This is a genomic window from Pseudomonas cedrina subsp. cedrina, assembly GCF_001983175.1.
Taxonomy (GTDB): Bacteria; Pseudomonadota; Gammaproteobacteria; order Pseudomonadales; family Pseudomonadaceae; genus Aquipseudomonas; species Aquipseudomonas cedrina.
In genome coordinates this window covers 1-102,241 of sequence record NZ_MNPW01000016.1, presented here as the reverse complement: position 1 = coordinate 102,241, position 102,241 = coordinate 1, and the positions used below count along the sequence as shown (strand labels likewise).

General features: G+C 61.8%; 89 protein-coding genes and 1 pseudogene. 58 read left to right on the top strand and 32 right to left on the bottom strand.

All coding sequences use genetic code 11. The features are described from left to right. Positions 1–829 precede the first annotated feature (829 nt). Together nirD and nirB are read right to left on the bottom strand one after the other, a co-directional pair. Complete coding sequence (gene nirD / locus BLL36_RS26945; protein WP_076954646.1) at positions 830–1,192, bottom strand: nitrite reductase small subunit NirD; 363 nt, start codon at positions 1,190–1,192, stop codon at positions 830–832. Then, complete coding sequence (gene nirB, locus BLL36_RS26940; RefSeq protein ID WP_076954645.1) at positions 1,192–3,732, bottom strand: nitrite reductase large subunit NirB; 2,541 nt, start codon at positions 3,730–3,732, stop codon at positions 1,192–1,194. Before nirB ends, nirD begins: the two co-directional genes overlap by 1 nt. 572 nt (positions 3,733–4,304) lie before the next feature. On the opposite strand from nirB, the gene BLL36_RS26935 reads away from it, so the two are divergent. Continuing rightward, positions 4,305–8,288: a bifunctional nitrate reductase/sulfite reductase flavoprotein subunit alpha gene (locus tag BLL36_RS26935; protein ID WP_076954644.1), complete on the top strand. Its 3,984-nt coding sequence runs from the start codon at positions 4,305–4,307 to the stop codon at positions 8,286–8,288. 43 nt (positions 8,289–8,331) lie between these two features. Here BLL36_RS26935 and BLL36_RS31125 read toward each other — a convergent pair whose 3' ends face one another. After that, a complete protein-coding gene (locus BLL36_RS31125) occupies positions 8,332–8,520 on the bottom strand; it encodes a hypothetical protein (protein WP_162279226.1) in 189 nt (62 codons plus the stop codon). Between BLL36_RS31125 and BLL36_RS31810 the strand changes: the two are divergent. Together BLL36_RS31810 and BLL36_RS31805 are read left to right on the top strand one after the other, a co-directional pair. Next, positions 8,438–9,520: pseudogene (locus BLL36_RS31810) on the top strand (cache domain-containing protein); the annotation flags it as partial. The gene BLL36_RS31125 and the pseudogene BLL36_RS31810 overlap by 83 nt on opposite strands. An 87-nt stretch (positions 9,521–9,607) precedes the next feature. Further along, positions 9,608–10,375 (top strand): methyl-accepting chemotaxis protein, encoded by a 768-nt coding sequence (locus BLL36_RS31805; RefSeq protein ID WP_370879647.1) that lies wholly within the window; start codon positions 9,608–9,610, stop codon positions 10,373–10,375. A gap of 951 nt (positions 10,376–11,326) precedes the next feature. Here BLL36_RS31805 and BLL36_RS26925 read toward each other — a convergent pair. Further along, positions 11,327–11,806: an AAA family ATPase gene (locus tag BLL36_RS26925; protein ID WP_076954643.1), complete on the bottom strand. Its 480-nt coding sequence runs from the start codon at positions 11,804–11,806 to the stop codon at positions 11,327–11,329. A gap of 18 nt (positions 11,807–11,824) precedes the next feature. Continuing rightward, positions 11,825–12,853 carry an apurinic/apyrimidinic endonuclease family protein gene (locus tag BLL36_RS26920; RefSeq protein WP_076954642.1) on the bottom strand — a complete coding sequence of 343 codons (1,029 nt, stop codon included), beginning with the start codon at positions 12,851–12,853 and terminating at the stop codon, positions 11,825–11,827. 347 nt (positions 12,854–13,200) lie between these two features. On the opposite strand from BLL36_RS26920, the gene BLL36_RS26915 reads away from it, so the two are divergent. Then, positions 13,201–13,626: a DUF2231 domain-containing protein gene (locus tag BLL36_RS26915; RefSeq protein ID WP_076954641.1), complete on the top strand. Its 426-nt coding sequence runs from the start codon at positions 13,201–13,203 to the stop codon at positions 13,624–13,626. Next, entirely contained in the window at positions 13,623–14,915 is a 1,293-nt protein-coding gene (locus BLL36_RS26910; protein ID WP_076954640.1) for a PQQ-dependent sugar dehydrogenase, read from the top strand. Before BLL36_RS26915 ends, BLL36_RS26910 begins: the two co-directional genes overlap by 4 nt. Before the next feature lie 30 nt (positions 14,916–14,945). On the opposite strand, the gene BLL36_RS26905 is transcribed toward BLL36_RS26910, so the two are convergent. Then, the gene (locus BLL36_RS26905; protein ID WP_076954639.1) at positions 14,946–15,851 is read right to left on the bottom strand and encodes a LysR substrate-binding domain-containing protein; all 906 of its coding nucleotides are present in this window, start codon (positions 15,849–15,851) and stop codon (positions 14,946–14,948) included. Positions 15,852–15,945: 94 nt separating this feature from the next. On the opposite strand from BLL36_RS26905, the gene BLL36_RS26900 reads away from it, so the two are divergent. Continuing rightward, positions 15,946–16,923 carry a DMT family transporter gene (locus tag BLL36_RS26900; RefSeq protein WP_076954638.1) on the top strand — a complete coding sequence of 326 codons (978 nt, stop codon included), beginning with the start codon at positions 15,946–15,948 and terminating at the stop codon, positions 16,921–16,923. On the opposite strand, the gene BLL36_RS26895 is transcribed toward BLL36_RS26900, so the two are convergent. Both BLL36_RS26895 and BLL36_RS26890 read right to left on the bottom strand, forming a co-directional pair. Further along, a complete protein-coding gene (locus BLL36_RS26895) occupies positions 16,910–18,313 on the bottom strand; it encodes an MFS transporter (RefSeq protein ID WP_076954637.1) in 1,404 nt (467 codons plus the stop codon). The two genes, BLL36_RS26900 and BLL36_RS26895, sit on opposite strands and share 14 nt — an antisense overlap. 142 nt (positions 18,314–18,455) lie before the next feature. Beyond that, complete coding sequence (locus tag BLL36_RS26890; protein ID WP_076954636.1) at positions 18,456–18,986, bottom strand: GNAT family N-acetyltransferase; 531 nt, start codon at positions 18,984–18,986, stop codon at positions 18,456–18,458. A 264-nt stretch (positions 18,987–19,250) separates the two neighbouring features. On the opposite strand from BLL36_RS26890, the gene proP reads away from it, so the two are divergent. From proP to BLL36_RS26875, 3 genes are all read left to right on the top strand, one after another. Continuing rightward, positions 19,251–20,753, top strand: coding sequence for a glycine betaine/L-proline transporter ProP (gene proP / locus BLL36_RS26885; protein ID WP_076954635.1), 1,503 nt, complete (start codon positions 19,251–19,253; stop codon positions 20,751–20,753). 51 nt (positions 20,754–20,804) lie between these two features. Beyond that, a complete protein-coding gene (locus BLL36_RS26880) occupies positions 20,805–21,308 on the top strand; it encodes a GAF domain-containing protein (RefSeq protein ID WP_076954634.1) in 504 nt (167 codons plus the stop codon). Positions 21,309–21,414: 106 nt separating this feature from the next. Further along, on the top strand, positions 21,415–23,988 hold the full coding sequence (locus BLL36_RS26875) for a bifunctional diguanylate cyclase/phosphodiesterase (RefSeq protein ID WP_076954633.1): 2,574 nt from the start codon (positions 21,415–21,417) through the stop codon (positions 23,986–23,988). 12 nt (positions 23,989–24,000) lie between these two features. On the opposite strand, the gene BLL36_RS26870 is transcribed toward BLL36_RS26875, so the two are convergent. Continuing rightward, positions 24,001–24,822 (bottom strand): AraC family transcriptional regulator, encoded by an 822-nt coding sequence (locus BLL36_RS26870; RefSeq protein WP_076954632.1) that lies wholly within the window; start codon positions 24,820–24,822, stop codon positions 24,001–24,003. 98 nt (positions 24,823–24,920) lie between these two features. Between BLL36_RS26870 and BLL36_RS26865 the strand changes: the two genes are divergently transcribed. Then, complete coding sequence (locus tag BLL36_RS26865; protein WP_076954631.1) at positions 24,921–26,132, top strand: MFS transporter; 1,212 nt, start codon at positions 24,921–24,923, stop codon at positions 26,130–26,132. A 114-nt stretch (positions 26,133–26,246) separates the two neighbouring features. Next, complete coding sequence (locus BLL36_RS26860; RefSeq protein ID WP_076954630.1) at positions 26,247–27,371, top strand: sensor histidine kinase; 1,125 nt, start codon at positions 26,247–26,249, stop codon at positions 27,369–27,371. Positions 27,372–27,416: 45 nt separating this feature from the next. On the opposite strand, the gene BLL36_RS26855 is transcribed toward BLL36_RS26860, so the two are convergent. Beyond that, entirely contained in the window at positions 27,417–27,722 is a 306-nt protein-coding gene (locus BLL36_RS26855) for a DUF2834 domain-containing protein (RefSeq protein WP_076954629.1), read from the bottom strand. Positions 27,723–27,799: 77 nt separating this feature from the next. Here BLL36_RS26855 and BLL36_RS26850 point away from each other — a divergent pair, with 77 nt between their 5' ends. Both BLL36_RS26850 and BLL36_RS26845 read left to right on the top strand, forming a co-directional pair. Continuing rightward, positions 27,800–28,594 carry a helix-turn-helix domain-containing protein gene (locus BLL36_RS26850; RefSeq protein WP_076954628.1) on the top strand — a complete coding sequence of 265 codons (795 nt, stop codon included), beginning with the start codon at positions 27,800–27,802 and terminating at the stop codon, positions 28,592–28,594. A gap of 54 nt (positions 28,595–28,648) precedes the next feature. Then, complete coding sequence (locus BLL36_RS26845) at positions 28,649–30,358, top strand: amidase (RefSeq protein ID WP_076954627.1); 1,710 nt, start codon at positions 28,649–28,651, stop codon at positions 30,356–30,358. 421 nt (positions 30,359–30,779) lie between these two features. Here BLL36_RS26845 and BLL36_RS26840 read toward each other — a convergent pair whose 3' ends face one another. Together BLL36_RS26840 and BLL36_RS26835 are read right to left on the bottom strand one after the other, a co-directional pair. Further along, complete coding sequence (locus BLL36_RS26840) at positions 30,780–30,998, bottom strand: DUF6434 domain-containing protein (RefSeq protein ID WP_076954626.1); 219 nt, start codon at positions 30,996–30,998, stop codon at positions 30,780–30,782. A gap of 97 nt (positions 30,999–31,095) precedes the next feature. Continuing rightward, positions 31,096–32,193 (bottom strand): SMP-30/gluconolactonase/LRE family protein, encoded by a 1,098-nt coding sequence (locus tag BLL36_RS26835; RefSeq protein ID WP_076954625.1) that lies wholly within the window; start codon positions 32,191–32,193, stop codon positions 31,096–31,098. A gap of 215 nt (positions 32,194–32,408) precedes the next feature. On the opposite strand from BLL36_RS26835, the gene BLL36_RS26830 reads away from it, so the two are divergent. Then, positions 32,409–32,840 (top strand): nuclear transport factor 2 family protein, encoded by a 432-nt coding sequence (locus BLL36_RS26830; protein WP_076954624.1) that lies wholly within the window; start codon positions 32,409–32,411, stop codon positions 32,838–32,840. Positions 32,841–32,868: 28 nt separating this feature from the next. Here BLL36_RS26830 and BLL36_RS26825 read toward each other — a convergent pair whose 3' ends face one another. Beyond that, complete coding sequence (locus BLL36_RS26825) at positions 32,869–34,194, bottom strand: aminotransferase-like domain-containing protein (protein ID WP_076954623.1); 1,326 nt, start codon at positions 34,192–34,194, stop codon at positions 32,869–32,871. A 91-nt stretch (positions 34,195–34,285) separates the two neighbouring features. Here BLL36_RS26825 and BLL36_RS26820 point away from each other — a divergent pair, with 91 nt between their 5' ends. Next, positions 34,286–35,176, top strand: a complete 891-nt coding sequence (locus BLL36_RS26820; protein WP_076954622.1) for a DMT family transporter — start codon at positions 34,286–34,288, stop codon at positions 35,174–35,176. Here BLL36_RS26820 and BLL36_RS26815 read toward each other — a convergent pair. Continuing rightward, complete coding sequence (locus tag BLL36_RS26815; protein ID WP_076954621.1) at positions 35,173–35,724, bottom strand: YceI family protein; 552 nt, start codon at positions 35,722–35,724, stop codon at positions 35,173–35,175. The genes BLL36_RS26820 and BLL36_RS26815 overlap by 4 nt on opposite strands. 87 nt (positions 35,725–35,811) lie before the next feature. Here BLL36_RS26815 and BLL36_RS26810 point away from each other — a divergent pair, with 87 nt between their 5' ends. The 3 genes from BLL36_RS26810 (at position 35,812) to ampC (ending at position 38,448) form a co-directional block, all read left to right on the top strand. After that, on the top strand, positions 35,812–36,306 hold the full coding sequence (locus BLL36_RS26810) for a PaaI family thioesterase (protein WP_076954620.1): 495 nt from the start codon (positions 35,812–35,814) through the stop codon (positions 36,304–36,306). A 44-nt stretch (positions 36,307–36,350) separates the two neighbouring features. Next, positions 36,351–37,238 carry a YghX family hydrolase gene (gene yghX / locus BLL36_RS26805; protein WP_076954619.1) on the top strand — a complete coding sequence of 296 codons (888 nt, stop codon included), beginning with the start codon at positions 36,351–36,353 and terminating at the stop codon, positions 37,236–37,238. A 61-nt stretch (positions 37,239–37,299) separates the two neighbouring features. Continuing rightward, positions 37,300–38,448: a class C beta-lactamase gene (ampC, locus tag BLL36_RS26800; protein WP_076954618.1), complete on the top strand. Its 1,149-nt coding sequence runs from the start codon at positions 37,300–37,302 to the stop codon at positions 38,446–38,448. A 72-nt stretch (positions 38,449–38,520) separates the two neighbouring features. On the opposite strand, the gene BLL36_RS26795 is transcribed toward ampC, so the two are convergent. Further along, on the bottom strand, positions 38,521–38,844 hold the full coding sequence (locus BLL36_RS26795) for a hypothetical protein (protein ID WP_231998980.1): 324 nt from the start codon (positions 38,842–38,844) through the stop codon (positions 38,521–38,523). 148 nt (positions 38,845–38,992) lie between these two features. On the opposite strand from BLL36_RS26795, the gene BLL36_RS26790 reads away from it, so the two are divergent. The 3 genes from BLL36_RS26790 to BLL36_RS26780 all read left to right on the top strand — a co-directional run bounded on the left by BLL36_RS26790 (position 38,993) and on the right by BLL36_RS26780 (position 42,373). Continuing rightward, on the top strand, positions 38,993–39,889 hold the full coding sequence (locus BLL36_RS26790) for a dihydrodipicolinate synthase family protein (protein WP_076954617.1): 897 nt from the start codon (positions 38,993–38,995) through the stop codon (positions 39,887–39,889). A gap of 84 nt (positions 39,890–39,973) precedes the next feature. Continuing rightward, positions 39,974–41,548, top strand: coding sequence for an aldehyde dehydrogenase (NADP(+)) (locus tag BLL36_RS26785; protein ID WP_076954616.1), 1,575 nt, complete (start codon positions 39,974–39,976; stop codon positions 41,546–41,548). A 126-nt stretch (positions 41,549–41,674) separates the two neighbouring features. Further along, complete coding sequence (locus tag BLL36_RS26780; protein WP_076954615.1) at positions 41,675–42,373, top strand: GntR family transcriptional regulator; 699 nt, start codon at positions 41,675–41,677, stop codon at positions 42,371–42,373. A gap of 160 nt (positions 42,374–42,533) precedes the next feature. Here BLL36_RS26780 and BLL36_RS26775 read toward each other — a convergent pair whose 3' ends face one another. Together BLL36_RS26775 and BLL36_RS26770 are read right to left on the bottom strand one after the other, a co-directional pair. Then, positions 42,534–43,535 (bottom strand): 4-hydroxyproline epimerase, encoded by a 1,002-nt coding sequence (locus BLL36_RS26775; RefSeq protein WP_076954614.1) that lies wholly within the window; start codon positions 43,533–43,535, stop codon positions 42,534–42,536. A 12-nt stretch (positions 43,536–43,547) separates the two neighbouring features. Then, on the bottom strand, positions 43,548–44,798 hold the full coding sequence (locus BLL36_RS26770; protein ID WP_076954613.1) for an NAD(P)/FAD-dependent oxidoreductase: 1,251 nt from the start codon (positions 44,796–44,798) through the stop codon (positions 43,548–43,550). A 367-nt stretch (positions 44,799–45,165) separates the two neighbouring features. On the opposite strand from BLL36_RS26770, the gene BLL36_RS26765 reads away from it, so the two are divergent. From BLL36_RS26765 to BLL36_RS26740, 6 genes are all read left to right on the top strand, one after another. Next, on the top strand, positions 45,166–45,996 hold the full coding sequence (locus tag BLL36_RS26765) for a transporter substrate-binding domain-containing protein (RefSeq protein ID WP_076954612.1): 831 nt from the start codon (positions 45,166–45,168) through the stop codon (positions 45,994–45,996). A 50-nt stretch (positions 45,997–46,046) separates the two neighbouring features. Beyond that, positions 46,047–46,709: an amino acid ABC transporter permease gene (locus tag BLL36_RS26760; protein WP_076954611.1), complete on the top strand. Its 663-nt coding sequence runs from the start codon at positions 46,047–46,049 to the stop codon at positions 46,707–46,709. A gap of 6 nt (positions 46,710–46,715) precedes the next feature. After that, entirely contained in the window at positions 46,716–47,375 is a 660-nt protein-coding gene (locus BLL36_RS26755) for an amino acid ABC transporter permease (RefSeq protein ID WP_076954610.1), read from the top strand. Beyond that, on the top strand, positions 47,368–48,093 hold the full coding sequence (locus BLL36_RS26750) for an amino acid ABC transporter ATP-binding protein (protein WP_076954609.1): 726 nt from the start codon (positions 47,368–47,370) through the stop codon (positions 48,091–48,093). Before BLL36_RS26755 ends, BLL36_RS26750 begins: the two co-directional genes overlap by 8 nt. 120 nt (positions 48,094–48,213) lie before the next feature. Next, positions 48,214–50,028 carry a serine hydrolase domain-containing protein gene (locus BLL36_RS26745; protein ID WP_076954608.1) on the top strand — a complete coding sequence of 605 codons (1,815 nt, stop codon included), beginning with the start codon at positions 48,214–48,216 and terminating at the stop codon, positions 50,026–50,028. A 16-nt stretch (positions 50,029–50,044) separates the two neighbouring features. Continuing rightward, positions 50,045–50,836, top strand: coding sequence for a MipA/OmpV family protein (locus BLL36_RS26740; RefSeq protein WP_083735342.1), 792 nt, complete (start codon positions 50,045–50,047; stop codon positions 50,834–50,836). Here BLL36_RS26740 and BLL36_RS26735 read toward each other — a convergent pair. Together BLL36_RS26735 and BLL36_RS26730 are read right to left on the bottom strand one after the other, a co-directional pair. Further along, positions 50,833–52,110 carry an ATP-binding protein gene (locus BLL36_RS26735; protein WP_076954606.1) on the bottom strand — a complete coding sequence of 426 codons (1,278 nt, stop codon included), beginning with the start codon at positions 52,108–52,110 and terminating at the stop codon, positions 50,833–50,835. The genes BLL36_RS26740 and BLL36_RS26735 overlap by 4 nt on opposite strands. After that, a complete protein-coding gene (locus tag BLL36_RS26730; protein WP_076954605.1) occupies positions 52,111–52,818 on the bottom strand; it encodes a winged helix-turn-helix domain-containing protein in 708 nt (235 codons plus the stop codon). It lies immediately after the preceding gene. A 157-nt stretch (positions 52,819–52,975) separates the two neighbouring features. On the opposite strand from BLL36_RS26730, the gene BLL36_RS26725 reads away from it, so the two are divergent. Beyond that, entirely contained in the window at positions 52,976–54,175 is a 1,200-nt protein-coding gene (locus BLL36_RS26725) for an MFS transporter (RefSeq protein WP_076954604.1), read from the top strand. Here the strand turns inward: BLL36_RS26725 and miaE are convergent. Further along, complete coding sequence (gene miaE, locus BLL36_RS26720) at positions 54,131–54,733, bottom strand: tRNA-(ms[2]io[6]A)-hydroxylase (protein ID WP_076954603.1); 603 nt, start codon at positions 54,731–54,733, stop codon at positions 54,131–54,133. The genes BLL36_RS26725 and miaE overlap by 45 nt on opposite strands. A gap of 150 nt (positions 54,734–54,883) precedes the next feature. Here miaE and BLL36_RS26715 point away from each other — a divergent pair, with 150 nt between their 5' ends. Then, positions 54,884–55,747 carry a universal stress protein gene (locus BLL36_RS26715; protein ID WP_076954602.1) on the top strand — a complete coding sequence of 288 codons (864 nt, stop codon included), beginning with the start codon at positions 54,884–54,886 and terminating at the stop codon, positions 55,745–55,747. A 129-nt stretch (positions 55,748–55,876) separates the two neighbouring features. Here BLL36_RS26715 and BLL36_RS26710 read toward each other — a convergent pair whose 3' ends face one another. Then, positions 55,877–56,347, bottom strand: coding sequence for a DUF1289 domain-containing protein (locus tag BLL36_RS26710; RefSeq protein WP_076954601.1), 471 nt, complete (start codon positions 56,345–56,347; stop codon positions 55,877–55,879). Between the two features lie 396 nt (positions 56,348–56,743). On the opposite strand from BLL36_RS26710, the gene acnB reads away from it, so the two are divergent. The 5 genes from acnB (at position 56,744) to BLL36_RS26685 (ending at position 63,352) form a co-directional block, all read left to right on the top strand. Continuing rightward, on the top strand, positions 56,744–59,353 hold the full coding sequence (acnB, locus tag BLL36_RS26705) for a bifunctional aconitate hydratase 2/2-methylisocitrate dehydratase (protein WP_076954600.1): 2,610 nt from the start codon (positions 56,744–56,746) through the stop codon (positions 59,351–59,353). Between the two features lie 360 nt (positions 59,354–59,713). Next, complete coding sequence (locus BLL36_RS26700) at positions 59,714–60,607, top strand: alpha/beta fold hydrolase (RefSeq protein WP_076954599.1); 894 nt, start codon at positions 59,714–59,716, stop codon at positions 60,605–60,607. A gap of 24 nt (positions 60,608–60,631) precedes the next feature. Next, complete coding sequence (locus BLL36_RS26695; protein ID WP_076954598.1) at positions 60,632–61,903, top strand: glycosyltransferase; 1,272 nt, start codon at positions 60,632–60,634, stop codon at positions 61,901–61,903. Between the two features lie 116 nt (positions 61,904–62,019). Next, positions 62,020–62,745, top strand: a complete 726-nt coding sequence (locus tag BLL36_RS26690) for an autoinducer binding domain-containing protein (protein WP_076954597.1) — start codon at positions 62,020–62,022, stop codon at positions 62,743–62,745. 28 nt (positions 62,746–62,773) lie between these two features. Next, a complete protein-coding gene (locus BLL36_RS26685; RefSeq protein WP_076954596.1) occupies positions 62,774–63,352 on the top strand; it encodes an acyl-homoserine-lactone synthase in 579 nt (192 codons plus the stop codon). 52 nt (positions 63,353–63,404) lie between these two features. On the opposite strand, the gene BLL36_RS26680 is transcribed toward BLL36_RS26685, so the two are convergent. Next, positions 63,405–64,682 carry a serine/threonine transporter gene (locus BLL36_RS26680; RefSeq protein ID WP_076954595.1) on the bottom strand — a complete coding sequence of 426 codons (1,278 nt, stop codon included), beginning with the start codon at positions 64,680–64,682 and terminating at the stop codon, positions 63,405–63,407. Positions 64,683–65,079: 397 nt separating this feature from the next. Between BLL36_RS26680 and BLL36_RS26675 the strand changes: the two genes are divergently transcribed. From BLL36_RS26675 to BLL36_RS26660, 4 genes are all read left to right on the top strand, one after another. Beyond that, a complete protein-coding gene (locus tag BLL36_RS26675) occupies positions 65,080–65,604 on the top strand; it encodes a cysteine hydrolase family protein (RefSeq protein WP_076954594.1) in 525 nt (174 codons plus the stop codon). A 124-nt stretch (positions 65,605–65,728) separates the two neighbouring features. Continuing rightward, on the top strand, positions 65,729–66,682 hold the full coding sequence (locus BLL36_RS26670; protein WP_076954593.1) for a 2-hydroxyacid dehydrogenase: 954 nt from the start codon (positions 65,729–65,731) through the stop codon (positions 66,680–66,682). 129 nt (positions 66,683–66,811) lie between these two features. Further along, complete coding sequence (locus tag BLL36_RS26665) at positions 66,812–67,879, top strand: phosphotransferase family protein (RefSeq protein ID WP_076954592.1); 1,068 nt, start codon at positions 66,812–66,814, stop codon at positions 67,877–67,879. A gap of 18 nt (positions 67,880–67,897) precedes the next feature. Further along, positions 67,898–68,665, top strand: coding sequence for an SDR family oxidoreductase (locus BLL36_RS26660; RefSeq protein ID WP_076954591.1), 768 nt, complete (start codon positions 67,898–67,900; stop codon positions 68,663–68,665). A gap of 230 nt (positions 68,666–68,895) precedes the next feature. Here the strand turns inward: BLL36_RS26660 and BLL36_RS26655 are convergent, their stop codons facing one another. Beyond that, positions 68,896–69,339, bottom strand: a complete 444-nt coding sequence (locus tag BLL36_RS26655; protein WP_076954590.1) for a carboxymuconolactone decarboxylase family protein — start codon at positions 69,337–69,339, stop codon at positions 68,896–68,898. A 154-nt stretch (positions 69,340–69,493) separates the two neighbouring features. On the opposite strand from BLL36_RS26655, the gene pdxR reads away from it, so the two are divergent. From pdxR to BLL36_RS26640, 3 genes are all read left to right on the top strand, one after another. Then, entirely contained in the window at positions 69,494–70,927 is a 1,434-nt protein-coding gene (pdxR, locus tag BLL36_RS26650) for a MocR-like pyridoxine biosynthesis transcription factor PdxR (RefSeq protein ID WP_076954589.1), read from the top strand. Between the two features lie 84 nt (positions 70,928–71,011). Then, the gene (locus tag BLL36_RS26645; RefSeq protein ID WP_076954588.1) at positions 71,012–71,293 is read left to right on the top strand and encodes a putative quinol monooxygenase; all 282 of its coding nucleotides are present in this window, start codon (positions 71,012–71,014) and stop codon (positions 71,291–71,293) included. Positions 71,294–71,389: 96 nt separating this feature from the next. Further along, positions 71,390–71,791 (top strand): cupin domain-containing protein, encoded by a 402-nt coding sequence (locus BLL36_RS26640; protein ID WP_076954587.1) that lies wholly within the window; start codon positions 71,390–71,392, stop codon positions 71,789–71,791. A gap of 340 nt (positions 71,792–72,131) precedes the next feature. On the opposite strand, the gene BLL36_RS26635 is transcribed toward BLL36_RS26640, so the two are convergent. Further along, positions 72,132–72,761 (bottom strand): DNA-3-methyladenine glycosylase I, encoded by a 630-nt coding sequence (locus tag BLL36_RS26635; RefSeq protein WP_076954586.1) that lies wholly within the window; start codon positions 72,759–72,761, stop codon positions 72,132–72,134. 216 nt (positions 72,762–72,977) lie between these two features. Here BLL36_RS26635 and BLL36_RS26630 point away from each other — a divergent pair, with 216 nt between their 5' ends. From BLL36_RS26630 to BLL36_RS26615, 4 genes are all read left to right on the top strand, one after another. Then, positions 72,978–74,303: a C4-dicarboxylate transporter DctA gene (locus BLL36_RS26630; protein ID WP_197678482.1), complete on the top strand. Its 1,326-nt coding sequence runs from the start codon at positions 72,978–72,980 to the stop codon at positions 74,301–74,303. A gap of 169 nt (positions 74,304–74,472) precedes the next feature. Then, on the top strand, positions 74,473–75,174 hold the full coding sequence (locus tag BLL36_RS26625; RefSeq protein ID WP_076954584.1) for a FadR/GntR family transcriptional regulator: 702 nt from the start codon (positions 74,473–74,475) through the stop codon (positions 75,172–75,174). A gap of 16 nt (positions 75,175–75,190) precedes the next feature. Further along, complete coding sequence (locus BLL36_RS26620) at positions 75,191–75,883, top strand: GntR family transcriptional regulator (RefSeq protein ID WP_076954583.1); 693 nt, start codon at positions 75,191–75,193, stop codon at positions 75,881–75,883. 77 nt (positions 75,884–75,960) lie between these two features. After that, complete coding sequence (locus BLL36_RS26615; RefSeq protein ID WP_076954582.1) at positions 75,961–77,010, top strand: SEL1-like repeat protein; 1,050 nt, start codon at positions 75,961–75,963, stop codon at positions 77,008–77,010. Positions 77,011–77,099: 89 nt separating this feature from the next. On the opposite strand, the gene BLL36_RS26610 is transcribed toward BLL36_RS26615, so the two are convergent. After that, positions 77,100–81,959, bottom strand: a complete 4,860-nt coding sequence (locus tag BLL36_RS26610) for an NAD-glutamate dehydrogenase (protein ID WP_076954581.1) — start codon at positions 81,957–81,959, stop codon at positions 77,100–77,102. A 488-nt stretch (positions 81,960–82,447) separates the two neighbouring features. Here BLL36_RS26610 and BLL36_RS26605 point away from each other — a divergent pair, with 488 nt between their 5' ends. The 8 genes from BLL36_RS26605 to BLL36_RS26565 all read left to right on the top strand — a co-directional run bounded on the left by BLL36_RS26605 (position 82,448) and on the right by BLL36_RS26565 (position 90,539). Next, positions 82,448–82,801 carry a hypothetical protein gene (locus BLL36_RS26605; protein ID WP_076954580.1) on the top strand — a complete coding sequence of 118 codons (354 nt, stop codon included), beginning with the start codon at positions 82,448–82,450 and terminating at the stop codon, positions 82,799–82,801. A gap of 293 nt (positions 82,802–83,094) precedes the next feature. Then, complete coding sequence (locus BLL36_RS26595) at positions 83,095–84,054, top strand: AAA family ATPase (RefSeq protein ID WP_003174327.1); 960 nt, start codon at positions 83,095–83,097, stop codon at positions 84,052–84,054. A gap of 5 nt (positions 84,055–84,059) precedes the next feature. Continuing rightward, positions 84,060–84,992: a DUF58 domain-containing protein gene (locus BLL36_RS26590; protein ID WP_076954578.1), complete on the top strand. Its 933-nt coding sequence runs from the start codon at positions 84,060–84,062 to the stop codon at positions 84,990–84,992. Further along, the gene (locus tag BLL36_RS26585; RefSeq protein WP_076954577.1) at positions 84,989–85,483 is read left to right on the top strand and encodes a DUF4381 domain-containing protein; all 495 of its coding nucleotides are present in this window, start codon (positions 84,989–84,991) and stop codon (positions 85,481–85,483) included. Before BLL36_RS26590 ends, BLL36_RS26585 begins: the two co-directional genes overlap by 4 nt. Beyond that, a complete protein-coding gene (locus BLL36_RS26580; RefSeq protein WP_076954576.1) occupies positions 85,476–86,564 on the top strand; it encodes a vWA domain-containing protein in 1,089 nt (362 codons plus the stop codon). The genes BLL36_RS26585 and BLL36_RS26580 overlap by 8 nt, the downstream gene beginning before the upstream one ends. Next, entirely contained in the window at positions 86,561–88,300 is a 1,740-nt protein-coding gene (locus tag BLL36_RS26575) for a tetratricopeptide repeat protein (RefSeq protein WP_076954575.1), read from the top strand. The genes BLL36_RS26580 and BLL36_RS26575 overlap by 4 nt, the downstream gene beginning before the upstream one ends. Further along, the gene (locus BLL36_RS26570; RefSeq protein ID WP_076954574.1) at positions 88,297–89,937 is read left to right on the top strand and encodes a BatD family protein; all 1,641 of its coding nucleotides are present in this window, start codon (positions 88,297–88,299) and stop codon (positions 89,935–89,937) included. The genes BLL36_RS26575 and BLL36_RS26570 overlap by 4 nt, the downstream gene beginning before the upstream one ends. Positions 89,938–90,011: 74 nt before the next feature. After that, on the top strand, positions 90,012–90,539 hold the full coding sequence (locus BLL36_RS26565; protein WP_076954573.1) for a hypothetical protein: 528 nt from the start codon (positions 90,012–90,014) through the stop codon (positions 90,537–90,539). A 51-nt stretch (positions 90,540–90,590) separates the two neighbouring features. Here BLL36_RS26565 and BLL36_RS30825 read toward each other — a convergent pair whose 3' ends face one another. After that, positions 90,591–90,971 carry a hypothetical protein gene (locus BLL36_RS30825; protein WP_130925964.1) on the bottom strand — a complete coding sequence of 127 codons (381 nt, stop codon included), beginning with the start codon at positions 90,969–90,971 and terminating at the stop codon, positions 90,591–90,593. A 753-nt stretch (positions 90,972–91,724) separates the two neighbouring features. Between BLL36_RS30825 and BLL36_RS26560 the strand changes: the two genes are divergently transcribed. After that, entirely contained in the window at positions 91,725–92,012 is a 288-nt protein-coding gene (locus BLL36_RS26560; protein WP_197678468.1) for a DUF6124 family protein, read from the top strand. A 167-nt stretch (positions 92,013–92,179) separates the two neighbouring features. On the opposite strand, the gene BLL36_RS26555 is transcribed toward BLL36_RS26560, so the two are convergent. Further along, positions 92,180–92,455, bottom strand: a complete 276-nt coding sequence (locus BLL36_RS26555; protein WP_076954572.1) for a type II toxin-antitoxin system RelE/ParE family toxin — start codon at positions 92,453–92,455, stop codon at positions 92,180–92,182. Next, positions 92,455–92,727 carry a CopG family ribbon-helix-helix protein gene (locus BLL36_RS26550; protein WP_076954571.1) on the bottom strand — a complete coding sequence of 91 codons (273 nt, stop codon included), beginning with the start codon at positions 92,725–92,727 and terminating at the stop codon, positions 92,455–92,457. The genes BLL36_RS26555 and BLL36_RS26550 overlap by 1 nt, the downstream gene beginning before the upstream one ends. 602 nt (positions 92,728–93,329) lie before the next feature. On the opposite strand from BLL36_RS26550, the gene BLL36_RS26545 reads away from it, so the two are divergent. From BLL36_RS26545 to BLL36_RS26530, 4 genes are all read left to right on the top strand, one after another. Further along, complete coding sequence (locus BLL36_RS26545) at positions 93,330–93,632, top strand: DUF6124 family protein (protein WP_197678469.1); 303 nt, start codon at positions 93,330–93,332, stop codon at positions 93,630–93,632. Between the two features lie 233 nt (positions 93,633–93,865). Further along, positions 93,866–95,107: an exonuclease SbcCD subunit D C-terminal domain-containing protein gene (locus tag BLL36_RS26540; protein WP_076954570.1), complete on the top strand. Its 1,242-nt coding sequence runs from the start codon at positions 93,866–93,868 to the stop codon at positions 95,105–95,107. After that, the gene (locus BLL36_RS26535) at positions 95,104–98,742 is read left to right on the top strand and encodes an AAA family ATPase (protein WP_076954569.1); all 3,639 of its coding nucleotides are present in this window, start codon (positions 95,104–95,106) and stop codon (positions 98,740–98,742) included. Before BLL36_RS26540 ends, BLL36_RS26535 begins: the two co-directional genes overlap by 4 nt. Further along, complete coding sequence (locus tag BLL36_RS26530) at positions 98,739–99,344, top strand: glutathione S-transferase (RefSeq protein ID WP_076954568.1); 606 nt, start codon at positions 98,739–98,741, stop codon at positions 99,342–99,344. The genes BLL36_RS26535 and BLL36_RS26530 overlap by 4 nt, the downstream gene beginning before the upstream one ends. 150 nt (positions 99,345–99,494) lie before the next feature. Here BLL36_RS26530 and BLL36_RS31510 read toward each other — a convergent pair whose 3' ends face one another. From BLL36_RS31510 to BLL36_RS26515, 4 genes are all read right to left on the bottom strand, one after another. After that, positions 99,495–99,620, bottom strand: coding sequence for a hypothetical protein (locus tag BLL36_RS31510; RefSeq protein WP_267903512.1), 126 nt, complete (start codon positions 99,618–99,620; stop codon positions 99,495–99,497). 169 nt (positions 99,621–99,789) lie between these two features. Next, positions 99,790–99,969, bottom strand: coding sequence for a hypothetical protein (locus BLL36_RS26525; RefSeq protein WP_076954567.1), 180 nt, complete (start codon positions 99,967–99,969; stop codon positions 99,790–99,792). 156 nt (positions 99,970–100,125) lie between these two features. Then, the gene (locus tag BLL36_RS26520) at positions 100,126–101,298 is read right to left on the bottom strand and encodes a lactonase family protein (protein WP_076954566.1); all 1,173 of its coding nucleotides are present in this window, start codon (positions 101,296–101,298) and stop codon (positions 100,126–100,128) included. Then, the gene (locus tag BLL36_RS26515; protein ID WP_076954565.1) at positions 101,288–101,575 is read right to left on the bottom strand and encodes a DUF5629 family protein; all 288 of its coding nucleotides are present in this window, start codon (positions 101,573–101,575) and stop codon (positions 101,288–101,290) included. The genes BLL36_RS26520 and BLL36_RS26515 overlap by 11 nt, the downstream gene beginning before the upstream one ends. Positions 101,576–102,241 lie beyond the last annotated feature (666 nt).

Here is a 102,241-nt window from a genome sequence, read left to right as displayed (position 1 = left end):
TTATTCAGTGCCTGACACTCCGCTTTCGCAGCCTCGCTAAAGCTCGACAGCTCCCACAGGGGATCGGCTGCATGGGTTGGATTTGCGGTGTGGCGGCTGGCGCAATTCGAGCCGCGCTGGGGATCAAATGTGGGAGCTGTCGAGCCCCGGCGAGGCTGCGAAGGCGGTGGCACTGCCAACTTATTCAGCGCCTGACACTCCGCTTTCGCAGCCTCGCTAAAGCTCGACAGCTCCCACAGGGGATCGGCTGCATGGGTTGGATTTGCGGTGTGGCGGCTGGCGCAATTCGAGCCGCGCTGGGGATCAATGTGGGAGCTGTCGAGCCCCGGCGAGGCTGCGAAGGCGGCGGCACTGCCAACTTATTCAACGCCTGACGCTCCGCTTTCGCAGCCTCGCTAAAGCTCGACAGCTCCCACAGGGGATCGGCTGTGGCAGGTGGAATTTGCTGTGTGGCGGCTGGCGCAATTTGAGCCGCACCGCAGCTCAACTGTGGGAGCTGTCGAGCCCCGGCGAGGCTGCGAAGGCGGTGGCACTGCCAACTTATTCAGCGCCTGACACTCCGCTTTCGCAGCCTCGCTAAAGCTCGACAGCTCCGGCTGCATGGGTTGGATTTGCGGTGTGGCGGCTGGCGCAATTCGAGCCGCGCGGGGATCAATGTGGGAGCTGTCGAGCCCCGGCGAGGCTGCGAAGGCGGCGGTACTGCCAACTTATTCAGCGCCTGACACTCCGCTTTCGCAGCCTCGCTAAAGCTCGACAGCTCCCACAGGGGATCGGCGGTGTGGGTGGAATTTGCGTTCCGGCGGCTGACGCAACTCCAGTAGATGGCGTATCACTCCATTCCAATCTCCACCACTCCACCGTTCAACCGCACCGGCCACACCCGCAGGTACTGATCCGGCGCCTCCAGGCATTGGCCGTCCTCAAGACGGTAATGCTGTTTGTAGATCGGCGCCGCCACCACCAGGTCGCCCTTGATACTGCCGACCAAGCCACGACCGATCACATTCGCTCCGGACTCCGGGTCATGGTTGTCGATGGCATACAGCGTCTGGTCTTGTGCGCCCGGCAGGTAGAACAGCGCGACTTGCGCGCCATCCAACCACACCACCACGCCGGAATTGCTCACCAGGTCCTTCTCGCTGCACACGCTTTTCCAGGTGGCCAGGTTGCGTTGAGTGTTGAGCGTGCTCATCAGGCAGTCTCCTCGATCACGGGGATCAGGTTGAGTTCGGCGGCCATGATCGGCCGGCGCTGGCCACGCTCCTGGACGAAGTGGATGTCCGGGTCGGGGCGTTTGTCGTTGACGAAGGTGCGGAAGCGCTTGAGTTTTTCCGGGTCTGCGAGGGCGTTGGCCCATTCGCATTCGTAGCGGTCGACCACCAGCTGCATCTGCGCTTCGAGTTCAGCACCCAGGCCGAGGCTGTCGTGCAGGATCACGTCCTTGAGGAAATCCAGGCCACCTTCCAGGCTTTCACGCCATACCGAGGTGCGCTGCAACTTGTCGGCGGTGCGGATGTAGAACATCAGGAAGCGATCGATGTAGCGGATCAGCGAGGCGTCGTCCAGGTCGGTGGCGAACAGCTCGGCATGGCGCGGGCGCATGCCGCCGTTGCCGGCGATGTAGAGGTTCCAGCCCTTCTCGGTGGCGATTACGCCCACGTCCTTGCTTTGGGCTTCGGCACACTCCCGGGTGCAACCCGATACCGCAAACTTGAGCTTGTGCGGCGAACGCAGGCCTTTGTAGCGGTCCTCGATCAGCAGCGCCATTTTCACGCTGTCCTGCACGCCGTAGCGGCACCAGGTGCTGCCCACGCAGGACTTTACCGTGCGCGTGGATTTGCCATAGGCGTGCCCGGTCTCGAAACCCGCCGCGATCAGCTCGCCCCAAATGTCCGGCAGTTCGTGCAGTTGCGCACCAAACAGGTCGATGCGCTGACCACCGGTGATCTTGGTATAGAGGTCGTATTTCTTCGCCACTTCGCCGATCACGATGAGTTTTTCCGCAGTGATCTCGCCGCCTGGAATACGTGGCACCACCGAGTAGGTGCCGTTCTTCTGCATGTTGGCCATGAACGTATCGTTGGTGTCCTGCAGCGGCACCAGGGACGCGTCCATGATTGGCTGGTTCCAGCACGACGCCAGGATCGAGCCGACCGCCGGCTTGCACACATCGCAACCGGTGTGCCCACGGCCGTGCTTGGCCAGCAGTTCGTCGAAGGTGATGATGCCTTCCACGCGCACCAGGGCATACAGCTCCTGGCGAGTGAAGGCGAAGTGCTCGCACAGGCTTTTGTCGACGCTGACGCCACGGGCGATCAGCTCATGCTCGAACACCTGCTTGAGCAGGCCGGCGCAGCCACCACAGCCGGTGCAGGCCTTGGTCTGGGCCTTGAGGGCGCCGAGGTCGCTGCAGCCGCCGTCGATCGCTGAGCAAATCGAGCCTTTGGTCACGTTGTGGCAGGAGCACACGGTGGCCGACTCCGGCAAGGCGCCGGGGCCGAGGGTCGGTGCGCCGCTGGACGAAGGCAGGATCAGGCTGGCCGGCTCGGGCGGCAGCGCAATGCTGTTCTGCATGTACTGCAACAGGGTGTCGTAGTAGCTGTTGTCGCCCACCAGTACCGCGCCGATCACATGCTTGCCTGATGCATCGACCACCAGGCGCCGGTAGCTGGCGCTGGCTTCGTCGATAAACTGGTAGCTGCGCGCGCCCGGTGTGTGGCCGTGAGCGTCGCCGATGGAGCCTACGTCCACGCCGAGCAATTTGAGCTTGGTGGACATGTCGGCGCCAACAAACGGCTCGGCGGTTTGCTCGCAGAGCAGCGCAGCGACGCCGCGGGCCATCTGGTAGCCCGGCGCGACCAGGCCGAACAGGCTGCCGTTCCAGGACGCGCACTCGCCAATCGCGTAGATATTCGGGTCGATGCTCAGGCATTCGTCATTGATGACCACGCCGCCGCGCGGGCCGATGTCCAGGCCGGCCTGACGCGCCAACGCATCCTGGGCGCGGATACCGGCGGAGAACACGACCAGGTCGGTTTCGAGAAATTCCTCATTGGCAAAGTTCATGCGGTAGCGGTACTGCTCGCCCGCGCTGATCGACTGGGTCGCCCGCGACAAATGCACGCCCACGCCCAGCCGCTCGATCTGCGCCTTGAGCGCCAGGCCGCCGAAGTCGTCCAGTTGCACCGGCATCAAGCGCGGCGCGAATTCCACTACGTGCGCTTCAAGGCCCAGGCTCTTCAGCGCGTTGGCGGCTTCCAGACCCAGCAGGCCACCGCCCACCACCACACCGCGCCGGGCATTGGCGGCCGCTTTGCGAATCGCGTCCAGGTCCTCAAGCGTGCGATACACCAACCGCGAATCGCCCTCGGCGCCTTCAATGGGCGGCACAAAGGGATAGGAACCGGTGGCCAGCACCAGCTTGTCATAGGCCACGCAGCCCTCGGCGGTGATCACCTCGCAGCGGCCGCGGTCGATCTCCAGCACCGGCACGCCGAGGTGCAAGGTCACCCCTGGGGTCTGGTACAACGAGGCTTCGGACAGTGCCAGCGACTCGGCATCGCGGCCGGTGAAATACTCGGACAGATGCACCCGGTCATAGGCGCGCATCGGCTCCTCGCTGAACACGTGCAAGCGGTAGTGATCCAGCGCACCGCGTTCGATCAGCTGCGCCACACAGTGGTGGCCGACCATGCCATTGCCGACGACGATCAGGGTTTTGAGACTGTTCATATAAAGCACCCGACAAAGCTCATCACGGTTTAAAAAAGCAAAAAAAAACGCCTGAAACCTTTCGGTTCCAGGCGCCTTTGCCTGTTCTTATGCAGGTTGGGACCGGGCGACTGCGCCGGATCCACCGCTATTGCCCAAGGTGTCGATCGTCGTTGACCGAAGTGGGTTGAGGGGGAGCTTGCAGGGTCTGTGCCAAATACTGGCACTGCCCATTGCAACGGCCTCTGGCGCCAATCGAAGGAGCCAGACATTTCCTCCTGCGCCTCCCGTTGGTGCGCCACGCTTCATAAATGTGCATGTAGTGAGCGGGCTTGCCCCGCGCTGGGGGGCGAAGCCGCCCCAATCGGACCGCTGCGGTGTGTCATTTGAAATTGGGGTGACTGGTTTGGGGCCGCTGCGCAGCCCAGCGCGGGACAAGCCCGCTCACTACAGGGTCGAACCTGGCGCGTGATTTGCTAGGAAGATTCAAACCAAGCAGTCAACGCTGACTGCCTCTCACGACAAAGGCGCCGTGTAATCCCCGTGTTCAACGGAGGGTTGCAAGGCGCCTTTTTTGTTTACACAGGTGATTGATGGCAAACCAGAGCGTACGCAGCGTGTGTCCCTATTGTGGCGTGGGCTGCGGCATCGTCATGCAGGTCGAACACAATAAAGTGGTGAAGGTGACCGGCGACAAGGACCACCCCACCAACTTCGGCCGCCTGTGCACCAAGGGCACCACCTGCGGGCAAGCCATCGCCGAGTCCGGTCGCATGGAGCACGCCTATGTGCGCCAGGCCCGGGACCACGACCCGGTGCGCATCGCCATGGACAAGGCCATCAGCGAAACCGCCGGCCGCCTGCGCCACGTCCTCGACACGCACGGGCCGGATGCGTTGGCCTTCTACGTGTCGGGCCAGATGTCGCTGGAATCCCAATACCTGATCAACAAACTGGCCAAGGGCTTCGTGCGCACCGCCAATATCGAGTCCAACTCGCGCCTGTGCATGGCCAGCGCCGGCAGCGGCTACAAACTGTCCCTGGGCTCCGACGGCCCGCCGGGATCCTATGAGGATTTCGACCGCGCCGACCTGTTCTTCGTGATCGGCGCCAACATGGCCGACTGTCACCCGATCCTGTTCCTGCGCATGATGGACCGGGTCAAGGCCGGCGCGAAACTGATCGTGGTAGACCCCCGGCGCAGCGCCACGGCAGACAAGGCCAACCTGTTCCTGCCGATAAAACCGGGCACCGACCTGGCCTTGCTCAACGGCCTGTTGCACCTGCTGGTGAAAAGCGGCCATACCGACCCGGCCTTTATCGCCGCCTTTACCGAAGGCTGGGAGGCCATGCCGGCGTTTTTGGAAGACTACGCGCCCCAGCGGGTCGCCGCCATCACCGGCCTGGCCGAGGCCGATATCCGCCAGGCCGCCGACTGGATCGGCCAGGCCGCCGAGTGGATGAGCTGCTGGACCATGGGCCTCAACCAGAGCACCCACGGCACTTGGAACACCAACGCCCTGTGCAACCTGCACCTGGCCACCGGCGCCATTTGCCGGCCTGGCAGCGGGCCGTTTTCCCTCACGGGCCAACCCAACGCCATGGGCGGTCGCGAAATGGGTTATATGGGCCCGGGCCTGCCGGGGCAACGCTCGGTGTTGGTCGAGGCGGACCGTGCCTTTATCGAGGACCTGTGGCAGATCCCCCACGACAGCCTGCCGCGCAAGGCCGGCGACGGTACCGTGGCGATGTTCGAGCAGATGGCTGCCGGGCAGATCAAGGCCTGCTGGATCATCTGCACCAACCCAGTGGCCAGCGTGCCCAACCGGCAGACCGTTATTAAAGGCCTGCAAGCCGCCGAATTGGTGATCGCCCAGGATGCCTTCCTCGACACCGAGACCAACCGCTACGCCGACATTCTGCTGCCCGGCGCGCTATGGGCCGAGGCCGAAGGGGTGATGATCAACTCCGAGCGCAACCTGACCCTGATGCAAAAGGCCGTCGACGCCCCCGGCGAGACCTTGCCCGACTGGCAGATAATCGCCAGGGTCGCGTGTGAGATGGGCTTTGCCGAGGCCTTCACCTACACCTGCGCAGCCGAGGTGTTTGAAGAAATCAAACGCGCCTGGAACCCCACGACCGGCTACGACATCCGCGGCGCAAGCTACCGGCGCCTGCGCGAAAAGCCGCTGCAATGGCCCTGCGCATCTGTCGACACAGCGGACCGTAACCCGATCCGCTACGTAAAGAACGGCACCCTCAGCTTCGCCACCGAAAACGGCAAAGGCCGGTTCTTCGCCCGCCCCCATATGCCGCCGACGGAGATGCCCGATGACGCATTCCCCTTCGTGCTCAACACCGGGCGCGTGCAGCACCAATGGCACACGATGACCAAGACCGGCAAGGTCGCCACGCTGAATAAACTCAACCCCGGCCCGTTCGTGGAACTGCACCCCGAAGACGCCGCGCGCCTGGGCATCAAGGACAAGGACGCCGTGGAAGTGCGCTCCCAGCGTGGCCGCGCCGTGCTGCCTGCCGTGGTCACCAACCGGGTGCGGCCCGGCAACTGTTTTGCACCTTTCCATTGGAATGATGTGTTCGGCGAACACCTGGCGATAAACGCCGTGACCCATGACGCCGTCGACCCGATTTCGTTGCAGCCCGGGTTCAAGTTCTGCGCTGTTTCCCTGGCGCGGGTTGAACTGATCGAACACCAGTTGCTGGACCTTCCCGCCCCTCTACCAGAGGAACTCGCCATGTCGCGCCTTGACGCTTTCGCCGACATCGCCGGCCTGCGCAATGTGCCGCCGCCTCAGTTGAGCGACGGCGAGCGCACTTACCTCGCCGGTTTTCTCAGTGGCTTGCAGTCCAGTGCCGCGCGTCAGGACGACGGCGTGCCGACGCTGCCGGCGAATGCGCCGCTGGCCCGGGAGTCGCGCTTGTGGCTGGACGGCTTGCTCGGCGGCTTGTTCAGCCGTGCGCAAACCATGGCAACGCCCTCCCCGGCCGTTACCCTGCTGTGGGCGTCGCAGACCGGCAATGCCGAGGCCCTGGCCGAGCGGTTTGCCAAGCGTCTGCGCGAGGCCGGCATCAGCGTGGAGCTGAGTGCGATGTCGGATTTCCCCGCAAGCAAACTGGCGAGCACCCACACGCTGGCGCTGATCAGCAGCACCTTTGGCGACGGCGACCCGCCGGACAATGGCGAGGGCTTCTGGCACAGCCTCAGCACCGCCGAGACACGCCTGGAGTCGCTGCGCTTTGCGGTGCTGGCCTTGGGCGATCCGAATTACGACCAGTTCTGCAACCACGGCAAGCGGCTCGACCAGCGCCTGCTGGAACTGGGCGCCACCCGCCTGTTGGAGCGCGTCGACTGCGACACCGAATTCGAAGCCCCCGCCGACGCCTGGCTGGTGCGGTTCCAGCAGAGCCTCAACCCGGCAAAGTCCATGGCGCCCGCCATGCCCGCCACGCCTGCCGGTAAAACCAAGCTGTACGGCTCGCGCCTGCTGCTCAACCGTCACCTGAACCCGCAAAGCCCGCACAAGGAAACCCGTCAGTTCGCCCTGGACCTGGCCGACTCCGGGCTGAGCTATGAAGCCGGTGATGCCCTGGGTGTCAGGCCACGCAACTGCCCCGAGCTGGTCAGCGAATTGCTCGAACTGACGCGCCTGGATGCCAGTACCTGCGTGAACATCGATACCTTCGGCGACGTACCTCTGCAACAGGCGCTCACCCAACACTTCGAAATCGCCCGCCCCAGCAGCGATACCTTGACCTTCATCGCCGAGCGCAGCGCCGATCCAGGCCTCAAGCATTTGCTCAACCCCGAGCACAAGGCCGAACTGAATGAGTGGTTATGGGGCCGGCAATTGGCGGATGTATTGCAGCAATACCCCATCGAGTGCTCGGCGGACGAACTGCTGGGCACCCTCAGGCGCCTGCAACCGCGCTTGTATTCCATCGCATCGAGCGCCAAGGCCTTCCCGCGGGAAGTGCACCTCACCGTGGCCGCCGTGCGTTATGGCAAGCGTAAAGGCGTGTCCTCGACCTTCCTCGCCGACCGGGTCGGCGACGGCGAAGTGCCGCTGTTCGTGCAGCCGTCCAAGCACTTCCGCGCACCAAGCGACGGCGATGTGCCGATGATCATGATCGGCCCCGGCACGGGCATCGCCCCCTTCCGTGCGTTCTTGCAGGAACGTCGCGCCCTGGGGCATCAGGGCCGCAACTGGCTGTTTTTTGGCGAACAACACGCGGCCAGTGACTTCTACTACAAGGACGAGTTGCAAGGCATGCAACAGGATGGCCTGCTCACCCACTTGAGCCTGGCGTTCTCCCGCGACCAGGCGCAGAAGGTCTACGTGCAGGACCGCATCCGCGAACAGGGTGCGCAGCTCTGGGGTTGGTTACAGGATGGCGCCAAGCTGTATATCTGCGGCGATGCGAGCCATATGGCCAAAGACGTCGACCAGGCCCTGCGGCACGTCGCGCAAACCCACGGCGGGCTTGGCGTTGAAGGCGCCGTGGAGTACTGGCGCCAGTTGAGCGAGCAGAAACGTTATCTGCGTGATGTGTACTGATTGGATACAGAACAATCGCAATTTGTATTGTGTACAAAAAACCCTAAAGGTTTCTCGAAGCCGGGCCGAAACACAGTGATAGCAAATCGCCGTAGCGCCTACTAGTGAGCACGACGATTTGGCCGCCCTTCACGCTGATGGTCGTCTTGATGAAAATAAAAAATAAGCTGGTGCTGGCATTTGTCTCTGTTGCTTTTATACCGGTGAGCCTTGTGGCCGTGATCTCGGTCATGAACACACGCACCCAGGCGGTGGATCAGTTTATCGATGGCAGCACCCGGGAAATCCGCCAGATCGACGGCAACATCCGCCAGTTCTTCGATGGCACGCTGCAAAACGTCGATCAAATGGCCACCGATCCTGTATACACGTCGATTAACACACTCAAGAACTATCAGCCCGCCGATGCGGCCAGCCAGCCGATGCCTGCCGAAGCCCAAGCGGTGATCGAGCGTTTCGCGCGCTTTGGCGCCACCCATCCGGCGGCGGCCATCCTGTCGATCGGGCTGGAAGACGGCACCTACGCCAAGTGGCCGGATGACCCGCAACTGGCCAAGTACGACCCGCGCACCCGGCCCTGGTACAAGGCGGCAATGGCCAGCCCCGGCAAGACCGTGCGCACGCCCGCCTATTACTATGACAAAGACGACGTGGCGTTGGTCGGTACCGCCCGGGCGCTGTTGGAAAACGGCAAGGCCAAGGGCGTGTTCGTGGTCAGCGTCTCGCTGAAAAACCTCACCGAACTGGTCAAGAGCATCAAGCTGGGAGAAAGCGGTTACGTGATGCTGATCGAAGACGGCGTGGTGCTGGTTGACCCGCGTGACGCAGCCCACGGTTTCAAGCCGCTCAAGGACCTGGGCGCGCCGTATGCGCACCTGGCCGACACACCCCAGGGCTCCACCGAAGTGGTGATCGATGGCGTGCGCTATATGGCCAACGTATGGACCTCGCCCGGCCTGGGCTGGCGCTATATCGGGCTGATCGAACAGCGCGAAGTCATGGCCGAAGCCACACGCATGACCTACCTCACCGCCATTATCGTGGGCGTCCTGGTGCTGATTTTCGGGCTGATCGCGGCGGCGTTTTCCAAGGTCATCGTCAAGCCCATCGGCCAGGTCAGCACCGGCTTGCAATCCATCGCCGAGGGCGAAGGTGATCTGCGCCGCGAACTGCAAGTGCAAGGCAAGGATGAAACCGCCGAACTGGCCGGCTGGTTCAACAAGTTCCTGGCGGCGATTCGTCAGCTGATCCAGCATATCGGCGCGGCCTCGGCCAATTTGCACAACGCTTCCAAGGTCAACAGCGAAGTGGCGCACAACATGAACGAGGCCGCGGGCCGACAACGCGAAGCGGTGGAGCTGGTGTCCACGGCGTTCAACGAAATGGTCGCTACCGCCAACGAGGTGGCACGTTCCTGCAGCGGCGCGGCAGAGTCCGCCGAAAACGGGCACCGTCGCGTGGCCGAGGGCAAGCAGCAGATCGAAGTCACCACCGACAACGTCAACCGCCTGGGGCGCCGCCTGACCGAGTCGTCCGAGGCCATGGCTGAACTGGAGGCTGGCAGTCGCAGTATCAACCAGATCATCGGCACCATCCGCGCGATTGCCGAACAGACCAACCTCCTGGCGCTCAACGCCGCCATCGAGGCCGCCCGCGCCGGTGACCAGGGCCGCGGGTTTGCCGTCGTGGCCGACGAGGTTCGTGCGCTGGCCAAGCGCACCTCGGACTCTACCGGCGAAATCGAGCAGTTGCTTGGAACCCTTGGCAGCAAGACCGAGGAAGTCACGCAAAAAATGGGCAGTTGCCTGGACCTGTCGCGGGCCAGCGTCGCCTCCATCGAGAGCGCACGCGACAGCTTTGAAGGCATACAGACGTCGGTCAACGAGATCCGCGACCAGAACCTGCAGATATCCGCCGCCGCCGAGGAACAACACAGCGTGGCCGAAGAGATCAACCGCCATATCCAGCAGATCTACGACGAAGCGCGGCTGGTGGAAAGCCTGGCCCACTCGGCGCAGGACGACTCGGGGCGGTTGTCGGACCTGTCGGATGAATTGAATGGGTTGGTGGGGCGGTTCAAGTCGTAGCCGAGGTTTTTCGATGGCCTGACACACCGCTATCGTTGCCTCGCTAAGGCGGCGGCATTGCTGGCATTTTCGTCGCCTGACACTCCGCTTTCGCAGCCTCGCTAAAGCTCGACAGCTCCCACAGGGGATCGGCTTTTGTCGGTTGGATTTGCGGTGTGGCGACTGGCGCCCTTTTCAGCAGCACCGCAGCTCAACTGTGGGAGCTGTCGAGCCCCAGCGAGGCTGCGAAGGCGGCGACATTGCTGGCATCTTCATCGCCTGACCCACCGCTATCGCAGCCTCGCTAAAGCTCGACAGCTCCCAAAGGGGATCGGCGATGTTAGTTAGATGTGCGGTGCATCGGCGGGCGCAATGTCAGCATCACAGCAGCTCAACTGTGGGAGCTGTCGAGCCCCGGCGAGGCTGCGAAAGCGGCGGCATTGCTGGCATTTTCGTCGCCTGACACTCCGCTTTCGCAGCCTCGCTAAAGCTCGACAGCTCCTACAGGGGATCGGTTTTTGTCGGTTGGATTTGCGGTGTAGCGACTGTCGCCCTTTTCAGCAGCACCGCAGCTCAACTGTGGGAGCTGTCGAGCCCCGGCGAGGCTGCGAAGGCGGCGGCATTGCTGGCATATTCATCGCCTGACCCACCGCTTTCGCAGCCTCGCTAAAGCTCGACAGCTCCCACAGGGAATCGGCTGTGTGGGTTGGATTTGCGGTCTAGCGACTGGCCCAATTTGAGCCACACCGCAGCTCAACCGTGGGAGGCCCCTCCAGATCCTTGGTTTGGCGCTGTCGCGCAGCAAGCCAGGTCTCTGTGGCGAGCGGGCTTGCCCCGCGTTGGGCTGCGCAGCGGCCCCAAAACCCGGCGCAGAGGAGTCTCTGATAGACCGCGTTCGTCTTCACTGGGGCTGCTGCGCAGCCCAACGCGGGGCAAGCCCGCTCGCCACAGGAATCGGTTCTAGGTGGGCGCTCAAGGCCGATACACCTCAATCACCAACCCCTCCTCCTCACCGGGTGCACAAAAATGCCGCGTGATCAGGTCAAACTCGGCATCCGTCGCCGCAAAGTCGTGTTCACCTTGCGCATTGCGCGCGTGCAGGCGGGCGCGGCAGGTGGCGTCGTCCAGTTCCAGGTAGTGCAGGCGGTGCGGTACGCCCGCCGTCCGTGCCAGGCCCACCAGCCAGGTGCGATTGGCCAGGGTGTTGGCCGGGAAATCCAGCACCACATTGACGCCTGCGGCCAGCATATCTATCACCAGCGGCTCCAGCACCCCGCGAATGCGTTGAGCGCAGCGCAGGTAATCGGGCACTGACGCGATCTCACCGGGGTATAGCCGCGCGAGCCACTGGTCCTCACTGAGCACCACTGCGCTGTGTTGCACGCCGAGGTGCTTGGCGAGCGTGGATTTGCCCGAGGCGATCTTGCCGCACAGCAGGTGCAGGGTCGGCATGGGTGAAGGCTCCTTTCTCTAGATTGAACGGCGCTTGAAATGCTCATAAAACGCCAGCGCCGCCACGTTCTTGTCCTTGGCTTCGAGCATGATGTCGAAGCGATCGAAAAACTGCAGCGCGTAGTCATTGGTCCAACGGTTCCACATCTGCGCACTGTGAGCATACAGATCGCGCTTGGAGACCACCTGCAACAGCGCCTCCATTTCCAGCTTTTGCTCGGCATTGAACCCCAGTTCCTGCAAGACTTCCTGCGGCTGCGAGTAGTGCATGGTCGGGCGCACGCCGCGCCAGCTTTCAATCACACGGGCAACCCGTTCGGAATCGGGAGCGATGTAGTCGTTTTCATTGATCCAGCAATGGTGGATGTCCAGCACCACCGGCGCCAGGTCAGCCATTTGCAGGCAGTAATCGAGGCCGTAGGTCTTCTCGTCGTTCTCGAAGGTGATGCAATTGCGCGCCACCTCCGACAGGCGCGACCACACTGCGCGGGTACCTTCCACACCCAGGCGGCCGGCGATGTGCACGTTGCACTTGAGGTCCTGGAAGCGTCGGCCGTAGCCCATCATGCGGATCATGTCGGCATGGTATTCGAACTCGGCCAGGCTGTTTTCCACCACGCCAGGGTTTTCCGAACCGAGCACGCAGTACTGGCCAGGGTGGAATGACAGGCGAATATCCGACGCGCGTGCCAGCTCGCCGATGGCGGCGAAACCTTGCGCCAACTGACGTTCGATGGCGGGGTCTTTGTACACGGCGGCGACTTTCGGGTGGCTGTAGAACGGCAGCAGATCGCTGCTCAAGCGCAGCATGCGCAAGGTCGGCGGCAGTTCAGCCACATAGGCCAACAGGCGCAGTTGGGCGGCCAGGTTATGGGTGACCACCTCCACCAGCTTGTCGCGGGCGACTTGCGCGGTGACTCCGTCCATCCAGCGCAGGGTGGTGGTACGCGGGTTGAACGGGCCTTCGATCAGCTTCAGGGCGCCGGTCGACAGCAGGCGTTCGGGATGCTTGTACTGGCATGCAAAGCCGATGCGGGGATGGGTCATTGGGGGGGCCTGATGGTGGGCAATTGTGGGGATGATAAAGGCTTAGGCGCCCAACCCGGCCAGGGGTTCACTGCTCAACCACAGAGGCGATAGGTAGTGAGCGGGCTTGTCCCGCGCTGGGTGGCGAAGCCGCCCCAATAAAGACACCACGGAGCTCCAGACAGAACGAGTCGCCTGGTTTGGGGCCGCTTCGCAGCCCAGCGCGGGGCAAGCCCGCTCACTACAAGTTGTGCTGACACAACGGCCCAATAACATCCCGACACGAAAGCCAATGAACTTTCTGACAAAACGTACGCTCCTTTCCTATGCACTTCCCTGTGCATCGTCAATAAGGAGTCGCCCTTCACATGACTACCCTCCCCACCTACTATCCGACAAGGCCCGGTGCGCTGCATGCAATCTTGCTTGCCGGCAGCGTCCCGTTGTTTCTGGGCGCCCTGCTCAGTGACATTGCCTACGGCCAGACCTACCAGATTCAATGGGCCAACTTCGCGTCCTGGCTGATTGCGGGCGCGTTGGTATTCAGTGGATTCGCGCTGTTGTTCGCGCTGGTCAATCTGCTTCGCGCCGAGCGTAAATCCGGGCGACCGGCTGCGTATTTCCTGCTGTTGCTCGCCGCCTGGGTACTGGGCCTGGTCAATGCCTTCCAGCATGCCAAGGATGCCTTCGCGATGATGCCTGCGGGCCTGGTGCTCTCGGCTATCGTTACGCTGCTGGCATTGGTTGCCGCATGGATCGGCCTGACTAACCTGCGCTCGGGAGCCGCCCAATGAAAACGTCCAGCACACTGACCCTGTTAAGTGCCGCCCTGTTGCTGACCGCCTGCGGTGGCGAAGGTGACAAGACCCAGGCGCGTGGCCCCGACCCCAAGTTGCCGGAGCAACAAAGCAGCCTGTTGCCGAGCATGAAGATTGCCGAGCCCGCGCCCTGGGGCGAGCAGAAACCCAAGGTACCGGAAGGCTACAGCATCAGCGCAATCGCCACTGACCTCGCCATCCCGCGCCAGACCCTGGTACTGCCCAATGGCGACATCCTGGTGGCCGAAGGCCGTGGCGGCAGCGCGGCCAAGCTCAAGCCCAAGGATGTGATCGCCAGCCTGATCAAGGCCGAGGGCAACACCAAGGTCAAGGGCGGCAACCGCCTGACGTTGCTGCGCGACGCCGACGGTGATGGCACCTACGAACTCAAGACAGTCTTCGCCGACAACCTCAACGCGCCGTACGGCCTGGCGTTCGCCAACGGTAAACTTTACGTGGCCAACCAGGACGCCTTGGTGAGCTTTGACTATGCCGACGGCCAGACCAAGGCCGCCGGCCCGGCCACCAAGGTCACCGACCTGCCGGCGCAGATCAATCACCACTGGACCAAGTCTCTCGCGGTGAGCGAAGACGGCAGCCAGCTCTATGTGGGGATCGGCTCCAACAGCAATGTCACCGAGCGTGGCATGGAAGTCGAGATCGACCGCGCCATGGTCTGGCAGATCGATGCCGCGACCGGCGCGCACAAACCCTACGCCACCGGCCTGCGCAACCCTACGGCGCTGACCATTCAGCCGGGTTCCGGGCAACTGTGGACGGTGGTCAACGAGCGTGACGAACTGGGCCCCGACCTGGTGCCGGACTACCTGACGTCCGTGCGTGAAGGCGCATTCTATGGCTGGCCCTACAGCTATTGGGGCCAGAACGTCGACCCGCGTGCACAGCCGCAGAACCCGGCCAAAGTCGCCGCCGCGATCAAGCCGGATTACAGCTTGGGTTCCCACGTTGCGGCATTGGGCGTGGACTTCTCCATCCCGCAAATGGGCGAGAAGTTTGCCGACGGCGTCTTCGTTGGCGAGCACGGCAGTTGGAACCGCGACAACCCCGTGGGCTACAAGGTGATCTTCGTGCCCTTCAGCAACGGCAAGCCCTCCGGTGAGCCCGTCGATTTTGCCACCGGCTTTCGCGGTGACGACGGCAAGACCCGTGGGCGCCCGGTGGGCGTGACGGTGGACCCGAAAGGCGCGTTGATCATCGCCGATGACCTGGCCAACACCGTTTGGCGGGTAACGCGTAACCAGTAACCGTGCACGACAGGGGCGACAAAGCCCCTGTCACTCCTCCTGCAGTTGTGCCTTGAGCCAGGCGAGCAACGCCGCCACTTCCTCCCGCCGCCCCGCCGCCTGATGCCGGTAAACCGAGATAGCCTCGGGCAAGCGCACGCTCTCTGCGCACGGCCTCACCAGCGCTCCCATTTGCATCAAGCGGCTCGCGGTGCGACGCCAGCCCATGGCAATCCCATGTCCCTCCACGGCGGCCTGCAACATCAGTGGGTAGCTGTCGAACGTCGCGCTGCGCGCGTCCTCGGGCAATGTCTGGCCAAATACCTGCAACCACTCCTCCCACTCCATCAGGTGCGGCGGCGCAGCGCTGTGGTGCAGGAGCGTCTGGCGTTGCAACCCGCTCAAGGGCAGCGGTTCGCCCAAGCTGAGGTAGGCCGGGCTGCACACCGGAAAGACGTCGTCCGAAGCGGTGAATATCAGGGGGTGAGCCCCGCTGGCGCGCCGCGTGCTTTGCAGGGCTACGTCAAAGGGGTCGTTGAATTCAGTCAATGGCCGGGTGGTGGTCACCACCTGGATCTCGATATGCGGGCATTGCTGGTGAAAGGTCGATAGGCGCGGCATCAGCCAATAAAACGCTTCACACAACTGGCACAGCAACACCACCCGGTGGCTGTTGCGTGTCGCACGCAGGCTGGCGGCACTTTCACCGATGCGGTGCAACGCTGCGCTGACCACACCTGCCAGTTCGCGCCCTTGCGGCGTGAGAAACACGGCGCGATTACGCCGCACAAACAGCTTGACCCCCAGGTCGTCCTCGAGCCCGCGGATCTGCCGGCTGATTGCGGCCTGGGTGATATGCAGTTCATCGGCCGCCTTGGAAAAACTCTCCAGGCGCGCCGCCGATTCAAAGGGCAGCAAACTGGCCAGGGGCGGTAAGGTTTTGCCGAGCTCATTCATAATCAGCGGTTATGCATCCAGGGCCGAGAACTCGTTTGTAGCACAGCCGCGCGGCCACGCACCATGGCTGTCGATTACCGGATGGAGTACGCAAATGAACCCGGCAGCTGTCTCACTGTTTCTCGGCCTGCTGTATGCGCTGGTGGCAACCCTGGGCTGGGCGCTCAACTTCATCACGCCCTACGTCACCGGCCCCTATAGCCTCTACGACCTGATGATGGTGCGATTCCTGTTCGTAGGTGTGCTGGGCATCGGCGGGCTCATCCTTTGTCGCGCTCGGTTGCCGCTGATTACACCAGGCCGCCGGTTACTCGCCGCAGGCCTGGGAGCGCTGGGTTGCCTGGGTTACGGCGTATGCATCGCCGCTGGCGTGCACCTGGCAGGGCCGGTACTCACGCCGGCGATGGTCGGGATGGTGCCGCTGTTGCTCGCCTTGCTGGGCAATGCCCACCACAAGACCGTCGAATGGCGCCGGCTGATCGCGCCTTTGTCGTGCCTGCTGGTGGGGTTGCTGCTGGCGAACCTCGGCAGCCTCTATCAACCGGCGTTGAACCCGGGCGCCTGGCTGGCGGGGCTCTTGTGTTCGTTGGGGGCCGTTGCTCTATGGTTGCTGTTCAGCATGCTCAATCAACAGCACCTGGACCGGTTGCCGGTTCAGGCGACCGGAGCATGGACCGCGCTGATGCTGGTGGGCGCCGGTGTGGCCGCGCTTTGCCTGTTGCCGCCGTTGCTGGCCCTTGGGCTGCTGAGGCTGCCGGTCCTCGGTGTCGGGGTTGAACAGGCGGCGCCGCTGTTTGCCTGGAGCCTGGTGATAGCGCTGATGTCGACCGTGGTCGGCGCCTGGGCCTGGAACGCCGCGACGCGGCGTCTGCCCATGGTGCTCAGTGGTCAGTTGATCGCCCTTGAATCCGTGTTCGCCAGCCTGCTCGGCCTGGCGTTCGAAGGCCGCGGCCCGACGCCGATGGAAGCGGCGGGCCTGGCGACGGTACTGATCGGCGTGGCCCTGGCAGTGCGAATCATCCTGGCAGGCAGGCCTGGCGCCGACCTGCCCGTGCCAATTACAGGTCGGTGATTTCCTTGTGACGCGGCACCAGTGCCTTCATCACGCTCCAGGCCACCAAATAGGCCAGCGCACAAATCGCAAACATGATCATGTAGCCGGTGTGGATGTCGTTGATGGACTTGTAGTAGTCGAACACCCAGCCGCCGATCTTGGTCATCACCACGCCGCCCAGGCCGCCGGCCATGCCGCCGATGCCGACCACCGAAGCCACGGTCTTCTGCGGGAACATATCGGACACGGTGGTGAAGATGTTGCACGACCACGCCTGGTGCGCCGATGCGCCCACGCCGATCAGCAATACCGGCACCCAGAAGCTGATGTAGCCCAAAGGCTGCGCCAGCAATACCACCAGCGGGAACAGCGCGATCACCAGCATGGCTTTCATGCGGCCATCATAGGGGGCATCCCCGCGCGCCATGAAGTAGCTGGGGAACCAGCCGCCGCCGATGCTGCCCACCATGGTCATGCTGTACAGCACCGCCAGCGGCAGCACGATATCGGGGCCTTTCATGCCGTATTGCGCCGACAGGTAGGTGGGCAGCCAGAACAGGAAGAACCACCACACGCCGTCCGTCATGAACTTGCCGAAGGCAAACGCCCAGGTCTGGCGGTAGGTGAGCAATTTGAACCATGAGACTTTTTTCTCCACCGCGCCAACTGGCGTGGGAGTGAAGGGCTGCACGGTCTGGTCGCTGCGGATATAGGCCAGCTCTTCGGCGGACAGGCGCGGTTGCTCGTCCGGCTTCTTATAGAGCGCGATCCACACCGCGACCCACACGAAACCCAAACCACCGATCACGATGAACGCCGCTTCCCACCCCCACAGACCGGCAATCAACGGCACGCAGATAGGCGCCAGGATTGCGCCGACGTTGGCACCGGAGTTGAAGATCCCGGTGGCCAACGAGCGTTCCTTCTTGGGGAAATATTCAGCGGTGGCCTTGATCGCGATGGGGAAGTTGCCCGCCTCGCCAATCGCCAGCACCGCGCGGGACAGCATGAAACCGGCAATCGACACGGGTATCACCGCCAGGCCGATCGCACCGCTGATGGCGGCGATGCCCTCGCCCATCGGCACCGAGAACGCATGCATGATGGCGCCCGTGGACCAGATGCCAATCGCCACCACATAGGCGGCCTTGGTGCCGATCTTGTCGACAAAACGCCCGGCGAACAGCATGGAAATGGCGTAGACAAACTGGAACACCGCGGCAATGTTGGCGTAGTCGGTGTTGCTCCAGCCAAATTGCGTCGACAGTTGCGGCGCCAGCAAGCTGAGCACCTGGCGGTCAAGGTAGTTGACGGTAGTTGCGAAAAACAGCATCGCGCAGATGGTCCAGCGATAGTTGCCTACAGCTTGACCAACGCGATGAGCGTGGATGGGCTCGATCAGATTCATGGCATCACTTTTTATTTTTGTTAGATAGGACATATGTAACGACATATGTCGTCGTACAACTGCCGCTTTTATATCGGGACGCCTGAACGCTGTCAATCTGAAGATTGCGCTTTATCGAGCTATTGCGAGGTTATGTGACGTATCAGGTTGTAGCGGTTGTAGGATGACAAACCCTGAACACCCGACTCGGCGCCCTGCCCGGCACGTCATCAAGCAGGCCGAAAGGCTGCATGCCGATCTTTTCCAGCACACGAATCGACGCGGCGTGGTCCGGGCGCACGAGGCCGAATACTTCGGGCAAGCCGAGGGTTTCGAAGGCCAGCGTCAGGGCGTCCCGACCCACTTCGGTGGCGTAGCCCTGCCCCCAGGCTTGCACGGCGAACCGGTAACCCAGGTTGACGCGCCGCTCGGTCAGGTAGTTAAGAGGCGCGATGCCACCAAAGCCGATGATGGATTCCGGCGCCTCCCTGCGGGCAATCGCCCACCAGCCGTAACCCTCGGCCGCCCACTGTTGGAGCCATTGGTCCAGCAGGCGTTGCGCCGCCTGCACATTGGCCAGGGGTCCGGCAGGGTTGAACTGGTTGGTCTGCGGATCGCCGAATATCTCGAACAATCGCAGCAAGTCGCTGGGAAGGGGCTGACGGTAGATAAGACGCGATTCAGTGGTAGTCATAATGATCCTTGTAGTGAGCGGGCTTGCCCCGCGCTGGGTGGCGAAGCCGCCCCAATAAAGACACCGCCGAACTTCAGGTAAATCCGGTTCGCCTGGTTTGGGGCGCTCCGCACCCCAGCGCGGGGCAAGCCCGCTCACTACAAAACCCAAGCAAGAAAAAATCCACGACAGTGTGAATTATTTAGTGTCCGCTTGTATCTGAACTGACAGAGCGGTGCCATCGCTGCGATGGCACCTCCCCTGTTCTGCTTTAGAGTGTCCCGCATGAAATTACGTAAGAAAAGCGTCAAGCCCATCGGATTGAAAGACATCACCATCGTCGATGACACCAAGGTGCGCAAGGCGATCACCGCCGCCGCACTGGGTAACGCCATGGAATGGTTCGACTTTGGCGTCTACGGGTTTGTCGCCTATGTGCTCGGCAAGGTGTTCTTTCCCGACGCCTCGCCCAGCGTACAAATGATCGCCGCGCTCGGTACCTTTTCCGTGCCCTTCCTGATCCGTCCGCTGGGCGGCCTGTTCTTTGGTGCATTGGGCGACAAGTACGGGCGTCAGAAGGTACTCGCCGCCACCATCGTGATCATGTCCCTGAGCACCTTCGCGATCGGCCTGATCCCCTCGTACGCCTCCATTGGTATCTGGGCGCCGATCCTGCTGCTGTTGTGCAAAATGGCCCAGGGCTTCTCCGTGGGTGGCGAATACACCGGCGCCTCGATCTTCGTCGCCGAATACGCCCCGGACCGCAAGCGCGGCTTCCTCGGCAGTTGGCTGGACTTCGGCTCCATCGCCGGTTTCGTGCTCGGCGCGGGCGTCGTGGTGCTGATTTCCAGCGTCCTGGGCGAAGCGGACTTTGAAGCCTGGGGCTGGCGCCTGCCGTTCTTCCTCGCCCTGCCCCTGGGCATCATCGGCCTGTACCTGCGCCATGCCCTGGAAGAAACCCCCGCCTTCCAGCAGCACATGGACAAGCTCGAACAAGGCGATCGCGAAGGCCTGACCCACGGCCCCAAGGTCTCGTTCAAGGAAGTGGCGACCAAACACTGGCGCAGCCTGCTGACCTGCATCGGCATTGTCGCGGCGACCAACGTGACGTACTACATGCTGCTCACCTACATGCCGAGCTACCTGTCGCACAACCTGCATTACAAAGAAAACAGCGGCGTGCTGATCATCATCGCGATCATGGTGGGCATGTTGTTCGTGCAGCCGTTCATCGGTTTTGTCAGCGACAAGATCGGCCGCAGGCCTTTCATCATCGCCGGCAGTGTCGGCCTGCTGTTCCTGGCAATTCCAGCGTTCATGCTCATCACCAGCGGCAAGATCGGGTTGATCTTCGCGGGCCTGTTGATCCTTGCCATCGTTCTCAACTTCTTCATCGGCGTGATGGCCTCGACGCTGCCCGCGATGTTCCCCACCCACCTGCGCTACAGTGCATTGGCGAGCGCGTTCAACGTGTCGGTGCTGATCGCCGGCCTCACGCCGACCGCCGTGGCCTGGCTGGTGGAAAGCACCAACGACCTGTTCATGCCCGCCTATTATCTGATGGTGTTTGCGGTGGTCGGCCTGGTGACCGGGCTGACCATGAAGGAAACCGCCAACAAACCCCTGCGCGGTGCGGCACCGGCCGCGTCCGACATGGAAGAAGCCAAGGAATTGCTGCAGGAGCACCATGACAATATCGAGCAGAAGATCGAAGATATCGACGCTGAGATTGCCGCGCTGGAAGCCAAGCGCCAGAATCTGGTGCAACAGCACCCGCGTATCAACTAACGCCTGAACAGACGGGGTGGCCCGGGCCACCCCACGAATGGAGTGTCACACATGCTGCCAAGCGTCACCGCGCCACAGTCTCTGCTCAGCGCAGACGAACGCGCCGCTATTGCCGAAATAGAAGCCACCACCAGCATCCTGCAATTGGTCACCCGCCTCACCGGAATGCGCTTCGCCGGCATTGCCAAGTTCACCGACCAGGATTGGATAGTGTGCTCGGTACACGACACCATCGACATGGGCATTCATGTCGATGACGTACTCGACCTGGAAACCACGCTGTGCAGTGAGTTCTGCGTCGACCCCCACACCTTGTTTGTCCCGCAGATCAGCCAGAACGGCCGTTTTGCCTCACGCCCGGTGGTCAAGCAGTACGCCATCGAGAGCTACGCCGGCGCGCCGATCTTCCTGCCCGATGGCCGCCTGTTCGGCGCGCTGTGTGCACTGGATTCGCGAGCGATGCTGTTCGAGGACCCCAACCTGCCGGAAACCCTCAGCCTGTTTGCGCGGCTGATCGGCTGCATTTTCTTTGCGAATCTGACCACCGATAGGTGACCGATGGCCTCGGCGATCCGGTCGCCCCTGCCCAGTCTAAATTTTTCGCCGCAGCGGCCGATAGCAAGACATAATCCTGACTTGCAGCGACGCCCTGCGGGAAATAATGCCGAACTCTCTCGCTCCTATCGCCCTCTCGCTTTCCGATCGAACCAGCCTGTCTCTGGCACGCACCTCCCTGTTCCGCTTCATGGCCTTGCTGGCGATGGTCTTCGCCGCCGCCGCCTACTCGCTGGTTTTTCTCGCCCACGAATTGGACCGGTCCGAAGAGGTTGAAAGCGCCTTTTATACCCGTAAAGCCGTGCAATCCCTGGAGAAAGCCCTGCGGGTCACGGTCAAGGACTACGCCTTCTGGAGCGATGCCTACAAGCACCTGCACGTTAAGGTCGACGAGGACTGGGCCTATGTGCGGGGCAATATCGGCGCCACGCTGTATGACGATTTCGGTTTCCAGGGCCTGTTTGTGGTCGACGACGCCAATCGCACCGTGTATGCGGTCATCGATGGCCAGCTGAAAAACGTCGAACTCACGCAATGGCTCGGCCGGTCCATTAGCGATGTTCTCGAACAGGCACGTGCCGGCGCAGACAGCGAAACACCGGCCACGGCCTTTATCAACGTACACGGCAGCCCCGCGCTGGTGGCCGCCGCCGCCATCACGCCGGGCACCGATCCCACGGTGTCGACCGATGGCCGGCAACCGTCGGTGCTGATCTTCATCGACATCCTCGACAGCGCCAAACTGACCGTGATCGGCAATGATTTCGGCGTGGATAAACTGCACATCGCCAGCCACGATGAAGTTGGCAAGACCCTGCTCTTCCCCCTCGGCGACAACGGCGCTGCCGGCAGCCTGCACTGGGAACCGGCCCGCCCCGGTCTGCGCCTGATGGGTGTAGGCCTGCCGCTGCTGGGCCTGGCCGCGTTGCTGGTGTGCCTGATGACTTGGGTGATTTCACGCCGCACCACGGCCGCGGCGCTCGCCCTGGACGCCACCCATTCCTCGCTGCGCAACAGCCAGGATGCCCTGGCCACCAGCGAAGCACGCTTTCGCGATGTGGTGGAGGCCAGCTCCGATTGGGTCTGGGAAATCGATGCCGGTTGGCGTTTTACCTACCTGTCGGAGCGCTTCGAAGGCGTCACCGGGCTCGCGCGCAATGCCTGGATCGGGGCCACGATGAACGACTTGCTGCAGACCGAAACCGGCCTGCTGTCCCAGTGGCTCAACGCGCCCGGACGGCGCCCGGACATCAGCGTGCAATGTCGCTACGTCGATGCGCGGGGACAGGAGCGTAGCACGCGCTTGTCGGCGCGCCAGATGCCCTGCGGCGGGTTTCGCGGCACGGCTACGGACGTGACCGAAGAAGTCGAAGCCCGTCGACGCATCGAGTTCCTTTCCCAGCATGACGCACTCACCGGCTTGGCCAACCGCACGCGCCTGCAAAGCTTCCTCGACGGCAAGCTCAAGGCATTGCCCACCTCCAAGCAGTCGCTGGTCATGCTCAGCCTGGACCTTGACCGGTTCAAGCCGGTCAATGACCTGCTCGGACACGCCGCCGGCGACCGGGTGCTCAACGAAGTGTCCACGCGCCTGGCCGACTGCGTGCGCCACGGCGACCTGGTGGCCCGCGTCGGCGGGGATGAGTTTGTGCTGATCCTGGTGGATGCTGGCACGCCAGACGAAGTCGAAGCTCTGTGCTATCGCTTGATCGAGTCCATCGAACGGACGATCAAGATCGACGAGCAGGAAGTGTTCATCAGCGCCAGCATCGGCATTGCCATCGCTCCCAACGATGCCCGCGACGCCACGGAGCTGCTGCGCTACGCCGACATTGCCTTGTACGAAGCCAAGGCGGCGGGCCGTAATACCTGGCGCTTCTACTCCGGCGAGATGAACGCGCGCATCATCGAGCGTCGCCGCCTGGAAAGCGACCTGCGCTTTGCGATCAAACACGCCGAGCTGCGCCTGCACTTCCAACCACGCTATCGCATTGCCGACGGACAGATGGTAGGTGCCGAAGCGCTGGTGCGCTGGCAACACCCGGAGCGCGGCCTGATCGCGCCGGACACCTTTATTCCGATCGCCGAAGAGTCCGGGCTGATCCTGGCGCTGAGTGACTGGGTATTCGAAACCGCCTGTACCTGCGCAGCCCAGTGGCCGGAACATCTGTTTGTGTCGGTAAACCTGTCACCCACGGAGTTCAAGCGCGGCAACCTGGTGGCGCGCGTACGCCAGGCGCTTGACGCCTCCGGCATCGACCCTGCGCGCGTGGAACTGGAGATCACCGAAAGCGTGATGCTCGAAGATGCCACCGGGGCGCTTGAGGTCATGAATACGCTCAAGCAATTGGGCATTCGCATCGCCATGGACGACTTCGGCACCGGCTACTCCTCCCTGAGTTACCTGCGTGCGTTCCCGTTCGACGGCTTGAAAATAGACCGCAGCTTCCTGAGCCGGCTGGAAGACAGCGACGATGACAAGGCGATCATCCAGGCCATCGTCGGCCTGGGCCGCGCCCTGGCACTGACGGTCACCGCCGAAGGCGTCGAAACCGCTGAACACCTGGCGCTGCTCAAGGCCGTGGCGTGTGAGGAAGGCCAGGGCTATTTCCTCAGCCAACCGCTGGATAACGCAACCTTCCACGGTTTGCTGGAGCTCTACGCAAGCAGCGTAGAGTAATCCCACCCGGCGCTAGCGGAAAAACTGGCTCGGCGTCTTGCCGAACTGTTTCTTGAACATGCTGGTGAACGCGCTGGGGCTGTCATAGCCCAGCTCCAGGGCGATATCGATCACCTTCCCGCCCACTGCGATGCGTTCCAGCGCCAACAGCAGCCGGGCCTGCTGGCGCCATTGGCCGAACGTCATGCCGGTTTCCTTGCGAAACAGGCGCTGGATGGTTTTCTGGTCCAGGTGCAGGCGCTCGCTCCAGTCCGCCACGGTGGAGGCATCGCCCGGTTCATCCTGCAACGCCAGGCAGATGCGATGGATACGCGGCTCGGCCGGCAACGGCAGCGACAACGGCAAAGCGGGCAACAGCGCGAGTTCGTCGAGGATCAGGTGCATGATCCGCGCATCCCGTGAGTCTTCGGCGTACGGCGGCTTCAAGCTCACCGACGCCTTGATCAGCTCGCTCAACAGCGGCGAAATGCTCACCGCCTTGGTCTCGGTGGGCAGGTTGGGAAAGCTGTCGGGGCGAACGAACACGCTGCGCATCTTCAATGGCCCCACGCACCGCAGGGAATGCACGTGCCCACAGGGCATCCAGAAGCCACGGTTGGGCGGCACCGTCCACTGGTTCTGCGCCGAATGCACCACCATCACGCCCTCGGTCGCGTACAAGAGTTGGTGCTTTTCATGGCTGTGGTCGGGGATCACCCAGTTTTCCGGATAATCGGTGGCCGAACTGATGACCGCCCAGTCACCTTCGTCGATCTCCTGTAAAAATATATCCAGTGATTTGATCATTTCGCCCTTTTTGCGATGGTTGCCGCCCGAATTACGCGAGACAGGCATTTGCGCGGAATCTAGCATAAACGCCGAATCATTTTGTAATGGATGGCGACCCCAAGAAGTTGCCGCCTTTGATCAGCTGCCTTGTATGGAATGCCTGCATGTCGACCCTCACCGCGTCACCCGCCGCTGCAACCACCACCCCTCAGGCCAGTCCCTTGGTCATGCGCATCCTCGGCGCCTGCGCCCTGGCGCATTTGATCAATGACCTGATCCAGGCCGTGCTGCCGTCGATCTACCCGATGCTCAAGGCCAACTACGGCCTGTCGTTCGCCCAGGTGGGCCTGATCACCCTGACCTTCCAATTGACCGCCTCGCTGCTGCAGCCGTGGATCGGCTACCACACCGACCGCCATCCCAAGCCCTGGCTGCTGCCGGCGGGCATGGTGTGCACCCTGATCGGCATCCTGCTGCTGGCATACGTCGGCAGCTTCCCGGCGATTCTGCTGGCCGCCGGGCTGGTGGGCGTTGGCTCGTCGACCTTCCACCCGGAGACCTCGCGCGTTGCGCGCCTGGCTTCCGGCGGTCGCTACGGCCTGGCGCAATCGACGTTCCAGGTCGGCGGCAACACCGGCAGCGCCTTGGGCCCGTTGCTCGCGGCGGCGATCATCATTCCGTACGGCCAGGGCCATATCGCCTGGTTCGGGTTGTTCGCCGTGTTTGCGATCCTGGTGCTGTATGGCCTGAGCCGCTGGTACCGCAACCACCTCAACCTGTTCAAGCTCAAGCAGGGCGGCAAAGCCACCCATGGCTTGTCCAAGGGCCGCGTGACCTTCGCCCTGGTGGTGCTGGCCGTGCTGGTGTTTTCCAAATACTTCTACATGACCAGCCTGACCAGCTACTTCACCTTTTATCTGATCGAAAAATTCCATTTGTCGGTCGCCAGCTCCCAGATGTACCTGTTCCTGTTCCTCGGTGCGGTGGCCGTCGGCACCTTCGCCGGCGGCCCGATTGGCGACAAGATCGGCCGCAAGAAGGTCATCTGGTTCTCCATCCTCGGCGCCGCGCCGTTCACCCTCGCCCTGCCCTACGTCGACCTGTTCTGGACGGCAGTGTTGAGCGTGGTGATCGGCTTTGTCCTCGCCTCGGCATTCTCGGCCATCGTGGTGTTTGCCCAGGAACTGGTGCCAGGCAATGTCGGCATGATCGCCGGGATCTTCTTCGGCCTGATGTTCGGCTTCAGCGGGATTGGCGCGGCCTTGCTCGGCTTGCTCGCCGACACCCACGGCATCGAATACGTCTACACGTTGTGCTCGTTCCTGCCGCTGGTGGGCATCCTGACGGTCTTGCTGCCTTCCACCAAAGGCGTCTGACCAGCCCATGATTGACGCAGGCAAGGACGCCTGCGCAGCATGAACGGGTCATTCCGTGCTTAAATCCTTGTTTGGCAGCTTCCCGTGCGTTTCTGCCCCTCCTAGGATCTTCGCATGCGCCTGCCCGACTTCATTCTTGAGAACCTCGAGCCGATCCTTCAGGCCTGGGAAGACTTTGCCCGCACCATCCAGACCCCAGGGGCCGACCTTGACCCTGCGGGCCTGCGTGACCACGCCGAGCAGATGCTGCGCGCCATCGTGCTCGACCTGCGAACCACCCAGACCGTGCAGGAACAAATTGACAAGGCCCAAGGGCTGGCACCGCAGCAGGACGACGAGACACCCGCTGAAACCCACGCGGTCACGCGCCTGATGGCGGGGTTCTCCATCGACCAGATGGTGTCTGAGTACCGGGCGTTGCGCACCAGCGTGCTCAGCCAATGGCTCAATCAGATCAAACACGGCACGCCGCTGGCAGTCGACGACATGAACCGCTTTCACGAGGCTATCGATCAGGCGCTGGCGGAATCCATCGCCAGTTACTCGCGCGCCGTGGAAGCCTCGCGCAATGTGTTCCTGGGCATCCTCGGTCACGACCTGCGCACGCCGTTGGGCGCGATCCTGCTGGGCGCCGATATCCTCAGGCGCTCCCCCACCGCAGACGAGCGCGGTACGCGGGTAGCCAGGCAGATCTACGCCAGCGTGCAACGCGCCAGCCAGATCGTTGGCGACCTGCTGGATCTGACGCGCTGCCAGATGGGCCCGGGCATTCCGGTCAAGCGCACGACGACCGACCTGGCACCGATCTGCGAACGCATCGTCGAGGAGCTGCGCGCGTTTCACCCCGCGTCAAATATCCTGTTCGAAGCCGATACCCCGACCATCGGCGCCTTCGATGGCCCACGCATGGAGCAGGTGTTTTCCAACATCATCAGCAATGCGGTGCAGCACGGCGATGCGCAGTCACCGATCACGGTGCGACTGGCGGCGTCAGCTGAAACAGTGGTGTTTACCGTGCACAACCACGGCGACCCCATCCCGGTCGATGTGCTGCCGTTTATCTTCAACCCCATGGGGCGCTTTTCCCAGCGCTCGGTGGTTGAACACGGGCCGACGGCCGGCCTTGGGCTGGGGTTGTTCATTGCTTCGGAAATTGCGGCATCCCATCAAGGGGTGATCGAAGTGGAGTCGGATCGGGCGGCGGGGACGCTTTTTCGCGTGGTAGTGCCCCGGCAATAAATACCAGGCCAGTTCAGCGAAAGCAGTGCCTAGAGCTGCAAACGCTCATTCATCCCGGCCCCCATTCACCACCAGATAAAGCAACGGCCCCACCGACACAAACACCGCCGTCAGCAAAAAATACGGCATGACCGAAACCACCGAACGCCCCCGGCGCCGCGCGTCCCGGTACATCCACACACACGCCAGCACCGCCATCAGGTACAGGTCGATCACCACTTGCGCGGTGTCCGGACGCGAGATCAACTCCCGGCCAAACGACAACAGCGACTGCTCGGCCGTCAACATCGTCGCCAGGGTGTACAGGGAAAACCCGAGCAATGCAGCCAGGGCGATAGAGGGTCTTTTCATGGTGGCCTCCTTGAAGTGATCGAAGCTTAAGTTAGTGGTAAGGTTCGGCCCCTGGCAATGACCTCGGAGGTCATGGTTTGGTCACGGACTACTCTTCCACCGCTGGCGAACAACTGCGCCACTTGCGCAGGCTGGCCAAGCTGAGCCAACTCGACCTGGCCTTGATCACGGGGGTTTCCCAGCGTCACCTCAGTTGCATCGAGACAGGCCGTGCCAAGCCGGGCCCCGGCACCTTGCATACGCTGCTCGCGGCGCTGGAGGCACCGCTGGACCGGCGCAACCGCGTATTCCTCGCGGCCGGCTATGCCCCGCGCTACCCCGCCACGCCGCTCGCCTCCCCCGCCATGGCCGCGATCCGCGAAGCGGTCAGCCATGTGCTGCACGCCAACAATCCAGCCCCCGCCATCCTGTTGGACAGCCAGTGGCAAGTGCTGGCGGCGAATGCCAGTACCCATGCGCTGTTTGCGTTGGTCGGCATCCCGCCGGACGCGGCGCAGGGTGTGAACCTGCTGGTCACCTTGCTGCAAGCGGGCGGCCTGGGCGATCACCTGCTCAATGCCGACGAGATTCGTACCCTGGCCTGGCAGCGTGCGGCCCGCGAAGCGCTGGGCAATCCCGAACTGGCCGCGCTACTCGCCACCTTGCCCACGCCGACAGACACCGAGCTGCCCGCGCATCTGCCACCGTTGGTGCTGACGCGCGTGCGCTCCACCCAGGGCGAACTGAGCTTTCTGTCTACCTTCACCACCTTCGGCATGCCCCAGGACATCACCCTCGCCTCCCTGCGCATCGAACACTTGATTCCCGCTGATGCGGCCACCTGGCAGGTGATGCGCGGCGCCCAGGGGGATGATGCGGCGCTGGTTTTGTGAAATAGCTGTACGTAGACTGCCGCCATACCCCCACTTGAAGGCGGCGAAAAAAACGTGATGCAAGTTACCGAAGTCTCCATTGCCCAATTGCGCGCTGCGCTCGAATCCGGCCAGACCACCGCGGTTGAACTGGTCAAGGCTTACCTCGCGCGGATCGATGCCTATGACGGTCCGCAGACGGCCACCGCACTGAACGCCGTGGTGGTGCGCAACCCCGAGGCCCTGAAGGAAGCCGAGGCGTCCGATGCACGCCGGATAAGGGGCGAAATCCTGGGACCGTTGGACGGTATTCCCTACACCGCCAAGGACAGTTACCTGGTCAAGGGCCTGACTGCGGCCTCCGGCAGCCCGGCGTTTGCCAACCTGGTCGCCCAGCGCGACGCGTTCACCATCGAGCGCCTGCGCGCCGGGGGCGCCATCTGCCTGGGCAAGACCAACATGCCGCCGATGGCCAACGGCGGCATGCAGCGTGGCGTGTATGGCCGCGCGGAAAGCCCGTATAACGCCGGCTACTTGACCGCACCGTTTGCCTCCGGCTCGTCCAACGGCGCCGGCACCGCGACGGCCGCCAGCTTTGCAGCCTTCGGTTTGGCGGAAGAAACCTGGTCGAGCGGGCGCGGCCCCGCGTCGAACAACGGACTGTGCGCCTACACCCCGTCCCGAGGGGTGATTTCGGTGCGCGGCAACTGGCCTTTGACGCCGACCATGGACGTGGTCGTGCCTTTCGCCCGCACCATGGCCGACCTGCTGGAGATACTCGAGGTGGTGGTGGCCGAAGACCCGGACACCCGTGGCGACCTGTGGCGCCTGCAGCCGTGGGTGCCGATCCCGAGTGTCGCTTCGGTGCGCCCGGCGTCCTACGCTGAACTGGCGGCGACGCCCGAGTCCCTCGCGGGCAAGCGCTTTGGCGTGCCGCGCATGTACATCAATGCAGACCCGGATGCCGGTACCAGTGAAAAACCGGGTATCGGCGGCCCGACCGGGCAGAAAATCAATACCCGCGCCAGCGTGATCGCGCTGTGGCAAGACGCACGCCAGGCGCTGCAAGCCGCCGGTGCCGAAGTGGTGGAAGTGGACTTCCCGCTGGTGTCCAACTGCGAAGGCGACCGCCCCGGCGCGCCCACCGTGTTTACCCGCGGGCTGGTGTCCAAGGAATTCCTCCACGACGAACTGTGGGAACTGTCGGCCTGGGCCTTCGATGACTTCCTGCGCGCCAACAACGACCCCGCCCTCAACCGCTTGGCGGATGTGGACGGGCCGAAGATCTTCCCCCACGACCCAGGCACCCTGCCCAACCGTGAAGACGACCTGGCGGCCGGCATGGACGAATACGTGCGCATGGCCGAGCGCGGTATTACCCCGTGGGACCGGATCAGCAGCGTTCCCGACGGCCTGCGCGGCCTGGAGCAAACCCGGCGCATCGACCTGGAAGACTGGATGGACGCGCTCGGCCTCGACGCGGTGCTGTTTCCCACCGTGGCCGACGTGGGCCCGGCGGATGCCGACGTGAACGAAGCCTCCGCCGATATCGCCTGGAGCAACGGCGTCTGGGTAGCCAACGGCAACCTCGCCATCCGCCACCTCGGCGTGCCGACCGTCACCGTGCCCATGGGGGTGATGGCGGATATCGGCATGCCGGTGGGACTGACGTTTGCCGGGCGTGCCTATGACGATTCGGCGCTGCTGCGATTTGCTTCGGCATATGAAGCGACGGGCAGCAAACGCCAGATCCCGCCGCGTACACCGCCGTTGGCGGCAGACTAAACACAGTGCAGCTGTGGGAGCTGGCTTGCCTGCGATGGCGTTCTTTCACTGACAGATATGCCGACTGACCCTCCGCCATCGCGGCATAGGTATCTACACATTTTTGTAGTGAGCGGGCTTGTCCCGCGCTGGGTGGCGAAGCCGCCCCAATAAAGACGCCGCGCAGTTCAGACAAACCCAATTCGCCTGGTTTGGGGCCGCTTCGCAGCCCAGCGCGGGACAAGCCCGCTCACTACAGGGAGATGTGTCAGCCTCTGAAAATCGTGTAGATACCTATGGCCACCGCAGGCAGCAGGCTAAACACAGTACAACTGTGGGAGCTGGCTTGCCTGCGATTGCGGTCTTTCTGGTACAGATATGCCGACTGACCCACCGCCATCGCCAAGGCGTCGCTGGGCACGCTGGTATTTTTCATCGGGCGTCACGGGCGCGAATCCTCGTTTCGACGTAGCCACTCATCCACCACATCACCCAGGGTCTTGGGCTGGTCGTTGCGAATCCAGGCCATGAAGGGACGGTCGAACTTGAACCCCGGGCCACAGTGTTCCAGCATGAAGCGGCGCACGTTCTGGGTGTTTTTGTAGTGACGGGTCACGGGTGTGGCGCGGGTGATGGGGTCGCTGTGCCAATTGAAGTCCATTTGCTTGACGCTCCGATGCCTCAGGAGCTCGCAGCATAGCGCCAAAATGCCGCGGTGAACGCCGGTCAACCGACGTTCACCGTGGTTTTCTTTCGCGTCACGCGGCGAAATCGGCGCCGCGCGTATTGACGAATAGCGCGTAGATCGAATGGCTACCCGCCATGAACAGGCGGTTGCCCTCGCGGCCTCCAAAACACAGGTTGGGACAGCGCTCCGGCAGGGAGATATGCCCGATCGCCTTGCCCTGCGGATTGAACACACGCACGCCGTCGAGTTTTTCCAGGTCGGCCTTGGGGTCACCGTTGCCGCCCCAGCCGCACCACAGGTTGCCGCTCTCGTCGCACTTGATGCCGTCCAGCGCTGCGTAGTCAAACCCTTCGATATGCTTGCGACGTGCGCCGAGCGTGCCGTCGTCCTTCACGTCGATGGCCCAGACCAGCCGGTTGGGTTTGGCCCGGCCTTCCACCACATACAGGATTTTTTCGTCCGGGGAAAAGCACAAGCCATTGGGCCCGCTGAGGTCATCGATCACCCGCGTGACCTTGCCGCTGTCTGCGTCGATACGATAAACGCCGTGGGGCTGGGTGGGTGTGATCTTGTGACCTTCATAGTTATTGCCGGTCTGGAAAGGCGGGTCAGTGAACCACACCGAGCCATCACGTTTGCACACGATATCGTTGGGCGAATTGAAAGGCTTGCCGTCAAAACTGTCCGCCAGCACGGTGATGCGGCCGTTGTGTTCGGTCCGGCTGATTCGCCGGCCCTCACTCGTGGTGGTCGAACCTTCGCACACCAGCAGACGGCCCTGGCGATCACGGCACATGCCGTTGGAGAAGTTGGCGTTGTCACGGTACACCGACAGGCTATCGGTCACTTCGTCCCAGCGCAGGATGCGGTTGTTGGGGATATCGCTGACCAGCAGGTAGCGGCCATCGCCGATCCATACCGGCCCCTCGGCCCAGCGCAGGCCGGTCGCGAGCCGTTCGACGCTGGCGTTGAACAGGCGCAACTCGAGGAAGCTGTCATCGAGCACGTTGATCAGTGGGTCGGGATAACGCTGGCTCAAGGGTTCAGCGGCTTCTGCCAGGCCAGGCACGTTGCCGAGCACCGCGACCGATGCGGAAACCGCCAGGGAGCGCTTGAGGAAGACGCGGCGACTGTGGTCGGCCCGCGCAGGCAGAGGAGGAAATGCCATGGTGTGTCTCCGTTATTTTATTGTTAGACGGAGGACCATTCTTGCTTAGTGATGGGACGTCGTACAAGAACATTAAGATCTCAATGCGGCTTGCATACGGGCATACCTGCAAATAATCGAAAATTTACATTCCAAAATCGAGCTGAATATTGCAATGTTGTACGATGACACAATCTGTAACGTGTCTTACCTCCAACAACAATAAGGAACCTCCCATGCAAAAACTCAAACTGCTGATCGGTTTTCTGTGCCTGTTCACCGGTTATGTCGCAGCGGCGCCCGCTACTGCCGAGAAGGAAGTGGCCCAAGCGGTCGACCAACTGACCCAAGCCATGCTGCACCTGGACCTCAAGCAGCTTCACGCGCTGACCTCCGACAAGCTCACCTACGGCCACTCCAGCGGCAAGGTGCAGAACAAGGCGCAATTCATCGCGGACCTGGAAACCCGCACCAGCGCCTTCAAGACCCTGGAGATGCAGAACCAGACCATCACCCTGCAAGGCGACACCGCGCTGGTACGCAACCACTTCCACGCGTTGGCCGTGAACAGTGGCGTTGAAGTCCCCACCGACATCGACAACTTCCAGGTCTGGCAGAAGCAAAAAGGCAAGTGGCTGCTGATCGGGCGTCAGGCTTACAAGTACTGATGGCCGCGGGCGAGCCGCCGCATCCGGCTCACCATGCCACCAGCCTGCGCACGGTCAGCAGCGCGTCACGCAGTGCCGGCATCGTCACCGAGCCCAACGCCAGCCGCAACGCGTGCGGGACATGGGCGCAAACAGCAAACGGCTCGGCGGTGGACACCGAGATGTGCTCGCACTGCAAGGCCATGGCGACCTGATCGGCGCGGGCCTCTTCGGCCAGGGGCAACCACAAGAAATACGATGAAGGATGGCTGGTGTAGGCCAACCCTTTGAGCACTTGCGCCGCCAGGGCCTGCCGCGCCTGGGCATCCTCGCGCTTTTGCGCTTCCAGTTGCGCAACGGTGCCATCCTCGATCCACGCCACCGCAATCGCACTCATCACGCCTGGGACGTTCCAGGTGGTGGCCATGATCGTGCGTTCCAGTGTCTTCACCCATTCCAGGGGTGCCGCGACAAAGCCCACGCGCAGACCGGTCGCGACACTTTTCGAAAGCCCGCCCACATACACCGTGCGTTCCGGCGCCAGGCTCGCCACGGGCGGCGGCGGGTGTGCGGCGAGGAACGCGTAGGCCGCGTCTTCGATGATGATCAGGTCGTGCTGGCGGGCGATGGCGACCAACCGCTCGCGCTGGGCCCGGTCCATCACCCAGCCCAGAGGATTGTGCAGCGTCGGCATGCTGTACACGGCCCGCACCGGGCGCCGGCGACACAGGTTTTGCAGGGCGTCCAGGTCTGTGCCGGCGGATGTTACCGGGATTGCGACGATTTCCAGGTGCAGGGTCTCGGCGAGTACCTTGAACCCCGAATAGGTCAAAGCATCGACGGCGACCACATCGCCGGGCTTGAGCAGCGCCATCAGCGTCACCGCCAAGCCATGTTGGGCGCCGCTGACCAGCAGCACCTGCTCGGCCTGCACGGTCAACCCGCGACTGAGCAAATGCCCGGCGAAGGCGGCACGCTCGTGCAAGCGCCCCGCGTGAGGCTGGTAACGCAGCAGGGCCTCGAGGTCGCCGGACAGCGCCAACTGACGTAACGCCGTGCGCAGCAGATCGGCCTGGCCCGGCAACGACGGGTAGTTGAAATTGAGGTCGCGCATGCCGGCTGCAACGGTCATCTGCCCGCTGCCCTGCCCTGGCGGCAGCGAGATTTCACGCACGAAGGTGCCACGCCCGGTTTCACCGCTGACCAGCCCCATGGCCGCAAGCTCGCTGTACACGCGGCTCGCGGTGACCAGCGCCAGGCCGTGCTCGGCGGCCAGTTGGCGGTGAGTCGGCAGCCGCGTACCGGGCGGCATCTTCCCGCTGCGGATGTCCTCGGCAAACCCATCGACCAGTAACTTGTAGCGGGCAAGCGGCATCGGGGATGTATCCATGACAATTTTTTGATTGTCCCAATGCTCGCCCCTAGGATGACCCAAGCGCAACCCTTCTTTCTGGCGGGCACTCTTGATGGAACGTACCTCTCCCTTCATCACCCTGGACACCAGCACCCAAGGCTGGATCAACGGCTTTGTCGGTGTGCTGATTTTCAGCGGTTCATTGCCCGCCACGCGCCTGGCCGTGATGGAATTCGACCCGGTGTTCCTTACCCTGGCCCGTGCCGCCATCGCCGCCAGCCTGGGTTTGCTGCTGCTGTGGCTGTTCAAGGAACAACGCCCCGTGCGCCACCAATGGATGCCTCTGGCTATCGTCGCCCTTGGCGTGGTCATCGGTTTCCCGCTGCTCACCGCCCTCGCGCTGCAATACGTGACCTCGGCCCACTCCATCGTGTTTATCGGCCTGCTGCCGCTGGCCACCGCCGTGTTTGGCGTACTGCGTGGCGGCGAGCGGCCGCGCCCGGTGTTCTGGCTGTTTTCAACCCTGGGCAGCGTGCTGGTAACGGGTTATGCCGTCGCCCAAGGCTTGAGCGCCGCCCCCATCGGGGACTTGTTAATGCTGTTGGCGGTGCTGGTGTGCGGCCTGGGCTACGCCGAAGGCGCCACGCTGTCGCGCAGCCTGGGTGGCTGGCAGGTAATCTGCTGGGCGCTGGTGATCTCGCTGCCGGTGGTCTTGCCGCTGAGCCTGCTCCTGGCGCCGTCGAGCTTTGCCAGCATCAGCCTGCCGGCCTGGCTGAGCCTGGGTTATGTGGCGTTGTTCAGCATGTTGATCGGCTTCGTGTTCTGGTATCGCGGCCTGGCGCAGGGGGGCATCGCCGCCGTTGGCCAATTGCAATTGCTGCAACCGTTCTTCGGCCTGGCGCTGGCGGCGGGCCTGCTGCACGAGCAGGTGAGCCTGGGCATGGTGCTGGTGACGGTCGCGGTGATCGGCTGCGTGGCCGGTGCAAGAAAGTTCGCCCGTTAACGCTGCGGCGCGACCATCTTGAACTTGATGTTGATGTCATTGGACACCACGCTGTTGCCGGCCCACTCGCCCTCGCCGATCCTGAAGTCGCCGCGCTTGAGAATGAACTCACCGTCAAACACGCCAATGCCATCCAGCTCCTTGAGCAGCACCTGCACATCAACCGGCCGCGTGATGCCTTTGATGGTCAGGTGACCGCTGATCCTGAAGCGGTTACCGCCCAGCGCCTTGACCGAGGTGGACTCATACACGCCCACCGGATAGGTCGCGGTATCGAACCAGGACGCACGTTGCAGGGTGTCATTGGCATCGTCGCTCCCCGCGTTGATGCTGGCGAGCTGAATCTTGAGCAGCGCATGCCCCGCCTCCGGCCGCTGCGTATCGAAGGTCAGCGTGCCCTCGAACTGGCCGAACGTACCGTACACCCGCTGCCCCAACTGCTGGTAGGTGAAGCTGATCTGGCTGGCGGCAGGGTTGACGTCGGTGTACTCCACCGCCTGTGCATTGGCGATACAACCCAGGGCGAACAATAGAATTCCACGTTTCATGCCGCGCTCTCCAAACAAATGCATGTATTCCCATCAGGCGCCTGTTTTGCTAAACAGAGTAGCCGCTCACCACAATAAGGACTTTGCATGCATTCCCCGTCTCTGCAAGACATCACGGCCCCGGAAGGCGTCTGCTACGGCTGCGGCGCCAGCAACCCACACGGCCTGCACATCAAGAGCCGCTGGGACGAAGACCGCATCCACGTCATCGCCGAGTATCAACCCGAGCCCTATTACACCGGCTGGCCCGACCTGGTCTATGGCGGCCTGATCGCCATGCTGGTGGACTGCCATTCCAACTGGACCGCCATGGCCTACCACTACCAGGCCGAACACCGCGAACCGGGCAGCCTGCCGCGTATCGATTGCGTCACCGGCAACCTGGGCATCAAATTTATCAAGCCCACCCCCATGGGCATCCCGCTGACCCTGCGCGCGCGGGTGGAAGGCGACGTGGGCCGTAAAAGCCGCGTGGTCTGCGAGGTATACGCCGGCGACGTGCTCACCGCAATCGGTGACTCGCTGTTCGTGCGGGTCGACACCGCGCAACTGGCCGCCGCCGCCCATGGCCGCGAGGGCTGAACCTGGTCTACATTGATTGCCACCGCCAATCGAGGATTGCACCGATGACTCGTCTCACCGCCAAAGACTTTGCACCCGAACTGCTGGAGCTCTACGACGGCTACGCCCACGGCAAGATCTACCGCCGCGAGTTTCTCGACCGCGCCGCGCTGTTCACCTTTGGCGGCCTCACCGCCTCGGCCCTGCTGGCGGCGCTGAGCCCCAACTATGCCCTGGCCGAACAGGTGAAATTCACCGACCCGGATATCGTCGCCGACTACATCACCTACCCCTCACCCAAAGGCAACGGGAGCGTGCGCGGCTACCTGGTGCGTCCGGCCAAGGCTACAGGCAAATTGCCGGCCGTGGTGGTGGTCCACGAAAACCGTGGCCTGAACCCCTATATCGAAGACGTCGCCCGACGCCTGGCCAAGGCCGGTTTTATCGCTCTGGCTCCCGACGGCCTGAGCTCGGTCGGCGGTTATCCCGGCAACGATGAGAAAGGCGTGGCGCTGCAACAGACCGTCGACCCGACCAAGCTGATGAACGATTTCTTCGCCGCCATCGAATGGCTGATGCACCACGACAGCAGCACCGGCAAGGTCGGCATCACGGGCTTCTGTTATGGCGGCGGCGTGACCAACGCGGCCGCGGTGGCTTATCCGGAGTTGGGCGCGGCGGTGTCGTTTTACGGGCGCCAGCCAGAAGCCAAGGACGTACCACGGATCAAGGCGCCGATCATGCTGCACTTCGGCGAACTGGATACGCGGATCAACGAGGGCTGGCCTGCGTATGAGACGGCGCTGAAGGCGGCGGGCACGACCTATGAAGCCTATATCTACAAGGGCGCCAACCATGGTTTCCATAACGACTCGACACCGCGTTATGACGAGGCGGCGGCGAATCTGGCTTGGGAAAGGACATTAGGTTGGTTCCGCAAGTATCTGGTGTAATGCGGTTTTTACTACGTGGCAGGCGTTCATAAATGCGCTGCCCCCTGTTCGGAAACCCGCCATGCGCCAACCATTAATAGCACGCCATTCAACCGCCCTGGCGTTGTGCCTCGTGGCCGGCAACTGCCTGGCCGCGCCGGACCTGCGGGCGGTGGTGGACGCCAGCGTCAAGCCACTGATGCAGCAGCAGTCCATTCCCGGCCTTGTCGTCGGCGTCGTGAAGGACGGCAAGACGGCGTACTTCAGCTACGGTGTCGCCAGCAAAGACACCCGGCAGCCCGTCAGCGAAAACACCTTGTTCGAGATCGGCTCGGTGAGCAAAACCTTCACCGCCACCCTTGCCGGGTATGCCGTGGCGACCGGCAACCTGACCCTCACCGACCCGGCCAGCCGGTATCTGCCAGCCTTGCGCGGCAGCCCGTTCGAGCACATCAGCGTGCTCAACCTGGGCACCTACAGCGCCGGTGGCCTGCCCCTGCAATTCCCCCGTGAGGCGGATAATAGCCAGCGCATGATCAGCTACTTCCAGCACTGGAAACCCGACTTCGCCCCAGGCACCCACCGCCTGTATTCCAACCCGAGCCTGGGCCTGTTCGGCTACCTGGCGGCGCAAAGCCTGAAGCAGCCTTTCGATCAGTTGATGCAGAACACCCTGCTGCCGAAACTGGGCCTTAAGCACACCTTCATCAAGGTACCCAATGACCAGATGAAACTGTACGCCCAAGGCTACGGCAAGGACGGCAACCCCGTGCGCGTGGGCCCCGGCGCCCTCGACAGCGAAGCCTACGGCATCAAGACCAGCGCTTCGGACCTGTTGCACTACGTGCAGGTAAACATGCGCCCGGCGACGCTGGACCCTGCGCTGCAAAAGGCTATCGCTATCACCCACACCGGCTACTACACCGTCGAAGGCATGACCCAGGGCCTGGGTTGGGAGATGTATCCCTACCCGATCAAGCTTGAGGCATTGGTGGCCGGCAATTCGACACAAATGGCCATCGAGCCGCACAAGGTCAACTGGCTGACCCCGCCACAGGCGCCCAATGCCGATAGGCTGGTGAACAAAACCGGTTCCACCAATGGGTTTGGCGCGTATGTGGCGTATGTGCCGAGCAAGGGCCTGGGCGTGGTGATAGTGGCGAACAGGAACTACCCGAATGCCGAACGGGTGAAGGTAGCCCATGGGATCCTCGAGGCGATGGCGCAATAACGCCGGAAGCGAAACCAGTATGGGACAGCCAAACCATAATTCTTAGAGGCTCTCGAATTCCCCCTGTGCAGCTCAGTTCAGGCTAACATTTCGCTGGCTGGCACCGGCCACGGTGATGTGGCTCAGGCGTCCCTGGTCATCGAATAACAACCAGCCGTCAGCGCAGCGACGGATATTGACCTCGTAGCGTGGCCAGAGCAGTACGGCACACAGGTGATCGCTGGCGCGATGGATAAAATGCCAGCGTGTGTCGCGTTCACTGATGTCGTAGCCAAACACCAGCCATTGCGCATCAAGAATCACCCGCACCGCGTCCCCATCGAAGTAGCCCTCTTCACAGCCGGGCATGGCATAACCCAGACGGTTGCCGCCGACCTCAAGGATTAGTGTCGGCACTTCGTCGTCGCCCTCCACTGAATTCTTTTGCCATAAATAAAACACGCCTTAGATGGACAGGCCAAACTGCGCAATTGTAGATTGGATACAGTTGACAATTACACAACAGTTTCACCACACCCAAACCACAACAAAAAAGGTAGTTGAAATGGCAATCTGGAAAGGCGTTTTTCCCGCAGTCACCACCAAGCTGACCGAGGCTGGCGAAGTCGATTTGGTGGCCACCCGAGCCAGCATTGATCGCCTGATCAATAGCGGCGTTTCCGGCGTTATCGTCCTGCCGATGCTGGGCGAGAATGCGTCCATGAGCCTGCCGGAGCGTGAGTCGGTTATTCGCGCGGCGGTCGAAGTCGCCGCCGGCCGCGTGCCCGTGCTGTGCGGGCTTGCCGAAATCACCCTGCACACCGCGAAGAAACATGCAGCGCTCTACAAGAGCTTTGGTGCACAAGGCCTGATGGTTTTCCCCAGCCTGGGCTACAAGACCGACCACCGTGAAACGGTGGAGTGGTACAAGGGCATCGCCAGTGCCACCGACCTGCCCATCATGATCTACAACAATCCGATCGCCTATGGGGTCGACTGCACCCCGGCGATCCTGGCGGATCTGGTGGATACTCCCGAGATTGTCTGCGTCAAGGAAGAAACCGGAGACATTCGGCGTGTGACCGACATGTACGTGGCCTTTGGTGATCGCTTCAGTATCTTTTGCGGGGTCGACGACCTGATCGTCGAAAGCAGCGCGCTGGGCGTTACCGGTTGGGTATCGGGCATGACCAACGTGTGGCCGGCGCAGTGCGTGAAGCTCTTTGATCTGTGCGCCCAGCAACGCTTCAGTGAAGCCCGCGAGCTGTACCACATCCTCACGCCGTCCTTTCATCTGGATGTACACGTCAAGCTGGTGCAATACATAAAACTGGCCGAGCACCTGGTTTACGGCGCTCCGGAGTGGACACGCGCGCCACGCCTGGCGCTGGTCGGCCAGGAGCGCGAGTACGTGATCAGCACCGTGCAGAAAGCTATCGACATACTCGCTGTTCGCGGGTAACCCCCACGGGCCCCTGCGCCTTGGCCAGGGGCCCGCTCCCTAAACAGAGACCCACACTCTCATTTGCATCGAGCGAGGCTTGCTATGTCCATTTCCGGTGAAATGCTGATCGGCCAGACGACAGTTCGCGGTAAAAACGGGCAGATCCATGGGATCAACGCCGTTACAGGTGAAACGTTGGCGCCGGCTTTCGGTGGCGCCACGCCAGACGATCTCGAAAATGCTTGTGCCTTGGCGCAGGCGGCTTTCGATACTTACCGCGAAACGTTGCCAGAGCACCGAGCGGTTTTCCTGGAAACCGTCGCCCGTAATATCCTCGCGCTGGGTGATGCATTGGTCGAGCGCTGCATGGCCGAAACCGGGTTGACGCGTGAGCGACTCGAAGGCGAGCGGGCACGCACGGTCAACCAGCTTGCGCTGTTCGCATCAGTCGTGCGCGAGGGCAGTTTTCTCGACGTGCGTATCGATCCGGCACGCCCTGAACGCACGCCACTGCCTCGCGCGGATATCCGCCTGCGCAATATTGGCATTGGCCCGGTTGCCGTATTCGGCGCCTCCAACTTCCCGCTGGCATTTTCGGTTGCAGGGGGCGATACCGTGTCCGCACTGGCCGCCGGCTGCCCCGTGATCGTCAAGGCGCATTCGGCGCATCCAGGCACCTCTGAGCTGGTGGGCCAGGCGATTCAACGATCGGTACGCGAATGCAATCTTGCAGAGGGTGTGTTTTCCCTGATATTCGATTCGCAGCACAGCATCAGCCAGGCATTGGTTGCCGACCACCGAATCAAGGCTGTCGGTTTCACAGGCTCGCAACACGCAGGCGTCACCTTGATGAATATCGCGGCGGCACGCAGGGAGCCTATCCCGGTCTACGCGGAGATGAGCGCGATCAACCCCGTCGTACTGCTGCCCCATGCGCTGGCCGAGCGTAGCGCGCTTATCGCTGACACCTTTATCGCCTCGCTCACCGTGGGCGCAGGCCAGTTCTGTACAAACCCGGGATTGATCCTGGCGATCGAAGGTCCGCCACTCGCCGCCTTCGAGCAGGCGGCAATCACTGCCCTGAGTGCAGTACCTGCTGCAACCATGCTGACGCGCGGGATCTACGAAGGCTTTTGCGAGGGTGTCGAAAAACTGCGGGCGCAGTCTGGTGTTGAGCTACTTGGCCGAGGCCGACCGGGTGAGTGTCTTCAAGGGCAGGCCGCGCTGTTCGCTACCCGTGCGCATGCGTTCCTGGCACACACCGCACTGCGCCACGAAGTGTTTGGCGCCTCGTCCCTGATTGTTCGCTGCCCTGATGCAGACACATTGCTGCAGGTGATTGAAGCGTTGGAGGGGCAGCTGACGATTGCGGTTCACGCGAGTGCCGACGATTACCCCCTCCTCGGTACGCTGGTGCCGACCCTGGAGAAAAAGGCTGGCCGCATTCTGCTCAATGGTTTTGGTACCGGCGTGGAGGTGTGTCACGCCATGGTGCATGGCGGCCCTTTCCCGGCCACGTCAGACCCTCGCACCACCTCGGTGGGCAGCCTGGCAATCAATCGTTTTTTGCGACCGGTGTCTTACCAGGATTTCCCCGAGACGTTGTTGCCCCCAATACTCCAGGACGCCAACCCATTCGGCATCAGCCGCCGAGTGGACGCCCGGACTGAACCCTGACTGAGCATCGGGGTTGAAATGTTTCGCGCGCAGCTACTGGAAGGGTCCTACATCGGTGCGCCTGGGTTATGATCGACCGATAAGGATCACGAATCCTGGATCCATTCACCTGTCAGTAGTTGAAGAATGTCTAAAAAACAGCCTGCGCCCAACCTGCGCATCAAACGTCAAAGCTTGCCCGAAACCCTGGCGGAATCCTTGCGTGAGCGGATTCTCAACGGAGAGTTCAAGGAAGGTGAGTCGCTGATCCAGGAAACGATAGCAACCGAGTACGGCGTCAGCCGCATGCCGGTGCGCGAAGCGTTCAAGGAACTGGAAGCCTCCGGCCTGATCACGACGCAGATTCATAAAGGATCGGTGGTCAAGTCCATTCCCCTGGAGCAGATCGCGGAGCTGTTTGATCTGCGCGCATTGCTGGAACCGGAGCTGCTGGAACGCTCCCTGCCGAACATGACGGATGCACACTTCGCAGCTACCAAACAACTGCTGCCGCAACTCGAAGCCGCCTACCTGGACGATGACATTGCGCAATGGGGCAAGCTCAACTGGCTGTTTCATGAAAGCCTGTACGCTGCGGCTGACCGTGTGCAAACGCTGGCTATCGTTCAAGGCATCAACATTCAAACGGATCGTTACATCCGTTTGCAGCTGTTGCTGACGGCCGGAAAAAAAGAAGCCGAAGTCGACCACCGTGAGCTGCTCAAACTGTGTGAGAGCGGCGATGTGAAAAAAGCAGTCCAGTTCCTGCGCAAGCACATTCAGCGCGCCGGCGCCGACCTGGTCACCCTGCTCAAGAAAAAATGCGACAAAGAAATCCAGGCTTGAACGCAAGCGGGAACAGAAGCTTGTAGTGAGCGGGCTTGTCCCGCGCCGGGTGGCGAAGCCGCCCCAAAATCAGTCGCCTCAACTTCAAATGACGCACCGCAGCGTCCCGATTGGGGCCGCTTCGCGGCCCAGCGCGGGGCAAGCCCGCTCACTACAGGCTTCAACCCAGTTGAAACCCATGCGCCAACGGATCACGCTCATCCACAAAGATCGTGTTATGGCCGATGACCTGAGCCCAACCCGCGACGCTCGGCATGATGCCCGGGAAAGCACCAACTTCTGTCGCTGACTCGACCCGACAGTCAAACAGCGTGCCGATGATGCTCTCGTGGACAAACTCATCGCCCACCTTCAAGCGGTTGCGCGCGACCAACTGCGCCATGCGCGCCGACGAACCGGTGCCGCACGGCGAACGATCAATGGCCTTGTCGCCATAAAACACCGCGTTGCGCGCATGGGCGCGCGGGTTTCTGGGTTTGTCGCACCACATCACATGGCTGACACCCTGAATACGGCTGTCCAGCGGATGCACCGGCGACAGCAGCGCCTGCGCCGCCTGGCGCACCAGCGGGCTCAGCCTGACGATGTCGCTGACGGTCATTGAATCCAGGCCCGCCCAACCTACCTGCGGCTCGATGATGACGTAGAAATTCCCACCGTAGGCCAAGTCGACGTTCAATTGACCCAGGGTCGGCACCTCAAGCTCAACGTCGGCAGCGTGCAGGTAGCTGGCAACGTTATAGAGGCGAACCTGCTCTACCGTTTCACCATTCCTTACATAGTCGATTGCGACACGCCCCGCCGGCGCCTCGATTGCCAACGTGCCTTCGATTTTCGGCCTCACCAGGCCTGCTTCCAGCGCCGCCGTCACCGTACCGATGGTGCCGTGACCGCACATGGGCAGGCAACCACTGACCTCGATGAACAACACGCCGATGTCGCAATCTTCACGCGACGACGGATACAAAATGCTGCCTGACATCACATCGTGACCCCGGGGCTCGAACATCAAGGCCTGCCGCACCCAATCATGTTCACGCTGGAAAATCAGGCGTTTCTCAGCCATCGAGACATTGGGCAACAAAGGTCCTCCGGCAGTAATAACGCGCACGGGATTACCGCAGGTGTGGGCATCGATGCAAAAGAACGTATGACGAGACATAGGCACTTCCTTTTAGATGGAGTTGAAACGGCTGATTGCATAGGGTGCAAGGTCGACCAGAGACGGCTTGCCCAGGGCGATGTCGCTGACCAACCGCCCGGTTGTCGCAGCCTGCGTCAGGCCGAGGTGGCCATGGCCAAATGCATAGATTACGTTGGCGTTACGCGGCGACACGCCGATGACGGGCAAGCTGTCAGGGGTAGCCGGGCGATGTCCGGCCCAGCACGTGCCGCCCTCCGTCCGCAGCCCGGGGAGGTATAGACCGGCCAGCCTGGCCAAGGCCTGCGAACGCTCGAAATTCGCCGGGGCGTGCAGCCCGCCGAACTCAGCCGCGCCGCCAATTCTCAAGCCACAGCTCAATGGCGTGGCGACGAAATGGCGTTCGGCGAAAATGACTTCCCTGGACAGGGCGACACCCGGCGTCGGCAGCGTGGTGTTGTAGCCTCGCTCGCTTTCCAGCAAGACCTTGTCGCCAACACACCGAGCCAGCAGACCGGACCACGCACCGGCCGCTACCACGACTTTGTCGGCCAATAACCTGCGGCCATCGCTCAGGCTCACCGAGACGGTGTCGCTCTCCAGGCCCGAATGGATACCGCAGACCTCGCCGACCTGGATAGAAAGGCCTCGGGCTACCAATGACTGGCGCAACTTATCGACCAGGACTTTAGGGTCCTTGACGTGCGACCACTGCGGCGTAAACACACCACGGGTAATTGACGGACCGAGCGCCGGTTCGATGTCGCGTACTTCGTTACCATTCAGCGCGTGCACCTCAATACCGCAAGCTCGCTTGAGGTCCCACTGCGCTGCATCCTTGTCGAATGCGGCCGCTTTTTCGTAAACCGTCAGTGCGCCAAATTGCTGAAGCTCTTCGTGCAGGCCATGTTCGGCGAGCAGTGGTAGAAGGTCTTCATAGACCCGGGCGTGAAGCACCGCCAATGCCGCCGCGATGCGCTTGACCTCCGACGGCTTGCCCGCGCTGGCGAAACGCAGCAGCCACGGCATCAGCCTGGGCGCATGGCTTGGGCGTATCGCCAAGGGCCCCAGTGGGTCCAGCAACCAGCCGGGCACCTTCCAGAACAATCCCGGAACCGACGCCGGAATCACTTCAGTGACCGCGATGCCACCGGCATTGCCGAACGACGCCTTGTCACCTTCGGGGTCGCGGTCGACCACGGTGACTCTGACGCCTTCCTTCAGCAGGTGATGCGCCGTTGCGAGCCCCACGATACCGGCGCCTATGATGATGACGTGCCTCATGAATCACACCCTTCTCAGATGAAACAGATGCGCCAGTGAAATCCGATCAGGGTCGGATCGACCGGCAAAATGGCCTTGTGTAGATTGGATACACTAAACATAGCCTGTCAACCTACTACTTCTCGTCTGCCAAACGCTGAAACAATTCATAGCCTGCAACATCTTTTTTATAGCCATTAACCAACTGAAATATCTAACTATTTTTTGATAAATAGAGGTTTTTATACTGCGCGCTTTGAAAAAAAGACCCTATCGCTCTTTTTCCGCTAATAAACATTTGGTAGATTTTTTTGGACTTAGAAGATTGGATACAACCTACACTTCAACTTCACCCCTAAAAACAATGCCAACCAGATCGGGGATCCACATGAACATTGCACGCCACGTAAGCGCCTCTCTCCTGCTCGCCCTCGCCGGCACCACCTTCATGGCTTCAGCCGTTGCCAACTCGACCCTGGACCAGGTTATTTCGTCCAAAACCCTGCGGTGCGGCGTGCAGCTCGACTATCCACCGGCGGGCTTTCGCAACCGCGCCAACGAGCCGGATGGCTACGATGTTCAGTACTGCAAGGACATGGCCCATGCCCTCGGGGCGAAGGCTGTCATTGTCGAGACGCCCTCCTCCGAGCGCATCCCAGCACTGGTATCCAATCGTATCGACGTGCTGATTGCCTCCGCCTCGATCTCTCCCCAGCGCGCCATGAGCGTGAGCTTTTCCCAGCCCTACGTGAACTACACCAACGTAGTGCTCACCCGCAAAGGCGCCAATATCGAGAGCTTTCAGGATTTGAAAGGCCGCCACATTGGCGGTGTCACGGGCACGACAACCGAGCAGGAGCTCCAGGTGCTGCGCAAAGGCTGGAATGACCAGAACGGCAGCTACACGGGTTTCGGCAGCGAAGCGGAAGGCTACCTGGCACTGGCCCAAGGCAAGATCGACGGCGTGATCATCGGAAACGCATCGGCGGCAGCGCTGGTTCAGAGCGGTCAATTTCCTACGCTCGCGATCAAGGGCGTCGCGCCTACGCCTCCCGACCTGTGCGGCATCGCCGTGAAAAGGTCGGACACGCAGATGCTCAACTGGGTGAAGACCTTTGTCTGGGCCCAGGTCAAGAACGGGCGCTACAGAGAGTTGTATGCGCAGTACTTCGGTGAAGGCCAGGCGCCTTCGCTCACGGTAGCCGGCGTGGACTACTAACCCACCCTTCGAGCGGCCCGTTTCGGCCGCTCCTGCCCGGAGTCTGCGCTATGTTTGGATACACGTTTTACTGGTCCATGGTCTGGGAAAAGCTTCCCGAGCTAATCGAGGGCGCCAAAACGACACTGGTCCTGACCGTACTTTCGATGGTCATCGGCACATTGATCGCCCTTGCGCTGACCTTGTTGCGCAAACACGAAAAAGGCTTCGGCAACGCCCTTGCCACTTCCTGGGTTGAAGTCGCCCGCAATACCCCGGCGCTGTTTCAGGTGTACATGATTTATTTCGGCCTGGGTGCGCTGGGGCTGCACTTCTCCAGCTACACGGCGATGCTGTTGGCGTTGTCATTCAACAACGCGGGGTACCTGGCCGAGATCTTTCGCGGAGGGCTGCAGGCCATTCCAAAACAACAACACACGGCCGCGCGATCACTGGGTATTTCGTCGTTCGCCGCCTACACCCATGTGGTTTTTCCGCAGTTGTTCAGAATCGTCTATTTCCCGTACGTTAACCAGCTCAACTGGGCACTGCTTAACAGTTCGCTGGGCATGATCATCGGCTTGCGCGAGCTCACGGGTGCAACGCAGGCTGCGCAGTCCGAATCATTCAGGACGTTCGAGTTCTTCATCATCGCTGCGGTGATGTACTACCTCATGTCCAAGCTGATCGAGGGCGGCGCCCGACTCACTTTCTGGCGCGTTTTCAAGGGGTAGACAACCATGCAATTTCAATTGGCGTATTCAGGTTTGCACTGGGGCGATATTCCGTTTGTGCTGACCGGCATCTGGCACACCTTGTTACTCACGCTGCTGGCCACGTTTTTTGGCACCGTGCTTGGCCTGCTGGTCGGCTGGCTTCGCCACGAATCAGTCGTCGCCCGGCTCGCACTGGCGCCGTTCGTCAATGTCCTTCGCAGCATCCCGCTGATCATCCAGTTCATCCTGGTCAACAGCCTCTTCGCCATGGCCGGTTTCGGGATAAGCCCATTGTTCATCGGCGTCATCGTTCTGAGTCTCTACATGGGAATGCTGACCTCGGAGCTGGTCCGTTCGGGCTTGCAATCGGTCCGGCCCCAATTGAAAAAGGCCAGCCGGTCACTCGGGCTGAGCTACTGGCAGACGCTGCGCCACGTATCCGCGCCTCTTGCCTTGCGCACCTTGTTTCCTGGCTGGATCGGCACGGTGATAGGCCTGACCAAAGATACCGCGCTGGTGAGTGTGGTGGGCTATATCGAGCTGCTCAGAGCCTCGCAGATCCTTATCAATCGCTCCAATGAAGCACTCCTGGTGCTCGCGGGTACCGGGCTCTTCTATTTTGCAATCTGCTACCCCATTTCCCGCTACAGCCGCCATCTTGAAAAGGTAATGCGCCATGATTGATATCACGGACGTCCGCAAAAGCTTCGGCCCCATCGAAGTCATCAAGGGCGTCAACCTGACGATCCGCAAAAGTGAAGTCTTGTGCCTGATCGGCGCCAGTGGCTCCGGGAAGTCCACCTTGCTGCAATGCATCAATGGCCTGGAGCCGATCCAAGGCGGCAGAATCGTGGTCGACGGTACGGATGTGCACGCCAAGGGAACGGACCTGAATAAGCTGCGCCAGAAACTCGGCATCGTGTTTCAGCAATACAACGCGTTCCCCCACCTCACCGCCCTGGAAAACGTGGCGCTGGCACCGCGCCTGGTCAAGAAGATCCCCAAGGCCCAAGCCATGCAATTGGCCCATGAGCACTTGAGTTTCGTCGGCCTGGGCAATCGTGCGGACATGCGCCCCGCAAGCCTGTCCGGAGGCCAGCAGCAACGGCTGGCAATCGCACGCGCCCTGGCGATGCAGCCCGACTACATGTTGTTCGACGAAGTCACCTCCGCCCTCGACCCCGAGCTGGTGGGAGAAGTGTTGGATACCATCCGCAAACTCAAGGACTCCGGCATGACCCTGATCATGGTGACCCACGACATTGCCTTCGCGCGCGAATCCGCAGACCGGATTGCGTTCTTCGATAACGGGCTGATCTGTGAAGTCGGTGACGCTCGCCAGGTCGTCAATGAGCCACGGGAGGACAGGACTCGGCAGTTCCTCCAGCGCGTATTGCACTGACAGGAGCCACCGGGTTTGCCCGTTAACAGTCTTTGACAGTTTTTCGACAAAGCTGTCAAAGACCTCCGGGCGCCGTGCCCCTAGCATTCCGGCATCCAAACCACCTGCCGGGTGCTCTTCATGCTTCGCACATTGCGCAGTATTCCGTTGCTCGGTTGCCTGTTGGGCAGTATCGGCTGCCATGGGCAGCCGCCTGCTCCGCCGTCGATCCCCAAGGGCGACTACAGCGCGATTATCCGCTACCTGCAAAACCGCATCCCCCGTGACATGGCCCAGGCCAGTACCCCAGGCCTGTCGATTGCTCTGGTCAACGGCCAGGAGTTGATCTGGGCCCGTGGGTTCGGCATGGCCGACAAAGCCAAGGGCCTGCCGGTGACGCCGAACACCGCCTTCCGGGCCGGCGCGATCTCCAAGCTACTCACCGCCAGCGCCGCCCTGCAACTGGTTGAACAGCAGCGACTGGCGCTGGACGCGCCGATCCAGCAGACCCTGCGCGAATTCCATGTGCGCTCGCGCTTCCACACCGACCAGCAGGCCGCCGACCGCGATATCACCTTGCGTCGCCTGCTCAGCCACCAATCCGGCTTGCCCAGCGAGCACCTGCGCGACCTTCACAATCGCTACGCCATGGGGCAGATGCCGATGCGCCTTTCAGGCGTCTGGCTGAGCACACCGCCTGGCACGCAGGTGGCCTATTCCAACCTGGGGTACGCGCTGGTGGGCGCGGCCATCGAGCGCAGCAGCGCAAAAGAATTTGAAGTCCAGCTGCAACACAGCCTGCTCAAACCGCTGCAGATGGACCGCGCAAGCTTTGTCGGGACTGCTGCACAAACAGCCTATCGCGCCCAGGGCTATCAGGACGGTATCGCCAGCACCGACGCGCAAGTCCGTGACCTGGCAGCCGGCGGCTTGTGGGCCAGCCCCAGGGAACTTGGCCATTACGTGCAGATGCTCTTTGCCAAAGGGCTCTACAAAGGCAACCGGGTGATGGCCAGCCGCTCCATCGATGAAATGTTCACCCAACAGAACACCGGCAACGCCCTGGACTTCGATTGCCAGATCGGCCTGGCCTGGTTTCTTGCGCCCTGCGGTGGCGAGCCGGTGGGCCGTGGCGTTCGTGCCTTCCAGCACAGCGGCGGTGGTGATGATTTTGCCGCGCAACTGACGCTGCTGCCGGACCAACAGCTGGCCGTGATCATCATGGCCAATGACAGCAATGCCGAAGATATGGTCGCCACACTGGCCACCGATACCCTGCGCCTGATGCTCCAGGCGCAAACCGGCGAGCCGGTGTGCGGCGACGACTGCCAGGCGCCCCGCCACGGGCTCAAGTTGCGCCAGGTGCCGGCCGCCGTCGACCGCCAACGCCTGGCCGGGTTCTATGCCACCGCCTGGGGCGTGTTTCGGATCAAGGAGGACGCCCATCGGCTGCACGGCGAGCTGGCCGGCCATGACTTCGAGCTGCTGCGTGACGATCAAGGCTGGCTGCGCGCGCAAAAAAAGGTCCTGGGCTTTTGGCTCAAGGACCTGGGTGAACTGGGTCGCGTGCAGCTCGACGTCATCACCGTGCAAGGTCGACAGATGCTCACCGCGCGCAACCATGGCCAGCGCGTTGCCATTGGTGAGCGCATCAACCCGCCGCCGCTGCCGCTGGCCTGGGCCGACACCATCGGCACCTATCAAGTGCTCAATACCCACGAACCCGATGCGCCGTTGAGCGGCATCAGTGTGCGCCTGGAAGAAGGTTTCCTGGTGATTCGCGGCCAACTGCACGACGAGCCGCTGACCGACTACATCCTGCTGCCCGTGGACAACGCCCATGCGGTGCTCGCCGGCACCGGCTACGGCCTGGGCGACACCGTCAGCCGCCAGGTCAACGGCCTGAGCGCTTCGGGCTACTCCTTCAAACGTACCCACCCCTCCTTGAGTTTCTGAGCCCATGAAAACCCTGATGAATGCCAAACACCTTTGCCTGTCCTTCACGTCCCTGTGCTTGCTGACCGGCGTCGACAGCGTGATGGCCGAGGACTGGGCCTACAGCCTCAAGGCCGGCGTGGCCAACCTGCCGCGCTACAGCGGCAGCGACGAGCGCAGGACCACGCCCGTGGTCGGCGCAGCCATCGTCAGCCCCTGGGGGATTTTCCTCGACACCGACAAAGGCCTGGGCTGGGGCTACGAAGGCCATGCGTTGAGCTTCAGCGCCTACGTGGGCGCCAGCGAATCGCGCAAGGATAAAAGCGCGTCCATGCACGCGGGTTCCAAACGCCTCAAAGGCATGGGCGAGATCAAGTCGCGTGCGCAAGTGGGGGTCAGTGCTCGCTACAACCTGGGCCGCATGATAGTCGGCGCCACCCTGGAGCACGCCCTCAAGGAAGATGACCACAAGGACAGCGGCAAAGCGTTTACCCACCTGGAGCTGAGCCTCGGCACCCAGCTGTACGAAGGCCGCTACGGCTCCGTCGATGCCAGCCTCAGCAGCCATTTTGGCGACCGCAACTACCTGCAGACCTGGTACGGCGTGACCACCGGCCAGGCCGCGCGCAGCCGCTTCAACGCCTACAAGGCGGGTGCGGGCAATATCAGCAATGGCATGAACCTGGTATGGAGCCTGCCGATCAGCGAGCACACCCGGTTCTCGACCTTGCTGGACGTGCAGTACCTGGCGGATGAAGCGGGCAAAAGTCCGATTGTGGAGCGGCGACTGCAGACGTCGGTGATGGGCGTGATCGAATACACCTTCTAGCCGTTGTACGCCCATGTCATCCGGAACGACGCCCCGCCCCACTCCGAATCCAGCACTTGCACCTGGCCGCCGTGCCACTGCGACACCCGCTGCACCAGCGCCAGGCCCAGGCCGAAGCCGCCGGTGCGACGGTCGCGGCTGGCGTCCAGGCGCATGAAAGGCTGGAAGATCCTCGAGCGGCCCTCCTCCGGCACGCCGGGGCCGTCGTCGCACACCCGCACTTCGTAGCCGCTGCCGAACTTGACCAGCGAGACCTCCACGCGGCGCTCGGCGTAGCGGATCGCGTTGCGCAGCAGGTTGATCACCGCACGCGCCATGAAGCGCGGTTCGATCTCGATAAAATCCACCTCACAGGTGCGCAACGACAGTTGGATGCCGGCCGCCTCAGCCTCCAGCGCCACGCTGCCGATCACACTGTCGAGCCAACTGTGGGCCTCGATGCGCTCGCGGGTGACCTGGGTGGCGCCACGCTCCAGGCTGGCGTAGGTGAGCAGCTCAGAGACCATTTCTTCCAGCTCGCCGAGGTCGGCATACATGTCCGCGATCAATTCACTGCGCTGGCGCGGGTCGCTCTGCTGCTTGAGCTGGTCAAGCTCGAACGACAGGCGTGCAATCGGCGTGCGCAGTTCATGGGATACGGCGTTGGTCAAGTCGCGCTGGTTGGCGATCAGGCTTTCGATGCGCTCAGCCATTTGGTTGAAATGCCCGGCCAACGCGCGCACGGTGGAGCGGCGCGGCAACAGGATGCGTGAGCTGAGGTCGTTGTTGCCAAAGCGTTGCGCCGCCAAGCGAATGTGTTCCAGGTCGCGCCAGTGCGGACGCACCCAGAAATACAGCACGATCGCCAGGCTCAACCCCAGCAGGCCGTAGGCCCACAGGTACAGCCATTTGGGCTCTTCGGGCAGCTTGATATTGAGCAGTTGCGGGCCGCCGTCGATCGTGGCGATGAACTCCATGAAATCGCCACGTACCACCAACTGCCCATCCGCCAGCAATTGCCGCTCGCGTTGGCTCAACCCCAGTTCATCGCGCTGCACCAGGTCCAGACGCAGGCCGTAATAGGGCTGCAGCTCGCGCACCCGGGCCTCGCGGGCACTCGCCGGCAGCGGTCGCAACTGCTCGACCAAACCATAGGCCGGGCCACGCATGGCTTCGCGGTTAAAGGTTTCATTGGCTTCAGGCAGCAGCTCGTCGTAAGTGTAGTTGACCAGCCAGATCGCCCCCGCCAGGCCCAGCGCCAAGATGATGTACAGGCGGATATAGAGCCGCAGCATCTAGACCTCCCACGCGAACGGGTTGAACAGGTAGCCCTTGCCCCAGATGGTCTTGATGCACACCGGCTCGCGCGGGTTGTCGTTGAGTTTGCCGCGCAGTTTGCTGATATACACATCGACGCTGCGGTTGAGGCCATCGAAGGCAATGCCGCGCATACGGTTGAGGATGTCATCGCGGGACAGGATCGTGCCCGAATTGCTGGCCAGCAGCCACAGCAGCTCGAACTCCATGGTGGTGAGGTCGATCTTGTCGTCGCCCAGGCTGACCACCCGGCAACTGCGGTCGATGGACAAGCGCCCGAAGGCCAGGGCCCCGCGCACCGTCGGCTCCGGCGCCTGCCGCCGTTGCAGGGCGCGCAGACGGGCCAGCAACACGGGGGGCCTGATCGGTTTGATCACGTAGTCGTCGGCACCGGACTCCAGGCCAAGGATATGGTCCAGGTCGTCTTCCTTGGCCGTCAGGATCACGATCGGCGTGTCGGACACCGCGCGGATCCCGCGGCATACATGCAGGCCGCTCTGGCCGGGCAGCATCAGGTCGAGCACGACGATCTTCGGCTTGAAGTCCAGGAACGCCGCCAGGGCTTCGTCGCCGCGGTGCTCCACGCGCACCTCGAAACCATGCTGCGACAGGAAATGCGCGATCAGCCCTGCCAGTTTTTCGTCGTCTTCAACGAGCAAGACCTTGCCCAGCCCCAGGTTTTCCATAGATTCTCAGTGTGCCGACGCGGATTGAAGAGCAGGCATTATAGGTGGCAAGCTGGGCAACCCGAGCAGCTGGCCAGCATTGGTCGACGAAGCTTCATGCTTTTAAGAGTTTTTAACAAATAACCCGCACTCTTTAACACCACCCACAGGCAGCCGTATGCGCAAGGATTACCTGGCGTTCTTTGTATCACTGTTCCTGTCACGGCTGGCCGACCAGATTCTGCTGTTTATCGTGCCATTGATTGTGTTCCAGACCACCCAGAGCGTCGCCTGGGCCGGGCTGGCGTTTTTTGTCGAATCGCTGCCACGTTACCTGGCATTCCCCGTGTGCGGCGCATTGTGCGACAGGTTCGCACCGGCGCGCATCCTGCATATCAGCCAGGTTTACCGGGCGCTGGCCTGTGTGCTGGCGGTCGCCTTGTACGCGGTGTTCGGCGGTATTTACTGGATCGTGCTGCTCTCGGCGCTGTGCGGGGTACTGACCACCCAGGGCATCATGGCGCGGGAAGTGCTGATGCCGCGTGTCTTCGGGCAATACACTTACGCCAAGACCCTCTCCTATTCTCAGATTGCCGACCAGGGCGGCCTGGTGCTCGGCCCGCTCATCGCGGCCTTGATGCTGGAGGTGTGGGCCTGGCATTGGGTGGTGCTGGGGATCGCCGGGCTGTTTGTGCTGGCCGACCTGGCGATGTTGATCTGGCAGCGCAATACCACGGTGAACCTGGAGCGGTTCGATCAGCACACGGGGACCTGGCTGCAACCACTGCGTATCGCCTTCGGGCATATCCGCAACTTGCCGGAACTCAAGCGGATCATTGCCCTCGCGGTCGGTGTGAACCTGATCATCGGCGTGACGCTGGCCACCTCGGCAGCGATGGTCACGGGGCAATTCGCCGCCGGCAAAGAGGCCTACGCGCTGTTGCAGGCGGCCGGCGCGGGGGTGACGATTGCCATCCTGTTTTACCTGGCACGCGCCACCCTGGCGTTGAAAGTGCTGGGCGGGCTGTCGTACTCGATGATCGTCGTCGGGGCACTGGTCATGGCATTCAGTCCAGACCTGTGGGCCTATAGCCTGGGCTTCCTGCTGGTCACCGGCTTCGACAAGATGTTCAATGTGTACATGCGCAGCACGCGTCAGCGGGTTATCCCCGCGCAGGATTTCGGCAAAACGGTGGGCGTCATCACGCTGCTCAACAACCTGGCGCAACCCTTGGCCGGTCTCGCGATTGCGGTGCTGGCCGCGCCCTTGACGACCCAGACGGTGATCCTGCTGCTGACCGGGGTCAGCGCATTGATCGGCGTGGCCGTGGCTTCAGGCTGGCACGCCACTGTGAAAGCGGAACTCGACGTCGGGTGATTCGATCAGTGCCTGCTCGGCCGCCCTCACCCGCTCGATGACCTGGGCGATGTCCTTGGCGTCGCCGTACTGGTACGCCAGCTTCAGGTAACCCTGGAAGTGTCGCGCCTCGCTTTTCAACAGGCCGAAGTAGAACTTGCCGAGTTCTTCGTCCAAATGCGGCACCAGTGCTTCGAAACGCTCGCAACTGCGCGCTTCGATAAAGGCGCCCACTACCAAAGTGTCCACCAGCTTGACCGGCTCGTGACTGCGCACGACCTTGCGCAAACCGGAGGCATAACGCCCGGCATGCAACTGGCGCAGCTCCACCTTGCGCTTCTTGATCAGGCGCATGACTTGCTCATGGTGCACCAGCTCTTCGCGGGCCAGGCGCGACATCATGCTGATCAGGTCAACATGGCCGTGGTACTTGGCGATCAGGCTCAGGGCGGTGCTGGCGGCCTTGAATTCGCAGTTCTTGTGGTCGATCAGCAGGGTTTCCTGATCGGCCAGCGCGGCCTGGACCCAGGCATCAGGGGTGCGGCAACCGAGGAATTCGTGGATTTCTGGCAGGTTCATCGGGCTCACGGGCAAAAGCATCACAAAAGGGCGCCGATTATACCGACCGCGCCGCAGACCACCAGTCGCGGGCCTTGATGCGCATCAACATGACGTGTGCCGCGCAGCAACTATAGTTGTTGCCTATGCCCCTTCCTGGAGATCCCGACCATGCAAGCTATCCGCAGCATCCTGGTGGTCATCGAGCCCGAACATTCGGAAAGCCTGGCCCTCAAGCGTGCCAAGCTGATCGCCGGCGTCACCGGCGCGCACCTGCATTTGCTGGTCTGCGACAAACAGCATGAGCATTCAGCGCTGTTGAGCCTGCTCAAATCGGGCTTGCAGGAAGACGGCTACAGCGTCAGCACCGAGCAGGCGTGGAACACCAGCCTGCATGAAACCATCATCGACGTGCAGCAGGCCGAAGGGTGCGGGCTGGTGATCAAGCAGCATTTTCCCGACAGCCCGCTGAAAAAAGCCCTGCTGACGCCTGCGGACTGGAAACTGCTGCGTTATTGCCCGTGCGCGGTGCTGCTGGCCAAGACGGCGACGCCGTGGACGGATGGCGTCATCCTGGCGGCGATTGATGTGGGCAACACCGATGCTGAACATCAGCAGTTGCACAACACGATCATCGACCACGGCTTTGAAATCGCCAGCCTGGCCAAGGCGCAGTTGCATGTGATCAGCGCCCATCCGTCGCCCATGTTGTCGGCGGCGGATCCGACGTTCCAGCTCAGGGAAACCATCCAGGCGCGCTACCGCGAACAGTGCAAGGCGTTTCAGGCGGAATTTGATGTGGACGACTCGCACCTGCATATCGAGGAAGGGCCGGCGGATGTGTTGATCCCGTTTGCCGCGCACAAGTGGCAGGCCGCCGTGACGATCATCGGTACCGTGGCGCGCACCGGGATCTCGGGGGCGCTGATCGGCAATACGGCGGAGGTGATACTGGATGCCGTGGAGAGTGATGTGCTGGTGCTCAAGCCGCAAACGTTGATGGATCATCTGGAGGAGCTGGCGACCCGCCCCTGATCGTCCAGACACAAACAATCAAAGGTGGGAGCTGGCTTGCCTGCGATAGCGGTGTGTCAGCAGCGGATACCTGGCCTGACCCACCGCGATCGCAGGCAAGCCAGCTCCCACAGTTTTGATCCATGTCGGTCAGTGGCCCAGTGCATCCTTCAGGAAACCGGGGGCGATATAGCGCTGGTAATGCGCTTCGGAGAGGATGAAGAACTCGCGGTCGATGGCATCCCGCAGTTCCGGCAAGGCCCAGTCGCGAAACTCCGGCAGCAGCACCATGCCATATGCCTCCAGATTGGAAATCACCCGCGCGCCCCGGGCGATCAACTGGTAGGCCCAGCAGTACTCGGACTGGTGCGGCACAAAGCGGATCTTGCGTTGCTCCAGCTGGCCGCGCAGGATCTTGGGGTCGAACACTTCCAGCTTGGCGACCATCACCTGCACCAGCAGTTGCTCCAACCGCAGCCAGACCGCGCGTTTTTCTTCTTCGTTATAGCCGTTCCACTGGATCACTTCATGGTGGAAACGCTTGCAGCCACGGCACACGAGATCGCCGTAAACCGTGGAGCACAGGCCGACGCAGGGGGTCTTGATGGTTTGGTGGGACATGGGCAACGACACGCAGATCAGCGAAACACTGCGCCATGTTAGCCCTTTGTCTAACCTTCATCACCCTGCAAACTTGGCGTGGCAACTTACCTTTAGCATTTTTTTGCCGTAGAATCACCCGGCCTTGTAAGGCGCCAATAATCCGCTGGAAGCTGTTTTCAAAGCGTCACGAGCACAGTCGTTCCTTCAGAACGGTGTTGGCGATGGTCAATGACTCGGTAGGTCATGCCCTCGCCAACCCTCATCAGCTCCGTTCTGCAGGCGTAAAACTTTGAAAGCAGCTTCTGTGAGAGATGCCGGCAGCGCTGGCTTTGCGGCCCAAAAAGCCCCCGAGCGCACGCGTGCCGGTCATTTCTGGATGAGCGTCCCGTGGGACCACTGATGAGGGTAATAACTGTGCTTGAAGCCTACCGCAAACATATCGAAGAGCGTGCCGCCCTGGGTATCGTTCCCCAGCCGCTTAACGCCGAACAAACCGCAGGCCTGGTCGAGCTGCTGAAAAATCCCCCGGCTGGCGAAGAAGAATTCCTCGTTGACCTGATCACCAACCGCATTCCACCAGGCGTTGACGAAGCTGCCTACGTCAAGGCCGGTTTCCTGTCCGCCCTGGCCAAGGGCGAAGCCACTTCCCCCCTGATCGACAAGAAGCGCGCCGTTGAACTGCTGGGCACCATGCAAGGCGGCTACAACATCGTGACCCTGGTCGAGCTGCTGGACGACGCCGAACTGGCACCTGTCGCCGCCACCCAGCTCAAGCACACCCTGCTGATGTTCGATGCGTTCCACGACGTGGCTGAAAAAGCCAAGAACGGCAACGAGCACGCCAAAGCCGTGCTTCAATCCTGGGCCGATGGCGAGTGGTTCAGCAACCGCCCTACCCTGGCCGACAAGATCAGCCTGCGCGTATTCAAGGTTACCGGCGAAACCAACACCGATGACCTGTCCCCCGCGCCGGATGCCTGGTCCCGTCCCGACATCCCGCTGCACGCCCTGGCCATGCTGAAGATGGCCCGTGAAGGCATCGTGCCGGACGAGCAAGGCAAGACCGGCCCGATGAAGCAGATCGAAGAGATGCGCGGCCAAGGCTTCCCGATCGCCTACGTTGGTGACGTGGTCGGCACCGGTTCCTCGCGTAAATCCGCGACCAACTCCGTGCTGTGGTTCTTCGGCGACGACGTCCCTTACGTGCCGAACAAGCGCGCCGGCGGCTTCTGCTTCGGCAGCAAGATCGCTCCCATCTTCTACAACACCATGGAAGATGCCGGCGCACTGCCAATCGAATTCGACGTTTCCAACATGAACATGGGCGACGTGATCGACCTGTACCCGCATGCCGGCAAGGTTTGCAAACACGGTACCGACGAAGTCATCACCACCTTCGAAATGAAGACCCCGGTGCTGTTGGACGAAGTTCGCGCCGGCGGCCGTATCCCGCTGATCATCGGTCGCGGCCTGACCGACAAGGCCCGTGCCGAACTGGGCCTGGGCCCTACCGACCTGTTCAAGCTGCCTGAAGCACCTGTCGACACCGGCAAGGGCTTCACCCTGGCGCAGAAAATGGTCGGCAAGGCGTGCGGCCTGCCGGAAGGCAAAGGCGTTCGCCCTGGCACCTACTGCGAACCGAAGATGACCACCGTGGGCTCCCAGGACACCACCGGTCCCATGACCCGTGATGAACTGAAAGACCTGGCGTGCCTGGGCTTCTCGACCGATCTGGTAATGCAGTCGTTCTGCCATACCGCGGCGTATCCAAAGCCGATCGACGTGACCACCCACCACACCCTGCCTGACTTCATCATGACCCGCGGTGGTGTATCGCTGCGTCCAGGCGACGGTATCATCCACAGCTGGCTGAACCGCATGCTGCTGCCGGACACCGTGGGTACCGGTGGCGACTCCCACACCCGTTTCCCGATGGGCATCTCGTTCCCGGCCGGTTCAGGCCTGGTCGCGTTCGCCGCAGCCACTGGCGTGATGCCACTGGACATGCCGGAATCGATCCTGGTGCGCTTCAAAGGCAAAATGAAACCTGGCATCACCCTGCGTGACCTGGTTCATGCCATTCCTTATTACGCGATCCAGTCCGGCCTGCTGACAGTCGAGAAGAAGGGCAAGAAGAACGCCTTCTCCGGCCGCATCCTGGAAATCGAAGGCCTGAACGACCTGACGCTGGAGCAGGCGTTCGAGCTGTCCGACGCCTCGGCCGAACGTTCGGCGGCCGGTTGCACCATCAAGCTGTCCAAAGAGTCCGTCACCGAGTACCTGAACTCCAACATCACCCTGCTGCGCTGGATGATCGGCGAAGGCTATGGTGACCCACGCACTCTGGAACGTCGTGCCCAAGCGATGGAAGCCTGGGTTGCCAACCCTGAGCTGATGGAAGCCGATGCCGACGCCGAATACGCCGAAGTCATCGAAATCGACCTGTCGGAAATCAACGAGCCGATCCTCTGCGCGCCGAACGACCCGGACGATGCCCGCCTGTTGTCCAGCGTTGCCGGCGAGAAGATCGACGAAGTGTTCATCGGTTCGTGCATGACCAACATCGGTCACTTCCGCGCTGCCGGCAAGTTGCTGGAGCAGGTCAAGGGCCAGTTGCCAACTCGCCTGTGGCTGTCGCCGCCGACCAAGATGGACGCTCACCAGTTGACCGAAGAAGGCTACTACGGCATCTACGGCAAGGCCGGCGCGCGCATGGAAATGCCGGGTTGCTCGCTGTGCATGGGTAACCAGGCACGTGTCGAGCCGAACTCGACCGTGGTATCCACGTCGACCCGTAACTTCCCGAACCGCCTGGGTGACGGCGCTAACGTCTACCTGGCTTCGGCCGAGCTGGCGGCAGTGGCTTCGACCCTGGGTCGCCTGCCTACCGTCGAGGAGTACATGGGCTACGCGGCGAAACTGGACACCATGGCCAGTGACGTCTACCGCTACCTGAACTTCGACCAGATCGCCGAGTTCCGCAAGATCGCAGCAAGCGCCAACATCCCGGTGATTCAAGCCTAAGGGTGTGTTGATGTGAAAGGCGCCGCGTATCGCAAGATACGCGGCGCTTTTTTTTGCCTGCCCAGTATCAAAATACAAGCTTGCGCCCGCCCCACAAAGCGCTGTCCCAGGCTGAAAAAACGCCGGCTGCCAACAGCCTTTCTGCAACGACCTACCAGATCAGGTAGTTGTTCCTCACCGCCTTGAAGGCTAAAACTCTCTACACCCTGATGCCTGTGTCATGGGAACCATCTGCTCTGGATGTACTTCGCGCTGTAAGCCGTACCACTTCTAATAAAAGTCACCAAGCCCTGCCCTCGACACCCGAGTCCGGTGACAGGGACGCTCTCGCCCGTTTTTTGTGCTTACTGGAGGTGTGTTATGTCGCGTAGCCAATATGTGATCAAGAAGGTCTTCAAGCATTATTCGGTGTCGGTGGAACACATCGGCGATGCTCCTGATAAAAAGAACGTACTGCTGGTCAACGGTGCCATGGCCACGACGTCGGCCTTTGCCCGTACCAGCAAATGCCTGGCCGAACACTTCAATGTTGTGCTGTTTGACTTGCCGTTCGCTGGAAACTCACGTGCTCACAACCCTGACCGATGCCTGGTGACCAAGGACGACGAAGTGCAGATCCTGCTGGCATTGATCGAGCGCTTCAACATTCACCACCTGGTTTCCGTCTCCTGGGGGGGCCTGTCAACCCTGCTGGCACTCGCCAGGAATCCAGGCAACGTTGAAAGCTCAGTGGTGATGTCGTTCGCTCCAGGCCTCAACGCGCCGATGCTCGATTACGTCGGCGGAGCGCAGGCACTCATGGCCCGGGATGACAACGCAGGTATCGGCCATTTGCTCAACCAGACGCTGGGCAAACACCTTCCGGCTCGACTCAAGACCGCCAATCAACAGCATATGGCGCAGTTGATCAACGCCGAGCAGCATCAAGCGCGATTTCATATCGAGCAGGCGCTCAAGCTCAATGAAGGGGCTTACTTGCCGCAACTGTCGAACATCGACAGCCACGTGCATTTCCTGAATGGCGCCTGGGACGAATACACCAGCGCCGTCGATGTGCAGTCCTTCAAGCAGTACATCCGCGATTGCAGTTTCTCTACTGCCCAGAGCAGCGGACATTTCCTGGACCTGGAGTCCAAGGCAGCGGCCAACGGCGTGCACCGCGCGTTGCTCGGTCATCTGCTTGGCAAGCGCGACGCCCGGCCAGGGGCGTTTTGCGAGTCGCCGCCTCAACGAGCGCAGTTGAGCTTCGCCTGAACATATTCAACAAGGATGTAGATAATGCGAGTAATCATGATAGCCATCGGCTCGGCCGGTGACGTTTTCCCTTTTATCGGCCTGGGCGCCGCCCTGACTCTGCGCGGTCATCAGGTGACCTTGTGCAGCATGCCGACGTTTCAACGCACCATTGAGGCGCAGGGTCTGGACTTCGTGCCGTTATGCGATGAAGCGACCTACAGCGACGCTATGGGTGATCCCCGATTGTGGGACCCGAAGACCTCCTTCGCCACATTGTGGCAAGCCATCGCCGGCCTGCTGGAACCGGTCTACGACTATGTAACCGCTCAGAACACTGACGATACGGTGGTCGTCGGCTCACTCTGGGCCTTGGGTGCACGTATCGCCCACGAAAAACACGGCGTTCCTTATCTGTCGGTCCAAGTGTCTCCATCGACGTTGCTCTCTGCACACTTGCCGCCCGTGCACCCCACCTTCAATGTGTCGCAGCGCTTGCCACTGACCCTACGCAAGCTCCTCTGGCGCGGGATCGAATACCTGAGCCTGGACCGTACCTGTGCTCCCCAGATCAACGCACTACGCCGTAAGCACGGGCTGCCCGGCGCGGTGAAGAACATCTTCAGCCAATGGATGCATTCGCCTCAGGGGGTGATATGCCTGTTTCCGGAATGGTTCGCCCCGGTACAGAAAGACTGGCCGCGACCCTTGCACATGGCCGGCTTCCCTCTGTTCGACGGCGGCACCCTTGGGCTCGATGAGCCAACCCGGGCCTTTCTGGCTGCCGGATCGCCCCCCATTGTGTTCACTCAAGGTTCCACTGAGCATTTTGACCAGCAGTTTTATCGGTTCGCCCTGGCAGCGCTGCACAGGGCCGGCGCACGTGGCATTTTTCTGACCGGTAATCGACCCGTCTTCACCGACCTGCCACCCAGCGTGATCCAGCGCCCGTTTTTGCCGATGAGTTCGCTGTTGCCCCATGCGGCCGGCCTGGTCCATCCCGGCGGCATCGGCGCCATGAGTCAGGCATTGGCGGCCGGCATTGCACAGATTGTTTTGCCTATCGCTCATGACCAGTTCGATAACGCCGAACGCCTGGTGCGCATGGAATGCGGGATACGCCTCGCCTTGCCTTTAGACAAACAGGACCTGCACGATGCGATCACCGCGCTCTTGCACGACAGCCGGTTGCGAAATGCCTGCCGTCGAGCGAGCGGCCTGATGCCCTACGACGCTGAATCCTGTGAAACAGCGGTCAGCGCCATTGAACAGTGTCACGCGCGCAATGCAATACCTGGCCTGCGTCAGGCTTCATAAACACGAGTTTTCAAGTGAAAGGACCGTGCCAGAGCCATCGGGAAGCGAAGGGAAAGTTTGACAGAAATATCTTGTGGGCTAGATTGCCAAGATTCCAGTCATCGAGGCGACTGTCCATGGAGAAGGAAAACGACCTCATTCGCTGGTGGAATTGCTTGCGGATAGAGATGTTCAAGCAACAGGATGAAACCCAAGTGCTAGCGCTTCTGGAGCGGGAAGTGTTGCAGCTGGGGTTCGAGTATTACGCCTATGGCGTACGCCACCTGACCCCGTTTACCCGCCCGAAAACCGAGATCTACGGCTCCTACCCCGAAAGGTGGCTGGCACATTACGAAGAAAAAAACTACGCGGCGATCGATCCGTCGATCCTCAGTGGCTTACGTTCTACCGAGATGGTGGTGTGGAACGACGCACTGTTTGATAACAGCCGCACGCTATGGCAGGAAGCTCGGGACTGGGGCTTGCGCATCGGCGCCACGCTGCCGATTCGCAGCCACGACCATTCGCTGCGGGTACTGTCCGTGGCCCGGCGCCAAGACCCCATTTCGCACGCTGAAAGCGACGAGATTCAATTGCGCCTGCGCTGCATCCTGGAACAGGTGACGCTGCGCCTGATAGATCTTGGGCATAGGGAGCGCTCCCATAAATCAGTCTGCCTGAGCCTGCGTGAGCGGGAGATCCTGCAGTGGACCGCCGATGGCAAGAGTTCAGGAGAAATCGCGCTGATCCTCACGATCTCCATCAACACCGTGAACTTTCACCTCAAAGCCATCCAGAAGAAATTCGGGGCTGGCAACAAAACACTGGCGGCGGCCTACGCCGCCGCACTGGGCCTGATCTAGGGCCCGACAATTGCGATAAGGATATCCAATGATCAACATCATCACCCGCCGTCACCATGAACTGTCTGCGACGCTTGAGGACGACCTGGGCCGCTACCGGCACGAAGTGTTCATCCAACAATTGGGCTGGCAACTGGATTCCACGCACCCCCTGCCCCAACGTGAATTCGACCAATTCGACCAGGCTGACGCTCATCATATCCTCGCACTGGACGCCGACCGCCAGGTCTGCGGCTGCGCGCGGCTATTGCCGACGACGCAGCCTTATCTGCTGGCGGAAGTCTTCGGGTTTCTGTGCGACCAGCCAAGCCCGCGAAGCAGCGACACCTGGGAAGTGTCGCGTTTTGCGGCCCGCCCCCTGGAGGAAGGCACTTTACCGATGCGAGTCTGGTGGAACAGCCTGCACCATGCCTGGAGCCAGGGCGCCAATCGAGTCGTGGCGGTGACCACACCGGCGCTGGAGCGTTATTTCCTGAGGCATGGCGTGCAGTTGAGTCGTCTCGGCTCTGCGCAACGCGTGAATAAAGACCATGTGGTAGCGCTGAGTTTTCCGGCCTGGCAAAAAAACGGCCAAATCGCGTTACACGCAGAGTCGGCCGTTGCATAGCGATGGGTGATCTACAGATCTGATTGAGCCGGGGTTGCCGGCTGCGAGCGCGTCACGGAATCAGCGAATAAATCAACGAGGAAATGGCCACCAGACCGACCAGCGTCACGAACACATTCGACGCCTGCCCACGGTACTTGGCCATGGCCGGTACCTTGCGGATCGCGTACATCGGCATCAGGAACAGGATCGAGGCGATGATCGGCCCGCCCAGGGTCTCGATCATTCCCAGAATGCTCGGGTTGAGCGTGGCAACGATCCAGCACACCACCAGCATAAAGGCGGCCGTCATGCGGTCCAGGTTCTTGGCGCTCGGACGGCGGCCGGTTTTCAGCACCAGGCCCTTGAGGCCTTCGCTGGCGCCGATATAGTGGCCCAGAAACGACTTGGCGATCGCCACGAACGCGATCAGCGGCGCGGCAAACGCAATGGTCGGGTTGTTGAAGTGGTTGGCGAGGTAGGACAGGATCGACAGGTTCTGCGCTTTCGCTTCGGCCAACTGCGCCGGCGACAGGGTCAACACGCAGCTGAACACGAAAAACAGCACCATCGCCACCATCAACAGGTGCGCGCGGGACAGGATCTGCGAGCTGCGCTCATCGGCGTGGGCACCGTACTGGCGCTTCTGGTCCACCGCAAAAGCCGAGATGATCGGCGAATGGTTGAACGAAAACACCATCACCGGAATCGCCAGCCACAGGGTATTGAGCAATGTGGAGGGTGCCGGGACCACGCTGGCAGTGCTGAGGATGCCGCCATTCCAATGCGGGACCAGGTACACCGCCAGGAACAGCAAGGCGACGATAAACGGATACACCATCAGGCTCATGGCCCTGACGATCACCTGTTCACCGCAACGCACCACGGCCAGCAGGCCGAGGATCAGCACGAACGACAGGATCGCCCGTGGCGGCGGCAGGATGTGCAACTGGTGCTCCATGAAGCTGCCGACGGTGTTGGTCAACGCCACGCTGTAGATCAGCAGGATCGGGAAGATCGCGAAAAAGTAAAGCAACGTGATCAGCGCACCGGCCTTGATACCGAAGTGTTCTTCAACCACATCGGTGATGTCGGAGCCTTCACGCCCGGACAGGACGAAACGGGTCAGGCCACGGTGGGCGAAGAACGTCATCGGGAAGGCCAGCAGCGCCAGGATCACCAACGGCCAGAAGCCGCCCAGGCCCGCGTTGATCGGCAAGAACAGCGTGCCGGCGCCAATGGCGGTGCCGAACAGGCCAAGCATCCAGGTGGTGTCCTGACGGCTCCAGGTTGTGAGGGTTGCAGGTGTCGTCTCATAACGTTCGTCGACGCTATTGGCCTGATCATTCATCCGGTCGGATCTCCGCATTGACACGGCCGGGACGAGTCAGAAAACCTGACAGGCAGCGCCCCAACCATAGAAGGGGCCGGATTGTCCGGGATTCTTTCGAATAAGCAAAGACTTAGCTGAGGAACGGTGGGCCGGTACAGCGGCCGGAATTGGGAGCAACGCGCCGCTATCCGGGGCATTGCCGGTTGACAGCGCCTCGCCCACGCCAGCATGATCGACCCATGAATTTTATTGCGCCGAACCTCACCCACACCTCCACCACGACCGCTTCCGGCGGGCCGTGCGGTGGCTGTGGGGGCTTGAACTAAGCGCTTCACGGATTCAACCCAAGGCCCCGCCAGCAATGGACGGGGCCTTTTTATTGCTCCGCCATTCGGCAATCACAAGGAGCAACACCATGGCTGACGCCCTGCTGATCATCGACATGCAGACCGGTTTATACGATGGTCCGGAAAAACCCTTCGAACGCGAACGCGTGCTGCACACCATCAACCAGCTGATCCAGCGCGCACGCCGCGCAGGCAAGCCGATCTACGTGGCCTGTCACACCGGCCCGGCAGGTTCGCCGATTGAAGCCGGCAGCCCCCTCTGGCAACCGTGGCATGCGCTGGACGTAGACGCGTCCCGCGATCACCTGTTCAACAAAAGCCGGCCCAGCTGCTTCCTGGGCACGGACCTGGAGCAGCATCTGAAAGCGGCGCACGTCGATGAGCTGGTGATCGCGGGCATGAAAACCCAGTTCTGCATCGACACCACATGCCGGGTGGCGGTGGAGCTGGGCTTTTCGGTGGTATTGCCGCAGGACGCTCATACCTGCATGGACACGCCGGCACTCAAGGCCGAGGCGATTATCGAGCATCACAATGCCACCCTGACAGGGGCCTTCGTGAAGCGGGTGAAAGCAGCCGAAGTCTTTTTCTGACAGCGCGGCGACTGCAGGAGCGAATTTGCTCGCTCCTACGGTATATTTTTCTATCCCGACAAAACGCCCTGCCTTACAAATCCCGCATACTGATCCCCTCAAACCCTTCAGGAAGAGCCTTCCGATGACCGCCACTGTTCTGGTCCTGGTTGAAACCATCAACGAATACCTGCCCATCATCGAGAGCAACGACTTTCATGTGATCCTGGCGCCGACGCCCGCCGAACGCGCCAACGCCATCAAGGCTCACGGCGGCCAGATCAAGGCGGTGCTGACCCGCGGCCCGCTGGGCTTGTATGCCGAGGAAATTGCCGCCCTGCCCCTGCTGGAAATCATCTGTGTCATCGGTGCCGGCTACGAACACGTGGACCTGCAGGCCGCCAGCAATCGCGGGATTGTCGTTACCAACGGCGCGGGTGTGAATGCGCCGTCGGTGGCCGACCATGCCATGGCGTTGCTGCTGGCGCTGGTACGCGGCATCCCGCAGACGGACGCCGCCGTGCGCCGCGGTGAATGGCCGAAGGTGATGCGCCCTTCCCTGGGCGGCAAGCAACTGGGCATTCTCGGGCTCGGTGCGGTGGGCCTGGAGATCGCCAAGCGCGCGTCGCTGGGGTTCGGCATGCAGGTGAGTTATCACAACCGCCATCCGCGCGATGACGTCGACTACACCTATTGCGCCAGCGCCGTGGAACTGGCGCGCACCTCGGATTTCCTGGTCCTGGCCACGCCCGGCGGCGCCGGCACTCGGCACCTGATCGACCGCCACGCGCTGGATGCCCTCGGACCCAATGGCTACCTGGTCAATATCGGCCGTGGCAGCGTGGTGGTTACCGCCGACCTGGTCGCCGCCCTGGAGCAACGCCGCATCGGTGGCGCCGCGCTGGATGTGTTCGACGATGAGCCCAAGGTGCCCGACGCGCTCAAGACGCTCGCCAATACCGTGCTCACCTCCCACGTCGCGGGTCTGTCGCCGGAAGCCGCCCATGACACCGTGCAGCGCGTGGCCGACAACCTGGTGGAATACTTCGCCGGGCGTGCGGTGCTCACGCCGGTGGCCTTGCCCGCGTCCAATAAATGACCGATCAGGCACGCTGATCATCCTGCAACACGCTAACCTATTAAGCCGCCCCGACCTTGTCGCTGGGCGGTTGCGCGCATTAGATTAGGAAATAGTCCAAGGCCTCTAGAATAAGCAGAAGGGATAAGCATGGCGCTGAACGACCAATCGACCCAGATTCGCCCAGGCGAAGAACTTGATGCCGGCCTGATCGATCCCTACCTCAAGGCCCATATCCCCGGCCTGAGCGGCACGCCCACGATCAGCCAGTTTCCCGGCGGCGCGTCCAACCTGACCTACCTGCTGGAGTATCCGGGCCAGGAATTCGTGCTGCGCCGCCCGCCCTTCGGACACAAGGCCAAATCCGCCCACGACATGGGCCGCGAATTCCGTATCCTCAACCAGCTCAAAGACGGCTTTCCGTATTGCCCCAAGGCGTATGTGCATTGCACCGATGAGTCGGTGATCGGCGCCGAGTTCTACGTGATGGAGCGCGTCAATGGCATCATCCTGCGCTCTGACCTGCCGGCACAGCTGGACCTGGACGCCAGCAAGACCGAAGCCTTGTGCAAAAGCTTTATCGACAAGTTCGTCGAACTGCACCAGGTGGATTACGCCGCCTGTGGCCTGGCGGACCTGGGCAAGCCTGAAGGTTATGTGGCGCGTCAGATCCGTGGCTGGAGCGACCGCTACGAAAAAGCCCTGACCCCCGATGCGCCGAGCTGGGAAGCGGTGCGCGCCTGGCTCAACGATAAGATGCCGGCCGATCATCCCACCTCCAGCATCGTGCACAACGACTACCGCTTCGATAACGTGATCCTCGACCCGCACAACCCGATGCAGATCATCGGCGTGCTGGACTGGGAGCTCACCACCCTCGGCGATCCGCTGATGGACCTGGGCAACACCCTCGCCTACTGGATCGAAGGCGGTGACCCTGCGCCGGTGCAACTGATGCGCCGCCAGCCGAGCAATGCCCCCGGCATGCTGACCCGCCGCGAGTTCGTCGACTATTACGCCGAGCGCTCGGGCCTTCAGATCGACAATTTCGATTTCTACTACACCTACGGCCTGTTCCGCCTGGCCGGCATCGTGCAGCAGATCTATTACCGCTTCTTTCATGGCCAGACCCAGGACAAACGCTTTGCGCAGTTCATTCACATGAACAAGCTGCTGGAGCAGATGAGCCTGACCGTCATCGGCAAATCGGCGCTCTGATCACAATAAGGAACCCCCATGTCCAAGACCCACCTGTTCGACCTCGATGGCAAGATCGCATTCGTGTCCGGCGCCAGCCGTGGCATCGGCGAGGCCATCGCCAAGTTGCTGGCCCAGCAAGGCGCCCACGTGATCGTGTCCAGCCGCAAGCTGGAAGGCTGCCAGCATGTGGCCGATGCGATCATCGCCGACGGCGGCAAGGCCACGGCCGTGGCGTGCCATATCGGTGAAATGGAGCAGATTACCCAGGTGTTCGCCGGTATCCGCGAACAATTCGGCCGCCTGGATATCCTGGTCAACAACGCCGCGACCAACCCACAGTTCTGCAACGTACTGGATACCGATCTGGGCGCCTTCCAGAAAACCGTGGACGTGAACATCCGCGGCTATTTCTTCATGTCGGTGGAAGCCGGCAAACTGATGCGCGAAAACGGCGGCGGCAGCATCATCAACGTGGCCTCGATCAACGGGATATCGCCGGGTGTGTTCCAGGGCATCTACTCGGTCACCAAGGCCGCGGTGATCAACATGACCAAGGTGTTCGCCAAGGAGTGCGCCGAGTTCGGTATTCGTTGCAACGCCCTGTTGCCGGGCCTGACCGATACCAAGTTCGCCTCGGCGCTGGTGAAGAACGACGCGATCCTGAAAATGGCCCTGGTGCAAATCCCGCTCAAGCGCGTGGCTGACCCAAGCGAAATGGCCGGCGCGGTGCTGTTCCTGGCCAGCGATGCCTCCAGCTACACCACCGGTGTGTCGTTGAATGTGGACGGTGGCTTTCTGTCCTGATCACTCAGAGACCGCAGAACTTAATGTGTGTGGGCTTGCTCGCGAGGGCGGAGTGTAGTGAGCGGGCTTGCCCCGCGCTGGGCTGCGAAGCGGCCCCAATAAAGACACCGCCGGCCCCAGATAGAACCGGGTCGCCTGGTTTGGGGCGGCTTCGCCACCCAGCGCGGGGCAAGCCCGCTCACTACAGGCTGCATTCGCGAGTAAGCCCGCACATTTGTTCGGCGCCGTACTCACGCATTCGGCGGCTGTTGCCGAAAGCTTACCGCCAGGCGGTTCCAGCCACTGATGCTGGACACCGCCATGGTCAGGTCCACCAGTTCCTGCTCGCTGAATTCCACGCGCACCGCCGCGTACAACTCATCCGACACCGTCGAGCTCGGCAGCGTCGCGACCGACTCGCTCCAGGCCAGCGCGGCTTTTTCCCGCGCCGTGAAAAACGGCGAATCACGCCAAACGCACACCGCGAATAAGCGTCGCTCGGTTTCACCGCGCTGACGCGCCGCCATCGAGTGCATATCGGTGCAGAAACCGCAGTGGTTGAGCTGCGACACACGAATCTTGATCAGCTCCAGCAAGGGTTTCTCGATGGACAAGCCAAAGGTCGTCGCCTCCAGCATCAGCATGCCCTTGAGCGCTTGCGGCGAGGCGGTGTAGTAATCCAGGCGCGATTCCATGGGGCAGTTCTCTGACGGCGGGTGCAATGAAAGTCCAGCCTAGGGCCCGCCAGGCATAAGCCCTATAGCCAATCGGGCGGTTTATGCGCAGACCATTTTGCGCCTGCCACGCACGCGCGTAATCTTGGCGCAGACTCAATGCCTGGAATACGACATGGAATTGCACGTGGTGATCAATGGCCGCAAGGACCTGGCCGAACAGCTCTACCAGCAGTTGCGTGAAGCCATTGGTTCCGGGCGCCTGGCCGCCGGCGCGCAACTGCCGCCCAGCCGCCTGCTCGCCGAACAATTGGGCGTGTCGCGCAAGACCGTGTCCGACACCTACTCCACCCTCACCTATGAAGGCCTGCTGATCGGCAAGACCGGGCGTGGCACCTTCGTCAACGCTGGCACGCCACAGAGCGAGCACCTGCAAACCGCCCCCGATCTGGCCTGCGCCGCCCAACTGGCGAAGTGGCAAGCGCTGCCCTCGCCCATGCGCCACCCCACCCGCGACGGCACGCTGCGCTATGAATTTATCGGCGGCGCCACCAGCCGCAACCAGTTCCCCCAGGACGAATGGCGGCGCTGCACCCAGGACGCGCTGCGCCGCATTGCCCAGAACAGCGGGTTCTACAGCCAGCCCGAAGGCTTGCCGGCGTTGCGCAGTGCAATCGCCGGGCATATCGCGTTCTCGCGCGGCGTCAAATGCCGCGACAGCGACATCATCGTCACCAACGGCGCCCAGCAGGCGCTGGACCTGATCGCCCGCGTGGTGCTGGAGCCGGGCAGCATCGTGGCCATGGAAGACCCGGGCTACAGCCCCGCCCGCCAGCTATTCATGGCGATGGGGGCCCGCGTCGCCGGCGTGCCGGTGGATGACCAAGGCATTCAGGTCGACCGGATTCCCGACGGCACCCGGCTGATCTACGTGACGCCCTCCCATCAATTCCCCCTCGGCATGCCCATGAGCCCGCCGCGCCGCGAAGCCTTGCTGGCGCGGGCGTTCGAACTGGGCGCGATCATTATCGAGGACGATTACGACAGCGAATTCCGCTACGAGGGGCGGCCTACCGACTCCCTGCAAAGCATGGACAGCCGCGGCGTGGTGACCTACGTCGGGACCTTTTCCAAAACCTTGCTGCCGGAGCTGCGCCTGGGCTACGCGGTGCTGCCGCCGGCGATTCATGGTGCGGTGCTCAAGGCCAAGCAACTCACCGACCAGCACAGCTCGACGCTGCCGCAATGGGCCTTGGCCAAATTCATCAGTGAAGGCTACCTGCTCAAGCATATCCGCCGCTGTCACGCGGTGTATGCCGGGCGTCGCGAGCGAATCCTGCAGCGCCTGGCGGGTGACCTGTCGTCCTGGTTCGAAGCCGTGCCTACCGTGGCCGGGTTCCATATGGCGGCGCTGTGCAAGGTGCCGGTGGACATCCCGCTGCTGATGCAGCTGGCGCGCCAGGTCGAAGTGGGCTTGTACCCTCTGGATGTGTTTTTCCACGACACCCCGGTACGTCCAGGCCTGATCATCGGCTTTGGCGCCATCGAGACCCTGGATATCGACCCGGCGCTGGACAAGGTCCGCGATATCCTCAAGCAAATTGGCTAGCGGACTTTGCGCCGGATTGGTCATTGGTCCTGTCGTCACGAGGTTCTAGCCTGTGCACTGACACCTGACCCGGAGACCATCGCCATGCCAGCCTGTGCCTTCAACACCGTCCATGTCCACGCGACCGCCGGGCGCTCAACGCAACTGGGCGAGCGCCTGCAGCAGATAGCCCAAGCCGTACGCAGCGCCCCCGGCTGCCTGGATTACACGGTGCAGCGCGACCCGGCCAACCCAGACCTGTGGACCGTCAGCGGCCAATGGGCCTGCGCCGAACAGCTCAACGCACACTTCAGGCTGCCCGCCCTGCAAGGCTATATCGAACTGACTGGCGAGCATTTGGCGCGCCGTTTGACTTTCGACCATTGAAGCAATGGTCTACCGGTCTTCGCCGCCATTGGTCATTGGTCCCCCAGGCCGCGCGGCGTAGGGTGAAGTGGCCTCGAACTACTTGGAAACCTTGCCATGAAACGCCTACTCGCAGCCTCCCTGATGCTTGCCTCGCTCAGCGCCTTTGCCCACGAACCGGTTTACCAACACGAATCGATCAAGATTTTGCAAGAGCACGCGTTAACCAATGTGCCCGGCAAGAAAACCCTCCTGCTCACCGTCGACTACGCCCCCGGGCAGGCCACCGTGCCCCACAGCCACACCGGCACCGCCGTGGCCTATGTACTTGAGGGCGCGGTCACTTCGCGGGTGAATGATGAAAAGGCGAAAACCTACAAGGTGGGTGAATCGTTCTATGAACCGGCGGGCTCGCGGCGCTTTGAATCGAGCAATGCCAGCCGGACGAAACCGGCCAGGTTGCTGGTGGTGATGGTGCTGGATGACAAGGCTGAGGTGCTCACGCCATTGCCGCAATAATCCGCCACACCACAAAACCCATGTGGGAGCTGGCTTGCCTGCGATGGCGGTGTTCCAGGCACAGTTGTGTTGGCTGAACCGCCGCCATCGCAGCATAGGTATCTACACATCTTTGTAGTGAGCGGGCTTGTCCCGCGCTGGGCTGCGAAGCAGCCCCAAACCAGGCGAATTGGGTTTGTCTGAAACTGCGCGGTGTCTTTATTGGGGCGGCTTCGCCACCCAGCGCGGGACAAGCCCGCTCACTACAGGGAGATTTGTAAGCCTTTGAACGTTGTGTAGATACCTATGGCCATCGCAGGCAAGCCAGCTCCCACAGTTTGAATCGCATACAGCCAGGAACTCACGGACGTATGAACTGGCGACGCAGCGCTTCAATCCGTGGCCGACACGCGCAGCCGTCCAAGTGATCATTAACCATCCCCACCGCCTGCATCAGCGCATACATCGTGGTCGGCCCCACGAACGTCCAGCCGCGCTTCTTCAACGCCTTGGATAAACGCACCGACGCCGGCGACGTGGGGTTTGCCGTCCAGTAAGCCAGGTCCACCACCGCAGGGCGCTCCTCATCGCCGGGCTCGAAAGCCCATAGCCAACGCGCCAGTGAACCCGTCTCCTCCACCAGCTCACAGGCCCTGCGCGCATTGTTGATGGTCGACACGATCTTCGCCCGATTACGCACGATGCCAGGATCGCGCATCAACCGCTCGATATCCGCCTCGTCGTACTGCGCCACCCGGCGAAAATCAAAGCCGTCGAACGCCGCGCGGAACTGCTCACGCTTACGCAAAATGGTGATCCAGGCCATGCCCGCCTGGAAGCCCTCCAGGCAAATCTTCTCGTACAGCGCGCTGTCACCCGCCACCGGCACGCCCCACTCATGGTCGTGGTAGCGCGGATATTCCGGCGCGGCCGTGCGCCAGGTGCAGTGGGCCTGCCCGGTTTCGTCGGTGGTCAATCCTGGTTTGTCCATCCATCACCTCATGAGCCGAGCGGTGATGATAAGCGAAAATTTTTCCACTCCGCCAACCGCTCAAGCACCGCCCTCGCCGAGCAACTGGTCAGACCGGGACCCGTCAATCGACAAATAATGAGTTGTTATTTCAAAAATACCTGGCCTAGACTGGCGACGCACTGGACTTACCGGTATGACCACAACAATTAAGCCCTGGAACCACCAGGGCACCGAATAGAGATCCCTCCCATGCTCAGATGGTGCTCGCGTTCGATTTTCCTGCAAGTCGTGATTGGCCTGATGCTCGGCATCATTTGCGGCCTGGCCCTTCCCGAATTCTCCTCGCAACTCAAACCCCTGGGTGATGGCTTTATCAAGCTGATCAAGATGCTGATCGGCCTGATCGTGTTCTGCGTGGTGGTCAGCGGCATCTCCGGCGCCGGCGACTTGAAAAAAGTCGGGCGCATCGGCCTCAAGTCGGTGATCTACTTTGAAATACTCACCACCATCGCCCTGGTGATCGGCCTGGTCATGGCCTTCAGCACCGGCATCGGCACCGGCGCCAATATCCACTTGGAGCAACTGTCGTCGGCGGGCCTCAATGAACTGGCCGCCAAGGGTCAGCACATCAAGGGCACCAGCCAGTTCCTGATGGACTTGATCCCCAACTCGGTAATCGGCGCCTTCGCCGAAAACAACGTGCTGCAAGTGCTGCTGTTCTCCGTACTGTTCGGCAGCGCGTTGAACCTGGTGGGTGAAGCAGCCTCGGGCATCACGCGGCTGATCAATGAACTGAGCCATGTGATCTTCCGCATCATGGGCATGATCGTGCGCCTGGCGCCGATCGGCGTGTTCGGCGCAATCGCCTTCACCACCAGCACGTACGGGCTGGACTCCCTGCAACACCTGGGCAGCCTGGTGGGCTTGTTTTACCTGACCTGCTTCGCGTTCGTCGGCCTGATCCTCGGCGTGGTGATGCGCGTATCGGGCCTGCGCCTGTTACCGCTGCTCAAGTACCTGCGTGAAGAGTTGCTGATCGTGATGGGCACCGCCTCTTCCGACGCGGTGCTGCCACAAGTCATGCGTAAACTCGAGCACCTGGGGATTGGCAGCTCCACCGTCGGGTTGGTGATCCCGACCGGGTATTCGTTCAACCTTGATGGTTTCTCGATCTACCTGACCCTGGCCATCGTGTTCATCGCCAACGCCACCGGTACCCCGCTGTCGATGACCGACCTGATGACCATCCTGCTGGTGTCGTTGATTACCTCCAAGGGCGCCCACGGCATACCCGGTTCGGCGCTGGTGATTCTGGCGGCGACACTCACCGCCATTCCGGCGATTCCGGTGGTGGGCCTGGTGCTGGTGCTGGCGGTGGACTGGTTCATGGGCATCGGTCGCGCCTTGACCAACCTGATCGGCAACTGCGTCGCCACCGTGGCCATTGCACGCTGGGAGAAAGACATCGACATCCAGCGCGCCAACAAAGTGCTTGAGGGTCAGCAAGGTTATGCCTTCCAGGCCAAGAAACCGGTGTTGCCGGCGCATCAGGAGTTCTGATCCATTTAAAAGAACAACCCCTATCAGAATGTGGGAGCTGGCTTGCCTGCGATAGCGGTGGGTCAGGCGCCAGATCCATTGCCTGGCAGTCAGTCATCGCAGGCAAGCCAGCTCCCACACTGGGTCATCGCCCATTCAATTATTGTGTATGCACTTAAAGGAGTACGACGTGATCAGCACCTCAACCGTCGTCAATTCAGTGGTAGAAAAACTGCGCGCCGCCCTCGCGCGGGGCCAGTGGCGCCGGGGCGAAATGCTCCCCGGCCAGCGTGAACTGGCCGAACAGATGGGCATCAGCCGCCCAAGCCTGCGCGAAGCGGTGATCGTGCTGGAGACCCTCGGCCTGGTGCGCTCCATGCCCGGCAAAGGCGTGGTGGTCCTCGAAACCCGCATCAGCGAGCCACAATCGAGCGACGCGGTGGCGCACGCCAGCCTCGAAGACATCCTGCAACTGCGCTACACCCTCGAACCTTTCATCGTCGGCCTGGTGGCGCAGTCCATCAGCAGCAAGGAAGTCGGCCAACTGCGCCTGACCTTGATGGACATGCGCGAAGCCCTCGACGCAGGCGACGCCGAAGCCGGCATGAATGCCTACATCGGCTTTCACGAAGAACTGTTTGCCCTCACCTCCAACCCGATCTTCCAGAACGTGGTGCAGCAGACCAGCAATGCCCTCAAGCAAAGCGCCCAGGTGCTGCGCAATTCGCCGGAACACCTGGCCGAACGCCTGCGGGAAAACGAAGCCGTGGTGCGCGCCATCCGCAACAAGAACAGCGCCCTGGCCAGTGCCGAAATGCGCCGGCACATCCTCCAGGAAGGCTTGCGCATGGGCATTGCCCTGAACATCCCGGACGACCATCTGGGCAGCTGACTTTTGGAGACCGGCCATGACCGCTCATGCACTGCAACGCGACCCGATCTTCCCTGCCCTGCGCCTGATCGCGGGTAAAAAGCTTTCAGTGGACGATATCTACCCACGCCTGTTCGACGCCATCCTCGAACAACGCATCGCCCCGGCCAGCCGGTTTACCGAAGAAAGCCTGGGCGAAACCTTTGGCGTGAGCCGTAGCGTGATCCGCCGCGTATTAGCCAAGCTGTCCCACCAGCAAGTGATTATTCTGCGCCCTAACCAGCGCGCCCAGGTGGCTGCACCGGACGTTCAGCAAACGCTGCAGATTATCGAAGCGCGGCGCATGACCGAACTCACCGTGGTGCAACTGGCCTGCGCGCAAGCAACGACACCGCACATCCGCCAATTACGCGAGCTGATTGGCCGCGAGCAAGACTGCATCGAACGGGACCAGCGCGGGCCCGCGATTCGCTTGTCGGGTGAGTTTCACCTGCAACTGGCGGCGATCGCGGGCAACGCGCCGTTGGCGCAGTTTCTCAATAGCCTGGTGCCGTTGACGTCGCTGTTCATCGCCCAATACGAGGCACACGCCTGCACCTACTGTGCGTGGCAAGAGCACATGGCGATTGTCGATGCCGTTGAGCAACGGGACGTGCCCAGTGCGGTCAAGCTGATGACTCGACACCTGGATCACTTGGCGTCAAAACTGCTTGGGCGCCAAGCGCTATAGGTATGTAACGCCTGCGATCCCCCGCGATACCGGACCCTGTATTCGCACAATTTGCGTGCGTATTACAGGTATCAAACATGAACATGAATTCAAACGTCGACCCCGTGCTGTTCAACTTTCTGTCTCAGGTGAACACGCAAAAAGCCGCTTTATCGCCGCCAACACAGGTTGCGCTGAATCAGTTGTACAGCGCCGCACATAAGGCTGGAGCGAAGTTTTTTTTGCTGGGTAATCTTGAAAAAGCCGAGCCTTTGCTGAACATCGCCGCCGCGTCCGGAAACGGCTGGAGCCAGTTTGCCCTGGCGACATGCAATGTCTATCGAGACGGCATTTGGCATACCGAGCACGACAGCCTGGTTTCTTACCCAAGTGAAGAAACAAAAAAATGGCTCAGGCTTGCGGCGGCCAATGACTATCTCCCTGCTCTCATCCAACTGGGTGATAGCGCCAGCGTGGAAAAAGCCGAGGCGCTGATCAGCCAATTGCCGGCCCAGGAAAACCCCCAGGGCCTGTATTACCAGTACCTGCTTACCGACGATGCAGAATGGCTGGAGAGGTCCGCCGCCGCCGGCTCCAACAAGGCTCAGCACGCGCTCGCCACGCTCTATCGCCGAAAGCCGCAGATGATTGCCAATGACGCATACCGCACGGCACGCATCGAAGAACTTTACCAACTGGCCGCGGACGGGGGCCTGCCCTTGGCGGTTTATTCACGGGTCTTTTCGGCGGATTCGAGCGCCAGTGTTGCTGAAAAGCGAAGCCGACTGGCTCAACTGGCTTGGTTGGGACACGTGGAAGGCATGCTGGAATATGGTTACGCGCTCGCCAACCTGCCACGGCGTTCAACCCGCAATCCCCTGCCGTACGAAGACCAGCAACCAAAACCGCGTACCTATGGCCTGGCAAAAAACCTGGGCGTGGCGTGCGCGATGCTGAAATTTGTCCTGAAAAACACGGCGGGGGCTATCAGCACGCCCATGCTCGCGGACGACGTCCACCGGATCGAAACGCAGATGACGCCAGCGGACCAGGAACAGGCAGACACGACCCTGCGCCAACTGACGGAGAAGCAAATTTCACCGTTTTACCGTCTTGAGGAATTGATTATTCCAGGCACCGCTAAATGATTACCCGGTCATAGCGCTACCGGCTTCGGCCACGCAAAAAAAATCCCCGAACCATCAGATTCGGGGATTCTTTTAACACCAGAGCTTGCTTACAGCACCGACTGACCACTCAACGCCAGGTCCAGCAACTCACGGTTGGCCACCGCGTACATGGCGTAGTCCGTGCCCACGGCGGCACGGATTTCCACCATCATTGCACGCCAGCGATCGGCCATGTCCTGGTGCTGCTCAAGCCACAGGGCCACGCGGGCTTCCATGTCTTGTGGCGCATCGGCCATTTGCAGGACCGAGATGGTGATCGCGCGCTGCTGCCAATCCACATCGTCGCGGAACGCTTCACGGGCCTGGGCCTGCCAGTTGTTGGCCACCGGCAGATCGCTGATTTGCTGCAGGTACCATGGCAAGTCCAGGGCGCTGCCCACGGCGAAGTAGGCCTTGGCCACTTCGGCGGCATCGTGGCCCGTGACGTCGGCGGCCTCGATGATCGGCAGCAAGGTGTACAGGTGCGTAGTGCCTGCCACCATGCGCGCCAACAACTCCGGCACGCCGGCTTCGGTGTAGGCCTGGTAGCGGGTCTGCCAACCTTCGCGGGTCGGACCTTCCAGCAGTTCGTCGAGCTTGAGGCCCAACGCGGCCAGGTGCGGACCGAAGTGCGCGGTGTCACGCCCGGCATCCTGCTCGTTGCGACGGCTGCGCAGGAACCAGCGCGTGGCGCGACGGCCCAGGCGCATCAGCTCGTCCATCAACTGCAATTGCACATCGGCCGACACCTGGTGGTCCAGGGCTTCGATCTGACGGAACCAGTGCGGGAGGTGGAAGATGTCGCGCACGATCACATAAGCGCCCGCCACGTTCGCCGGGCTCATGCCGGTCGACTCTTTGAGCCGTTGAACGAAGGTGATGCCCATGTGGTTGACCAGGTCGTTGGCGATCTGGGTGCTGACGATCTCACGCTTGAGGCGGTGACGGCGCATGGCTTCGCCGAACTTGGCCACAAGGCTCGGCGGGAACGCGGTCTCCATGTCACGGGTCAGGTACTCGTCATCCGGCACCTGGGACTTGAGCAGCGCTTCCTTGAGGTCGATCTTGCTGTAGGAAATCAGCACCGACAGCTCCGGACGGGTCAGGCCCTTGCCATTCGAGGCGCGCTCGACGAGCTGCTCCTCGGTCGGCAGGTACTCGATGGCGCGGTCCAGCTTGCCACGGCCTTCCAGGTCGCTCATCAGGCGCTTGTACTCGGCGGCACGCTCGTAGGCACGGCGCGCCGCCAGGGACAGGGCCTGGGTCTGCTTGTAGTTGTTGCCCAACACCAGGTGGCCGACTTCGTCGGTCATGCTCGCCAGCAACTGGTTGCGTTGCTTGTCGGTCATGTCACCGGCCTGCACCACTTCGTTGAGCAGGATCTTGATGTTCACTTCGTGGTCGGAGCAGTCCACGCCACCGGCGTTGTCGATGAAGTCGGTGTTGGAACCGCCGCCATTGAGGCCGAACTCCACGCGACCCAGCTGGGTCATGCCGAGGTTGCCGCCCTCGCCCACTACCTTGCAGCGCAGCTCGTTGCCGTTGACGCGCAGCGCGTCGTTGGCCTTGTCGCCCACGTCGGCGTGGCTCTCGGTGCTGGCCTTGACGTAGGTACCGATACCGCCGTTCCACAACAGGTCCACCGGCGCCTTGAGCAAGGCGTTCAGCAGTTCGGTCGGGGTCAGCTTGTCGGCCTTGATGTCGAAGCGTTCCTTCATCTGTGGCGAGATGGCGATGCTTTTGGCGCTGCGCGAGAAGATACCGCCGCCTTCGGACATGATGCTGGTGTCGTAGTCGGTCCAGGCCGAGCGCGGCAAGTCGAACAGGCGCTGGCGCTCGACGAAGCTGGTCGCCGGGTTCGGGTTCGGGTCGATGAAGATGTGCATGTGGTTGAAGGCTGCAACCAGTTGCAGCTTGTCGGACATCAGCAAGCCGTTACCGAACACGTCGCCGGCCATGTCGCCGACGCCCACCACGGTGATGCTGTCTTCCTGCACGTTGATGCCGCGCTCACGGAAGTGACGCTGCACACCGACCCACGCGCCCTTGGCGGTGATGCCCATTTTCTTGTGGTCGTAACCGGCCGAACCACCGGAGGCGAACGCATCGCCCAGCCAGAAGCCGTAGTCGATGGCGATGCCGTTGGCGATGTCGGAGAAGGTCGCGGTGCCTTTGTCGGCCGCCACCACCAGGTACGGGTCATCGTCGTCATGCCGCACGACGTTGGCCGGCGGCACCAGGGCGCCGTCTTTCAGGTTGTCGGTGATGTCCAACAGGCCGGAAATGAAGATGCGGTAGCAGGCGATGCCCTCGGCCGCGATCTCGTCCCGGCTGCCGCCCAATGGCAGGCGACGCGGCAGGAAGCCGCCCTTCGCGCCCACGGGCACGATGACCGAGTTCTTCACTTGCTGGGCTTTTACCAGGCCGAGCACCTCGGTACGGAAGTCTTCCTCACGGTCGGACCAGCGCAGGCCGCCGCGGGCCACGTTGCCAAAGCGCAGGTGCACGCCTTCGACGCGCGGCGAGTACACGAAGATTTCAAACTTCGGCACCGGCTTGGGCAGCTCGGGGATTGCGTGCGGGTTGAACTTGAAGCTGAAGTACGACTTGTTCTGGCCGTTGGCGTCGGTCTGGTAGAAGTTGGTGCGCAGGGTCGCCTTGATCAGGTCCAGGTAGCGACGCAGGATGCGGTCTTCGTTGAGCACCTGGACGTCGTCCAGCGCCGTGAGGATCGCTTGTTCCAGGCGTTGCTGCTTGTCTTCCAGGTCGTCGGCGGTGAGCTTGCGCGCCAGGTAGAAGCGGGTCTTGAACAACCGGGTCAACTCGCGGGCGATATCGGTGTGGTTGTTCAGGGTACTGGCGATGTAACCCAGGTCGAAGCCCAGGCGGATCTGCTTGAGGTAACGCGCGTAGGCACGCAGCAAGGCCACGTCACGCCACGGCAGGCCGGCGGTCAGCACCAGGCGGTTGAACGCATCGTTCTCGGCGTCGCCATGCACGATGTGCACGAACGCATCCTGCAGGGTGTCGTTGAGCTGCTGGATATCCAGGTTCACGCCTTCGGCGGCGATGAACGCGAAGTCATGGATCCAGAACTCACGGCCATTGGCATGACGCAGGCGGTAAGGGAATTCGCCCAGCACGCGCAGGCCGAGGTTTTCCAGGATCGGCAGCACATCGGACAACGCCAGCGGGGTGTCCGCATGGTAGAGCTTGCAATGCAGCTCGCGCTGGCCGGAGACCTGGCCCAACGGCTGATAGAAGCTCATCACCAGCGGGTTGGCTTCGGTGAGGCTAAGCAAATGCTGCATGTCGACCACGGCCGAATGCGCGGCAAACCGCTCGCGGTAGCCGGCCGGGAAGCCTTTCGGGAAGTCCGCCAGCACGTTGGTGCCATGGGCTTCGCCGAAGCTTTCCACCACCAGGCTGGCGTAGTCGTCCTGCCAGCTGCGGCAGGCCTGTACCACTTCTTTTTCCAGTTGCAGCGGGTCGATGTCCAGGCGGTTCTTCGGGTCAACCCGCAGAATCAGCTGCACACGGGCCAGCACGGATTCGGAGAAGAAGGTCCAGAATTCGCAATCCGAGGCTTTCAGGCGATCCATCAGCACTTGCTGGATCTTCTGGCGCACTTCGGTGGAATAGATGTCGCGTGGCACATAGGCCAGGCAGTAGCAGAAACGTCCGTACGGGTCTTTGCGCAGGAACACGCGGATCTTGTTGCGCTCCTGGATCTGCACGATCGACATCACCGTGCTGAACAGTTCATCGACCGGCGTCTGGAACAGGTCATCGCGCGGCAGCACTTCAACCACTTGAGCCAACTCTTTGCCCAGGTGAGCCTTGGGCTGGAAGCCGGAGCGGCGTTCGATTTCCGCGACCTTGCGACGGATGTAAGGAATCACCCGCACGCTCTCGCCATACACCGAGGAGGTGTACAGGCCCATGAAACGGTGTTCCTTGATCACCTTGCCGTCGGCGCTGATCTCGCGGATCGACACGTAGTCCGGGTAAGCCGGGCGGTGCACGCGGCTCGGGTGCGCGGCCTTGGCGAACGACAGCACGGTCGGCTCGCGCAGGTAGGCCACGGCATAGTCCTCGATGCGCAGGTCATCGGCGGTGAGGCCGGCGCGCAGCAGCTTGGTCAGACCGAGGAACGAGCTGGCGTCATATTCGAGATGACCGCCATCGGCCTCGTCACGTACCACGAACTCTTCATAGCCGAGGAAGGTGAAGTGGTTGCCCACCAGCCATTCGAGGAAGTTCTTGATCTCGGCTTTTTCTTCACCGTCGATGCTGAACGGGCTGGCATCGATACCGGCCAGCAGGTCCTGGACCTTGGCTTTCATCGGTTCGAAATCGGCCACGGCCACGCGCACTTCGCCCAACACCTGCTCAAGCTCTTTGCTCAGCACGTTCAGTTCGGCGGCGTTGGCGCAACGGTCGATTTCCAAGTACATCAGCGATTCTTGCTGGATGCCTTCGCCCTGGGTGCCCTTGGGCAGAATTTCCAGCAGTTCGCCCTTGCTGCCACGACGTGTACTGAGCACGGTGGTCTGCAGGGTGTGGATGCTGTAGCCACGGCGGTTCAGTTCGGTACGGACCGAATCCACCAGGAATGGCAGGTCGTGGTGCAGCACTTCGACCGCGGTGTGGGTCGATTGCCAGCCATGACGTTCGTAATCGGGGTTGTAGACCCGCACTTGCGGTTGGGTGTGATCAAAGCGCTCAAGCAGGCGCCAGGCAGACAGGGTGCAACCGGCCAGGTCGGACAGGCGACGCTGGGTCAGTTCATCCAGGGAAATAATGCCGAAGAATTGCTCAGCGAACAGCGCCACTTGTGGCAGTGCCTGTTCACTGATGTGCTGCGCCAGTGCCGCTTGCAGTTGGTGCTGGAAGTCGGCCTTGCTGGCTGCGGTGAAGAACGCCATCTGTGGTACTCCGCTTGGGCTTGTTATTGATGGAAGCGTCGCGTGTTATCCCCTTGCGGGGAGACCGTCAGCTCTGATTCGCAGGTAAGCATAGGGCACCTTAACGGATCGGAGTGACAGGTGGGTGAAGCTGGACAAGACAATGAGGTCACATACAACTTCCATAAGATGCGCACCGCGCCGGGTGACGGTACGACGGGCAGGTCAGGCGCCAGGCACATGCACATCCGTTGCGCAGCTTAACGAGTGTGGGAAGACAGCTGCTTGCGACGCTGCGACATATTCGGTCATCGGTAAGCAGGCTTCGGGTTGCGACTTGGGCAACCCGCGATATCCGGCAGCAAAACCGGGTATTTACACGCCTGCGAGTGTCGGAAATGACTGATACAGCCCGTCAGGTCATGCACTGGGTCTGACACAGGATGCAGCACAAAATTCGCCGCAATGGCACAATTGCCGCATTACTGCCAAGCCGAGACAGGATTCCCATGCTGCAATTGAAAACCGACGCCCTCATGGCTACGCCGTGCGACGAAGAAGAAGACAACATGGCCATGCTCTGCTGCCACGGCAAGAATGGCGAAATGTTCATGCTCAGCCGTTACCCGGATGAAGAGGAAGTCGAGCTTACCTGGGACTACGAGCCATCGACCCTGGATGGACTGAAGATCACCCTGGGCGCCACGACCTTGCTGGTTGAGCTGGCGGCCGGCGATGCCGATGCGCTGGGTGGCAAGGATCGACTGCAGATCACTCACGACACCGCCGCATCGGAGCTGGCGGAGGTTGAAGAAACCTTGCGGAACATTCTCAAGGGCACCGGTACCTTCGCCCGGATCTAGGCGTTGCCAGAGGTCAAATGTGGGAGCTGGCTTGCCTGCGATACAGACGACTCGGGGCATCAGGCACACCGAGGTGATGCTTTCGCAGGCAAGCCAGCTCCCACATGGACCGTGTTCACAATACCCAGTGTCCTCAACACAATCTGTGCGCCCTACACAAAAATCCTACAAGTTTTGCCAAAAATACCCGTTACGCCGTTAGTCGCCACCCCCCTCGATGCATTAAAGTAATGCCCCCCGGCCCGCTGTTCGTTGCACAGCACGCAGGCTCATCTTTCCAGGAACCGTCATCGATGGAACATCGTGAAGCGCTGCTTGCGCTGCGAACCTTTCTTTCTACGCAGATTCTCGGCCAGGAAAAACTCATCGATCGCCTGCTGATCGCCTTGCTCGCCGACGGCCACATGCTGGTCGAAGGTGCGCCGGGCCTGGCCAAGACCAAGGCCATCAAAGAGCTGGCCGAAGGCATCGAAGCGCAGTTCCATCGTATCCAGTTCACCCCCGACCTGTTGCCCGCCGACATCACCGGCACCGAGATCTATCGTCCGGAAACCGGCAGCTTTGTGTTCCAGCAGGGTCCGATCTTCCACAACCTGGTGCTGGCGGACGAAATCAACCGTGCGCCGGCCAAGGTGCAGTCGGCGCTGCTGGAAGCCATGGCCGAGCGCCAGGTCAGCGTCGGGCGCAGTACCTATGACCTGTCGCCGCTGTTCCTGGTGATGGCCACGCAAAACCCCATCGAGCAGGAAGGCACTTACCCGCTGCCCGAAGCCCAGCTCGACCGCTTCCTGATGCACGTCAAGATCGGCTTCCCCGATGCCGCCGTCGAACGACGTATCCTGCAACAGGCCCGTGGCGAAGCGCTCAACGGCGAAACCAAGCCCGAACGCCGCGTCAGCCAGCAGGCGATCTTTGCAGCGCGCAAGGAAATCCTCGGCCTGTACATGGCCGATGCGGTGGAGGAATACCTGGTGCAGCTGGTGATGGCCACCCGCACCCCGGCCAAGTTCGATCCGGAGATGGCCGAGTGGATCGCCTATGGCGCCAGCCCACGCGGCTCCATTGCGCTGGACCGCTGCGCGCGCGCCCATGCCTGGCTGGCCGGGCGTGATTTCGTCAGCCCAGAGGACATCCAGGCCGTGTTGTTCGACGTGCTGCGCCACCGCATCATTCTGTCGTTCGAAGCCGAAGCCGCCGGCATTGACCAGGACCGCGTCGTGCAACGCATTCTCGACGTCGTTGCCGTCGCTTGAACCCGATGAACGCCAGCGATGGGATCCGCGTCACGCTCAGCGAATTGATCGAGATGCGCCATCGCGTGCGCGAAGTGCAACTGTTCTCCACGCCAAGCCAGCGCAGCCCATTGATCGGCCTGCACCATTCCAAGCTGCGCGGGCGCGGCGTCGACTTCGACCAGGTGCGCGTGTACCAGGCCGGCGATGACGTGCGCACCATCGACTGGCGCGTGACCGCGCGCACTCAGGAACCGCACACCAAACTGTTCCATGAAGAACGCGAACGGCCGATCTTCATCATGGTGGAACAAAGCTGCCGGCTGTTCTTCGGCTCGGGGCAGATGTTCAAGTCGGTATTGGCCGCCCAGGCGGCGAGCCTGATCGGCTGGGCCGCGCTGGGGCATAACGACCGGGTGGGCGGGCTGGTGTTCGGCGACAACGAGCACTACGAGATCAAGCCGCGCCGCAGCAAGCAAAGCCTGCTGCAACTGCTCAACCGTCTGGTGCGCGTCAACCAGAGCCTGAGCACCGAAAGCCGCCCGGAAGCCGACGCCCTTGGCATGGCCCTGCGCCGTGGCCGCGAAGTGTTGCGGCCCGGCAGCCTGGTGATCGTGATCTGCGACGAGCGCGCGCTCACCGAAGGCGCCGAGCAACAGCTGAGTCTTTTGTCACGCCATTGCGACCTGCTGCTGTTGCCGATCTCCGACCCGCTCGACCACGCCCTGCCCGCCGCCGGGCTGCTGCGTTTCGCGCAGCGTGGGGCGCAACTGGAACTGGACACGCTGAACTTCGACTTGCGCCAGGCCTACAAGGCCCAGGCCGAAGCGCGCATCGCCCGCTGGGAGCTGCTTGCGCAGAAACTGCGAATTTTGCTGATGCCCTTGAGCACCCAGAGCGAAATGGTCGAGCAACTGCGCGACTACCTCAACCCGCAACGCCCGGCTAAAAAACAATGAGCAGCCTTGACCAACTGCAACCGCTGATCGCCCCGCCGGCCATTGGCTTCTGGCCGCCTGCGCCGGGCTGGTGGCTGTTGTTGCTGATCATTCCCCTGCTGGGTTGGGGCTTGTGGTCACTGCGACGGTTCCTGCCGACCCGCCGCCCCATCGCCCGCGCCGAACAACCCTTGGACCCCTTGCGCATCGCCGCCCTGGCGGAGCTGGCGCTGATGCCCAAGCCTTACGACGGCGCTCCGGCCGGCGCCTGGCTGCAGCAACTCAACGGCCTGCTCAAGCGCCTGTGCCGCAACGACTATCCCTACAGCCAGAGCCACACGCTCAACGGTCGCAAGTGGCTGGCGTTTCTCGACAACCGCTGCCCCGCCGCCGGCCTGACTCGCTGGATGGTGTTGGTGGAGGGCGCCTACAAGCCTGAATGCAAACTCGACGACAAAGCTATCGCCGGCCTGACCCAAGCCGTCGACACCTGGATTCGCAAACATGTTTGAGTTCGCCTGGCCGTGGATCTTCGCCCTGTTGCCGTTGCCGTGGTTGATGCGCCTCGTGTTGCCGGCGGCCGACAGCGGCGAGCCCGCGCTGAAAGTCAGCTACCTCAGCGACCTTGAAGGCCTGGCCCGCCGCCGTGCCCGCGTCAACCTGCCCGGCTGGCGCCAGCAAGCGCCGTTCGTGGTGCTGTGGCTGCTGCTGTTGAGCGCCGCCGCGCGCCCGGAATGGCTCGGCGAGCCGCTGCCGATCGCCGCCAGCGGCCGCGACCTGCTGGTGGCGGTGGACGTGTCCGGCTCCATGGATTTCCCGGACATGCACTGGCGAGACGAGGACGTGAGCCGCTTGAGCCTGGTTAAACACCTGCTCGGCGATTTCCTTGAGGGCCGTGAAGGCGACCGCGTCGGCCTGATCCTGTTCGGCAGCCAGGCCTACCTGCAGGCGCCACTGACCTTTGATCGGCGCACCGTGCGCACCTGGCTGGATGAAGCGCGCATCGGCATCGCCGGCAAGAACACCGCGATCGGTGACGCCATCGGCCTGGCCCTCAAACGCCTGCGCCAGCGACCCGCGCAAAGCCGCGTGCTGATCCTGGTCACCGACGGCGCCAACAACGCCGGGCAGATCGACCCGCTGACCGCCGCGCGCCTGGCCGCGGAGGAAGGCGTGAAGATCTACCCGATCGGTATCGGCGCCGACCCTGAACAGACCGGCTCCCTGGGCATTCTGGGGGTCAACCCGAGCCTGGACCTCGACGAGCCGGCGCTCAAGGCCATCGCCGAAACCACCGGCGGCCAGTATTTCCGCGCCCGCGACGGCGAAGAACTGCAAGCGATCAAGCAAACCCTCGACACACTTGAACCGGTCGAGCAACAACCCACCCAAGCACGTCCGGCGCTGGCGTTGTACAGCGCGCCGCTGGCCCTGGCCTTGCTGCTGAGCATGCTATTGGTGATCCAGGAGCGCTGGCCGAACAACGCCTTGCAGCGGGTGTTCAATCGACTGTCGAGCAAGGGGATTTTCCTGCAACAACACCCGCAATGGCGCCAGCGCCTCAAACGCCTGCGTTTGCGGAGGCGTCGATGATCGACCTGTGGCCGCATTGGTTCCGTCCGTGGTGGTTACTGCTGCTGCCGTTGCTCGGCGCGTTGTTGTGGCAGTTGTGGCATCGGCAAAAACGCGCCGGGCGCTGGCAGATGATCCTGCCGCCGGCCTTCCACGCCGTGTTGCTCAGCGGCGGCAATGGGCGCGAAAGCAAGTCACCGTGGGTGGTGCTCGGCATCGCCTGGCTGCTGGCCGTATTGGCGTTGCTCGGCCCCAGCTGGCAGCGGGTTGAGCAATCCAGCCAGAAGCCGTCCGATCCTTTAGTGGTGCTGCTGGAACTGACCCCGGAAATGCTCGCCACCGACAGCCCGCCGAACCGCCTGGAACAGGCTCGACGCAAACTGTACGACTTGTTGCAGGCACGCAGCGATGCGCAAACCGCCATCGTCGTCTACGCCGGCAGCGCCCACACGCTGGTGCCGCTGTCGGACGACCTGGGCACCAGCCGCAACCTGCTGGAAGCCTTGCGCCCGTCGATCATGCCGGAGCCCGGCCACCGTGCCGACCTGGCCGTCGAGAAAGCCCTTGGCCTGCTCAAGCAAGGCGGCCTCGGCCAAGGCCGCTTGTTGCTGGTGGGCTCCTCGCTGTCCAAACAGGAACGCCAAGGCATTCGCCTGCAACTGCAAAGCGCCCAGGCGCCGAGCCTGTCGATCCTCGGCATCGGCAGTCGCGAGGGCACCCCGGTAACCCAGGAAAGTGGCGAGTTTCTCAAGGATGAACAAGGCGCGATCCTGGTACCACGCCTCGACAGCCCGACCCTCAAGGCCTTTGCCAGCGAAATGGGCGGACGCTACCGCGCCGCGCGCCTGGACGACAAGGACCTGCGCCAGCTTGGCGTGCTCGACCCGCCACAAAGCCTGCGCAATGACGGCCAGCTGCTGCACCTGGACACCTGGGCCGACCAGGGTTACTGGCTGCTCTTGCCCTTGTTGCTGCTGGCCGCCTGCGCCGGGCGGCGTGGCTGGTTGTTCTGCCTGCCGCTGCTGCTGCTGAGCGCGCCCCAGCCCAGCTATGCCTTTGGCCTGCAGGACCTGTGGCTGCGTCCCGACCAGCAAGGCCAATACCTGCTCAAGCACAAACGCCCCGCCGAAGCGGCCGAACGCTTCCAGGACCCGCAGTGGCAGGGCGTGGCGCTGTACGAAGCGGGCAACTATGCCGAAGCCGCCAGGCGTTTCGCCGAGGGCAATGACGCCTATGCTCATTACAATCGGGGTAACGCCCTGGCCAGGTCCGGTGAACTGGAAGCCGCCATCGACGCCTATGAACAGGCCCTGGAAGCGCAGCCCGACCTGCAACCGGCGCTGAAAAACAAGGCGCTGGTCGAAACCCTGATGCAACAGCAGGCGCAACCGGAACCCGCTGCGCCTGCAAAAAACGAGGATGACGAAACCACCCAACCCGGCCAAACTGCGCAACCGGGCGACAATGGGCAAAGCGCCACGGGCGGCGAGCAGTCTTCCCAAGGCCAGGGCGAGGCCGGCACCGGCGATACCCAAGCCGGCGCCACGCCCCACACCGGCGGCAACGAAGTGCCCGGCAGCGAACTCGGCGATGAACAGACCACCACCCCACCGCTGCGCCCGAGCGATGCCAGCCTTGACGGCGAGCAGCGCCAGGCGCTGGAGCAATGGCTGCGGGAAATCCCGGACAACCCCGGTGAACTGCTGCGCCGCAAATTCTGGTACGAACAGCAACAACATCAGGACAAGACTCGATGAGCCGCCGCACCACCCTACTGCTTCTGCTCGCCTTGTCGGCCGGCCACGCCCAGGCGGCGAACCTGAGCGCCAGCGTCGACCGCAGCCGCCTCAATTCGGGGGAAACGGTGGAACTGACGGTGGAGTCCAGTGATGTCACGCAGTTCGGCAAGCCCGACCTGTCGCCCCTTGAGGCACAGTTCGAAGTCAGCGGTACGCGGCAGATCAACCAGCTCACCACCCTGGACGGCGACAATCACGCCACCACGCGCTGGATCATCACCCTGTTGCCCAGGGAAAACGGCACGGTGATCATCCCGCCCCTGCAAGTGGGCGAGTACAAGACCCAGCCGATCAGCCTGCAAGTGGTGGAAACCGCCAGCCAGAACACCGCCGCCGAACTGGCGCCGGTGTTTGTCGAGGCCGACCTCGACCAGACCAGCGTCTACGTCCAGGCCCAGGCGCTGTTGACCGTGCGCGTGTACCACTCGGTGTCGCTGTATGACGACAGCAGCCTCACGCCGTTGCAGATTCCCGATGCACGCGTGGAGCAACTGGGCGAGTCGCGCACCTATGAGAAGGTCATCAACAGCATTCGTCACGGCGTGATCGAGACCCGCTACGCCATTTACCCGCAGCACAGCGGCACGCTGGCGATTCCGACCCAGACCTTCAGCGCGACACTCGTGGAATCGCGCCCGCCGCAAGAAAACACGCTGCAGGGCACCAAGCCGGGCAAGCTGATCCATGTCAGCTCGGCGCAGCTGCCACTGGTAGTCAAGCCCAAACCGGCGCTGTACCCGGCCGACACGCCGTGGCTGCCGGCGCGCAGCCTGACCCTGACTGAAAGCTGGAACCCGGAACCCGAGCAGGTGCAAGTGGGCGACTCCCTCACCCGCAGCCTCACGGTCAAGGCCGAAGGCCTGTCCAGCGCGCAATTGCCGGCCCTGCCCAGCACCGACATCAACGGGCTGCGCCGCTACCCGGACCAGCCGGTGCTCGGCAACCAGGCCAGCGACCGAGGCCTGACCGGCAGCCGTGAAGACCGCGAAGCGCTGGTGCCCACCCGCGCAGGCCCGCTGGAACTGCCCGCCGTGGATGTGGTGTGGTGGAATACCCACGAAGACCACCTGGAACGCACCAGCCTGCCGGCGCGCACCCTGCAAGTGGCGGCCAACCCGAGCCTGGCGGTCGACACACCCGCCACGCCCACCGTGATCACCGCCCCCGACGACAACCACCTGTGGCTGTGGCAACTGAGCACCCTGCTCCTCGCCTGCACCACCCTGCTGGGCTTTGGCCTGTGGTGGCGCGCGCGCTGGCAACCTGCCGTGCTGCGCGCCGCGCAAACCGGCCCAAGCCCGCGCAGCCTGCTCGACGACCTCAAGCGCGCCACCCAGGCCAACGACCCCCACGCCACCCGCCAGGCGCTGGACGCCTGGGCGCGGCAACAACCGGAAACCCTCGCCGACATGGCGGCGCGGTTCGTGCCGCTGTCGGATGCCTTGGATGGGTTGAACGGCGCACTCTACAGCGAAGGTGGCCACTATTGGCTGGGTGAAGACCTGTGGCGCGCGGTGAAGGCGATTCCAATGGCAGAACGCGAGCTGGACCCGACGGCGGATAGCACAAGCTTACCGCCGTTGTATCCCAAGTAAGTTTGGGCACAACTTAAGTTAAAACATCAGGGGCCGATAGAGCGATGTAGCCTTCTATTAGTGGAGATTATCCAATGGCCATTACTCTGAATGTTTCATACGCACCGATGAGTAAGCAGACAGATGCTTATGTCATCAAAAATCCGCATCAAGTCACCAATGCATTCACAATTACCGAAGCCTCAGAGGCGGTGGATGCGTTGAAGCTCGAAAACCAGGAAAAGATAACCCAACTTAAAGAGTTTTTGAAAAATTATGACATGACGTCGATCAGCACCGACGAACTCAAGGTAGTTGGCAGCAAACTCTACGACGAAGGCATGATCAGTCGACGAGCATTTGGGATGTTTATAGAGGGTGATCGAGCATCTGACGCGAACGGATTCCAGACCAATACGCATGTAAAGTTCAACGCCATTGCCTTATTCAATGAAAGGCTTGAGGACACCAGGGCGTTTTTCAAAAGTGAACCGGCGGTAGCCAGACAAGACGGAGCAATGGATTACTTACAAAGCATGATAAGTGCCAATCACGCCATAAATGCACTGGCTTATTTTATAAAATCTGCAAATAGCGACTTATCAATAAAAGAACAGGCATGACGCCAGCAGCCGGCGCGCCGGTCCCCCAGCCCCGGCGCGCCTCGCTCCGCTCTATCGACCGTACCTCACGGCCCCCGAGTAGGATTTAGAGACAGCATCGTCGTTATTCAATACCACGCGGTAGTTACCAAAAGCCCCTGCGTATGAAGCGTTATTACCTATACTGAACGACACTCTATTCCAAGAAGAACCGACTTCTTGCTCAATATATATTCCGGGCGCGCGGCCAGCACCACCCGTTGAAACCGTTGCATCAATACCCGCCCCTGAACAGCCATTGGCGGAAGTGATTTTGAAAGGACCATGAGCTGTGATCGCCGTCTTCGGCGGTATGATTCCAGTGTAGCTCTCATTAATGTACAAACATGAAGCAGACACTTGAGCAGAAACCAACATCAACGCTGCAAGAGGTAAAGCAATAAGGCTTTTCATAATATTCTCCATATCATTGAGAAAGCACTAAAGCGCATAACATGTAGAGCGGGTCACTTGACCGCCCCACGTGCTCGACATTGCATGATTTGTTGAGCAAAGTAAGCCAGCTGCTTCCTAAAATCAGTAAGGACCGTTCTGTCATACTCCGCAGTAGGAAATAGTCGGAAATTTCCTAGTCCCGCTTACTGGCGATTAAAACTGCGGATTTGAGGCGCTTCATTTACAGCGAGCGCTCTCAAAAAATATGGCTGGAAACTTGCTAATACAGCACGCGTGGCTTCTGCTATTGGCGAAAGACCCAGATTTAAAAACCTCAGCGATAGCTGTGGGAGCGGGCTTGCCCGCGATGGCGGTGTGTCAACCAGCACATGCCCAACTGACCGAGCGCCATCGCAGGCAAGCCAGCTCCCACAGTTGACCGTGTCGCCTGCACGACATGGGTTGTTAAAGGCCAGCAATCCATATCCCTTTAATTTGCAGGAAGTTTCCTAGACAATCCCACGGCCTTGCGCCTGTTCAGTTCACTGGCTAGCCTTCGTTCCGTCGCTGCATATCAGCGATCGGGTGTGGAAACCTGGGAACTAAGTAGGCGTCATGATCGTATGCAAGCGCTCAATGGCGGCTGTACGCGGGCAGACCTCGGTCTGGCCGAGTCCTACTACTCGGTTTTCCACCCCGCGTATGGCTGCCACCTAATCTGCCGTGTGGAAACGGCACAGGATGGCTCCCCAACCTAGTAGGAGCATCAAAATGAACAAAATTGTCCCCGACCCGCCTCGCGAAATCTTCGAACGCGCCCTGAGCCACTACCTGCAACCCACCTCAGCGCCATCCTTCACCGTGCACCAAGACCTCAGCTTCGAAGACGCCCTCGTGCAAATCTGCGACCTGCTGCGTTGCGCAGCCGCGACCGCAGCCGGCACCTGCCAAGGGCTGAGCGGCGAACAGCGCCACATGGCCGGCGCCACCGAGCACTTGATCAACAACGCCAAAACCCTGGCCGACCGAGCGCTGGATTGCCTGCAACCATCGTCATAAACGCTTTATCAGAAACAACACATAACCCCTGTGGGAGCGGGCTTGCTCGCGAAGGCGGAGTGTCAGTCAGCACACCTTTATCTGACACACCACATTCGCGAGCAAGCCCGCTCCCACATTGGATCTCCATCGTTGATTACAGCCAACTACAGGCCTATTTCACTCGACTAACGATCCTCACGGGTATGCCACAGGCGCAACAGATACACAGTGGAACCCACTATCTCGTAACGCATTTCATAGTGGCCGATCAGAATCCGGCGCACATCCCGGGGCTCGAATTCTTCCAGGCGCTCGCCGATACGCGGGTTGGCCAGCAGCGTGGCGGGAGCAGCCGTGAGTTGCTGCACGGTTCGTGCGGCGGCAGGTTGATTCACTAACGCTAGAAATTCATACAATCGGGTAAGGTCGGAAAGCGCCTTGGCTGTCCACTTCAACTCCATCAGCGCGGCACCGGCAATGGCGTTTCGCTGCTGAGACTATCAGCCCAGGCCTGAACGGCCTGGTGATCAATCACGCGGCCAGCGTCAACATCGGCCAACGCCTCCAGGGTCAGACGACTACGCTCTTCTTCCTGGTCTATCCAGGCCGATAGTGCCTGCTTGACGATCCAGTTTCTGGAGCGATCAAGGCGTTCTGCCATTAAATCGACCTTTTGGGCCAGTTGCTCAGGAACATGAGCGGTGACAGATCTGGTTTTTGATGGGGTTGCCATAATGTGTTGGCTCCTGATCGTTTCATATTCTCGTGGCGCTTCATTCTGCGCCGTTGTGCAGCAGTCCGAGTCGAAGTTAATCATAGTGATTGACTGTATAGCATCAAATGCTTGTGTTGGACCGGGCGATATGGCGTTTCACGACATGGGTACCCACACAGCCTAACCCTGTGGGAGCGGGCTTGCCCGCGATGGCAGTGTGTCAGCCAGCACATTTTCAACTGACCGGGCGCCATCGCAGGCAAGCCAGCTCCCACAGTTGACCGTGTCGTCTGTGCGACATGGGTTGTTAAAGGCCAGCAATCCATATCCCTTTAATTTGCAGGAAGTTTCCTAGACAATCCCACGGCCTTGCGCCTGTTCAGTTCACTGGCTAGCCTTCGCTCCGTCGCTGCAGATCAGCGATCAGGGGTGAGATCCTGAGTTCGGGAGAGCCAAGTGTCACAACCGCGAGCAACATGCTCTATGGCGGCTGTGTGCGGGCAGACTTCGGTCTGACCGGGTTCTCCTGCCCCGGTAATCTCACCCCGCACATAGCTGCCACCTTTTGACGAGTGAGATCGGCAAAAGAATGGCCCCCAGCACTGCAGGAGCTTCATTACATGAACAAAATCGTCCCCGACCCACCCCGTTTCACCCCCGACCGCACAATCTTCGAACGCGCCCTGAGCCACTACCTGCAACCCGCCTCAGCGCCATCCTTCACCGTGCACCAAGACCTCAGCTTCGAAGACGCCCTCGCGCAAATCTGCGACCTGCTGCGTTGCGCCGCCGCGACCGCAGCCGGCACCTGCCAAGGGCTGAGCGGCGAACAGCGCCACATGGCCGGCGTCACCGAGCACTTGATCAACAACGCCAAAACCCTGGCCGACCGAGCGCTGGACTGCCTGCACGCACCGTCATAACGCTCTATCAGAAACAACACATACCCCCTGTGGGAGCGGGCTTGCCCGCGAAGGCGGCGTGTCAGTCAGCACATCTTTATCTGACACACCGCATTCGCGAGCAAGCCCGCTCCCACATTGGATCTGAGTTGCCTGGGGCGACGTGGTCACATTCCGGGTAAACTCCCTTCCTTTTCACCGCCCTTCTCTGTTCATGGCGGTCATTCACTTTTCTGTTATTCACGGAGTTCGCCTTGCGTCTGTTCCACACCTCCGACTGGCACCTGGGCCAAAACCTCCACGGCCAGGAGCGCGACTTCGAACATGCCTGTTTCCTGGCGTGGCTGCTGGGCCAACTCAAGGCCCACTGTCCGGATGCGCTGCTGATCGCCGGCGATATCTTCGACACGGTCAACCCACCGCTCAAGGCCCAGGAGCGGCTGTACGATTTCATCATCAGCGCCCACGAACAAAACCCCAACCTGACCATTGTGATGATCGCCGGCAACCACGACTCCGGCTCGCGCATCGAATTGCCCGCGCCGTTGATGCGCCGCTTGCGCACCCACGCCCTCGGCCGCGTGTTGTGGCTGGATGATGGCCAACTCGATGCCGAACGTTTGCTGATCCCGCTGCCGGATGCCAAGGGCAAGATTGCCGCGTGGTGTCTGGCGCTGCCCTTCCTGCGTCCAGCGGAAGTCACGGGTGCGCATCTGGGCGACGATTACCTGCGCGGCATCGGCCAGGTGCATGAATGGCTGATCGCCGCCGCCAACGCCAAGCGCAAGAAAGGCCAGGCGCTGATTGCCATCAGCCATGCGCACATGGCGGGTGGCTCGGTGTCGGAAGACTCCGAGCGCAGCCTGATCATCGGCAATGCCGAGGCGCTGCCGGCCAGTCTGTTCGATAGAAGTGTCGCCTATGTGGCCCTCGGCCATTTGCACAAGCCGCAAAAGGTCAATGGCGAAGAACGCATTCGCTACAGCGGCTCGCCGATTCCGCTGTCGTTTTCAGAAATCAACTACAAGCACCAGATTCTCGACGTGACGTTCCAGGGCCAGGCGCTGGTCAGCGTCGAACCGCTGCTGATCCCCCGCGCCGTCAACCTGCAACGCCTGGAAGCCGCGCCCCTGGCCGATATCCTCAAGCAACTGGCCGACCTGCCCGACGTCGACCTGCTGGCCGACACCCAGCGCCAGCCGTGGCTGGAAGTGCGCGTACGCCTGGACGAGCCGCAACCCGACCTGCGCCAGCAAATCGAAAATGCCCTGGACGGCAAGGCCGTGCGCCTGGTGCGCATCGCCGCGGAATACGCCGGCAAACGCGGCAGCGACGCTACCGACGAAGAGCGCTTGATCGAACTTGACCAGCTCACGCCCCAGGAGCTGTTCAGCCGCGCCTGGCAGGACAGCTACGGCAGTGCGGTGGATGAACAGACCTTGAAGGATTTCGCCGTGCTGCTCCAGGAAGTTCAACAGGAGAGCGAACAGCCATGAAGATCCTCGCCATCCGCCTGAAGAACCTCGCCTCCCTGGCCGGCCCGTTCGAGATCGACTTTACCGCCGAGCCCCTGGCCAGCGCCGGTCTGTTCGCGATTACCGGGCCGACCGGTGCCGGCAAAAGTACTTTGCTCGATGCGCTGTGCCTGGCGCTGTTTGGCGCCGTGCCGCGCCTGGGCGATACCGGCCAGGCGAAAATGCCGGACGCCGACAGCGATATCTCCATCGGCGACCCCCGCACATTGTTGCGGCGCGGTACCGGCGGCGGTTATGCCGAAGTGGACTTTGTCGGCGTCAGTGGCCGTCGCTACCGTGCGCGCTGGGAAGCCAACCGCGCCCGCGACAAGGCCAGCGGCAAGTTGCAGAACAGCCGCCAGAGCCTGATCGACCTGGACAGCGACCAACTGCTGGCCAGCCAGAAAACCGAATACAAAACCCAGCTGGAACTGGCCCTGGGCCTGAACTTCGAACAGTTCACCCGCGCCGTGCTGCTGGCGCAAAGCGAGTTCAGCGCCTTCCTCAAGGCCAACGACAACGAACGCAGCGAACTGCTGGAGAAGCTCACCGATACCGCGCTTTACACCCAGCTCGGCCGACGCGCCTTCGACAAGGCCAAGGACGCCCGGGACGTGCACAAGCAGTTGCAGGACCAGGCCACCGGCGTGGTGCCCCTCGCGCCCGAAGCCCGTGCCGAACTGGACCAGCAATTCGACGCAGCACAACAACAGCTCAAGACCCAACAAGCCCAGCTCAAGCAGTTGGAGTTGCAGCACACCTGGCTCAAGGAACTGCGTGAATGGCAAGCACGCCAGCTCGCCGCCACCGAAGCGCTGCAGCGGGCGCAGGCCAAGTGGGATAACCAGGCCCAGCAACGCCAGGACCTGAGCCGCCTGGACCAGTTGGCACCTCATCGCCACCACTTCGCGCGCCGGGCAGAACTGCGCACCGTGCTTGAGCCGTTAGCCGCGCAGATTCAGCTGTATAACCAACAACAAGGCGAATTGCATACCCGCCAGGAACAGGCCCAGCAACAGCAAGTCACGGCGCAGGCCGCATTGGCCCAAGCCCTGCAAAACCAGGCTGACGCCCTGCCTTTGCTGCGCCAGGCCTTTGAAGAGCAAAGCACCCTCGCCCATTTGACCAAAGAACTGGCCAAGCGCACCGAGGACAAGCAGCAGCACGAAAACGCCTGCCATGAAGGGCAAGTCCAGCTCAATGGCTTGCTCGAAAAGCAGCGTCAGGTCGCCGAACGCCTGCAAGGCCTGGCCACCGAACTTGAACAGAGCGCCGCCCTCGCCCCGCTGAGCGAGGCCTGGAGCGCCTACCGCGACCGCCTGCAACAGCTGATGCTGATCGGTAACCGCTTGAACAAAGGCCAGGCCGAGCTGCCGCAACTGGAGCAACGCGCCACCCACGCCGCGGCACAGTTCACCCAGCAACGCGAGGCCCTGGACCTGCTGTATCAGGAGGCCGGCGCCGAGCCCCACGCCGTGGCCGAACAGATTCAGCTGCTGGCCAGCCTGCTGCAAGACAATCGTAAACAGCAACGCGCTTTCGAAGACCTGACGCGCCTGTGGGACAGCCAGCAGCAGCTCGACCACCAGGCCAGTGTCCTCGCGCAGAAGCTTGCCGATGCCCAGCAGCAACGCGAGCAACTGAACCAGACCGGCCTGCAGACCAAGGCCGAGCTGACCGTGGCCGAACAGACCCTGACGGTGACCAAACAGCTGCTGGAACGCCAACGCCTGGCCCGCAGCGCCAGCGTCGAGGAACTGCGCGCGCAGTTGCAGGACGACCAGCCCTGCCCGGTGTGCGGCAGCCATGAACACCCGTACCATCAACCCGAAGCGCTGCTGCAAAGCCTTGGCCGCCATGATGAAAACGAGGAGGCCCTGGCGCAGAAAGCCGTGGATACGCTCAAGGAAAAACTCACTGAGCTGCGCGGCGAAGTGGGCGGTTTGATCGCCCAGCAAAAGGAATACCTGCAACAGCAGGAGCAACTGGCGGCGCAACTGCAAGCGCTCAAGCCGAGCATGGACGCGCACCCGCTGTGCGCGGCATTGCTCAACCAGGATGCGGCCAAGCGTAGCGCCTGGCTTGACCAGCAACTGGCCCAACTCACCCAGAGCATCGCCCAGGACGAACAACGCCAAGGCGCCCTGCTCAACCTGCAACAGAACGCCGGGCGCCTGCAGCAGCAACTGCAAGCCGCCCAGGAAGCCAGCCAGCAGGCCCGCCAATTACTGGCAGACCAGCAACGCGAGCTGGCCAGCGACCGTGAACGCCTCGACCAGGAACTCAACGCCTTCTCCAGCCTGTTGCCGGCCGAGACCCTGGAAGGTCTGCGCGCTGAACCTGCCGCCACCTTCATGCAACTGGACCAGCAGGTCAGCCAGCGCCTTGAACAGCTCGGTTATCAACGCGACGAGCTGGCCGAGCAACAGGCGCGCCAACAGGCGATCGAGAAGGAAACGACCCACCAGCAGCATCGCCAGCAACAACTCGATGCGTTGGTGCAGCAGGTCACCGAACTGGCCACCCAACAACAGGCGGCCCGGGAAAAGCTCGGCGCATTGCTCGGTGAACACAGCAGCGCCGAACAATGGCAGCAGCAGTTGGACCAAGCCGTCAGCCAGTCACGCCAGAGTGAGACCGACGCCAACAAGCAGTTGCAAGAGATCCACAACGCATTGGTCCAACTCGCCGCCGACCTCAAGGCCCAGCAGGAACGCCAGCAGGCGCTGCAGGCCGAGCAGCAGACACTCGACACGCGCATCAGCGAGTGGCGCGCCCTGCACCCGGAGCTCGACGACGAAGGCCTCAACCGCTTGCTGGCCGTTGATGAGGCCCAGGTCAGCCAATTGCGCCAGCAGGTGCAGCACAGCGAAAAAGCCGTCGAACAAGCCAAGGTCCTGCTGCAAGAGCGCGAACAGCGGCTCGCCGAGCACCAGGCGCTGCACAACGGCAACCTTGAAGCCGAAGCACTGGACAGCGCCCTGGCCACACTCACCCAGCAATTGGCCGAGGCTGAAAAAGCCTGTGCCGAACTGCGCGCGCGCCAATCCGAAGACCAGCGCCGCCAGGAAGCCAACCAGGCCTTCGCCGCGCAGATCGCCCAGGCTTATGACGAATGGCAGCGTTGGGCACGCTTGAATGCGCTGATCGGCTCGGCCACCGGCGACACTTTCCGCAAGATCGCCCAGGCCTATAACCTCGACTTGCTGGTGCACCACGCCAACGTGCAACTGCGCCAGCTGGTGCGGCGCTACCGCCTCAAGCGCGGTGGCAGCATGCTTGGCCTGCTGGTGATGGACACCGAAATGGGCGACGAACTGCGTTCGGTGCATTCGTTGTCCGGCGGCGAAACCTTCCTGGTGTCGTTGGCGCTGGCCCTGGGCCTGGCGTCGATGGCCTCCAGCACACTGAAGATCGAGTCGCTGTTTATCGACGAAGGCTTTGGCAGCCTCGACCCCGAGTCGCTGCAATTGGCCATGGACGCGCTGGATGGCTTGCAGGCCCAGGGGCGCAAGGTGGCGGTGATCTCCCATGTGCAGGAAATGCACGAACGCATTCCGGTGCAGATCCAGGTCAAGCGCCAAGGCAATGGCTTGAGCACCCTGGAAGTCACGTGAGCGAGATACGGCTGTATTCGTTCCGGCGCTGCCCGTATGCGATGCGTGCGCGCCTGGCCTTGCGCTATTGCGGCGTGCCCGTGCGCATCATCGAGGTAAGCCTGAAGGACAAGCCGGTTGAAATGCTGGCACTGTCACCCAAGGGCACGGTGCCGGTGTTGAGTGTGGATGGCGAGGTGATCGATGAAAGCCTGGCGATCATGCAGTGGGCGCTGGCACGGCACGATCCGGATGATTGGCTGCTCCAGGATGACCCGGCGGTGCTGGCGTTGATTGCCGAGAACGACCAGGGCTTCAAGTATCAATTGGATCGATACAAGTACGCCGAACGCTATCCCGAACAGTCCAGGGAAGATTACCGGGCCGCGGGCGAAGTGTTCTTGCGAAAACTGGAGCAATTGCTGGCCGAACGCGAGTACCTGCTGGCCGACCACCCGAGCCTGGCGGACATGGCCCTGGCGCCCTTTGTACGGCAGTTTGCCCATGTGGATCGGGAATGGTTCGCCGGTGCACCGTATCCAAACTTGCAGCGGTGGCTGGAGTGGTTTTTGAATTCGCCGCTGTTTATTGGCGTAATGGCAAAACCCCACGTGCTGTTGTAGTGAGCGGGCTTGCCCCGCGCCGGGTGGCGAAGCCGCCCCAAAGCAGTCGCCTCAATTTCACCTGACACACCGCAGTGCTGCGATTGGGGCGGCTTCGCCGCCCAGCGCGGGCGGTGCGACGATTCGACAAGCCCGCTCACTACAGACGATTTAACCCTGCACCAGGTTCAACAACCGCTCGCGGGCAATCTCCGGCTCGCCGTCCGCCAGTTGCACAGAGGACAGGATAGGAGCGGAATAAAGAACCAGGATGAGTGCCGCGAGTCGGAGTGCCATGCTGTCGATTCCAGAAGATAGGCGTCAATATTCGAGCGCCAAATTTAAACTCATGGCAATGTGATATCAATGATTTTATGCAGCCGATGCACAAACGCCAAACCACTCGAACGAGGCAGGCTTCGTTCCAGTGGTTTGGCGTCTGCGGGTGTGCAGGGTCAATCAGCGTTCACGGCTGGGTTTTGTGGTCCAGCGCGGCGTAGAAATTAGCGCTTTGTTGCAAGTATTTCTGGGTATAGGCGCTGGTGCTGGATGGCTTGCCGGAGACTTCCACGCTGGCCGCGGCCGGCAAGGCCACAGTGGCGGAAACGGCGGAAGCGGCAATCACGGAGAAAAGATTCAAGTTCATGGCGGTAACCCTCGTGTGCGTTTGGTTGAGTGGCCGGAGAAGGCCTTGGAACTCAACTTACGCCCGAGGGCTGAGCCTTAGAAATGCTTTGAAACACTAGCCGCTATCAATAGAATTAATAGCAAGGCTCAGGCCCCGTTGCACGGGGCCTGTGGCTTATTGACGCACCAGGAACTTGAGATCGCTGGGCGCATCGATCGGCAATTTCTGCACGGTTTTACCGAGCAGGCCGGTTTCAGGGTCACGTTCGACCACCACGATTTCATTGCTCTTCTGGTTGGCGACCAGCAGGAATCTGCCGGTCGGGTCCAGGCTGAACTCGCGCGGATGGTCACCCTCAACGGAACGGCGTTGCAGCTCCTTGAGGTGCCCGGTGGCCGGGTCGATGCCGAACACCACGATGTGGTTGGCCGTGCCGCGATTGCTCACGTACAGGAATTTGCCGTCGCTTGACGCATGCAGCGCCGCACCGGCCTTGTCGGACACCGGTTGGCCGGCGGCGTAGTCCACCAATTGGGTCTGGGTCAGTTGGCCGTCTTTGTAGTCGAACACCGCAATCTGGGCGCTCATTTCGGTGGTCAGCCAGGCATGCTTGCCATCGGCGCTGAACAACAGGTGGCGCGGGCCGCTGCCGGGTGGCAACTGCACCGAGGCCGGAGTGGCCGGTGTCAGTGGCAATTCATGGTTGGCCTTGGGGTCGTAGCGGTAAGCGAACAGCTTGTCAGCGCCCAGATCCTGGACAAACACGTACTTGCCATCCGGCGATGACACCACCGAATGCACATGGTTGGACGCCTGCCGCTCGGGGTTCACGCGACTGGCCGGGTGCCCGCTCAGCTGCACCGGGGCCGACAGCTTGCCCTGGGCATCGACCGGCAGTACCGCCAGGCTTCCACCCGGGTCTTCGACCACCGAATAGTTGGCGACGAACAGGTAGCGGCCATCGGCGGCGACGCTGGCATGGGTGGGCTCGTTGCCCAGGCTCTGCACCTGGTTGATCAGGGTCAGTTGGTGGTTGCGCGGGTCAATGCTGTAGCTGCTCACGCGGCCTACCGGGTCTTTCTGGCCGGGACCATTCTCGTTGACTACAAACAGGTGCTTCTGGTCCTCGGAAAGCGTCAGCCATGAGGGGTTATCGGCCGTGGCCGCCAATACCGGCGGGCCCTGGAACCGGCCGGTGCGGCTGTCGAACTGCAGGCGGTAGATGCCTTCGCTGGTGCCGGCGGTGTAGCTGCCCACCAGCACTTCATACGTCTCGGCCGGTGCAGCCTGTACCGACATCGCACCGACACTGCCCGCCATCAGCAGGGGCCAGAATTTACGCATCATCCGCTTCGTCCTCATCGTTGTTGTTGTCGCCCTTGATCGCGCTCAGGCAGACCAGACGGTGTTCACCGTCCTCGTTGCTCAGCAGCCAGCTTTGCAAGCTGTCATCAAAGGTCGCGGCGTTCAGTTGATCTGGACTGAACGTCCAACGCTTGAGTTCCCGGCCGTCCATGCTTTCGATCAGCAACTGCTGGTCAAAGGTGAAGTCGAAGGCGTGCAGCCCGTCGATGATCAGCATGTCGCTGGTGGCAAGGGCGGTGGTCAGGGGGGTGGCGGTCATGGTGGTCAGTCATCTACGAGGAAGGTCGCGATGATAGCGGAAACAGTCGCATGGACACAGAACCCAATGTGGGAGCCGGCTTGCCCTAATGCCGATCAGTTAAGCGAACGCAATGTTTAAAGCAACGAAGATCAAATGTGGGAGCTGTCGAGCTTTAGCGAGGCTGCGAAAGCGGTGGGTCAGGCGAAAAAAATGCCAGCAGTGCCGCCGCCTTCGCAGCCTCGCTGGGGCTCGACAGCTCCCACATTTTGAACCGAGTTCGACATGAATACCGGTCGGCTCTAAGGCCGCCGCGCTTTGTTTTTGATCTTGATCTGGGGCGCCCCGTCAACCACGCTGGCCGTAATTCGATATTGATTTGGGGGGTAAACCGGCAGGACGCCGGTTTAGCCGCCCCGCGCCATGGATGGCGCGTGGCGGCGGCCCCCCAAATCAATGTCGGATTACGGGCATGCCGAGCCTAGGCGAGGCACCGAGTGGTGGGGCGAAGCGTTTTTGGTTACTTTTTGCGCTCTTCAAAAAGTGACCCGCCGTAAGGGCCAGCCCTTTCAAGGTCTTTTGATTTTAGCGGCCTTAAGCACCCGATCCGTCGACACGTGGGCATTTGCGGCTTTGCCTTCAAGCCACTGTTTGGGCTTGGGCACCTTCGGACCTCGCTTGCTCTTG

Coding starts and splice junctions, on each gene's coding strand:
- nirD (WP_076954646.1), bottom strand. CDS start 1,192: ATGAGCACGCTCAACACTCAACGCAACCTGGCCACCTGGAAAAGCGTG.
- nirB (WP_076954645.1), bottom strand. CDS start 3,732: ATGAACAGTCTCAAAACCCTGATCGTCGTCGGCAATGGCATGGTCGGC.
- BLL36_RS26935 (WP_076954644.1), top strand. CDS start 4,305: ATGGCAAACCAGAGCGTACGCAGCGTGTGTCCCTATTGTGGCGTGGGC.
- BLL36_RS31125 (WP_162279226.1), bottom strand. CDS start 8,520: ATGACCGAGATCACGGCCACAAGGCTCACCGGTATAAAAGCAACAGAG.
- BLL36_RS31805 (WP_370879647.1), top strand. CDS start 9,608: ATGAACGAGGCCGCGGGCCGACAACGCGAAGCGGTGGAGCTGGTGTCC.
- BLL36_RS26925 (WP_076954643.1), bottom strand. CDS start 11,806: ATGCCGACCCTGCACCTGCTGTGCGGCAAGATCGCCTCGGGCAAATCC.
- BLL36_RS26920 (WP_076954642.1), bottom strand. CDS start 12,853: ATGACCCATCCCCGCATCGGCTTTGCATGCCAGTACAAGCATCCCGAA.
- BLL36_RS26915 (WP_076954641.1), top strand. CDS start 13,201: ATGACTACCCTCCCCACCTACTATCCGACAAGGCCCGGTGCGCTGCAT.
- BLL36_RS26910 (WP_076954640.1), top strand. CDS start 13,623: ATGAAAACGTCCAGCACACTGACCCTGTTAAGTGCCGCCCTGTTGCTG.
- BLL36_RS26905 (WP_076954639.1), bottom strand. CDS start 15,851: ATGAATGAGCTCGGCAAAACCTTACCGCCCCTGGCCAGTTTGCTGCCC.
- BLL36_RS26900 (WP_076954638.1), top strand. CDS start 15,946: ATGAACCCGGCAGCTGTCTCACTGTTTCTCGGCCTGCTGTATGCGCTG.
- BLL36_RS26895 (WP_076954637.1), bottom strand. CDS start 18,313: ATGAATCTGATCGAGCCCATCCACGCTCATCGCGTTGGTCAAGCTGTA.
- BLL36_RS26890 (WP_076954636.1), bottom strand. CDS start 18,986: ATGACTACCACTGAATCGCGTCTTATCTACCGTCAGCCCCTTCCCAGC.
- proP (WP_076954635.1), top strand. CDS start 19,251: ATGAAATTACGTAAGAAAAGCGTCAAGCCCATCGGATTGAAAGACATC.
- BLL36_RS26880 (WP_076954634.1), top strand. CDS start 20,805: ATGCTGCCAAGCGTCACCGCGCCACAGTCTCTGCTCAGCGCAGACGAA.
- BLL36_RS26875 (WP_076954633.1), top strand. CDS start 21,415: ATGCCGAACTCTCTCGCTCCTATCGCCCTCTCGCTTTCCGATCGAACC.
- BLL36_RS26870 (WP_076954632.1), bottom strand. CDS start 24,822: ATGCCTGTCTCGCGTAATTCGGGCGGCAACCATCGCAAAAAGGGCGAA.
- BLL36_RS26865 (WP_076954631.1), top strand. CDS start 24,921: ATGTCGACCCTCACCGCGTCACCCGCCGCTGCAACCACCACCCCTCAG.
- BLL36_RS26860 (WP_076954630.1), top strand. CDS start 26,247: ATGCGCCTGCCCGACTTCATTCTTGAGAACCTCGAGCCGATCCTTCAG.
- BLL36_RS26855 (WP_076954629.1), bottom strand. CDS start 27,722: ATGAAAAGACCCTCTATCGCCCTGGCTGCATTGCTCGGGTTTTCCCTG.
- BLL36_RS26840 (WP_076954626.1), bottom strand. CDS start 30,998: ATGGACTTCAATTGGCACAGCGACCCCATCACCCGCGCCACACCCGTG.
- BLL36_RS26835 (WP_076954625.1), bottom strand. CDS start 32,193: ATGGCATTTCCTCCTCTGCCTGCGCGGGCCGACCACAGTCGCCGCGTC.
- BLL36_RS26830 (WP_076954624.1), top strand. CDS start 32,409: ATGCAAAAACTCAAACTGCTGATCGGTTTTCTGTGCCTGTTCACCGGT.
- BLL36_RS26825 (WP_076954623.1), bottom strand. CDS start 34,194: ATGCCGCTTGCCCGCTACAAGTTACTGGTCGATGGGTTTGCCGAGGAC.
- BLL36_RS26820 (WP_076954622.1), top strand. CDS start 34,286: ATGGAACGTACCTCTCCCTTCATCACCCTGGACACCAGCACCCAAGGC.
- BLL36_RS26815 (WP_076954621.1), bottom strand. CDS start 35,724: ATGAAACGTGGAATTCTATTGTTCGCCCTGGGTTGTATCGCCAATGCA.
- BLL36_RS26810 (WP_076954620.1), top strand. CDS start 35,812: ATGCATTCCCCGTCTCTGCAAGACATCACGGCCCCGGAAGGCGTCTGC.
- yghX (WP_076954619.1), top strand. CDS start 36,351: ATGACTCGTCTCACCGCCAAAGACTTTGCACCCGAACTGCTGGAGCTC.
- ampC (WP_076954618.1), top strand. CDS start 37,300: ATGCGCCAACCATTAATAGCACGCCATTCAACCGCCCTGGCGTTGTGC.
- BLL36_RS26790 (WP_076954617.1), top strand. CDS start 38,993: ATGGCAATCTGGAAAGGCGTTTTTCCCGCAGTCACCACCAAGCTGACC.
- BLL36_RS26785 (WP_076954616.1), top strand. CDS start 39,974: ATGTCCATTTCCGGTGAAATGCTGATCGGCCAGACGACAGTTCGCGGT.
- BLL36_RS26780 (WP_076954615.1), top strand. CDS start 41,675: ATGTCTAAAAAACAGCCTGCGCCCAACCTGCGCATCAAACGTCAAAGC.
- BLL36_RS26775 (WP_076954614.1), bottom strand. CDS start 43,535: ATGTCTCGTCATACGTTCTTTTGCATCGATGCCCACACCTGCGGTAAT.
- BLL36_RS26770 (WP_076954613.1), bottom strand. CDS start 44,798: ATGAGGCACGTCATCATCATAGGCGCCGGTATCGTGGGGCTCGCAACG.
- BLL36_RS26765 (WP_076954612.1), top strand. CDS start 45,166: ATGAACATTGCACGCCACGTAAGCGCCTCTCTCCTGCTCGCCCTCGCC.
- BLL36_RS26760 (WP_076954611.1), top strand. CDS start 46,047: ATGTTTGGATACACGTTTTACTGGTCCATGGTCTGGGAAAAGCTTCCC.
- BLL36_RS26755 (WP_076954610.1), top strand. CDS start 46,716: ATGCAATTTCAATTGGCGTATTCAGGTTTGCACTGGGGCGATATTCCG.
- BLL36_RS26750 (WP_076954609.1), top strand. CDS start 47,368: ATGATTGATATCACGGACGTCCGCAAAAGCTTCGGCCCCATCGAAGTC.
- BLL36_RS26745 (WP_076954608.1), top strand. CDS start 48,214: ATGCTTCGCACATTGCGCAGTATTCCGTTGCTCGGTTGCCTGTTGGGC.
- BLL36_RS26740 (WP_083735342.1), top strand. CDS start 50,045: ATGAATGCCAAACACCTTTGCCTGTCCTTCACGTCCCTGTGCTTGCTG.
- BLL36_RS26735 (WP_076954606.1), bottom strand. CDS start 52,110: ATGCTGCGGCTCTATATCCGCCTGTACATCATCTTGGCGCTGGGCCTG.
- BLL36_RS26730 (WP_076954605.1), bottom strand. CDS start 52,818: ATGGAAAACCTGGGGCTGGGCAAGGTCTTGCTCGTTGAAGACGACGAA.
- BLL36_RS26725 (WP_076954604.1), top strand. CDS start 52,976: ATGCGCAAGGATTACCTGGCGTTCTTTGTATCACTGTTCCTGTCACGG.
- miaE (WP_076954603.1), bottom strand. CDS start 54,733: ATGAACCTGCCAGAAATCCACGAATTCCTCGGTTGCCGCACCCCTGAT.
- BLL36_RS26715 (WP_076954602.1), top strand. CDS start 54,884: ATGCAAGCTATCCGCAGCATCCTGGTGGTCATCGAGCCCGAACATTCG.
- BLL36_RS26710 (WP_076954601.1), bottom strand. CDS start 56,347: ATGTCCCACCAAACCATCAAGACCCCCTGCGTCGGCCTGTGCTCCACG.
- BLL36_RS26700 (WP_076954599.1), top strand. CDS start 59,714: ATGTCGCGTAGCCAATATGTGATCAAGAAGGTCTTCAAGCATTATTCG.
- BLL36_RS26695 (WP_076954598.1), top strand. CDS start 60,632: ATGCGAGTAATCATGATAGCCATCGGCTCGGCCGGTGACGTTTTCCCT.
- BLL36_RS26690 (WP_076954597.1), top strand. CDS start 62,020: ATGGAGAAGGAAAACGACCTCATTCGCTGGTGGAATTGCTTGCGGATA.
- BLL36_RS26685 (WP_076954596.1), top strand. CDS start 62,774: ATGATCAACATCATCACCCGCCGTCACCATGAACTGTCTGCGACGCTT.
- BLL36_RS26680 (WP_076954595.1), bottom strand. CDS start 64,682: ATGAATGATCAGGCCAATAGCGTCGACGAACGTTATGAGACGACACCT.
- BLL36_RS26675 (WP_076954594.1), top strand. CDS start 65,080: ATGGCTGACGCCCTGCTGATCATCGACATGCAGACCGGTTTATACGAT.
- BLL36_RS26670 (WP_076954593.1), top strand. CDS start 65,729: ATGACCGCCACTGTTCTGGTCCTGGTTGAAACCATCAACGAATACCTG.
- BLL36_RS26665 (WP_076954592.1), top strand. CDS start 66,812: ATGGCGCTGAACGACCAATCGACCCAGATTCGCCCAGGCGAAGAACTT.
- BLL36_RS26660 (WP_076954591.1), top strand. CDS start 67,898: ATGTCCAAGACCCACCTGTTCGACCTCGATGGCAAGATCGCATTCGTG.
- BLL36_RS26655 (WP_076954590.1), bottom strand. CDS start 69,339: ATGGAATCGCGCCTGGATTACTACACCGCCTCGCCGCAAGCGCTCAAG.
- pdxR (WP_076954589.1), top strand. CDS start 69,494: ATGGAATTGCACGTGGTGATCAATGGCCGCAAGGACCTGGCCGAACAG.
- BLL36_RS26645 (WP_076954588.1), top strand. CDS start 71,012: ATGCCAGCCTGTGCCTTCAACACCGTCCATGTCCACGCGACCGCCGGG.
- BLL36_RS26640 (WP_076954587.1), top strand. CDS start 71,390: ATGAAACGCCTACTCGCAGCCTCCCTGATGCTTGCCTCGCTCAGCGCC.
- BLL36_RS26635 (WP_076954586.1), bottom strand. CDS start 72,761: ATGGACAAACCAGGATTGACCACCGACGAAACCGGGCAGGCCCACTGC.
- BLL36_RS26620 (WP_076954583.1), top strand. CDS start 75,191: ATGACCGCTCATGCACTGCAACGCGACCCGATCTTCCCTGCCCTGCGC.
- BLL36_RS26615 (WP_076954582.1), top strand. CDS start 75,961: ATGAACATGAATTCAAACGTCGACCCCGTGCTGTTCAACTTTCTGTCT.
- BLL36_RS26610 (WP_076954581.1), bottom strand. CDS start 81,959: ATGGCGTTCTTCACCGCAGCCAGCAAGGCCGACTTCCAGCACCAACTG.
- BLL36_RS26605 (WP_076954580.1), top strand. CDS start 82,448: ATGCTGCAATTGAAAACCGACGCCCTCATGGCTACGCCGTGCGACGAA.
- BLL36_RS26595 (WP_003174327.1), top strand. CDS start 83,095: ATGGAACATCGTGAAGCGCTGCTTGCGCTGCGAACCTTTCTTTCTACG.
- BLL36_RS26590 (WP_076954578.1), top strand. CDS start 84,060: ATGAACGCCAGCGATGGGATCCGCGTCACGCTCAGCGAATTGATCGAG.
- BLL36_RS26585 (WP_076954577.1), top strand. CDS start 84,989: ATGAGCAGCCTTGACCAACTGCAACCGCTGATCGCCCCGCCGGCCATT.
- BLL36_RS26580 (WP_076954576.1), top strand. CDS start 85,476: ATGTTTGAGTTCGCCTGGCCGTGGATCTTCGCCCTGTTGCCGTTGCCG.
- BLL36_RS26575 (WP_076954575.1), top strand. CDS start 86,561: ATGATCGACCTGTGGCCGCATTGGTTCCGTCCGTGGTGGTTACTGCTG.
- BLL36_RS26570 (WP_076954574.1), top strand. CDS start 88,297: ATGAGCCGCCGCACCACCCTACTGCTTCTGCTCGCCTTGTCGGCCGGC.
- BLL36_RS26565 (WP_076954573.1), top strand. CDS start 90,012: ATGGCCATTACTCTGAATGTTTCATACGCACCGATGAGTAAGCAGACA.
- BLL36_RS30825 (WP_130925964.1), bottom strand. CDS start 90,971: ATGAAAAGCCTTATTGCTTTACCTCTTGCAGCGTTGATGTTGGTTTCT.
- BLL36_RS26560 (WP_197678468.1), top strand. CDS start 91,725: ATGAACAAAATTGTCCCCGACCCGCCTCGCGAAATCTTCGAACGCGCC.
- BLL36_RS26555 (WP_076954572.1), bottom strand. CDS start 92,455: ATGGAGTTGAAGTGGACAGCCAAGGCGCTTTCCGACCTTACCCGATTG.
- BLL36_RS26550 (WP_076954571.1), bottom strand. CDS start 92,727: ATGGCAACCCCATCAAAAACCAGATCTGTCACCGCTCATGTTCCTGAG.
- BLL36_RS26545 (WP_197678469.1), top strand. CDS start 93,330: ATGAACAAAATCGTCCCCGACCCACCCCGTTTCACCCCCGACCGCACA.
- BLL36_RS26535 (WP_076954569.1), top strand. CDS start 95,104: ATGAAGATCCTCGCCATCCGCCTGAAGAACCTCGCCTCCCTGGCCGGC.
- BLL36_RS31510 (WP_267903512.1), bottom strand. CDS start 99,620: ATGGCACTCCGACTCGCGGCACTCATCCTGGTTCTTTATTCCGCTCCT.
- BLL36_RS26525 (WP_076954567.1), bottom strand. CDS start 99,969: ATGAACTTGAATCTTTTCTCCGTGATTGCCGCTTCCGCCGTTTCCGCC.
- BLL36_RS26520 (WP_076954566.1), bottom strand. CDS start 101,298: ATGATGCGTAAATTCTGGCCCCTGCTGATGGCGGGCAGTGTCGGTGCG.
- BLL36_RS26515 (WP_076954565.1), bottom strand. CDS start 101,575: ATGACCGCCACCCCCCTGACCACCGCCCTTGCCACCAGCGACATGCTG.